Annotated in this window: 77 protein-coding genes (1 of these 77 only partly in view); 7 read left to right on the forward strand and 70 right to left on the reverse strand. The window is 45.1% G+C overall.

The window, feature by feature from the left end; genetic code table 11:
• The 28 genes from M2444_RS09240 to M2444_RS09375 form a co-directional block, all read right to left on the reverse strand.
• Positions 1 to 53, reverse strand: partial view of a tRNA (adenine(22)-N(1))-methyltransferase gene (locus M2444_RS09240; RefSeq protein ID WP_280786821.1) — the start only. 718 nt of this gene lie to the left of the window's left edge; the window shows 53 of its 771 coding nt (coding positions 1–53); the start codon lies at positions 51 to 53; its stop codon lies off the left edge, out of view.
• A 5-nt stretch (positions 54 to 58) separates the two neighbouring features.
• Complete coding sequence (locus tag M2444_RS09245; protein WP_280786778.1) at positions 59 to 883, reverse strand: hypothetical protein; 825 nt, start codon at positions 881 to 883, stop codon at positions 59 to 61.
• A 106-nt stretch (positions 884 to 989) separates the two neighbouring features.
• Complete coding sequence (gene rpoD, locus M2444_RS09250; protein ID WP_042130309.1) at positions 990 to 2123, reverse strand: RNA polymerase sigma factor RpoD; 1134 nt, start codon at positions 2121 to 2123, stop codon at positions 990 to 992.
• A 40-nt stretch (positions 2124 to 2163) separates the two neighbouring features.
• The gene (gene dnaG / locus M2444_RS09255; RefSeq protein ID WP_094870324.1) at positions 2164 to 3984 is read right to left on the reverse strand and encodes a DNA primase; all 1821 of its coding nucleotides are present in this window, start codon (positions 3982 to 3984) and stop codon (positions 2164 to 2166) included.
• 39 nt (positions 3985 to 4023) lie between these two features.
• Positions 4024 to 4500 (reverse strand): YaiI/YqxD family protein, encoded by a 477-nt coding sequence (locus tag M2444_RS09260; protein ID WP_094870349.1) that lies wholly within the window; start codon positions 4498 to 4500, stop codon positions 4024 to 4026.
• Positions 4501 to 4739: 239 nt separating this feature from the next.
• Complete coding sequence (gene glyS, locus M2444_RS09265) at positions 4740 to 6815, reverse strand: glycine--tRNA ligase subunit beta (RefSeq protein WP_280786779.1); 2076 nt, start codon at positions 6813 to 6815, stop codon at positions 4740 to 4742.
• Positions 6808 to 7695 carry a glycine--tRNA ligase subunit alpha gene (gene glyQ, locus M2444_RS09270; RefSeq protein ID WP_280786780.1) on the reverse strand — a complete coding sequence of 296 codons (888 nt, stop codon included), beginning with the start codon at positions 7693 to 7695 and terminating at the stop codon, positions 6808 to 6810. The genes glyS and glyQ overlap by 8 nt, the downstream gene beginning before the upstream one ends.
• A gap of 428 nt (positions 7696 to 8123) precedes the next feature.
• Complete coding sequence (recO, locus tag M2444_RS09275) at positions 8124 to 8879, reverse strand: DNA repair protein RecO (RefSeq protein ID WP_094870321.1); 756 nt, start codon at positions 8877 to 8879, stop codon at positions 8124 to 8126.
• 36 nt (positions 8880 to 8915) lie between these two features.
• Positions 8916 to 9059, reverse strand: a complete 144-nt coding sequence (locus tag M2444_RS09280; protein WP_076117313.1) for a YqzL family protein — start codon at positions 9057 to 9059, stop codon at positions 8916 to 8918.
• A 112-nt stretch (positions 9060 to 9171) separates the two neighbouring features.
• On the reverse strand, positions 9172 to 10065 hold the full coding sequence (gene era, locus M2444_RS09285; RefSeq protein ID WP_042190933.1) for a GTPase Era: 894 nt from the start codon (positions 10063 to 10065) through the stop codon (positions 9172 to 9174).
• Between the two features lie 655 nt (positions 10066 to 10720).
• Positions 10721 to 11140: a cytidine deaminase gene (locus M2444_RS09290; RefSeq protein WP_280786781.1), complete on the reverse strand. Its 420-nt coding sequence runs from the start codon at positions 11138 to 11140 to the stop codon at positions 10721 to 10723.
• 205 nt (positions 11141 to 11345) lie between these two features.
• Positions 11346 to 11741, reverse strand: coding sequence for a diacylglycerol kinase family protein (locus tag M2444_RS09295; protein WP_042130323.1), 396 nt, complete (start codon positions 11739 to 11741; stop codon positions 11346 to 11348).
• On the reverse strand, positions 11741 to 12238 hold the full coding sequence (gene ybeY, locus M2444_RS09300) for an rRNA maturation RNase YbeY (RefSeq protein ID WP_280786782.1): 498 nt from the start codon (positions 12236 to 12238) through the stop codon (positions 11741 to 11743). Before ybeY ends, M2444_RS09295 begins: the two co-directional genes overlap by 1 nt.
• The gene (locus M2444_RS09305) at positions 12235 to 14490 is read right to left on the reverse strand and encodes an HD family phosphohydrolase (protein WP_094870318.1); all 2256 of its coding nucleotides are present in this window, start codon (positions 14488 to 14490) and stop codon (positions 12235 to 12237) included. Before M2444_RS09305 ends, ybeY begins: the two co-directional genes overlap by 4 nt.
• A gap of 14 nt (positions 14491 to 14504) precedes the next feature.
• Positions 14505 to 15476 (reverse strand): PhoH family protein, encoded by a 972-nt coding sequence (locus tag M2444_RS09310; protein ID WP_042190944.1) that lies wholly within the window; start codon positions 15474 to 15476, stop codon positions 14505 to 14507.
• A 15-nt stretch (positions 15477 to 15491) separates the two neighbouring features.
• Entirely contained in the window at positions 15492 to 16673 is a 1182-nt protein-coding gene (gene yqfD, locus M2444_RS09315) for a sporulation protein YqfD (protein WP_280786783.1), read from the reverse strand.
• Positions 16670 to 16963: a sporulation protein YqfC gene (gene yqfC, locus M2444_RS09320; protein ID WP_094870316.1), complete on the reverse strand. Its 294-nt coding sequence runs from the start codon at positions 16961 to 16963 to the stop codon at positions 16670 to 16672. The genes yqfD and yqfC overlap by 4 nt, the downstream gene beginning before the upstream one ends.
• Positions 16964 to 17136: 173 nt before the next feature.
• The gene (locus M2444_RS09325; protein WP_094870315.1) at positions 17137 to 17688 is read right to left on the reverse strand and encodes a hypothetical protein; all 552 of its coding nucleotides are present in this window, start codon (positions 17686 to 17688) and stop codon (positions 17137 to 17139) included.
• An 18-nt stretch (positions 17689 to 17706) separates the two neighbouring features.
• Complete coding sequence (gene floA, locus M2444_RS09330) at positions 17707 to 18708, reverse strand: flotillin-like protein FloA (protein WP_060621995.1); 1002 nt, start codon at positions 18706 to 18708, stop codon at positions 17707 to 17709.
• 63 nt (positions 18709 to 18771) lie between these two features.
• On the reverse strand, positions 18772 to 20157 hold the full coding sequence (locus M2444_RS09335) for an NfeD family protein (RefSeq protein WP_256989816.1): 1386 nt from the start codon (positions 20155 to 20157) through the stop codon (positions 18772 to 18774).
• Between the two features lie 118 nt (positions 20158 to 20275).
• A complete protein-coding gene (locus tag M2444_RS09340) occupies positions 20276 to 20719 on the reverse strand; it encodes a GatB/YqeY domain-containing protein (RefSeq protein ID WP_042190953.1) in 444 nt (147 codons plus the stop codon).
• A 15-nt stretch (positions 20720 to 20734) separates the two neighbouring features.
• A complete protein-coding gene (rpsU, locus tag M2444_RS09345; RefSeq protein ID WP_036657994.1) occupies positions 20735 to 20908 on the reverse strand; it encodes a 30S ribosomal protein S21 in 174 nt (57 codons plus the stop codon).
• A 139-nt stretch (positions 20909 to 21047) separates the two neighbouring features.
• Positions 21048 to 21407, reverse strand: a complete 360-nt coding sequence (locus tag M2444_RS09350) for a histidine triad nucleotide-binding protein (RefSeq protein WP_042130338.1) — start codon at positions 21405 to 21407, stop codon at positions 21048 to 21050.
• 366 nt (positions 21408 to 21773) lie between these two features.
• Positions 21774 to 25190 carry an AAA family ATPase gene (locus M2444_RS09355; RefSeq protein WP_280786784.1) on the reverse strand — a complete coding sequence of 1139 codons (3417 nt, stop codon included), beginning with the start codon at positions 25188 to 25190 and terminating at the stop codon, positions 21774 to 21776.
• A gap of 1 nt (position 25191) precedes the next feature.
• On the reverse strand, positions 25192 to 26373 hold the full coding sequence (locus M2444_RS09360; protein WP_280786785.1) for an exonuclease SbcCD subunit D: 1182 nt from the start codon (positions 26371 to 26373) through the stop codon (positions 25192 to 25194).
• 41 nt (positions 26374 to 26414) lie between these two features.
• The gene (addA, locus tag M2444_RS09365) at positions 26415 to 30539 is read right to left on the reverse strand and encodes a helicase-exonuclease AddAB subunit AddA (RefSeq protein ID WP_280786822.1); all 4125 of its coding nucleotides are present in this window, start codon (positions 30537 to 30539) and stop codon (positions 26415 to 26417) included.
• Between the two features lie 2 nt (positions 30540 to 30541).
• Positions 30542 to 34054, reverse strand: a complete 3513-nt coding sequence (gene addB, locus M2444_RS09370; RefSeq protein ID WP_280786786.1) for a helicase-exonuclease AddAB subunit AddB — start codon at positions 34052 to 34054, stop codon at positions 30542 to 30544.
• A 290-nt stretch (positions 34055 to 34344) separates the two neighbouring features.
• Positions 34345 to 35769, reverse strand: coding sequence for a class I SAM-dependent rRNA methyltransferase (locus tag M2444_RS09375; protein WP_280786787.1), 1425 nt, complete (start codon positions 35767 to 35769; stop codon positions 34345 to 34347).
• Positions 35770 to 35868: 99 nt separating this feature from the next.
• On the opposite strand from M2444_RS09375, the gene M2444_RS09380 reads away from it, so the two are divergent.
• On the forward strand, positions 35869 to 36855 hold the full coding sequence (locus M2444_RS09380) for a Na/Pi cotransporter family protein (RefSeq protein ID WP_094876458.1): 987 nt from the start codon (positions 35869 to 35871) through the stop codon (positions 36853 to 36855).
• A gap of 52 nt (positions 36856 to 36907) precedes the next feature.
• Here the strand turns inward: M2444_RS09380 and M2444_RS09385 are convergent, their stop codons facing one another.
• From M2444_RS09385 to M2444_RS09400, 4 genes are all read right to left on the reverse strand, one after another.
• Complete coding sequence (locus tag M2444_RS09385) at positions 36908 to 37738, reverse strand: energy-coupling factor transporter transmembrane component T family protein (protein ID WP_179281597.1); 831 nt, start codon at positions 37736 to 37738, stop codon at positions 36908 to 36910.
• Positions 37735 to 39441, reverse strand: coding sequence for an ABC transporter ATP-binding protein (locus tag M2444_RS09390; RefSeq protein WP_280786788.1), 1707 nt, complete (start codon positions 39439 to 39441; stop codon positions 37735 to 37737). Before M2444_RS09390 ends, M2444_RS09385 begins: the two co-directional genes overlap by 4 nt.
• 110 nt (positions 39442 to 39551) lie before the next feature.
• Positions 39552 to 40112: an ECF-type riboflavin transporter substrate-binding protein gene (locus M2444_RS09395; RefSeq protein WP_042190972.1), complete on the reverse strand. Its 561-nt coding sequence runs from the start codon at positions 40110 to 40112 to the stop codon at positions 39552 to 39554.
• Positions 40113 to 40269: 157 nt separating this feature from the next.
• Positions 40270 to 42498, reverse strand: a complete 2229-nt coding sequence (locus tag M2444_RS09400) for an Ig-like domain-containing protein (protein ID WP_280786789.1) — start codon at positions 42496 to 42498, stop codon at positions 40270 to 40272.
• Positions 42499 to 42709: 211 nt separating this feature from the next.
• Between M2444_RS09400 and M2444_RS09405 the strand changes: the two genes are divergently transcribed.
• Positions 42710 to 43444 carry an AzlC family ABC transporter permease gene (locus tag M2444_RS09405; RefSeq protein WP_280786790.1) on the forward strand — a complete coding sequence of 245 codons (735 nt, stop codon included), beginning with the start codon at positions 42710 to 42712 and terminating at the stop codon, positions 43442 to 43444.
• Entirely contained in the window at positions 43435 to 43761 is a 327-nt protein-coding gene (locus tag M2444_RS09410; protein ID WP_094876462.1) for an AzlD domain-containing protein, read from the forward strand. The genes M2444_RS09405 and M2444_RS09410 overlap by 10 nt, the downstream gene beginning before the upstream one ends.
• A gap of 92 nt (positions 43762 to 43853) precedes the next feature.
• On the opposite strand, the gene mtaB is transcribed toward M2444_RS09410, so the two are convergent.
• From mtaB to M2444_RS09445, 7 genes are all read right to left on the reverse strand, one after another.
• Complete coding sequence (mtaB, locus tag M2444_RS09415; RefSeq protein ID WP_280786791.1) at positions 43854 to 45197, reverse strand: tRNA (N(6)-L-threonylcarbamoyladenosine(37)-C(2))-methylthiotransferase MtaB; 1344 nt, start codon at positions 45195 to 45197, stop codon at positions 43854 to 43856.
• A 3-nt stretch (positions 45198 to 45200) separates the two neighbouring features.
• Complete coding sequence (locus M2444_RS09420) at positions 45201 to 45965, reverse strand: RsmE family RNA methyltransferase (RefSeq protein ID WP_042190982.1); 765 nt, start codon at positions 45963 to 45965, stop codon at positions 45201 to 45203.
• 278 nt (positions 45966 to 46243) lie between these two features.
• On the reverse strand, positions 46244 to 46927 hold the full coding sequence (locus M2444_RS09425; RefSeq protein WP_094874822.1) for a site-2 protease family protein: 684 nt from the start codon (positions 46925 to 46927) through the stop codon (positions 46244 to 46246).
• 2 nt (positions 46928 to 46929) lie between these two features.
• Positions 46930 to 47985, reverse strand: a complete 1056-nt coding sequence (gene prmA / locus M2444_RS09430; RefSeq protein WP_094874821.1) for a 50S ribosomal protein L11 methyltransferase — start codon at positions 47983 to 47985, stop codon at positions 46930 to 46932.
• A 190-nt stretch (positions 47986 to 48175) separates the two neighbouring features.
• Positions 48176 to 48754 carry a DNA-3-methyladenine glycosylase I gene (locus tag M2444_RS09435; RefSeq protein WP_280786792.1) on the reverse strand — a complete coding sequence of 193 codons (579 nt, stop codon included), beginning with the start codon at positions 48752 to 48754 and terminating at the stop codon, positions 48176 to 48178.
• A 141-nt stretch (positions 48755 to 48895) separates the two neighbouring features.
• On the reverse strand, positions 48896 to 50578 hold the full coding sequence (locus tag M2444_RS09440) for a DUF4179 domain-containing protein (protein ID WP_094877360.1): 1683 nt from the start codon (positions 50576 to 50578) through the stop codon (positions 48896 to 48898).
• Entirely contained in the window at positions 50538 to 51098 is a 561-nt protein-coding gene (locus M2444_RS09445) for an RNA polymerase sigma factor (protein WP_094872728.1), read from the reverse strand. Before M2444_RS09445 ends, M2444_RS09440 begins: the two co-directional genes overlap by 41 nt.
• Before the next feature lie 303 nt (positions 51099 to 51401).
• On the opposite strand from M2444_RS09445, the gene M2444_RS09450 reads away from it, so the two are divergent.
• Positions 51402 to 51839, forward strand: coding sequence for a hypothetical protein (locus tag M2444_RS09450; protein ID WP_280786793.1), 438 nt, complete (start codon positions 51402 to 51404; stop codon positions 51837 to 51839).
• Positions 51840 to 51920: 81 nt separating this feature from the next.
• On the opposite strand, the gene M2444_RS09455 is transcribed toward M2444_RS09450, so the two are convergent.
• The 4 genes from M2444_RS09455 to M2444_RS09470 all read right to left on the reverse strand — a co-directional run bounded on the left by M2444_RS09455 (position 51921) and on the right by M2444_RS09470 (position 54221).
• Positions 51921 to 52832, reverse strand: coding sequence for a methyl-accepting chemotaxis protein (locus M2444_RS09455; RefSeq protein ID WP_094877363.1), 912 nt, complete (start codon positions 52830 to 52832; stop codon positions 51921 to 51923).
• A 343-nt stretch (positions 52833 to 53175) separates the two neighbouring features.
• Positions 53176 to 53550: a hypothetical protein gene (locus M2444_RS09460; RefSeq protein WP_094872723.1), complete on the reverse strand. Its 375-nt coding sequence runs from the start codon at positions 53548 to 53550 to the stop codon at positions 53176 to 53178.
• Between the two features lie 92 nt (positions 53551 to 53642).
• Complete coding sequence (locus tag M2444_RS09465) at positions 53643 to 53822, reverse strand: YfhD family protein (protein WP_042130382.1); 180 nt, start codon at positions 53820 to 53822, stop codon at positions 53643 to 53645.
• 39 nt (positions 53823 to 53861) lie between these two features.
• Entirely contained in the window at positions 53862 to 54221 is a 360-nt protein-coding gene (locus M2444_RS09470) for a hypothetical protein (RefSeq protein ID WP_094872721.1), read from the reverse strand.
• Positions 54222 to 54505: 284 nt separating this feature from the next.
• Here M2444_RS09470 and M2444_RS09475 point away from each other — a divergent pair, with 284 nt between their 5' ends.
• Complete coding sequence (locus M2444_RS09475; RefSeq protein WP_280786794.1) at positions 54506 to 59035, forward strand: S8 family serine peptidase; 4530 nt, start codon at positions 54506 to 54508, stop codon at positions 59033 to 59035.
• Between the two features lie 491 nt (positions 59036 to 59526).
• On the opposite strand, the gene dnaJ is transcribed toward M2444_RS09475, so the two are convergent.
• From dnaJ to gpr, 19 genes are all read right to left on the reverse strand, one after another.
• Positions 59527 to 60651 (reverse strand): molecular chaperone DnaJ, encoded by a 1125-nt coding sequence (gene dnaJ / locus M2444_RS09480; protein WP_280786795.1) that lies wholly within the window; start codon positions 60649 to 60651, stop codon positions 59527 to 59529.
• 257 nt (positions 60652 to 60908) lie between these two features.
• The gene (dnaK, locus tag M2444_RS09485) at positions 60909 to 62756 is read right to left on the reverse strand and encodes a molecular chaperone DnaK (protein WP_094872716.1); all 1848 of its coding nucleotides are present in this window, start codon (positions 62754 to 62756) and stop codon (positions 60909 to 60911) included.
• Positions 62757 to 62871: 115 nt separating this feature from the next.
• Positions 62872 to 63453, reverse strand: a complete 582-nt coding sequence (gene grpE, locus M2444_RS09490; RefSeq protein ID WP_094872714.1) for a nucleotide exchange factor GrpE — start codon at positions 63451 to 63453, stop codon at positions 62872 to 62874.
• 49 nt (positions 63454 to 63502) lie between these two features.
• Positions 63503 to 64534, reverse strand: a complete 1032-nt coding sequence (gene hrcA, locus M2444_RS09495; RefSeq protein WP_042191003.1) for a heat-inducible transcriptional repressor HrcA — start codon at positions 64532 to 64534, stop codon at positions 63503 to 63505.
• Between the two features lie 152 nt (positions 64535 to 64686).
• Entirely contained in the window at positions 64687 to 65142 is a 456-nt protein-coding gene (locus M2444_RS09500) for a copper amine oxidase N-terminal domain-containing protein (protein WP_280786796.1), read from the reverse strand.
• Positions 65143 to 65347: 205 nt separating this feature from the next.
• On the reverse strand, positions 65348 to 65839 hold the full coding sequence (locus M2444_RS09505) for an N-acetyltransferase (RefSeq protein ID WP_094872736.1): 492 nt from the start codon (positions 65837 to 65839) through the stop codon (positions 65348 to 65350).
• A gap of 93 nt (positions 65840 to 65932) precedes the next feature.
• Positions 65933 to 67105 carry a radical SAM family heme chaperone HemW gene (hemW, locus tag M2444_RS09510; protein WP_280786797.1) on the reverse strand — a complete coding sequence of 391 codons (1173 nt, stop codon included), beginning with the start codon at positions 67103 to 67105 and terminating at the stop codon, positions 65933 to 65935.
• 209 nt (positions 67106 to 67314) lie between these two features.
• A complete protein-coding gene (locus M2444_RS09515; protein ID WP_280786798.1) occupies positions 67315 to 69564 on the reverse strand; it encodes an FAD-dependent oxidoreductase in 2250 nt (749 codons plus the stop codon).
• 20 nt (positions 69565 to 69584) lie between these two features.
• Complete coding sequence (locus tag M2444_RS09520) at positions 69585 to 70412, reverse strand: carbohydrate ABC transporter permease (RefSeq protein ID WP_280786799.1); 828 nt, start codon at positions 70410 to 70412, stop codon at positions 69585 to 69587.
• A gap of 62 nt (positions 70413 to 70474) precedes the next feature.
• The gene (locus M2444_RS09525) at positions 70475 to 71359 is read right to left on the reverse strand and encodes a carbohydrate ABC transporter permease (protein WP_280786800.1); all 885 of its coding nucleotides are present in this window, start codon (positions 71357 to 71359) and stop codon (positions 70475 to 70477) included.
• Positions 71360 to 71450: 91 nt separating this feature from the next.
• Positions 71451 to 72755: an ABC transporter substrate-binding protein gene (locus M2444_RS09530; protein WP_280786801.1), complete on the reverse strand. Its 1305-nt coding sequence runs from the start codon at positions 72753 to 72755 to the stop codon at positions 71451 to 71453.
• 95 nt (positions 72756 to 72850) lie between these two features.
• Positions 72851 to 73618, reverse strand: a complete 768-nt coding sequence (locus tag M2444_RS09535; protein WP_094872699.1) for a response regulator transcription factor — start codon at positions 73616 to 73618, stop codon at positions 72851 to 72853.
• Positions 73603 to 75408, reverse strand: coding sequence for a cache domain-containing sensor histidine kinase (locus M2444_RS09540; RefSeq protein ID WP_256990539.1), 1806 nt, complete (start codon positions 75406 to 75408; stop codon positions 73603 to 73605). Before M2444_RS09540 ends, M2444_RS09535 begins: the two co-directional genes overlap by 16 nt.
• A gap of 183 nt (positions 75409 to 75591) precedes the next feature.
• A complete protein-coding gene (locus M2444_RS09545) occupies positions 75592 to 76233 on the reverse strand; it encodes a nitroreductase family protein (RefSeq protein WP_094872697.1) in 642 nt (213 codons plus the stop codon).
• 110 nt (positions 76234 to 76343) lie between these two features.
• Entirely contained in the window at positions 76344 to 76805 is a 462-nt protein-coding gene (locus M2444_RS09550; RefSeq protein ID WP_094872696.1) for an Rrf2 family transcriptional regulator, read from the reverse strand.
• A gap of 155 nt (positions 76806 to 76960) precedes the next feature.
• Positions 76961 to 78775, reverse strand: a complete 1815-nt coding sequence (gene lepA / locus M2444_RS09555) for a translation elongation factor 4 (protein WP_036677511.1) — start codon at positions 78773 to 78775, stop codon at positions 76961 to 76963.
• Between the two features lie 134 nt (positions 78776 to 78909).
• A complete protein-coding gene (locus M2444_RS09560) occupies positions 78910 to 79395 on the reverse strand; it encodes a hypothetical protein (RefSeq protein WP_094872694.1) in 486 nt (161 codons plus the stop codon).
• A 63-nt stretch (positions 79396 to 79458) separates the two neighbouring features.
• A complete protein-coding gene (locus M2444_RS09565; protein WP_094877372.1) occupies positions 79459 to 80775 on the reverse strand; it encodes a stage II sporulation protein P in 1317 nt (438 codons plus the stop codon).
• A 158-nt stretch (positions 80776 to 80933) separates the two neighbouring features.
• Positions 80934 to 81935 carry a GPR endopeptidase gene (gene gpr, locus M2444_RS09570; protein ID WP_280786802.1) on the reverse strand — a complete coding sequence of 334 codons (1002 nt, stop codon included), beginning with the start codon at positions 81933 to 81935 and terminating at the stop codon, positions 80934 to 80936.
• A 311-nt stretch (positions 81936 to 82246) separates the two neighbouring features.
• Between gpr and rpsT the strand changes: the two genes are divergently transcribed.
• Positions 82247 to 82519 (forward strand): 30S ribosomal protein S20, encoded by a 273-nt coding sequence (gene rpsT, locus M2444_RS09575; protein ID WP_042130412.1) that lies wholly within the window; start codon positions 82247 to 82249, stop codon positions 82517 to 82519.
• 221 nt (positions 82520 to 82740) lie between these two features.
• Here rpsT and holA read toward each other — a convergent pair whose 3' ends face one another.
• The 5 genes from holA to M2444_RS09600 all read right to left on the reverse strand — a co-directional run bounded on the left by holA (position 82741) and on the right by M2444_RS09600 (position 87346).
• Positions 82741 to 83760, reverse strand: a complete 1020-nt coding sequence (holA, locus tag M2444_RS09580; protein ID WP_280786803.1) for a DNA polymerase III subunit delta — start codon at positions 83758 to 83760, stop codon at positions 82741 to 82743.
• Between the two features lie 278 nt (positions 83761 to 84038).
• The gene (locus M2444_RS09585) at positions 84039 to 85301 is read right to left on the reverse strand and encodes an anti-sigma factor family protein (RefSeq protein ID WP_280786804.1); all 1263 of its coding nucleotides are present in this window, start codon (positions 85299 to 85301) and stop codon (positions 84039 to 84041) included.
• Complete coding sequence (locus M2444_RS09590; RefSeq protein ID WP_036677530.1) at positions 85298 to 85846, reverse strand: RNA polymerase sigma factor; 549 nt, start codon at positions 85844 to 85846, stop codon at positions 85298 to 85300. The genes M2444_RS09585 and M2444_RS09590 overlap by 4 nt, the downstream gene beginning before the upstream one ends.
• A 384-nt stretch (positions 85847 to 86230) precedes the next feature.
• Complete coding sequence (locus M2444_RS09595; protein ID WP_042191032.1) at positions 86231 to 86467, reverse strand: hypothetical protein; 237 nt, start codon at positions 86465 to 86467, stop codon at positions 86231 to 86233.
• Positions 86468 to 86704: 237 nt separating this feature from the next.
• Positions 86705 to 87346, reverse strand: coding sequence for a bifunctional 2-keto-4-hydroxyglutarate aldolase/2-keto-3-deoxy-6-phosphogluconate aldolase (locus M2444_RS09600; protein WP_280786805.1), 642 nt, complete (start codon positions 87344 to 87346; stop codon positions 86705 to 86707).
• Positions 87347 to 87691: 345 nt separating this feature from the next.
• On the opposite strand from M2444_RS09600, the gene M2444_RS09605 reads away from it, so the two are divergent.
• On the forward strand, positions 87692 to 88642 hold the full coding sequence (locus tag M2444_RS09605) for a sugar kinase (RefSeq protein ID WP_280786806.1): 951 nt from the start codon (positions 87692 to 87694) through the stop codon (positions 88640 to 88642).
• Positions 88643 to 89043: 401 nt separating this feature from the next.
• Here the strand turns inward: M2444_RS09605 and M2444_RS09610 are convergent, their stop codons facing one another.
• From M2444_RS09610 to M2444_RS09620, 3 genes are all read right to left on the reverse strand, one after another.
• Positions 89044 to 90060: a LacI family DNA-binding transcriptional regulator gene (locus M2444_RS09610; RefSeq protein ID WP_280786807.1), complete on the reverse strand. Its 1017-nt coding sequence runs from the start codon at positions 90058 to 90060 to the stop codon at positions 89044 to 89046.
• Between the two features lie 73 nt (positions 90061 to 90133).
• On the reverse strand, positions 90134 to 91252 hold the full coding sequence (locus tag M2444_RS09615; RefSeq protein ID WP_280786808.1) for a hypothetical protein: 1119 nt from the start codon (positions 91250 to 91252) through the stop codon (positions 90134 to 90136).
• Complete coding sequence (locus tag M2444_RS09620; RefSeq protein ID WP_280786809.1) at positions 91249 to 91788, reverse strand: RNA polymerase sigma factor; 540 nt, start codon at positions 91786 to 91788, stop codon at positions 91249 to 91251. The genes M2444_RS09615 and M2444_RS09620 overlap by 4 nt, the downstream gene beginning before the upstream one ends.
• Positions 91789 to 92304: the final 516 nt, after the last annotated feature.

The raw sequence follows: 92304 nt of genomic DNA on the forward strand, positions 1-92304 counted from the left end.
CTTCCTTGCGGAATTTGCTTCAGCAATTGCTGAAGTCGATCTGATAATTTCACATTGTTCATGTTGCCACCCACGTTATCCATTTTTTTCGAAACAAGAACAGCAGGGCTAAGCCTACCGCAATTTTAAAAATTAGCATAAACGAAATCCACTGCGGGAAATTTTGTCTCAATAAAAGAGCATCGAGCTCAGGCATAACCCATAACGATACGCCCACTGCAAAAAATACATTAGCGGCGCCTTTTACTCTGTGATGTAAAAGCCAGCTTAGCCACACCATCAGTACACATAATGGAAGCCATAAGAACTCAAGCTCTAGCATCGAGGCATCAGGCCGTCTTCCACCGAAGAATCCAGCATATAGTAATGCCCAAAAAGCATACCCGCAGTACTGCAGCAAGCCGATCCGGAGCACAAATCCCAGAATACACCATAACAAGCCGCAAGCTCCAATCAGAATCGGTCTCCAGAACTGAGGATCAAGATCATGCAAAACAATCAGCCATAGCCCAAAACCAAGCGATAACACGCTACCCAGCCCCGCCAGAATAAGACTAATAACATGATTTCGGTTCTTGTAAACCGCTGAGTATCCATAACAAATAATTAATACGGATAGTGCTGTTGCAAGTTGCAAAGGCCAGGGAAAAACGCTAAAATAAAGACTAATCAAGAAAATCAAGGAAATAATTCCAAAACCAAACAGCCAAATTTTGATGTTTCCCTGCTGTAGATTCTTCAGCGAAATCGGATTTTTATCCTTCGCCGCAGCTTCATCATCATACAGATTGGTTAAGAAGTCGCAATATTGCTCTGGTAGCAATCTGTTATTTCTCCAATACTGAATCTCTTTTATAATAATTTCGCGTTTTTCCAAATTCACTGGCTCATCCTTCTTTCCAGATACACAAGGTCAGCACTTTTAGGGTCGTAATTCAAATAAAAGAACCTCCTGCTACTGAGCAGCAGAAGGTCCGGTTCATGAAATACTATTCAAGGAAATCCTTAAGCCGTTTACTGCGGCTAGGGTGACGAAGCTTACGCAATGCTTTAGCTTCAATCTGGCGAATCCGTTCGCGGGTAACGCCGAACACTTTGCCCACTTCTTCAAGTGTTCTCGTCCGGCCATCATCTAGGCCAAAACGCAGACGAAGTACATTCTCTTCACGCTCCGTGAGCGTGTCCAGTACATCCTCCAGCTGTTCCTTCAGCAGTTCATAAGCTGCTGCATCCGCAGGAGCCAAGGCTTCCTGATCCTCAATGAAATCTCCCAGATGTGAATCGTCTTCTTCACCGATCGGTGTTTCGAGCGATACTGGTTCTTGGGCAATCTTCATGATTTCTCTAACTTTCTCAACCGTCAGCTCCATCTCAGCCGCAATTTCCTCTGGCGAAGGTTCACGTCCCAGTTCTTGCAGCAATTGACGAGAGACACGAATCAGCTTGTTGATCGTCTCAACCATGTGTACAGGAATACGAATCGTACGTGCCTGATCCGCAATCGCGCGGGTAATGGCCTGACGAATCCACCAAGTTGCATACGTACTAAATTTGAACCCTTTGTTATGGTCAAATTTCTCTACCGCTTTGATCAGACCCATATTACCTTCCTGAATCAAATCAAGGAACAGCATACCGCGTCCAACATAACGTTTAGCAATACTTACTACAAGACGTAGGTTCGCTTCAGCGAGACGACGTTTGGCTTCCTCGTCACCATTCTTAATACGCATAGCAAGCTCTACTTCATCGTCAGCCGACAACAGCGGAACGCGTCCAATTTCTTTTAGATACATACGAACAGGGTCATTAATCTTAATCCCTGGCGGCAGTGACAAATCATCATCAAAGCTGAACTCATCGCCCTCTTTGTCTTCATTGTCCTCATTTGGCCGGAGGCTGTTAACCTCCTCATCGTTCTCGTTTACAACTTCAATCCCCAAATCACTGAGTTGTTCATAGAACTCCTCCATTTGCTCGGGGTCTTGATCAAACGGCGATAATTTCTCCATAATATCTTTGTATAGCAATGATGATCTTTTCTTGCCTTGCTCAATAAGCTGATCCTTAACCTGATCCAAAGTAAATTCTGCTTCCAATTCAGTATGCTGATCGTTCGCCATAATTCGACTCCCTCCTCCCTAGGTAAATCCTGTCAACATTTCATTGTCTCTCTAGGGCTATAATCTCACTTGCTATTTGTGCCGCACGCAAAAAGTCACCTGACTTTTCCGCCTGAATCATCTCTTCACGCTTCTGATCCATCTTGCGCTGCAGTGGGTATTTCCGTACTTCACGGATACAATCATCCAGCACCTGCATATTCCAGTCCGGAGGTGTATCCATCATGGAAATTGATGTTGCAGTTTTCTCTAGACGATCGTCCTGAAGCGATGATAGAAACCGACTAATGCCGGGTGGTTTGCCTTGCGCGTAATAGGCATATAGATAAGCGGCAATTGCCGCATGATCATCGATGTTGAAATCTTCTCCGAGGCGTTCGCCCACATACGTGGCGGCTTCCGGGTCCTGAATCATAAAGGACAGTAGACGCCGTTCCGCGACATGATAAGCGGGCAGCAAAGTTGGTGTCTGCACTTGCCCTTTTTTATGCCTACCATTATTCCACCTTTTGTCGTTATTATCCCCTTCAGGGATGTTTTTTTGCATCGATGCCCTAAGTAAATTACAATCCTGCTTCAAACTATCATATGAAAGTTCCAGCTCAGAAGCGATTTCCCTTAGGTAAACCTCTCTCTCAGTCGAGGAATGTAACGAAGCAATGACCTCCAAAGCTTCTTTGACGTAGGCAATTTTGCCATCTTCCTCTAGGAGTATATGGTTTTTTTTCAGATATATAAGCTTAAATTTTATGGATGAAACCGCTGAATCAATAACCTGATCCATAAACCTTTCTCCACCATGCTTGGAGATGAATTCATCTGGATCGAGTCCGCTTGGCAGTAAGGCAACCTTCACACGCAGGCCACTGCCTTCAAGCATTGGAATAGACTTTATAGCAGCTGCTTGTCCTGCCCGGTCACCGTCATAAGACAGTACAATTTCATCCGCCAGGCTCTTCATCAGTGCTACATGACTTTCAGTTAAAGAAGTTCCCATTGTTGCTACGCCGTTATGCACACCTGCTTCCCAGGCCGAAATGACATCTCCGTATCCTTCAAAGAGGACGATTTGCCGCGTTTTGCGGATGGATGCTTTGGACTGGTGCAAATTGTATAAAATCCGGCTTTTGTTAAACAGTCTACTCTCTGGAGAATTTAAATACTTAGGTTGTCCTTCTCCATGAATTCTTCCGGCAAACGCAATCACCTTGCCGGTGCGGTTCGCAATCGGAAAAATTATCCGACCACGGAAACGGTCTATATAACCTTTACCCTCACCCCGGGCAGACAAGAGTCCGCCTTTCTCCATCTCAGCAAGGTCAAAATTCCGTTTCTCCAAAAATTGTAGCAAAGTATCCCAGCGGTCCGGAGCATATCCGATCTGAAACTGGTCAATCATTTTATCGCTGAAGTTCCGGGCTCTTAAATACTCCATTGCGGCTTTGCCGTGTTCCGTATTCTTCAGCAAGTAATGATAAAACTTTGCAGACCATTCATAAGCTTGAATCAACCGATCGCGTTCCGGATCAGGAGGAGACATTAGGCCTCCCTTACCTTCAGGAACGGGAATATCACTTTCTTCAGCCATTATTTTGACGGCTTCGGGGAAGGTTAATCCTTCGATTTCCATCCTAAATTTGATGGCATTTCCACCCATGCCGCAGCCAAAGCAATGAAACACTCCCCGGTCGGGGGTAACTGTAAAGGAAGGGGTTTTCTCCGAATGGAACGGGCAGAGGCCCCATAAATATTTCCCCTGCTTGGACAAATGGACAACCTTACCGACTGTATCGACAATATCATGACGTGCAAGCACGCTTTCGATAACTTCTTCCGGAATATTCCCGTGTCCGCTAGCCACTTCAACCACCTTCAATTCTTAACAAATAAATATAATTCGCTATTGCTCTACATTCTCCTGCAAAAGTATTAAAAGTTTTGTCATTTTATGTTGAAAATATATTTTTTCTTCTGCCGTTATAGGTTTTGGACCCTTCGAGTATTGTCCCCGTCTTCGTTCCACGGCCCTGGCATGCCTGCCTTCCAACATAAAATCCATTTTGGAATCATCGTATTCCTGACCACGAAAAGAAAGCACACTGCAACGTTTTCCGAGCGCAAGTGCCGCGAGACCATAGTCTTGAGTCAACACCACATCTCCAGCAGAAATATGATTGGCAATATATAGATCGGCACTTTGATCTCCCCGGTCCACCTGCACAACCGTAACACCTTCTTCAGCTTTCAGTGCATGGTCATAAGAAGATACCATCAGTACCGGCACGCCAAAAGCGCGGCCTACTTCAGCAATCTCTTTTTTGACCGGACAAGCATCCCCATCCACGACTATAGTTCTAGACCGGGACTTCTTCTCCATGATCATCACCAATTTCCCGTGTAATATATATACGCCCTTACCGCAAGAAATCCTTCTTTCTATGCATAAATACGGAACGGATGTCAAATGACGCATTGGCACCGTTCCGTATATTTATACCCCAAACCAACATTCTATACCATAAGACACAAACTTTTCTTATAGATGTTGTTCAAAAAGCTGATCTTTGATCAAATGTCGAATCTTGAATTCAGCCGGGAACTCCGGTGCTCAGTCGTTTACCAAACGAGCTTGCCAAAATCAGCAAACGCCTTGGAGTCAGCATCAATCCCAGCAAGCAAAGCTAAACGGTTAGCACGTATCTGCTCATCCTCTGCCATAACCATAACGGAATCGAAAAATGCTGTAACAGCATCTTTTAGACCCGAGAGAATTCGGAGTGCTTCTTCGGCATTGTTCGCAGACATCGCTTCAAGATACGGTGTGTGTAACTCCTGCCATGTATTATACAGCTCTAGCTCAGCATCTTCTTTAAGTAAAGAAGGATCAATCCCTTCGCTGGTTGCTTTAGCTGCCAGATTACTAACCCGTGTAAGTGAATCCACGGTGATTTTGAAGTCTGCTTGGTCTAACACAGCACCCATAAGCGCACGGCTTCTACCTACAACATCTACCACGTCGTCAAAGCCAGCTGCTGTAACAGCATCCACAACATCATAGCGTACATTGTCGGATAAAAGTCGTTTAACACGCAGACTGAAGAACTCGTACAGGTTTATACGTAGTTCATCGTCAGAATGTTTCGAATTCCCTGAATTTTTATGAATTTCAATCGCAGCTTCAAAAATTTCGCGTAGCGTAATCGGCAATTTATGCTCAAGCACGATTTGAACAATCCCTGCAGCCTGTCGACGCAGTGCGTAAGGATCCTGAGAACCTGTAGGGATGATACCGATGGAGAAGCAGCCTACAATTGTATCAATCTTATCTGCAATGCTGACAACCGATCCAGCATCCGTCGAAGGTACTGCATCTCCTGCGAACCGTGGCTGATAATGTTCGAAGATTGCTTTTGCCACAGTTTCAGGTTCTCCTGCTTTGCGTGCATAATCTTCGCCCATGGTGCCTTGGAGTTCTGGGAATTCATAAACCATTTGAGTGACAAGGTCGAATTTACAAATATCAGCAGTCCGACTTACTTCAGAAAGGGCCCTATCAGACAATCCCAATGTTACAGCAAGACGATCGGAGATTTGGCGAATACGACGCACTTTATCTCCAACACTGCCAAGTTCTTCATGGTAGACGATATTCTCTAGTTTGGCTAGTGCATCATCAATCTTCATCTTTTGATCTTCTTGATAGAAGAATTTGGCATCTGATAGACGAGCACGGAGTACCTTCTCATTTCCCTTAGCAATTACATCCAAAGATACTGCATTTCCGTTACGCACCGTTACGAAGAAAGGCAGAAGCTTGCCTGCTGCATCAAAAACTGGGAAATAGCGCTGATGCTCACGCATCGAAGTAATCAGCACATCTTGCGGAATGTTCAAGAACGATGGGTCAAAGGTTCCAAATAGCACGGTTGGTGTTTCAACTAGAAACAATACTTCCTCCAAAAGATCCTCTTTGATCGCAATCGTCCAGCTTTTTTCTTCAGCCAATTCATTGATTTGTTTCAGGATCAGCTCTTCCCGTTCCTTCACATCTACAAGCACATGCTGCGCACGCAAGCTCTCCACATATTGTGCAGGCTCCGAAATTACAGTCTCTGTTCCCAGAAAACGATGTCCACGGCTCACATTCCCTGCTTTTACATCTGTAATTTCCAAATCAATAATATCTTTGCCGAAAAGAGCAACTAACCAGCGGATCGGACGCACGAATTTAAAATCGTAAGCTCCCCAACGCATGTTTTTCGGAAAAGTCATCGCATTTACTATCCCTAAAAGTCCTTCTGAGAGCAACGAAGCTGTCTCTACCCCAGCACTATTTCTAGTAGCATAAATATACTCTACTCCTGCTAGCTCTTTGAACGTAAATTGCTCTGGGGATACACCTTGACTCCGGGCAAACCCTAATGCAGCTTTGCTCCAGTCTCCGTTTGCATCCAGTGCGATCTTGCGTGACGGCCCTTTGACCTCTTCGCTAATATCCGCTTGCTTCTCAGCCGCATCCTTAACAAAAACAGCGAGACGACGTGGCGTTGCATAAGCAGTAACTCCAGCATGGGTAATCCGTGCAGAATCCAACCACTTGGACGTTCTATCTTGCAGCTGTTCCATCGCAGCGCGGATAAACCGTGCAGGAATTTCCTCCAGACCGATCTCAAACAGGATATCTTTAGACACGGTCAGCACCTTCTTTCTTCAGCAGCGGGAAGCCAAGCTTCTCGCGTTCCTCAAGATATGTTGCCGCTACAGAGCGGGCAAGATTACGCACACGGGTAATAAATCCAGTCCGTTCTGTAACACTGATGGCTCCACGTGCATCCAGCAGATTAAAGCTATGTGAACATTTCAACACGTAATCGTAGGCTGGGAACACAAGATTTTTTTCCATCGCTCTACGCGATTCTTCTTCATACATGTTGAACAGTGAAAATAGCATTTTTACATCAGATACTTCAAAGGTGTAAGTAGAATGCTCGAATTCCGGCTGATGAAAAACATCACCATAAGTCATGCCGCTAACCCATTCAAGATCGAATACATTTTCTTTATCTTGAATGTAGGAGGCTAACCGCTCCATACCGTAAGTAATTTCTACAGCAACTGGATTGGCTTCAATCCCACCGACCTGTTGGAAGTAAGTAAACTGAGTGATTTCCATACCATCCAGCCATACTTCCCATCCTAGACCTGCACAACCGAGTGAAGGGTTCTCCCAGTTATCCTCAACAAAACGAATATCATGCAAGAGCGGATCAATACCGAGTGCCTTTAAGCTATCCAAGTAAATCTCTTGAATGTTATCAGGCGATGGTTTAATAATGACTTGAAATTGATGATGCTGATACAGACGGTTCGGATTCTCGCCATAACGACCATCGGATGGGCGACGTGAAGGCTCTACGTACGCAACTCTCCATGGTTCAGGACCTAGTGAGCGTAAAAAAGTCATAGGGTTCATCGTGCCGGCGCCTTTTTCTGTGTCATAAGGCTGTACGATAATACAGTTCTGTTCAGCCCAGAACTGCTGCAGCGTCAAAATCATCTGCTGAAAGTTCATAATACCGTCTCCTTCGCTTTACAAGTTTTTAACTCCATTTGCTTAAAACTTCTTACCATGGAGGCGGCACTTTTCGCTTCTGACAGCAACAAAAAACCCCCGCCCCCATGCCTGATTAACAGACATAGGGACGAGAGTTCAACTTATTCTCCCGCGGTTCCACCCTACTTGATTTCATACCTTGCTTCAGCGATATTACGGCTAAAGACAAGAACGAAATCCACTTTCATTCGCCATATCCGTACTCCCGGGTGCCATGTTCATGAACGTTGTCCCGCCAGGCTCCCACTACCCCCAGCTCGCTGAATCGCAACAATGTCGCTCACTACTTTCCCGATCAATGCACGCTCTCCCGAAATGGAGCAAAACGGCGATCAGATAATCTTATACAGAAACTGTTCCTATAGTAACGGAAAAATCAGATTTCGTCAAATCTTGTACTTGTCGAGCTGGTCCAGGAAATTCTGTGATTTCAGCTTTAATCCAAGCTGCATATCCATAAAGGCTCGCATAATTTTTTTCAATTCATCTCGGCTGCTTTCTTTGACATCCACATTCCCTAATCTAGTTAGATCAAGTCTGGCGAATAAGCGTAGCAACTTCAACGCACGAGCGGAGACCTCCATAGCTGGAGGATCATTATGTTTACAGCTGCGGCAGAGCGCTCCACCAAGGCGAGGGCTTATCAGCAGTTGTTCATCAGGCTTTTCAGCTCCACATATCACACAGGTGTCGAACTCTGGACCATAACCGGCTGCTTGCAAAATCTTCATTTCATAAACATTTATGATAACTCCAGGTTCCTTATCTTCTTCAAGTGCGTTCAAGCAGGCCGTAAGCTGGCGAAACCAGAAGCTTCCCGTCTCCTCATCATGCAGGACTTTATCAAGCAGTTCACAAGCGTAAGATGCATAAGCAGCTTTGATCAAATCCTCACGTAGAGGGTGGTGAGACTTCGTGATTTCGCCGGAATTCAGCGTCCCAAGTCCTCCGTTATTTCTAAAAAAAACAAATTCACCGACGGTGAACAATTGGATCAGTGCAGCATGGCGGCTTTTGACCTTCTTTGCGCCACGCACCAGAACTCCTACTTTTCCCGCGTTCTCGGTGCAAAGCGTAATGATTGCGTTCCCCTCGCCGTAGTCCATGCTGCGGATGACGATCCCTTCCACCCTGTGTAGCATGCCTCTTCCCCCAACCATTCGGCAAGCAACCAGTCCTTATTGCGCTTCTTCATCACAGACCTTCTCTTCTTCCACTAGCTGTAATCCACTGTCTTCAAGTGGATAGCCAGCTTCCTTGTATAGCAGGTAAGCATCGACGTCTCCTGTCATTGCAAAATACTTCCACGAAAAGTTTCGCATTCGTATTCATCCTTTCTTGGGAAAGACGATGTCTCTTCAAGAATTAGGATGTGCGATGAGCCAGGTTCTATCCTTGCAATTCCTGCCAAACGAGGAAGAACGGATATAGATCTTAAAGGTCTTTATGGAAGCCCAAATCCCGCAAAACGCGATCCTGATTGCGCCAGTCTTTTTTCACTTTTACCCATAGCTCCAGAAAAATCTTCGAACCCAAAAGGTTCTCAATATCTGTCCGAGCACGTCTTCCAACCTCTTTCAGCAGCGCACCTTGCTTACCGATAATAATCCCCTTCTGAGAATCACGTTCAACAAAAATAACGGCAGACACATGGACAACACCATTCGGCTCAACCCTCATATCTTCGATGGCCACGGCAATGGAATGCGGTACTTCTTCGCGCGTCAAATGCAGAATCTTCTCACGGATTAGCTCTGCGCACACAAATTGCTCAGGGTGATCCGTAATTTGATCTTCTGGGTAGTACTGCGGACCTTCCGGCAAGTACTTAGCGACTTGCTCTAACAGCGTGTTAACATTGCTACCCATCTTAGCTGAAATTGGAATGATTTCAGCAAAGTTATGCAGCTTGTTATACTGAGCCATAAGTGGGAGCAAGGCTTCCGGCTCTATTTTATCGATCTTGTTGAGTACAAGAATAACTGGCGTCTTAAGTCCGTTTAATTGCTCAGCAATGTATCGGTCTCCACCGCCCAAACCATCTGCAGCATCCACAAGGAACAGCACAGCCTCAACTTCACCCAGCGTGCTCATTGCAGTTTGGTTCATGTAGTCGCCTAGCTTGGACTGTCTTTTATGAATACCTGGTGTGTCCAGGAACACGATTTGCGAATTATTCGTTGTATAGACCCCATGGATTTTGTTTCTAGTGGTCTGTGGCTTATCCGACATGATTGCAATCTTCTGTCCAATAACCTGGTTCATGAGTGTCGATTTGCCTACGTTCGGTCTGCCGATAATTGCGACAAAGCCTGATTTGAATTTCATATTATCTTCCTTCCATACTTTCCTTCTAAATTTACGTTCAAAAATCTTCCAAGATCTTTTTCGATCCCCTAAATCCCCTTAGCCAAGGGGAACTCCATGGGCCCCGGCCCTCTGGACACCCGGAAATGGGCATACCTGCAACGTTCGACGGATTAAAGAGACGATCGTGCATGAGCGCTTTCGTCCCTTATTGGGAACACGCTTACTGTCGCTTATGAACACAGTCCGCATTAAGCTTACCATGGATAAAGATTACTAAGATGCAGATTGCAGGCAGGGGTTCAAATTACGATGTGCAAAAAATCTCTGGCGGCTTTTGCCGCGGCGCTTACCTTGTAATGTTACTCTAATAACACATAGTTTGCACCAGATTAGCCTAACTTGGTAGAACTGGAGCAATTTTAATTGTACTTTGTACAACTAATTTGAGTTTGAGTTTATGTTTTTGGTGTTTTAGTTGTATTCTGTGCAAATATGTCCAGTCTTAAGAGCCAAACACGGACTATATCATAAATTTAATTGCACTATCTGCAACTAAATTCATTGTTGTGCCAAAGAGTAGCAATGTAACTGTACATTGTGCAATTAAAGTAGCAACCTTCGTCTAACTATACTTAAATTTGCCTTTAATCAGGCATTAAATCAAACCCTCATTTTATTCCGGAGCTTGTCCTTGCTTCAGATCTATGGGACCAAAAGCGCCGGGAAGTAATTCTCCCACCGTGGTCTCAACAATATCGCCTTTCATGTTTCCAAGGATAACCTTCATGTCTGGTGAACACAACTCAATCAGAACTTGGCGGCATACACCACAAGGAGATACGGGGCCATCGGAATCGGCAACAACGGCAATTGCCTTGAAAGAACCGATAGCATGACCGTCGGCGATGGCACGGAATAAAGCGGTTCGCTCCGCACAGTTGGTTGGACCAAAAGCAGCATTTTCTACATTACATCCGTGATGAATATGACCATCCTGATCAAGGAGGGCGGCTCCAACTCCGAATCGGGAGTAAGGAATATATGCCTTAGTACGTGCTTTAATCGCTTCTTGCATAAGAAGAGTGGAATCCATATTGGGGTCCTCCTAAAGTTTTGTTTAGCGTTACATCATGGAATTACTTCATACAAAACTCACTTCGAGAGCATCCACTTAGTTTTGTTAGCGTCTCAACCTGGAATTACTTCGTACAAAACTCGCTTCCTAAACATCCAGTAACCAAAGAGGCGGAATCGCAAAACGCGGGTCCGCCTCTCCCCTAAATTGAATTGTAACCTGATTATGACATAAGTCCGCTAATCCAGTCCATCACCGGGTGGTAAAAAACATAGACCCCGACTAAGACAGCAAACACCGCCGTAAGAAGCACAGCTCCTGCGGCGGTATCTTTTGCTCTCTTAGCCAGCGGATGAATCTCCGGCGAGATCAGGTCTACCGTCGCCTCGATTGCCGTATTGAGCAGCTCGGCAGTTAAGACAAGCGTAATGGAGAAGAGCAGCAGCATCCAACTGGCCAGAGGAAGTCTGAACACGGCAGCGGCAACAAGTACAACCACAGCCAAACAGCAATGCACCTTCATGTTAAGCTCCGATTTGAATGCCGACACGATGCCTTGCGATGCAAACCGAAAAGAGTGCCAGAACTTCTTGTGTCCTACCGCCGTGTTCTTCACCATTAGCGAGTCAACCCAACCTGAGCTAGTACCTTCTCTTGTTTAGACATCATCTCTGCCTCTGAAGCTTCATCCTGATGATCATATCCTAACAAATGCAGAAATCCGTGCACAAAGAGGAAACCAAGCTCACGCTCCAGCGAATGACCATATTCCTGCGCTTGCTCCTGAGCACGAGTTACGGAAATGATGATATCTCCCAGTACATCCGGAACATCTTCCAGTGCTTCGCCCTCTTCTACTTCGTATATAATGTCCAGCTCGTCCTCTCCGCTTTCATTCATCGCAAAAGAAAGTACGTCCGTCGGACGGTCAATTCCCCGGAACTCCAAGTTCAACTCATGAATACGAGTGTTATCGACAAAAGTAAGCGCAACCTCCCCCTGATCGATCCCTTCCGCTTCACCTGCTTTTTTCAAAATACTCTCCAGCAGTGCGATGAGATCGTCCTTTATCTCGTATTCTTCTTGCTCGTTATCCCAAACGATCTCTAAACTCATGGGTTAGCTGCCCCTTCCTCTTTTTTCGGCTTACGCACATCTTCTGGGTATTCGATCCGTGAATGAAAAATCCCCATGACCGTTTCTTTCAGCGTCCGTGCAATAATGTCCAATTCTTTAATCGTTAAATCACATTCGTCAAACTGATGATCATCCAGTCGACTTTTAATAATTTTCTCAATCATCGTTTCCACCTGAAGGACGGTTGGTTTGCGTAAGGATCGTACCGCAGCTTCAACACTGTCGGCGATTCCTACAACAGCCGATTCCTTCGACTGAGCTTTCGGGCCAGGATAACGGAAATCTTCCTCGGTAAAATCAGGCTCAACACCTTTTTCTTCCGCCAGCTTCAGAGCCTTATGGTAAAAATAATGCAGGAACGTAGTGCCATGATGCTGCTCAGCAATATCACGAATCGGTTTGGGCAGCTTATATTCCCGTTGCATTTCCACCCCATCGCGGGCGTGAGCTACAATGATAGATTTACTAAGCTTCGGTTCAATAGAGTCATGCGGGTTTTCCATATTATTCTGATTCTCAATAAAATAAAACGGACGTTTTGTTTTGCCTATATCATGATAATACGACCCCACACGGCACAATAGGCCATCTGCTCCAATCGCTTCTGCGGCCGCTTCTGACAGGTTACCTACCATGACGCTATGGTGATAGGTTCCTGGTGTTTCCGTAAGAAGCTTGCGCAATAAGGGATGGTTCGGATTAGACAACTCTACCAGCTTCAGGGCAGATAGAATACCAAAGGTAGCTTCAAAGAAAGGCATCAGACCAATCACAAGCACTGCGGTCAAAAGTCCGCTCGCAAAAGCAAAACCAACGGCATACAGCGTGCTTACATCTTTCCATTCACCACCAGCTAAGAGGGTCAGCATAAAGACGGTCACACAGCCAAAAAGGGATACCATAATCCCGCCTTTTAATAATGTGGAACGCTGGCCTGCACGATGAGTGGCAAAAATAGCTACATAACAAACAACAATTGAAAAGAAGCCAAAGGTAAAATCAAACACCGAATTCTGCTGAACATTCAAAATGATACTGGCAAGTATACTGATCAGGATAGAACAGAAATATGCTAATGTCATATCCAGAAGCATGGTAATCAGCATAGCACCAATGGCTACTGGAGCCAGATACCCGAGATAGGAATGGACATCCGTCTGCAAAATTGCGGTCAACCGCATGGAAATGATCGTAATAACAAACACAAGCACCAGCATTAATAACTGGGAATTGTTATACTTGAAGCCCGCGGTTCCACCCGAGTAACGGATAAACACCATCAGACCCGCAGATAGCATGGTAGAAAGTAATAGTAATCCAACTTGAGGCCAATAGTTGACCTCATTACTTAGCAGGCCATTCTCATCCAAAAGGGCGTAGAGCTCAGGGGTGATTTTTTGGCCTTTAGCGACGAGGACGTCGCCTTGCTCAATAAACACATCAGGTGTGTTCTCACGAGCCTGCACCTTTGCTTCCTTCGTTGCATCTTCGTCATAGAACTTATTGCTAGTAATAACAAGCCGGACTAACTCCTGCACAACCTCACGCGCCGTGCGCTGACTCAGAGAGCTGATACTGACCTGCTCCGCCACTTTGGCGCGCGCAGTCTGGGCATCCGTGATTTGATCGTTCATCAGCCTAGTCACAATATCACGAGCGACAGGCTTCATTTCGATAATGTCCTGAGAGGTCAGTCGCGGAATCTTAATGTAAGTTTCATCTGGAATGACATAGGTCTGCTCTTTTATGACAGATTGCATTTCCTCCAAAAGATGATCGGAATAAGTGCCTCCGCCCCGATTGGAGGCTATGAAATTCAAAATAAAATCATTGGCTCTCTGCGGGATCTCATCACGATAAATCTCAGTCTTATCGCTTTGTGAAATCAAATCATCCTGATTCAGGCGATCAATCCGGTCCAGCAGCGATGTCACGAGATTATCGGCCCTCATCGGGATAATTTTATACTTAGGAGATACACCTTCGGCCGCTTCTTCCGCCGCCTTTAGTGTTGCCTTCTTGTCCAAAATTTGCTTGGGCGCTGTAATCTCCTTCGCGCTGAGCGTATTCTCTTTAATATCGTACCGCTTAGGCAGTAGATCGGGCGACAGACTAAAGTAGAACACAAGTCCGAGTAACAGGAAAAGAGCATAGCGTGTCGCCGCGCTATACTTCCATCCGTTGTTCGTATATACAAATCCGCTTAATTTAGATGGTTGCTTTGAAGCCATGAAGACAATCCCCTTTATTGGAGGTTTTCGGCAGAGCGGTCATAGGCAACGATAATTTTCTGCACCAGGGAATGCCGTACTACATCCTGCTCCGCAAAATAAACAAAACCGAGTTCTTCTATGCCGGATAAAATCGCTTTAGCCTCAATTAAACCGGATTTCTTGCCGCGAGGCAGGTCAATCTGGGTAACGTCACCCGTAATCACCATTTTGGACCCGAAGCCGAGTCGAGTCAAAAACATTTTCATTTGCTCAGGCGTTGTATTCTGGGCTTCATCCAAAATAATAAATGAATCATCCAACGTACGACCACGCATATAAGCGAGCGGAGCAATTTCAATCAATCCCCGTTCAAGCGCCTTAGCCACCTGATCGGGCCCCATAACGTCGTATAAGGCATCATATAACGGACGGAGGTATGGATCTACCTTTTCTTGCAAATCCCCTGGGAGGAACCCTAGACTCTCTCCTGCTTCTACTGCTGGGCGCGTAAGAATGATACGCTTAACAGAACCTTCTTTTAGTGCCGTAACTGCAAGCACTACCGCCAGGTAGGTCTTACCCGTTCCTGCAGGACCGATTCCGAATACAATATCACGCTTCTTGATCGTTGTCACATAATGTTTCTGGCCAATCGTTTTGACACGGATAGGCTTTCCACGAAAAGTTGTTGTAATTTCTCCCTTGAACAAATCGAGCAATTGATCGACTCGAAAGTCTTTCGCCAGCTCCACAGCGTACTGCACATCACGTTCAGTAAGTATGTAACCGCTCCGAATGAGGGACAGCAACACATTAAACAATTGTCCCAGCATGTCTACTTCCCGCTCCGCACCACGTATCGTTAACTCTGCTTCACGGGAATCAATAATAGCAGGAATTTCACTCTCGATGATTTTTAGGAATCCATCTTGCGGGCCGAACAACGATTGCGCTTCTCCCGCATTTTGCAAAGTAATACGAATGCTTGCAGTCTGTTCTGACAAGTAGCCTCATTCTCCTCAATTGTTTACTATTGGCAGTTCTTCGGAAATTTTCTCTTCTACTTCAAAGATCACTTTCATATAAACTTTACCATTCTCTTTCTTCTCATGCAAAACTTTTTGACTTTTGATGACGCTATCAACGCCATAACGCGCCAAAATATCATTCTTCGCTCGCTCTATTCCCTTTTCAAATCCAGCCTCTGGAGTTAATGTCTCACTTGTTTCACTAATCTCCATTTCTTTCTCAGTCATTAGGCCCAGCGGCAGCTTAAAGGACCGCCAGGATAGCGGATCGTGCTCAATAAGCGTTCGTGATTTCTCAAAAGGAGAATGGCCATAACCCCATAGCTGGATAGCCCATTTGCCAAGCACCAGATAGGTTCGATCCTTACGATCCCCTGTATATGAGCTATTTGTTGTTGTAAGAGGCACCTCTATATTGTATTCATGCCACACTAGACCCTTAACTTCACCTTTAGCCACCACGTACTGTACATTCTCTTCGTCGCCTAAAGCACCCGAAATCAGGATATCCCCTTTTTTGACCCGTGAGTTACGCGCTACAACCGGTCTGCCCTGCTCCGCATATATTTCAGTTACCACCGCATCTGTTCTGCTAATCAAATGCCGCTGGCTAAGAAGAGGTTTAATATCCGGCTGTTTAGATTCTACCACCTGAATTTTAATGCTCGTCCCCGTCCGCTGCACCCCTATCCATGAAACGCCGGGTAATTGGGCTAGGAGCCCCTTAGAGAGCTTGTCCGGCTCATCCAGACGCCATATCCATTGAAAAGGATACACCCCCTCCTGACGAGCAGCTGCCAATATATCCTCAGAAGCAATTTTTTCATTCCCCTCGACTCTAATGCTCCATACCATCGTGGATAACATAAAGAGCATAATCCCGAATACCAATATTCCCATGCCAAAAAATTTACGTTTCCAAAGCCGCGCAATCAAAAAAGGCAGTCCGCTTCTTCCTGTAACGTGCATCCGACAGCCTGTCTTCTTTAAAATCGGACGGAGGACATAAAAATCATTCAGAAGCAGCTTAAGGGAAGCGCCGCCCTCAGCGGGCCTCACATCCCAAATCACTATACCTGCTTCAGAAATGACATTAATGAATCTCTCCACCTGAGGCCCCGTCACATGCAGTGTAACGGATCCCCGCAGTGATGAAAGAGGTGGTTCCTTCATGATTTCCCCTCGCTTTCTTTATATCTGATCTCTCCGATAATGCCTTCTACCGCCAGCTCCTGGCCAAGAATATTGCGAATGACAAGATCCTCGCCCGTGATTTCAAGCGATCCATTAGCTAACGCGAGCTTAAGCTGGCCTGAGGAAAAATGCAGCACGCCGCGATGATTCTCGATATACAGTTCTTTATTGCCGATCAGGGTGATCCGGGGCATTTCCTGTAGTAAGTCCTGTGGTAAATCGAGCACCCCGTTTGTCCATCCCCGCAGCCTGCGGCCAATACGGGTCATAAGTAGACGTTCCCCCTTCCTGCCTTCTGTACACCTTATGCGGCAACGCTTTTGTTTATGAGAAGAAGTAATAAAGGAGCAGCATTCAGGTATAAAAAACATAAAAAAAGCCTCAGCTTTCCTATCGTTAAGATAAGAAAACTAAGGCTTAAAATTGTTACTTTGACCGAAAATTACGATCTTCGGGTGGAATGCGGCTGGCGCGCGCGCGGAGGTCCTAGAATCTCCGCCCAAACCACACCATTGCGCAACTCACCCCTATTCGCTGTTCTATTTGACTCGACAGCTGTGTCAGAGGATGTGCTCTTCGTCTTCTCCGATTTGGAATCTGCTCCCGCGATTCCATCAAAAGCAGCTTGAATACGCCGCACCTCTTCTTGCATTTTTTGCGTGCGCAATTCAACTCCGTCATCAGCGTGCTCCAAAGACATACCTTCTCCAGTAGAATAATCTGGTGTCGGGATGTACGCAGGCTCTGGAAAGGCAGGTGATGCGTCATACTCGCGGGAGGATGTAGTCACAGGAGTTGGAAACCCACTCCTAGACTGTTCAGGGTGGTCTCCGCTCCCATCCACATCCTTATTACGACGTAAAGGATTCTCATCTCCTCCACCAAAAGTGGGCATTCCTCCACGTGTAGCACCTTTAGGTTTGTTCTTCGCAGCCTTGTTCACATTGGATACAATCGCGAAGATAATTACCGCAACGATATAGATCCAGCTCATGGAGATTCACATCCCCTTTTATTTATTATTGTTAGGACGGTTATTGTCGTCCTGATCATTCATTTTGCCGAGGGAGCCTCGCATTTGTGTATCCGCCTCGATATTTTTGATGTTCATGTAGTCCATCACACCGATTTGACCATTTCTGAGCGCCTCTGCCATCGCCATAGGCACCTGAGATTCAGCTTCCACAACAAGCGCCTTCATTTCAACAACGCGTGCCTTCATCTCTTGCTCATGAGCGACAGCCATTGCTCTGCGTTCTTCAGCCTTAGCTTGTGCAATACGTTTATCCGCTTCTGCTTGTTCGGTTTGAAGATAAGCACCAATGTTCTTACCTACATCGATATCCGCAATATCAATGGAGAGGATCTCAAAAGCCGTACCGGAATCCAAACCTTTGGCCAAAACTGTACGTGAGATCGAATCCGGATTCTCCAAAACATCTTTATGCGAATCACTCGAACCTACCGTAGTTACAATCCCTTCACCGACCCGGGCAATAATCGTTTCTTCACCTGCACCACCAACGAGACGGTCAATATTAGCACGAACAGTAACCCTTGCTTTTACTTTAACCTCAATACCATTCTTAGCTACAGCCGCTACAATAGGTGTTTCGATCACACGTGGATTTACACTCATCTGAACGGCCAGAAGTACGTCACGTCCTGCGAGGTCAATTGCTGCTGCGCGAGTGAATTCCAAAGGAATGTCTGCACGCTGAGCGGCAATCAGGGCATTAACCACCCGGTCTACATTACCACCAGCGAGATAGTGACTCTCCAGTTGATTAATGTTAAGTCCAAGACCAGCTTTTGTCGCTTTAATCATAGGATTAACAATCCGACTTGGTGTTACACGACGCAGTCTCATCGCTACTAACGTAATAATACTAATTCTAACCCCTGACGCCAATGCAGAAATCCAGAGCATGACCGGGAAGAAGCTTAAAAAGACACTCAACAAAATGACTACGACTACCGCAATCAACAAAAAAGTAATTAAAGATGCTTCCATAACTTTACAACCTCCAGTAAATTATTGTGGAGCTACTATTCGCCATACCTTTTATCTTTTACCTTATTCCTTAATTTCCTTCACCACAATCCGTCCGCCCTCAACTTTTACAACAGAGACCGGTGCATTAACGCTAATAAAGCTGCCTTCAGTAACGACATCTACCCGCTCGCCACCAATCATAGCCGTTCCGGATGGACGAAGTGGTGTAATACTGTTTCCTATAGCTCCAACTAAGCTTAACTTCTCTTCAACAGGTACAAATCCCTGATCTTTGGAGAGCGTATCCTTCAAAATAAACCTATTCCAAATTCCACGTTCTTTAAATGCGACAGCCACAATCACAATGACTACTGTTGCAGCCGCGAATGCGATACCGAGACTAAACAATGCATGTGTGAAGCTGTATGCTGCGCGTACGACACCTGCCACAAGGCTGACGGAACCTAGTATCCCCAATATCCCAAAGCTCGGCACGAACAGCTCCAGCACAAGCATGACAAGTCCGATGATGAACAAAAGCCAAGTCTCTGATCCGGCAAACCCTGCTACAGAATTTCCGAAAAAATATAAAACAAAGGCTAATGTCCCAATAATCCCAGGTGCACCGAAGCCCGGAACGATCAACTCAATCACAATGCCTGTAATCCCGATGAATAGCAGAATCGTCATAATAATCGGATTTGTCAGAAATTGCGACATTTTCTCGGCACCCGTATGCTCCACACGAAAAATATCATCTGTAGTATAACCTAACCAAGTAATTGCCTCTTCTGGAGTGGTTGTAATTTGATCAGCATAACCAGCTTTTAAAGCTTCGTCACTAGACAAGGCAATAATTTCGCCCTGCGCTTTAGATACGCCTAGATCTGGCTTATCCACAACCAAATTACTATCGACCATTCCCGCAGCAATATCAGGATCACGCTCATTTAAAGCAGCGGCTCCAATCATTTTTGATTTCCAGTAGGACACCATCTTCGCGTCTTCTACTTTCTGGCCGCCACTATCTACTAGAGATGCAGAACCGATCATGCTGCCCGGCTTCATGATGATTGCACCTGCGTTAAGTGCTATGTAACTGCCTGCGGAAGCGGCATCACCTTTAATAAAAGCTGCGGTAGGTATGTCACTATCTCTTACCATCGTCCCAATCTGTTCTGCTGAACTCACCAGTCCCCCCGGTGTATCCACCTCCAGTACAATTAGAACCGCTCCATAATTAGCAGCTTCTGCGAACCCTCTTTCCAAAAAGCTTTGCAGACCTCTTTCAATTTTTTGATCAACCGGAATAATAAACACCGGGCCTTTCTTCATCTCACCATTCGCAGCCTTTGGTGCTTTTGGCACGGTTACATCAGCGCTTACATTCGGGATAAACGGCGTTAAGAGCAGTAGCAGTAAAACAACCGGAATGCTGGATAACATAATTTTCCGTAATCTTTTCAATGTTTTTACCTCCCTTCTTCAATTTGACCCGGGACACATACACTTTATTACGTTGTAAGCGTAATTACGTTTCAAAACAAAGAAAAGCACCCCTTTTGCAAGGGGTGCTGGCGCTATATTATTGCAGAAATTGCTGAACCGCTTGGTTCACGAGTTTACCATCGGCGCGACCTTTGACCTTAGGCATCAGTGCGCTCATGACCTTACCCATTTCACTTTTCGAAGAAGCACCGGTTTCCTGGATGGTCTGCTGTACAATTGCTTTAATTTCTTCTTCGGAAAGTTGCTCGGGAAGATACTTAATAATAATCTCGATTTCTGCCTTCGTACTCGCGGCAAGCTCATCGCGACCCGCTGATTCAAATTCTTGGAGGGCATCTTTGCGCTGTTTGATTTCACGACTAAGGATATCAAGCACTTCGTTGTCGTCCAATGTTCTCTTCAAATCTATTTCAAGATACTTTATTGTAGAACGAACCATTCGAATCGTGGAGAGCGTGAACTTGTCCTTACTCTTCATCGCTTGCTTCATATCTTCGTTCAATCTCTCGCTAAGATTCATGCGTGGGTAATCCTCCTAAAACTTTCTCTTACGAGCAGCCTCAGACTTCAGCTTTTTCTTAACGCTTGGCTTTTCGTAATGTTTGCGTTTCTTCACCTCAGCCAAGACACCATCTTTTGCGATGGAACGTTTAAAGCGACGAAGTGCAGCATCAATTGTCTCGTTTTTGCGAACTTTCGTTTCAGACACAGTTTCCCCTCCCTCCGACCATACCGTCCAAGAGCATAACACGGTTTATCAAATTCCATTATAGGTCAAACGGAAATAGGGTGTCAACCTTCGTGTTATTCTTTTTTTCTGGCAAGTTCTTCAACATTTAATGATTGTACTATGCGTGAGAAGCTGAGTTTCCTGTGAGAGCTCCCAGCTTGGCCCCACCAAGCAAGTGATAATGAAGATGAGGCACAGCTTGTCCACTATCAGGACCACAATTATTGATCAAACGATAACCAGACTCGGCAATCCCAAGGTCGATAGCGATCTGTTGCGCTACACTGTGAATTTCCGCAATTAACGGAAGATCCTCAGGTGTGACATCATTCATGGAAGCAATGAACTTCTTTGGAATGATCAACACATGTACCGGTGCAGCCGGCTCGATGTCGTAGAATGCAAGAATACGTTCGTTCTCAAATACTTTTTTGGAAGGAATAGTACCCTCAATAATTTTGCTAAACACGGTCTCCATAGAGTGCTTGCCTCCTAAAAATTGGTGAAATTTCACTTCATCATAAGATAATCATACAGGATAATCACCAATTACGAAAGACGCTAGAAGATTCAACATCCGCACGCTAGAGCTGTATCTATTACAGAATGAAATCCATTAACCATTGAAGTGGAGCTATATATACACCCGTAGGGTTAAAAATGGCAAAAAAAAGAGAAACACCCTTCACAGCTTATAAAGCTGATTCGGCGGCGGACGTATGAAAAGGATTAAATTCCCGGTCATACGTCCGCCGAGGTGTTTCTAAAGTAATGTCGGCTTAGCTGTATTATAACAGTGCGTTGATGCTGTATCTGTGATATCGATCACACGGTTTAAAACACTTCACATTTTTTCCAAAAGGATACGAGATCCCCCTCCACCTTGTTCAGCAGGAACTACCACCAGCTTGCGTGGCAACCTTGCACGAAGCTCTGGAACATGGCTGATAATACCGACAGACAGCTGGTCATTATGCAACCTTTCAAGTGAAGTAATCACTGTATCCAGCAGCTCTGGGTCGAGAGTACCAAAGCCTTCATCCAGGAAGAAAAATTGCAACGGATATTGCCCACGCAGCTGGATCTGAGCTGAAAGAGCAAGTGCCAGCGAAAGGGATGTTAGGAAGGTCTCTCCACCAGACAGGGTGGAGACAGGTCTTCTCACCCCGCCGTTCCCGTCATCACGGATCACAAAGCCGCCACCCGAATCAACCTCCAATGCATAACGCTGCTTACTCAGGAATCGAAGCCGCTGAGAAGCGGACTGACACACCTGCATCAATTGTTCCTCAGCAATGTACTCAACAAAGGCGTTCCCGCGTAAGACCGTCTGTAGTTTGGAGAGTTGATCTTGCATAGAAGCGTGCTCAATCCGCTCTGCTTCAAGCTCCATCCAGCGGATATGCCGATGCCGCAGGTCCTCCAGATCACGCTCTGCACGTGCTCTTGCCTGAAGAGATATTTCATCCTCCGCCTTGCTTTCTCTTAAGGTCCTTTGACTTTCTTGCCATTCTTCTTCACTTAAGCTGGCCCCGTCAAGCTTCTCTTCAATGTTACGCAGTTGCAACGAGACCTCAGTTTCTTCGGCACGATGAGCACGTACGCGGGAAGATGCCATTTCCCGTTCTTCAGAAGTGAGCGCTGCTCCTTCAACCTCAGCGGCTGAACTAAACATTGAAGAAGCCAAGCTTTGTTCCCAATGACTGGAAGCTGCTACGTAATGTTCACGCGCAGATTCTGCAGCCTGGCGTGTAATTGCTGCTTCCTTAACCTCATGCTGAGCCTTCTCCGCCGCCGCGAGATGTAACTGCTTGCTTGTCTCCAGAGCAGTTAACAATTCCTGCAGACGTCCTTCACATTCCGCTAGAAGAGCAGCAGCAGCACGGCCATTCGTCCACTCCAGTAAACGCTGATCTTTTTCACGCTGCAATTCTTCCTTGCCTTCGATCTGTGTGATCGATTGAGCCAGCTCTTTATCCAGCCCCGTTAGGGTCTCTTGAAGGTTCTGCACTGAAGCACTTTTCTCCTCCAGAAACTTGACACTGATATCAAGACGAGATCTAATTTCTTCAGCTTGTGCATCCTTCGCTAACAGATCACGATAAGCTTGTTCCACTTCTCCAGGTGCCAGATCCGGGAACTGCTGTGTCCAGTTCTGCCGCATAGCCGTTAGCTGGGCGCTTAGTTCCTCAGCTTTGGCAGCGATTCCTTCTACCCAGCTCCGTTCACCTGTGACACCTGCCGCTTCTTTGAGGCACAACTGCTGGACCTCCTGCATCGATTGCTGCCACTGTACCGCAATTCGGCGTAGCTCGCCTGACTGTCCTTTTAATGCCAAAAGTGCAGCTTCAAGTTCTGCCAAGGCTTTTTCATCTGGAACGGACACATCGGTTGAGGAAACCTCAGTAATGCTGACTTCTGTACCAGCAGCTGCAGGGTGATTTGCCGCTTCGATGACTTCATTTCCAAATACCTGCTCCAGCCATATTTGATCCTGTTCACGAAGACCGCGGAACAAATGACGAGCTTCCAAAGCCCGTCTGGACAATGCGCGAACTTGCTGAAGCTTCATTTCCAGTTCCTGTTGCTCTAAGCTATCCTGCAATAATGCAGGTGCAGGATGATGCTCGCTGCCGCATACCGGGCAGGGATGTCCTTCTTCCAGCTCCTTAGCTAGCGCTAAAGACAGTCTGTGAAGCTCTTGATCCTTCATAGCTGCTTCCAAAGCACTGACATGTTGCTCCAGGTGCTCCGCTGCGGCACGCGCAGCTTCTTCTGTCGCCAGCAGCTTCTCTTGATGTACCGCCGCCTCGCGGATCAGTTGCCCGCGAGCAGCTTCCTGCAGTTCGCGACGGCCCTCGGCCTCCGCGAGTCGCGCCTGCGCAGCCGCGAGAGCAGCGGCACGCTCGCGGCGCTCCTTCTCCGCCTTATCCCACTGGGATTCGGCGGAGTGCAGCCCTTGCAGTCTCTGCATCGCTTCTTGCAGAGACTGCCGCTCCTGGGAGCGGACACCGAGCGGCTGCAAGCTCTGCTGCAGCTCTTGCTGGCGCTTTTGGCCCTTGGCCAAAAGCTCACGCTCCCGGGCCATGGCCTCCCGCAGCTCCGCTAGCTTGCGGGAGGCCTCTTCGCGGCGCTCGCGCAGAGCCGCGAGTTCGCGCCTTAGCGCGCTGAGCTCGGACTCGAGCTCCAGCGCGCGGCGGTAGGTGCCGGCCCCCTCCCGGAGGGCCGGCTCTTCCGCTGCAAGCGCGGCCTGCGCAGCAGCCCCGGCGGCAGCGGCATGCGCCGCCTCCTGCTCGGCGGCGGCGGCCAGCACCTCTTGGCCCTCCGCGCGGGCCAATCGGCTCTTAAAGGCTTCTTCCGCGCTTCGCCATGCTTTCAGCGCAGGAAGCCTAGCCTCGGCCTCGTCAGCTTGGCCGAGCTTCCGTTCAAGGAGGAGAATCTCCTCCTCCTTGGCGAGCAGTCCCTGCCGCTGTAGCTCGCGGCGGGTCCGTTCCTCTTGGAGCTCGCGTATACGCGCGAAACGCTCCGAGACCTGCAGCGCCGCCTCCAGCTTCTGGCGGCATTCCGCAGCATAAAGGGTGGCCTGCTCGAGGCGCTCCGCCGCTGCCTCTACATCCCCTTTGCCTGCGCTGCCAAGACCCTGCTGCTCAGCAATCAGCGCGCGGAGCGCAGCCTCATTCTCCTTCACCCGGCGGCTAAGCTTGATTGCCAGCTGATCGCCATACTGTTCCAGATGGAACAGGCGCTGCAGCATTTGCCGACGATCTACGCCACGAAGTGATAAGAATTCTGCAAATTTCCCCTGCGGCAATACAACCGCTCTCGTGAAGTCATCCATTTTTAGACCGATATGCTCCTCCACACAGCGCGTAACATCTGCGAGCTTATCCGCCATAACGTTATCTCCGTCAGCTGTAATTTCGATGAAACGGCTAATCGTGTTGCTGACGGTTTGCTCTCCCGTACGTTTGAATTTACGTTCAACCCGATAACGACGTGCCCCCGCGGAAGAAGTGAGCTCAAAGGTAAACGCTACGCTGAGTGAATCTTCAGAGTGGTTCATAATCCCCTGTGTTCCATTAACGGCACGTTCCACTTTCCCGTACATCGCCAAAGTAATAGCATCCAGCAAGCTAGACTTGCCGCTGCCCGTAGGTCCAAAAATCCCAAACAGACCCGTCTCACACAGACTTTCAAAATCTATTTCTTGCATTTCTCTATAACTCTGTAATCCTGCAACTTTTAATAGAATAGGTTTCACCTTAGTTCTCCTCTCCTTCCTCTGGCTGACGCCGTTCTTCTTCAGTTAGCTGTAAGAACAGCTCTATCAAGCTATCTTCCGGTTCCGCTCCACCTGTCTGACGCTGATAGAATTTACGGAATAATTCTTGCACCGGCATACGTGAACGGGAAGTCTGTTCAAGCTCCATCTCCATTTGCGGGTAAATGGGACGAATATGAATAATTCCCTCGCGCGACTTGCGCAGGCGCTGTATATCATTCATCGACATGGCTTCACTAAGCCGAATCTCCAAATCTATAAAAGCAGAAGCATCTCTGCCTTCATCCAGCCAGTTATATACCTCCTGCAATCCACCTGTGGAGCTCCATCTTACAAGCGGACGCCCACAGCGAAGGTAAATCTCTTCGAAGATTGGCTCACCGCCCGGCGCAACATCAATCAGCGTCACCGATTTGGCCTGTCCCGCTTCAGAAAAACTGTATGCCAACGGGGATCCACTGTAACGGATCATTCCTTCCCCTTTGACACGCTGAGCGCGATGAAGATGTCCTAGTGCAGTATATTGCGCTCCACAAGTCAAAGCAGAAGGATCAACGGTATACGCTCCTCCTACCTGAATCGGACGTTCCGAATCACTTTCCACACCACCAAGCACATAAATATGGCTCATCGCTAAATTTACGGTCTGCGGCGTAAATTCCCGTCCCAACAGCTGCATGAGCTTGCCTACCCGTGCGCTATAAGCCAGTCGAAGCTCCTCTTCTCCGCTATCTCCTGCAAGTAGTTCACCGAGACGCGCTTCGGAGGGATAAGGAAGAGCTGCGATTTTGGCGATCTCACCCGTTCGTGCAGCATGAACAGTCACTGGCTCTGAGGTAGGAAGCCCCACTAATGTAATCCCCTGCCTTAATACAAGCGGTGAAACTGAAGATACGCGCTCCGGTTGATCATGGTTTCCGGCGATCACAACAAAGGGCCTGCCCCCTGCAGTCAGCCTTGCGGCAGCCTCATAGAATAGTTGTTCTGAAGCCGCTGGTGGATTAACGGAATCGTACACATCTCCCGCCATCATTATCAAATCCACCTTATGAAAATCGGCGATTTCCACCAATTCATCTATGAACTGCTCCTGCTCCTTCTGCCGGCTTCTTCCTTCCAGCGTTCGGCCGAGGTGCCAATCTCCCGTATGCAATATCCGCATCTTCGTCCTCTTTCCCCGCTCCTATGCGGTAATGAATAGATTTATAATTTCACAGCATGTCCGCCGTCAAAAAAGTACAGCCAAATCTCGCTGATCGGTTCTCCCAAAATATCATGTAATGCCTTGCTGTATAACTCTAGCTGAAAACGATATTTTTCCTTAAGCGCTTCTAACCCACCCTGATGTTCTAAAACAGAGTCCGTCTTATAGTCTAACAGAATCATCCGGTCCTCTTCGCGGAACAGGCAGTCAATGACCCCTTGGATCAGCACTCCTTCACTAAAGCCTTCATTATTATTTCCATGGCTTAGCTCTGAGACGGCTTTATTCATATAATCGAGCCCTCCATAAGCCTCGCCTGCGGGAAGCATATAACTGAACGGCATTTCTCTAAGCTTCCAAGAAGAATCTATTAATCTACGACCCAGTTCATTCGTATAAAAAGTCTCTATCTGATCGGGGGCAACCGCCTCCACCTGCTCAGCAGTTAGAATAGCCAATCTCTGCAAACGGGCTAATGTTTCTTCCACAACTTTAGAATCAACAGAACCCTCCAGCGGAATATGCTGCATAACCGTATGGTAAGCTGTCCCGCGCTCCGCTGGGGTTAGACTGCGCTTTTCCATAAATTTCGGACGCCGCAAATGCAGACTGTCTGCTCCTGCCACATCTGTACGCTTATTGTTTTCGGTTGAGGTGACAGGATAACCACCTTCCTCTAAAAGATCATAAGAAGGCTGATCCTGCATCGACAACAAAGATTTTAACTCTGTAACAGAGGTTTTGGCAGGAATACCAGAGGCAGCCGCAAACGGATAAGGCCATTCTAGTCTTCTAGCAATTTCATCGCCATCCACAGATCCATAGACACTTACAGATTCACCTTTTTGCAGCGCCTTGAGTACAGATTGACGTTCTTCTGCTTTGTCCTCTGAGTTATCCGAAGGAAGGAACGCCCCGGAATTCAGTTCGGAAGCATGCTGCACACTGATGCTCCAGTTCGAGACGTCGCTGTGCAGCACTGTCGAGACGGTACCTTCAGAGCCGCCTAGCTTACGAAGAACAGCCGCCGCCGGATGCCGGATCAATGCCGGTCCAACCCAGTCCAGATAGCTGCGACCGCGGGCTAGTAAATGATCAGCAAGCAGTAGCTCATCCCGATTCTGTACACTGCTCCAGCCCGCAATTTTCCGTGGTAAATCTCTTACGGTACCGACTAGAATCATCTTATCTCTCGGACGAGTTAAAGCTACATATAATACCCGCATTTCCTCAGCCAATAATTCAAGTCGTGTACGACGATTAATAGCCAAATAAGGAAGCGTCGGGTAGCTGACCCGTGTTTCCCGCTCCACAAAACGTGGCCCGAAGCCAAGCTCTTTGTGCATCAGGAAAGGAGAATGCAAATCCTGTCGATTAAACTGCTTCGCCATACCCGCTATAAAAACAACAGGAAACTCTAAGCCTTTGGATTTATGGATGGTCATAATTCTGACCCCATTGCCCTCTTCGCCGCCACCACCAGCTACACCAAGATCTCCGCCATTCTCACGAAGCCGTGAAATGAACACCAGAAAACGGAACAACCCACGCGCCGCAGTATCATTCTCAAATTGAACAGCCCGATCATACAAAGCTTTAAGATTGTTCTGTCGCTGTGAGCCTCCAGGCAAGCCTCCAACCCATTCCAGATAGCCGCTCTCACCATAAATACGCCAAATCAGCTCACTGAGACTGCCTTGTCTAGCCGCATCTCTCCAGCTTTCAAGCCGTTCCAGAAAATTCTTAAGCTTATGCTTCAGCTTTAGGCTGATTTGCGGTAAAGCTCCACTTTCAGATTCCACCTCATTAATGATTTCATCATTATTATTATCTGAGGTGACTTTCTCTTCCGCTGCACTTGCTGTTTCTATCACATGAGCCGAGAAAAGATCGTATTCTTCCTCAGCTTCCTTTATATCTTGCAAGCTCGCTGCCACTTGTACAGCATGATAGAAAGAACCATGGCTGTACATCCGAACTGTAGCCAGTTCCTCTTCCGTTAAACCAACGACAGGAGAGCGGAGCACGCCGGCGAGTGGAATGTCCTGCTGAGGATTATCGACTACTTTTAAAAGTGAGAGTGCAATTTCTACTTCAGTGGCTTCAAAATATCCTTTATTCAAATCTCCGTAAGCAGGGATTCCCTCCATCCGAAGCTCCTCGATAATCAAAGGGGTCCATATTCTCGCCGAACGAAGCAAAATCACGATGTCCCCATAAATCACTGGGCGCATAATCTTAAGCCCTTTATCATAAATCAACAACGGCGATCCGCCGTTCAGGCCAGTCATCTGTAATATACGCCGGGCAATCGCCCTTGCTTCCAGCTGCGCGGTCTCACTCTCAATAGCTTCGCTTTCCTGAAGTGGCAGCTCACCGTCCTCAGAAGTCTCTTCTACTTTACCCGATGCCGCTCCGCGATCGATCAATAATAGCTCTGGTGCAAAAAAAGTATCTGGCCCCTTCTCTGCTGCACCCGGGAAATTCGCACCATACACAAGCTCAGCGCGTTCGTCATAATTAATCTCAGCCACCGTCTCATTCATAATCTGCCGAAAAATCATATTTACGGCATTTACAACCTCCATACGACTACGGAAATTACGGGCTAGATCGATAACCGAACCGCCGGAAGATTCATTAGACTTCTCAGATAACTCACTTAACTCGGATTCGCCTATTATATTACTGCCACCTCCGGCATTCTTAGAGCCAAAGCTACGGTATTTATCCAGGAACAGCCCCGGCTCTGCCAAACGGAACCGATAAATACTTTGCTTCATATCTCCGACCATAAATCGGTTACCAGGTGTTTCGCGGGAGATCAGCCGCACAATCTCTTCTTGTACACTATTCGTATCCTGATATTCATCTAGCAGAACCTCATCGAATTGGGCGCGGTACTCCATCGCTGCATCAGAAGGCAGGGAAAGGCCTGGTAGAGAATCAGGATGGCGCAAAATTTGCAGACAATAATGCTCCAAATCACTAAAGTCGACGAGACCCCGTCCTGCTTTTTCCATTCGATAACGTTCACCGAACGCTATCACCGTCTCCGCAAGCTCTGCCATAAGCGGAGCCGCCTCGTTCAGTTCTCTCAAAAAAACATCTGCTGGACGGCCAAACAGCGCCTTCTGAAGATCTAAAACACTCTTCTTCACACTATCGCGCAGTTCTTTAACCATTTCCTGCAGTCCAGGATCTGTCGAATCCTTCTTACAAGCTTTCAATTTTCCAAAGTATACTTCCATGAAAATATCATATAATTCTGCCCATGGCCGTTCATTCACAGCCTCCTGCAATGCACTTACCATCTCAAGGTCAGTCGTCAAATTCTCGGCATAAGGCGCCGGACCACCCGGCTGTAGCGCGATCTCCCTGCCTTGGATAAGCTGACTGGCTGCACCCGCAAGGGTCAGCTTCGCTTCTTCAAGAATACTTAGCACCCAAGGAGTTCGACCTAAGCTATCTGTGTCTGGTAATGAGAAATCAGCTGCGGTATCCCGAAGCCACTGCTCTGGCCAAGGATGGCTGCGGGCATAGTCATGCAGTCGCTGTATGAGCGCATGTACCGCATCATCGCTGCGTTCACCACTGAACCAGTCAGCAAGCTGAACAAATACGCTATCCGCGCCATCTTCACCTGCTTCACCGTATTTTTCCTCCAATAGCTCTTGAAGCAGCTCCTGCCGCATCATCTCTGCTTCATGTTCGTTCAGGATACGGAAGCCGGGGTCTATCGGAATGATCTGATAATAACGCCGGATCACTTCCAGACAGAAGGAGTGTAGTGTTGTAATCGAGGCTTTCCCGAGCAACGACAGCTGACGGCGTAAATGGTCATTCTCTCCATTCTCCTCAAGCTCCCGGTCTAGTGCTTCCCTAATCCGCTGGCGCATCTCGGCAGCAGCAGCTTTGGTAAACGTAGCTACCAGCAATCTATCTACGCTAAAGCCATTCTCTTCCTTGCTGATCTTGCGAATAATACGTTCTACAAGTACCGCTGTCTTACCGGAACCTGCCGCCGCAGCAACGAGGATATCATCACCGCTCTCAGCGATGGCGCGCCACTGGTCATCACTCCATATGCTCCCTTCCGGTTTCGCTTCTATTTCAGGCTTCATACTCACGGTGTAGTTCCTCCTTTGCGGGACAGCAGATCCCAGATAACGTCCTTCCCTGGCTTACTCAGATTATTGTAGCCATTGCCTTCCACGGCTTCATCGAACTGGCAGACGGGTCTAAAGGAACAGAATGTGCAGGCTGTCTCTTGCCCAATCCGGTATGGCTCAATCGCCACATCACCTTCCGTAATGCGTGTCCCGATATCTGAGATCGTTCCCCGAACGGATGATAATAAGTGCCCCCATTGCTCTGGTGTAGCTACAGAAGCACTACTATAAAAACTCCCATCAGCTTTTACTGCTACAGGCACGATAGAAGAATACCCTTTATCTAAAGTCGTATCCATCAGGGATACAACCTCGCGGTCTGCTGTAAGCAGTCCCTTCATCTTGAAGCGTTTCAGCAATTCTTGTTCTGCTTGTTCCTTGTTCATCCCGTTAGATGAGGTTAACAGTGGGTCATGTACATGGAAATACAGTGTCCCTGCTGGAAGCGCCGGTTGCCCGAGCCATTGCTCCGAATACGTTAGCAGTACATCCAGATAGGTCAGCATCTGTAGCGATAATCCATAGTACACCTCGTGCAGCTTGAGATCTTTTTGACTCGATTTATAATCAATGACTCGCAGAAGAATTCCATTCTCTCCACGGGCCATGTCTACACGGTCGATCCGTCCTACAACCTCCATCACACAGCCATTCGGCAGCGTAATTCTTAAAGGTGGCAACTCCTTATCCGGTCCAAAATCCAGCTCTAGCCCTACCGGCTCAAAGCTGCCTCGGCGGGCATGCTCGCCCAGAATTACAGAAGCACGTCCAACAATATTTTTTAGCTTGCGTGAGATGTATCCGTAACGTTTAGAGCTCATCAGAATTTCACCCTGCAGCATCGGTGATAAACGTTCTACAGTCTCACTTGCCTCACGCCTACATTCCTCTGGAGACAAGCTTCCCCAGCCGCGGCCCTCTTCTTTCAGTCTTACAGCCATGTCACTTAACGCAGCATGGAACAGTTGTCCAATATCAGGTGCTTGCAGCTTATATAGCTGGCGTTCCTTCAGTCTAAGTCCGTAAGATGCAAAATGGGAGAAGGAGCAAGCAACAAACTTCTCCATCCGGGACACACTGCCTCGCAGTGTCGATCCACCGTACAATCTAAGGCTTGTTCCACGCTTTAGCTTCGTTCCCACGTTACGATAGAACAAGGAACTGAGCAGACGTTTCAATTCGAGACTACGAATATCATCAGCAGCGAACCAGTTATACACATCCCACCATAATTCAGGTATCTCCGTCCCCTGGCGCCACTGGCGAAGCTGCATAATCAATGCACGAAGACTTTGTTCTGGATGACCAATGTAACCGAGGTGAATGGAATTTCTGACTTCTTCTGGTAGTCCTACTGGGGGAAGTGCTGCCAAGCTATGCTCTTGCACCCTTGGGAACATTCTATGCAAATGACGGATTACCTCAGAGGGAAGAAGCGCCTTGCCCTCATCATCAGCAGTGGCGTAGCTAATCCAGAGCTTTCGGCTTCCTGTCGTTAGCGCATTATAGATCAAAAACCGCTCGTCCAGCAGTTTACGAGAAGCACCAGGAGCAAGCTCCATACCGGCGTTCTCAAGCACGGAGCGTTCGCCTTCCGAGAGAATTCCATCTTCCTTAAACTGCGCAGGCACAACACCTTCATTAAATCCAAGCAAAAATGCGTATTTAACTCCCGTTGGTCGAGTCCGATCCATGTTACCAACCAGTACTTGATCGAGCGCGGGAGGAACAAGTCCCATCTTCAGCTCAGCAAGTCCTGTCTCTAGGACTCCGGTGAACACATCAAATTCAAGTCTCTCGTTGCCCATCATCTCGACGATCTGATCTAGCAGATCAAGCACTGCACCCCACAGCTGACTATGTTCTCTAGCCTTCTCGGGTTGCCCCTTCTCCATAGAACCGACACTAAGTTTCTCCAGCTTTCGAGCAACATCCGTTTCATCCAGCAGCTTGTACACTGCAGTACATAGTTCAAGGCCGCTTTTACTCTTCTGTATCCGTTTCTCAAAAGCAAATAGAGGACCCGTTATACTAGCACGGCATCGCTCCATTGTAGCAAGCAGTTCTTCATCCATCTGTCTGCCGCCTTCCAGCGACAAGCTAGGAATCCCTTTCCATGAACGGCCATCCGTCCAGCGATACCCTTGAATCCCACAAGCCAGCACATAATTTTCTAAGGCATCCATATCCTCACGCGTAATACTACCGTCCAGCGGTAGCAAAAGCTCCGTCTTTACACAGCGGAATACATCCTCAAAGCGCCAGCGTCGACGCACCACATCCAATGCGGAACGTACAAACTCTACCAATGGATGGTGCAGCTCATTTACCTTCTGGTCCAGAAAAAAAGGGACTCCGTAATCCTGGAACAACGGTTTAATCAGCTGCTCGTAATCTCCAATATTACGCATCAATACGGCCATATCACCATATTTTGCACCTTCATCTCGCGCCAGTCTAATCATTTCACGCAGTGCTCCCTCAACCTCTGCTCTGTGTGAAACTGCTGCGCCTATAGATATCGCTTCATTTGCCAGATCATCTGCACCCATCCAGACCTTTCGGCGGTCATATCCTCTTTCGAGATGAGCAAGAACAGGACTTTCTTCAAAACGCGGAAGAACCGCTGGCTCCAGCAGCTCGTCCCACACATCAATGCCCAGCTCTTCAGCTATTCCACGCAGTTTAATGTAAGTGACCGCAGTTGGGTGAAACAATTCAAGCTCATTTAATTGATCTCCATAGGGATACGAACGATCAAGAGTAAGGGACACGGTCAGCTTCGATGCTTGCTGCATTAATTCTCGAAGCACTACGAATTCCTGCGGGGTAAAGCCGTGGAACCCATCTACCCAAATCTGCGCCCCGCGAATGTAAGAGGAATCAGGAATATGCTCAGCTAGTTCCGCTAAACGATCCTCTTCATCGATATAGAGGCGTGACATCTCCTTCTCTAATTCACTGAATACCAGCTGTAAATCATCCAGCTTGCCTTCAAGAATTGGACTTCTTGCAATAGCGCCTCGCATTGCGGATAGCTGCTCCTCTAAATCAGAGGAAGCCAAACAGCAACGCTTCATCTCCGTATGCAGCTGATTGAGCCGTTCCACAAAACCCGGTCTGTCTGCAGAGGCACCGAACAACTTCAGTTCCTCTTTACGGCGACTGATGATTTTGTAAATCAACATCTTTTTACCTTCTTCACTGATCGGCAGACTAGCGCTACCTCCAGTTTCCTGTTTCACTCGATAGGCAAGCCGAGAAAAGCTCAGTGTCTGCGCCCGAATGCTTCCCTTCACATTCCCTACGGTCAGAAGCCCCCGTTCTGCTCCAAAGGAGCCTTGTTCCGGTACAAGAATAATGATTGGCGCACCAAGAGGCTCCTTCTCTAATGAAGAAGAAATAGACTCCCATATTTTTGTTGTCTTGCCACTACCAGAGCGGCCTAGTAAAAAGGCTACCGACATAAATGATAGACTCCTTCCGTAGCGTAGAAAATGTATATGAAACAAGGTGAAATACTCACCGTTTGATAATGTTCAAATGAAAAAGCTCAGTCGTTCCTCGTCCCCTCAGTATAGCATAACTGCACAAATCAGAACATGCGTTTGCTAGTATTTTCTAATGATTTACAATCATAATCTTGTAAATCCCGAATTCAGCTCTTTTGAGAACATAGCAAAAAACCCGTAAAAAGAGGCCTCGATCGAAGACTCCTTTTACGGATTAAAATCCATTACTTATATAAACAGCCAGCTTATTTCTTACTCCGCACTTCAAAAATCGCAAACTTCAGATAGTGTCCTTCGTTAACACCTAGAATCTGCGGATGGTCTTTACCTGCGGCACGCCATTCCACAAGTCTCAATACTTTACCTGCATCTTTAGCTGCGTCGGCAATCGTCTCAAGGAATAGATCCGGCTGCATGTGGTAAGAACAACTTGCAGTAACCAAATATCCGCCTTCGTTCACCAGTTTCATGCCGTGTAGATTGATGTCCTTGTAACCACGGCAAGCGCCTGCTACTGCACTTTTAGTTTTCGCAAACGCTGGAGGGTCTAGGATAACTACATCCCAAGTTCTACCTCCACCTGCTGTCATAGGCTTGGAGGTGTCCGTTTTGGCGGCTTTGCCTCCGGATTTAGCATTTGTAGTCGTTACTGTTGATTCCGTTCCGCTGGCAACCGTCGCCCGCTCCGAACGTTCCTCCAGCCCCTTGACCTGATTGCGAAGGTAGGCAAAAGCATCGTCCACTACAAATTCCACTCGATCAGTAAAGCCATTTAGCTCCACATTAACCTTAGCACTCTCTATAGCATGAGCGGAAACGTCAAGGCAGGTTACTTTTTTCGCGCCATACTTGCAAGCATGCAGAGTGAAGCTGCCTGTATGCGAAAAGCACTCCAGCACTGTAGCACCATCCCAATAAGGGAAGGTTACGTGTTTACCACTCTTATTTACCGGCAAAGCTTGTAACGAGCCATCTTCTGCTTCTATTTCTTGCAGTGTAATTCCGCTTCGTCCACCCCAGCCTTTCATGAGAGGCGCAATGGATGCTCTATTCTCACGCTGATCAAAGAAATAACCGGTCTTCTGGCCCTCTTCGATATCTACTACCAGCTTCAGATCATTTTCACTTACAGTAACATGTCTTGGGCATTCCCCGTACAGCACACCTGTAGTCTGCTCCAGCCCTTCCAGTTCACGTACACTAACATCACTGCGTTCATAAATACCACGCGGTGCCATAACCTGTACAAGTGCTTCAACAATCTCTGTACGACACTTGTCCATTCCGAGTGTAAGTAGCTGCACAACCAGAATATCGCCGAACCGATCCACAATCAGACCTGGCAAAAAGTCCGCTTCACCATAAACCAAACGATAAGCATCCGCCCCAGGCAGGAAACGTTCTCTATGTTGCAGACAATTCGTAAACCGTTCTGCGAAAAAGGCGGTGTCCATGATAGCCAAAGGTCCCTGCGATACAATTCTTACCCGAATCTGCGACGCTGGATTGTAATATCCTACCGCCAGAAAACGGCCTTGATGATTAAGAACATCAACTAATCCCCCTGCTTCCGGGTTTCCTTCTACTGATGCAACTTCACCTGCATAGACCCATGGATGGCCCTGTTCCAATCTTTTTTTGCGATTGCGTTCTAATCTAACCGATGCCAATGACTTCAACTCCCTGTTTTTCTAAAAATGATTTTATACATGTCCTACTCGTTACTTTCATATATTGGTGTACAACCCTCGTTCAAAGGAGTATGCCCTATGTTCCGTGATCTGCTTTTTCCTATTATATATGGTTTGGTTATCTTTCTGGCTGGCATGAAGCTAATGGAGACAGCATTGTCCAAGCTTGCAGGCCCTCTGTTAACAACAAGTCTGAATAAGGCAACCTCTACACCTATCAAAGGCTTGATCGCAAGCAGTGTACTGTCAGCCCTGCTTCAGAGCAGCACGGCTGTAACTGTACTAACGATCGGCATGGTAAATGCCGGTCTGCTCACCTATGCTCGTACGCTTGGCATTATCTTAGGTAGCAACATCGGCACCACTTTGACCACCGAACTCATCGGACTTCAGATCAATACTATGGCTACACCATTGCTGGCTGCCTCGCTGAGTTTGTGGGCAGCAGCTGTTATAGCAGGCGAGTTACCTCATACGTCACGGGCAGCAGCACTGTGCCTGAAAATATCAGAGCCGCTGCAATTCATCAGCCTGGCTATATCAGGATTCGCCTTAGTCTTATGGGGAATCGCAGTTATGCAGTCCATCGGCGGGACACTTCAGGAGAGCGGCCTATTCCTTTGGTTCTTGGATCATGCGGCCACAAGTGCCTTGTGGGGAATCGCCGCTGGTGCCTGCTTAACAGCCCTGCTACATAGCAGCGCTGCGGTCATTGCCATGGCTATGAGCATTGCTGCGTCGGGTGCCATGCCCACAGAGCTTGGCATAGCCATCGTGCTCGGCGCCAACGTCGGCACCTGCCTCACGGCAGTCATCGCTTCCATCGGCGGCTCGTCTTCTGGCGTCTTCGTCGCATGGTCGCATGTTGCACTCAATGTTGGCGGTGCACTATTGTTCCTGCCACTTCTCGGACCCCTGCAAGCAACCGCTGCTTGGATCGGCGGAGGCCCCTCTTCACAGATCGCCCATGCCCAGACTATTTTTAATATAATCTGCTCGATAATCGCACTGCCATTATGTTACCTGCCTGTATGGTCAAGACTGGAGAAACGTCTTCTATCGTAACGAGTTACTGTAACGCCTGAACCCAAACTTTCCACAACTGTACTATTATACTTCAATCGAAAATATTATAAAACCGCGATCCATCATAAAAAGTGATTATCGTCGTAGTGATTGCAATCAGAGCGAATAAGATCAAAGCAATATAATCATTTCTTGAGAAAGGACGACTGCTGTACCAAGTCCGTTTATTCTGTGTTCCAAAGCCACGTAATTCCATAGCCGTACTAATATTTTCAATGCGTTCAATGCTGGTCAGAATCAAAGGCATAAGAATTGAAATAATATTTTTAAGCCGTTTAGGCAGCTTTTCTTTTCGAGAGATGTCTATTCCCCGTGCCTGAGCGGAGAACGAAATATTCTCATAATCTCTTTGGATATCCGGAATGTACCGCAGCGCAAGCGATACAGAATATGCAATTTTATAATTCACACCAATCCGGTTTAAAGACGCTGCGAATTCACTAGGATTTGTCGTTAGAAGGAACAACAGTGCCATGGGAATGACCACTGCATACTTAAGGGCAATATTTAATTGATAGAATAGCTGCTCATATGTTACGGTATACCGACCTACAAGATGAACAATATCATGCCGTGAACCGTATACCTTTACACCTTCCAATGGAGAAAAAATAAAGATAGCTATATGATTAAGCACAAAGAAGAGTAATATAAAATATAGGACGAAGGCATAATCCTGAAACTGAACTTTAGAGACTCTAAAGGCGATCAAACTAAAGAGCAGCATCACTATTAGACATCTTGTATCGTATGTAATCATGCCTGTCAACGACCACACTATAAATAAAATCAGCTTAGTGGCGCCTGTAAGACGGTGAACAGGTGAATCCTGCTTCGTAAAAGTTAACATTGTGGCCTTCATCCGCCCCGGCTCCTCCTGTCGTATGCAATAAATCTTCTTACAAACTCTTCTGGCTGATCCAATTGGACCTTCATAGCCAATGTAAATAGTGAGGTCTCTTTCAAATTAGCATTCCTCACTACTTCTAAATTGGTTAGCACTCGTTCAGGACTATCATCAGCAAGCTTAACACCATCAGACAACACTACAGCTCTATCGGCATACTCCAGCATAAGATGCATATCATGCGTAATCATAATGACCGTCATTCCCTGTTCACGAAGCGTCAAAAGAAATTCCATCATTTCGTTATAGTGCCTATAATCCTGTGCTGCAGTCGGCTCATCTAATATGATCACTTCCGGCTCCAGGATCATAATAGAAGCAATAGTCACACGTTTCTTCTGACCGTAGCTGAGCGCAGAGATGGGCCAGCTACGAAAAGCGTATAGACCGCATATTTTTAAAACATGATGCACTCGCTCACGAATAAGCTCCTCAGACACCCCTCGTAATTTAAGGCCTAGCGCAACCTCATCATATAAAAGCGTCTTAGAAATCATATGATTAGGATTCTGCATCACGAAACCGATCCGCTCTGCCCGCTCCTTAATCGTATCCTTGGCAATATCCCTTCCGTTCATCAATATCGAACCGGAAGTGGGCTTATAAAAGCCACAGATAAGCTTAGATACCGTGGATTTCCCAGCCCCATTTCTCCCAGCTATACAGACCATTTCTCCTTTATGAATAAGAAGGTTAAGTTTATGAAGTACTGGTCTGCTCTTCTCATAACCGAATGAAACATCACGTAGCTCAAGGATAGGTAGACTCTCACGTTTATCCTGCTGCGAATTATTGTTATCATACCAGTACTCAAGCTTGCTGGAGCAAGAGTCCAGCTGAATTTCATCTATATGCTGCGGATTCATATCTGATGCAATCGTACATCCTGCATACTTTAAAGCCGTTAAATAGAGAGGTTCCCGAATGCCTGCTTCTGAAAGTAAGCCCGTGCTTAATAGCTCAGCGGCTGGCATATCCGCCGCAAGGCGTCCGTCATGGATCACAATAATGCGGTCCACCGCACGGTGAAGTACTTCCTCGAGCCTGTGCTCGATAATAATAACCGTTTTACCGGTCTCTTTTTGCACTCGGTCAATAAGCTCAATTGCTTTTGTGCCGGTATATGGATCTAAGTTTGCCAAAGGCTCATCAAACAACAGGATGTCCACATCACCAACTAGAACGCCAGCTAAGGTCGTTTTTTGCTTCTGACCACCTGACAATTCCTGAGGTGACGCTCCTAAATATTCGTGGATATCCACGGCTGTTGCTGCAGCCACTACCTTTTCTATCATTTCGGCCTGTTGGACCGCGTGATTCTCCAGACTGAAGGCGATATCCTCTCCAACCGTTAATCCAACAAATTGTCCATCCGGGTCTTGCAGTACAGTCCCTACCTGATCCGACAATGCTGCAATACTAAGTTCTTTCTGCTCCAGACCCATAATTCGCAATGATCCAGACATTTCACCTTTATAAGCAAAAGGGATGAGTCCGTTTATACAATGAGCCAGTGTACTTTTCCCAGAACCAGAGGGTCCCACAATAAGTACCTTCTCCCCTTCGGCAATCGTTAAGTTAATATCTGTGAGTGTAGGCTCCTGCTGTGCTCGATATTGAAAACTAAAATCCTTAAATTCAATCACTGCTTTTTTCATCCTTGACCTTCCTCTTAGCTTCGTTTGAAGAATTTCACTTTCATTATATGTTTTACAGCCATAAAAAAGCCGGTGATCTCCACCGGCTTTTGGTTTGGATTATATGCTACTCAGGCTTCTCTGGTCAAGCTGCCTTGCTTCGTTCTTGTCTTTGCATATGCTATTGCCAGTAGAGAACCAATCACTGCCACAGTGACTATATTGGATGCTCCGGCGATAAGTCCTTGTGTGAATACTTTATTCGCCGGTTCCGCATAGATTAGAATATCCAGTACAGGTGCTACTAAGAACCAGGCGATTGCGTTAGCGACAATCTGGGCCAGATTAAAACGAATCAGTTCCTTTCGTCCGAACTCCCCATCATGAATCCCAATTCTAGCCACAAGCAGCCCAACAACGAGCCCAACAATTCCAGAAGCGATCACCCAACTGAACCAAGGGGAACCATAAAAAATCGCATCCTTCAGTGTATGTCCGATCAGGCCAATGAGTAATCCGGCAAACGGACCGTATAATAGTGCAAACAATGCCAGTAAAGCGTATGTAGTCTCAATGTTAGTGTTTGGAATTCCGGATGGAATCGAACCGAACCTGCCCAAAATAACGAATAAAGCAGAACCGATACCAATCGCAACAATCGTCTTAATCGATAACACCTTTTGTTTTGCCATATTTTCATCTCCCCCAACGCTTCTTTTTATTTTATTTAATTATACATCGGAATAGTCGGAATTAATATAGATTAAAATAAAAAAATCTGCAAAGCAACATTAATGTTGGCTTTGCAGACCCAGACCACTTATAGAGTTATTATATGATTTACTTCATCTATTTCACAGTAACGGTAACCGTCACTGTCTTGGTACCAATCTTTCCTTTAATGGATGCCGTTCCTTTGCTCACAGCTACAATCTGACCGCTAGCAGATACTCTAGCTACAGAAGGCTTAGAGCTAGTCCACGCCGCACTTCCAGTAACAATAGCGGTCTTCCCCGTATCATACTGCGCAATCACAACTGCATTCTGAACAGCTCCCGGAGCCATCTTCAGTCTAGTCTCGTTGACAGTCAACTTCATTAGCTTAGGAACTACATTAATTTTGACACTAGCAGCGAGCCCTTGGTAAGAACCTGATAACGTCGCAGTTCCTTCTGTTATGGCTTTAACAGATGTACTTTTAACCGTGGCAACAGCTTCATTCGAGGACTCCCAATTCATGCTGCTGGAGATATTCCCCGTCTTACCATTAGAGTAGTAAGCCGTTACCTTTATGGATTTAGAACCTTTAATATTCAATTCAATCGCATTCGGTTCTACAACAATTTTAGTAACTTTTTGTTCAATAGTAACCGGGATACTAATAGTCTTATTAGCGTAGGTTCCCTTTAAAGTGGCAGAACCCTTCACCAGTCCTTTGATTACCTTGCCTGAAGAGGTTGTCTTGATAATTGCATTCGTACCGGTAATCTCCCACTCCATAGTACCTGTAGCATCGAGTTCATTCCCATTTTCCATCACAGCTTTGACTTCAGGAACAGCCTTCTCTTCACCAGTAACAATCACAACGTTTTCCTCTGGTCCGAGCAAAATATGAACCTTATCTTTAACTGTAACACTCACTACAACACTTTTTTCCCGGATAGCCGCTTTGGAGGAGGTAGGATTCTCTGATTTTATTTTGCCGACAATATTAACAGTACCAGCCTTTTCAGCAACGAGCTTGCCATCTTTGATGGTGGCAATATCATCATTGGCAGAAGTCCACTCAATTTCTTGACTGAGATCCAGCTTCGTGCCGTCTAGCTTAGTTCCGTTTACCTTTGGCAAACTTACGGAATCCTCTGTGTACATGTCCAGTTCCGTTTTATCAGCTTCCAACTCTGTAATCGTAGGATATACCGTCAACTTAAAGCTTTTACTAATCCCTCTGTATTCTGCTTTAATAACCGATGTTCCCACTGCTTTTGCGGTGATCGCTGCAGCATCAGTACCCGCAGTAACCGTCGCCGCGAGTTGGTTGTCCGAACTCCATACTGCACTACTGGATACATTCGGAGTGGAATTCGCAGCATCTCGAACTTCTGCTTTAACATTCAAGCTCTCACCCATAAACAAGAATTGATCGCCTGATGGAGTAAGCAATAACGCCTCGTAAGGAGCACGTACATATACATCCACAGTTTGTGTAATCCCCAGATAAGTTACTGTAATTACAGCTTTTCCTGCGGACAGTACTTTGATTTCTCCCTTGTCTACAGTAGCGACACTTGTATTAGAAGAAGACCATTCCGCTTTCTCTGAAATATCATTTGGGGTCGTCTTTGTAGTCTCTTTGGTAAACGCAGTTACTTTCACCGGATTATCACCAACGAGCATTTCAATTTCCTTAATTACGATGCCCTTATCATTTTTAAGCTCAATTTCAGAATAAGGCAATTTCACTACCGCTTTAAAGGTTGCTGTTAAGTCCTTATATTTGGCAGTAATGGTTGAAGTACCTTCACCCGCTAGTGTGATCTTACCTTCTGCAATCGTCAATACGCTTGTATTGGAGCTGCTCCAAGTGGTATCAGCCGTTACATCCTTGGCAGAAGTCGCTGTTTCGCCACCAATCGCATTGGCTTTGACCAACAGTTTATCCTCTTCGTCACCCAATTTATAGTTCCCTTCTGAGCTATATTCGAGCTTCAATTCTTTGATCGGATGTGATACCTCTACTTCTATAGTAGCGAGTGCATGATTATAAGTAGCTGTAATAATAGCCTTTCCGCTATCTATCGGAGTCAATAAGCCATTTACTACTTTTACAGCGTTAGTGTTAGAAGAATTCCATACCACTGCACCCGTCACATCTCTTTTGGAGGAGGACCCTTCTACATTCGCATATATCTTCAGTTGCTTTGGCGTTTGTCCAACCGTAAGCTGCAGTTTGGCTGAGCTTTCAAACTCAATCGAGTTGATATCGCCGGCAGCTGCAAAGACACTTACCGGAAAAACCGCAGTAGCTAACAATATCATGATGAGGAGCATTTTCGTCATTTTCCTGTACACAGTCATTTGTTCTCTCCCTTAGGTTATAATGTCGTTTGGTGGTTTATCCCCACACTCTTTTACTTATATCGACAATTGTACACCAAGTGTTTACCCTATAACTCCATAAAGCCAAATTCAGGACTTTCAGACTAGATAATCAGGTGTAGGGTTGATCAATATATTAGGAAGTAATATGCTAGCTACTACATTCTTTTTTTGAACCAAGGGGGCTACGATGAGTATAGAGAACTTTCAACTAGAGACAATCCCTACTCCAAAAGAGGAAGATAGCTTCCTTAAAGGGGTAAAAGATTGCATTCCCACACTACTCGGTTATTTGAGCATTGGACTTGCAGCAGGTGTTGTTCAAAAGACCGCCGGGCTGAGCATTGCTGAGATTGCCTTGATAAGTCTGATGCTTTATGCCGGTTCAGCACAGTTTATAGCTGCTGGAATGATAGCTGTAAGCAGCTCGTCTGTTGCTATTATCGTTACGATATTTATCGTGAATCTTCGTCACATTTTGCTTAGTGCAGCTCTTTCACCTTATTTCCGGCATCTTACCCCACTGAGAAACATGCTGGTTGGAACCCTGCTGACAGATGAGACCTTTGGAGTTGCTATTAATCAAACAGTAAATAAGCAACAAATCAGTGAAAAATGGATGCATGGCCTTAATCTCACTGCCTATTTAAATTGGTTTATTGCGAATATAGCAGGAGCTTTTTTGGCACAGTGGATTTCTGATCCAGATCAATTCGGTCTACAGTTTGCTTTACCTGCCATGTTCATTGGCATCCTTGTTATTTCCATGATTGATCGTAATAAAATAAAACTTGATTTAGTTGTCGCAATCCTAGCAGTAATCATCGCTGTAGCTAGCTCCTTCGTATTCTCCAGTAGTGTAGGTGTCATTATTGCAACGGTCATTGCGTCAACAGTAGGGATGGTGCTTGAAAAATGGAAGTGAGATGGGATGTATTTTTGATTATTCTAGGGGCGGCTTTGGTAACCTTCATTCCAAGGGTAGTTCCATTAATGATTCTAAGCCGATTCGAATTGCCTGAATGGGGAATGCGCTGGTTAAATTATGTTCCTATCTCTGTTATGGCGGCACTAATAGGTCAGGAGATCCTCTTAAATGATGGAAAATTCTCACCTATAGCTAATAACGTTGAGCTTTTTGCGGCAATCCCTACTTTTTGGATCGCTATAAAGACCCGGAGTTTGCTAGGAACTGTGCTGGCGGGGATTGTTTCGATTATGATCCTGCGGATGTTTTTTTGATCTACTCCATACCCAGCAACAAAAACACAGAGCAGCCATTCTCCACTAACGGAAATTGGCTGCTCTGTTGTCTACTTACTTCTGTCTATTACTTAAAGGACAGCCTGCTTAAGACCGCTCTGACTAACCCCGACCAATTCGCCTCGGCATTCGTTCACACCAGCTTCAGTGATCTTCACCTCACAAAGTTCTCCTTGAAGTGAATCCACTCCATCAAAGAAGACCTGCAAATAGTTGTCACTGAATCCATGCTGGATATTACGGCCCGGAGCTCCTTTAGCGGATCTTTCCGGAATCACACTAAGCGTCTGTCCTACAAACTTACGGGCATATGCTAATTGCATTTCTTCGGATAGATCAATCAGCTCCTGTACACGTACATTTTTGATCTCTTCATCAATCTGATTGTCCATCCGCGCTGCAGGAGTACCTGTCCGCTTGGAATACGGGAATACATGCATCTCCGAGTAATTTACAGCCTTCATGAAATCGTATCCGGCACGGAACATCTCATCGGTCTCACCCGGGAATCCAACGATAACGTCAGTGGTAATCCCGACATCTGGCATCGCCTGGCGGATCAATTGCATTTTGGTGTAATACTCTTCTGTCGTATATTTACGGCGCATCGCTTTCAGCACATCATTATGACCGGCTTGTAACGGAATATGCAGATGACGGCACATTTTGGAGGAGCGGTTCAGCACCTCAAGCAGCTTCTCATCAATCTGACTAGCTTCAATAGAACTGATACGCACCCGTTCCAGACCATCTACCTTATCTAGATCCCACAGTAAATCGGAAAGTCGGTAATTATCAAGATCATCACCGTAACCTCCGGTATGAATACCCGTTAGCACAAACTCCTTATACCCTGCTTCTACCAATTGATGCGCTTGAGCTACGATGCTTTTTGGATCACGGCTGCGAGAAAGTCCACGCGACCATGGAATGATGCAGAAGGTGCAGAAGTTGTTACAACCATCCTGAATCTTCATAAAGGCACGCGTCCGATCCGCAAAGCCTGGCACATCCATCTCTTCGAACTCACGTGTCTTCATAATATTACGCACAGCATTGACCGGCTGACGTGAGGCTTCAATATTCTTCACATGTGTCATGATCTGATCGCGGTCCTGGTTACCGATGACAAGGTCAACTCCAGGAATATCTAGAATCTCCCCAGGAGAGGTTTGTGCGTAACAGCCTGTTACGGCTACGATGGCCTCTGGATTACGGCGCACGGCACGGCGGATCATTTGCCGGCTTTTTTTGTCACCTGTGTTAGTTACCGTACAAGTATTAATCAGATATACATCGGCGGGACCCTCGAAATCAACCTGCTCGTAACCTTCATTTTTAAATAGCTGCCAAATGGCTTCGGTATCATAGAAATTCACTTTACAACCTAAAGTATAAAACGCTACGGATGGCATCTCTTAAGCTCCTCCCATTTCTCCAGATTCATATAATATACAAGCAGCGGCAACCATGCCCGCTGTCTCACAGCGCAGAATTCGCCGTCCCAGTCCTACGGATACTGCCCCGGCTTCTTCTGCCTTGAGGCATTCCTCCGGAGTAAAACCTCCTTCAGGACCAACCACAACCATAACTTTCCCGCCAGATTGCGGTGAAAGCGATGCTAACCATGGAGCAACGCTGCTTCGAAGCTGCAAGCCTTCCTCTTTTTCATAACAGAAATAAACAGCATCATATTCACTAAAAGTCTGTAAAAGCTGCTTCCAGGACAAAGGTGATCCTACAGACGGAACGATGTTCCGATGAGCCTGTTCGGCAGCTTCCTTACAAATTTTACGCCAGCGATCCAGTCGTTTGCTTTCTTTACGCTCGTCGTATTGCACTATTGTGCGTTCTGACAGAAAAGGAACAAAGCCTACAGCACCAATCTCTGTACACTTCTGAATGACAGTTTCCATCTTATCGGCTTTAGGCAAGCTCTGTGCGACTGTAATTTTAATTCGAGGTTCATGCGTCATCTCCAGGGACTCCAGAATGTTCACAGTGACTTCCCCAATTTCAATCTGCGCAATCTCTACTAATGCCTCACGCGAAACACCATCGCTAACAATAAGCTTGTCCCCTGCCTTACCACGCATCACTTTAGCGATATGACGGGCGTCTTCCCCATCAATTCTCACGGTATCCGCACCAAACTGCTCCGGTGTAACGAAATATCGCTGCATCTCATCATCATCCTGTTCATAAATTCAGTAACAAGTATAAACGCCTTCGGCGTCCCTATAAGGACTGTAAGCGTTTAAACGAGAAATATAAGTCATAATGTATAGTGTGAATCTTATACTTTCTTATATTTGAAGAAACGGCTTAGTCGCCCTTATAAGGACGTCACCCGTTTCTTCAAGAAATATAAGGTTCGGTCAAGCGAAAATTAATGATCAAATTTTGATCAAATTACATAATACAATGTTTGACAAAGGTTGAACAGACTTCATTCCTTGCCTTAGCTGCCAAAAATTCTTAGAGACAGCTGTACAAATGTTCTCGACATTTCACTAGCCCAGCCTGCAAGCGGATCAATTGTAAACGTCCGTAGCCCAGGAATAAACAGAATTAATAAAAAGAGGAATACAGCCCATTGTTCAAATTGCTGTAATTTGCCGCGGATCGAACGTGGGGCAATATCTTCCACAATCCGATAGCCATCCAGTGGCGGCAGCGGAATAAGATTGAACAGAAACAGAAAGAAGTTCCATTGAATGAAGGTACCAAAGAATAAGTATACAGCCTCGAGCATGCGATCATTCGAGATATTATCCAGAACTCCAGTTGCCGCAAGTGCACCGTATATTATAGCACCAATAATTCCTAAGAGCAGGTTACTGATTGGTCCCGCAGCCGACACGATGACTCCCATGAGACGAGGACGACTAAAGTTATCGCGGTTTACCGGAACCGGACGCGCCCAACCGAAGCCAGCAACTAGCAGCAGCAAAATACCAAAGAAATCGAAATGAACAGCAGGGTTAAGCGTCATGCGGCCAAGTAATCTTGCTGTTGGGTCCCCGAACTTATTCGCGAAATAAGCATGACTGAATTCATGTACTGTAAAAGCAATTAAAATTGTAATGAGCAGGAAAGGAAGCTGATCTAAATCTACTCGAATTATACTTTGCAATATATCCATTTTTACCTCTTTCCGGCTGTAAATGCCACCCAATCTTCTTCACGGGATATTTCAATAATCTCAAAGCCAGACGCTTTCAGCGCGTTCGCCACAAGTCCTTCTTTATCTTTATATATACCTGAGGTAATGTAGAGGCCTCCAGGCTGAAGCGCGCGGTATACATCATCCGTAAACAATACGATGATTTCCGCCAAAATATTCGCAACTACAATTTGTACAGGTAATGTCACGCCAAGGCTGCCTTCTTGCTCTTGCTTAGCAGGAACGGCTCCTTCTAGTGAGTGACCAGGTCTAGCGGATGGCCACATCTCTCCAGCCGCTGTATCAGCTACACCTTCCCCGCCCAGCAGCGACAGAAGATCGCTCTCTTTTACCGTTATGGACGATTCAAGCTTGTTAAGGGCTACATTCTCCCGTGCACTTTCCACAGCCACCGGATCTAAATCTAAGGCCAATACAGATTTTGCACCTAGCAGCATCGCACCTACAGCCAGAATTCCTGAACCTGTACCGACATCGATAACTTCTTCACCGCCGCTAATATTCTTTTCAAGTGCACGGAGGCACAGAGCTGTTGTAGGGTGAGTCCCAGTACCAAATGCCATGCCAGGGTCGATCTCAATGATGGCTTCATCCGGACTCTCAGGCGTATATTCCTCCCAGGTTGGTTTAATGGTGAGACGCTCCGATACCCGCAGCGGTTTGAAATATTGCTTCCAAGCATGCGCCCATTCGTCTTCATCCACAGTCTTCCAAGAAATCAACGCTTTGCCTGGATCAATCCCGTACTCATGTAATTCGGCTACCCGTGGAGTCAATTCTTCTATAACAGCATCCATATCTGTGGAATCGGCATAATAACCCTTTATGACCGCTTCCCCTTCTGGAATATCATTCAAAGGTTGGTCGTACAATTCACCGTAACGTGTATCCCGTTCTTTATTCAGTGTGCCGGATTCCTCGATAGAAACTCCACCTGCACCAGCTTCATATAAAAAATTTGAAATCATTTCCTGTGCTTCTTCTGTTGTATGTATCGTCACTTCATGCCATAACATCTTTATGTAATCCTCCTAAAAGTTTTGTGAGCATTTGCTTCATTGATTTACTTCGTGCAAAACTGACTTCGAAAGCATAGGCTTAGTTTTGTGAGCATTTGCTTCATTGATTTACTTCGTGCAAAACTGACTTCGAAAGCATTCGCTTCATAGTATAACATTTCTTCTTGGTGTAACGCCAAACTACAGCTCAACGATCTGCGATGTCCTCTTTACACCTACAAAAGCAGTTGAGCGAATGATCATCCACCATCCCCGATGCCTGCATAAAAGCATAGCATATTGTAGTACCCACAAACTTCATGCCTTTCTTCTTTAACACCTTACTCATCTCATCAGACCGAGACGTCGAAGCAGGTACATCTGCACGAGTCTTCCAATGATTAATAGTTGGCATACCTCCGACAAAGCTCCAGAGATAATCCGCAAAGCTTCCATTTTCCTCGCAAATTTGCAAGTATACACCCGCATTACGAATGATAGAATCAATTTTCAATCGATTTCTAATAATCCCGGGGTCACTCATTAGCTCAGCAATTTTTGCCTCATCGTAATGGACAATCTTTTCCGGATCAAATCCGTCAAAAACCTCTCTGAAACGCGCTCGTTTTTTTAATACCGTGTACCAGCTTAGCCCTGCTTGCATCCCTTCCAGCATAAGTAATTCAAACAGCTTGCGGTCATCGTACAGAGGTTTGCCCCACTCCTCATCATGATAGGCGATATATAGAGGATCATCATTGACCCAAGCACAGCGAGTGACTTCCATCCTGTTTCTCTCCTTTAATTATGCTTATGCATAGCTGAACCTTTACATCATCTATTCACTGTAAACGAAAAAAAGGGAAGAACACAAGGTTCATCCCTAAAAAAGTTACTATTTTCTATAAGCTTACGTATTGCCAACCTCTTAAGGCTGGATCTGCACTCTCGTCTCTTTTTCCGGATCATCAGTGGTGTAGTAGAAGTTATAAATAGAAGCTTCTGTACCTTTAAAATCCTTATAAACATCAATCGCCTTGTTGTTTCCATCGCCAGTGAAATTAACGGTCACGGGCTTACCTAGAATACGTTCTTTCCCCAGTCCGATATGGGTCTGATTAATACCACCAAAGCGAGTATCATCACTTCCAGTTTCTACATAAAGATCGGCTCCCTGCATATAATACGTCCACTTCACAGGGTATCCGCCAAGTTGCTGGATAATTGTCTGTTTCTTTTGAGAGATGTTTGTTAAAAGAAGTGGTATTTTATCATCATTATTTTTGGTAATTTTATAGCTGCCATGCTGGGTCACCTTATATTTAGCAACAAAGGTAATCGGCGTCTCTTTCGTAATTTCAAGATCAACTGGCCGCTCAAAACGAAGCACTGTCAATTCTGGCTCTCCTTCTGGAGATCTCCAGAAATCACCCTCCAGCGACTTGCCTTCTACTTCAAGAGCAGACTTTTTGTAAGGGAAATTGTCGCCTTTCTCTTTACTTCGAATTGTGATTCGAATTTGAGTAGGTGTCAGTACCATTTTCTCCAGCGTGTAGTCAGTTTCGCCCTCTTCTAGTGGCAGATTCAATGAGGTATTTATGGTTCCGCTCTCCATCTGCTTTTTACTTAATTGAAGATCGAAAGCCAACGGCCCCTCAACATTTTTCTCTTGCTTCATGTACTGAAGTTTATAAGTGAGCTGACCACTGGAAACATCTTCGGCTTTAAAATATTGCTGTGCGGTATATTCCCCATTTTCTCCTGGTGCACCGAAAGTACCTCCGGGCAGCGAATTAATTAGCGTTCCGTTTTTGTACCCGACAATAGTTGGATTTGTCCATTCTTTTGCTTCTGGCTGATCAAAAATAATCGCTGAAGAGAATAACATTTTTTCTTGTCCTTGGGTAAAAGGTTTCACCTCTATGCTGCGCATTCCTTCCTGCCCAATCGGAAAATTCTGTGTCTCCTGCGATCGGATATCCAACGCTAAATCTAACTCCTGTGTGCTAAAGGCTTGCAGATTATCTGCAACTAATTGGACATTCACGTTGTTCTGCTTCGGCGTCCAATCACTTTCAAAATATCCGTTGTAAAGTTGATTTTTTTCATCCCAAAGCACATAACTGAATTCACTAGGATTACTCGCCCCATCTGCGTCCTTCAAGGTCATTCCTTTTACATTCCAAATTTCATTTTCCAAGCGTTTTCCTACATCCATAGTGAATAAGATGACCGTCCGATTCTCATCCACAATAGCTGTATGTAGCTTCAGCGTTACTCCATCCAGCGTCACCGATTGATCCAGTTGTTGTCCGAGATTTTGGGCCAGTGCAGCTTGAACGCCACCTCTCCCATGGAGCATATTATCCCAATTATAATGTACTGCCGCATATACAGGTGCCGCTGCAATAAGCACTGAAAATGAAGCAACCACCGCTATTTTACTCCAGTTTCTCCCTCTATTCTCGCTACCATTGATCATCCGAGCTTGTATGGGAGTCATTGTACTCCCTTCTTGCTCTAAGCGTCCCCACATGCTTTCAAAATCCGGATAAGGCACGCCTTTATCTTCATTTAATCGATGCTCCAGCATATTTTCCAACTTTTTCAAAAGATTCGCCCTCCTTTAGTTCAACTTCAACCCCAGCCTCTTGCAGGATTCTCCTCATTACCGTTAACCCTTTATGCAGCCTTGATTTGGTCGTTCCAAGTGGAATGGACAGCATATCCGAAACTTCAGCCAGAGTGAAATCATGCATATACCTGAGCGTGATCACCATTCTAAGTTTGATAGGAAGCTGACTCATATATTGCGCCCACTCGATTTCCGTCTCACGCTGCTCAATCTGCTGCTCCACAGTTGTTACTACCGTTTTGTTAAAGAAATGCAGATTGTCCGTTATCTTTTGCTGCAAAGTTCGTTTTCGTTTCAAATGATTGAGGCAATGGTTAACCGTTATTTTCATAATCCAAGCTTTCAAATGCTCCACGTTCTCACGATTCGTGCGAAATACGGTAATGAACACATCCTGCGTCAAGTCCTCTGCATCCGCCGCGTCATGCAGCATATAGTAGCAGGTTCGATATACATCCTTGTTGTAGGTTTCGAATAACTCCCGGTTAGTCTCCAACTCATGCGCCCTCCTTTCTGTTCTGTGATATCTATATGACAACCAATCTTTGGAAAAGGTTCGTTTTTCCGAGCATAAACTATGGCTACCTTTTTTGACATAAAGGAATTAGATAAGATTATAAACCCTCATCTCAAAAAGTTAGATGTTAGAAGCTAGAAGCTGTCCATAAAAAATAGGAAATACATACAAGCTATTAATTTAATCTTGAATATAAATATTACAGTGACATTTTATAGTCACTTATTGCGAGATTCGCACATCCTTCTTACAACAAAAAACATATTAAATGGAGGAAAGATAATGACTCTTTTAACTACTGGCCCCATAGAAAACAATGTCAATTCAGAAAACAACACCAGACTAACACAACAGGCCACAGTCAAAATTGACAATTGGAGCGGTCAGGATGCATCTACAGTTTTAATTGAAGGCTATTACATGAATGAAGAAAGAGTTCAATATGTCTGTGATCTTCTAAAAGTGATGCCCCATCAAGTGATAACTAGAAACTATTTTGCTGACTTTGATGCCTTCGAGTTTTTTTTCACAACCGAAGATTTGCCAACCAATCCCATCCAAATATCATTCTGGGGAAAGGATAGCACGGAGAAACTAGTAGCTCCCCATCGACTGGTATCATCAGAATTATCAGGGTATGTTGGGGCGACTGGCGCTACCGGAGACATCACCAATCATCGATACATGATTCCTGTATTGAATGTTAACAAAATCGGCTAACTCCAACAAAAAATAGGGTCAGTCTCCCGTAAGTGGGAGATTGACCCTTTTTCTTATATCTCACAAATTACATACAACAGACTAAACAATATTCATAACCTCTCGTGCTTGTGTATCTAAATCCTGGGCTGAAGAGGAAATATTCTTGAAATCATCTAATGCGATTTGAATCTGCTGTTGACTATCTTCTATATTTTCTTGTACCTGGTTTGTTCCTTTGGAGATCTTTTCGATTTCCAGCGTGATCGCATCCACACTATCTTTCACTTGAATGATCGAATCCTGCACCATGGAAGATAGCTTCCTAACTTCTTTTGCCACCACATCAAAACCTCGCCCAAACTCCCCGGCATGTGCCGCTTCAATTGCTGCATTAAGCGCTAAGAGTTGCGTTTGCGAAGCAATATTACGAATCGTTTGTACAATACCCTGAATCGATACCGCTTGTTTCTCCAGATTCGCTAACGTCTGTGTATTTTCGATCGATACTTCGGCAATTTTGTCGACACTCAGTAGTAGTTCTTGACTGCGTTCAATCCCTTTCTCAGCTCTTTGATTCAGGTTGTCCGACATCTCTTGCATCCGCTGCACCACAACACTCATGTTATTTTGACGCTCCGTGATATTAGCCGCTATCTTGGATACGCCAATGACCTGTTCATTGTTTTCATCAAAGACTGGCATATATGTAGCTTCCAACCATACCGCATTTCCTTTTGCATCCATCCGTTCGATTTTATCCTGAAAACTTTTCCCTAAAAAAAGATCTTGCCAGAACAACTCATAGCCCGGGCTATTTACAAAATGAGAAAAGCAAAACTCTTTGTGGTGCATCCCATACATCTCTTCTTTGCTATACCCCATCGAACTAGCAAAAACTTCATTCACATAAGCCACTCGTCGATTAAGATCAAACCTGATAATCGCTAAATTTTTTTCTAAAGATCGGACAACAAGCTCATCGGTAACTCCTTGAGAGTGTACCATTCCCATATAATAATTCCTCCTGAATATCAATAAGTTATTCGCGTCATCTTGAAGTATATTTGATCAATTATACGCGCTTATTACGCAGAGAGTAATACATCATTTTTATTAAGCTGAAATTAATTCGTAATTAAAATAGACCAATGACGAGTGGGTATTACTCCTTTCTAATAGTTTGATCCCTGAAATAATCCTAAGTGATGATACGCAGGGAAAACCTCCCTATAATTTCTACTAAATTAAGCCTTTTTCTAGATATTAGAGATTTAGATGTAATAACAAAAACCCCAGCCGTAATTCCAGCCAGGGTTCGAACCAGTGCCTATTCTTTTTATGTACATTTCCTTATTTATTTCTTGGGTCCGTAATCTCCCATTTTGATGCCCCACACCGAATCCTTCTGATGGGCAGCAGCCTCCTTTAAACTTGGAAGTCTTACATCCAGAGGAGAATGCCGTTCCAAATACATCACAAAGGCCTGGCGAAGCCCAATCTCAGCATCCAGTTTATTAAGTTCGTTCGGGTGTTTCTCCATCTCCGCTAATTCTACTTCCCAACGGTATAAATCGCTTGCCTCAGATCGTTCCAGCCGAACTTTTTCAGTTAGCTCCCGCAGCTCACGGTAGGCCTGTTTTACTTTTGAAGAGTACAGTTGCTTCTGATTCATAAAAGTTAAGAATGCGATAAGCAGTGCTAAACCTATCCATAAAATAACGTTGTCCATATTCTCCCCCCTGCTTGGGCTATTCTCTTAATTATACACACCAGTACGCAAAAATACCCCACAATGTGAGGTATCTGCCCTAACTTTAGCATCTATTCTTTTTTCATAATTTCATGCAGCTGACGTTTGTCTGCTTCTAGAGCCCGGGCCTGGGCTTCGATATCCTCCAGATCTGCCTCCGCTGCTGAAAACTCTACGTCCTCTGCCTTCGCCTCGTACAGCATTTTCATCTTCTCGGTCTTTGAGAATATTTGCGAGTTCTCTCTATCCATAGTATCGATCGTCTCCCTTCTTATTAAGAAAATTATTATTCAAATCATCCCGCCTGCTTCTTCAATTATGCGTAATGCTTGATCATGGGACTCCGAATTCAAGATCACCGTAAGTAAAATATCTCTACCCGTCGGTCCTCCATCTCCGCCATGACTCATCCCACTGGCGCTGGTATCAGCAGCAGCTAGTATGCCTGTGTGTGCACGCTCAGCAGTCATGGAGTCCATTCTGGCAACATTGCCTGTCACTGGGTTTACCCCTGAGCTAAAGCTCGTGCCTCCATATCTACTGAAGCGATCAACGGAAATTTCAATGGCCCGAAGTGCACGGAGCTTACGAGCAACACCCTCCGCTTCTTCAGGACTTTTAAAATAAGCCAAAATAGATCTTTCCGACATCTTATCCCCGCTCTCGCTTGAAATTCAGATATCTGTTGCATTCCTTTATATTGTCTTCATTTCACTTCTTTTATGCCCTTTTTTTCTCATACTCCACTTATTTACTGGGAATTCGACATTTTCCTCGACGCTTCCCTGCAATATAGTACTAAAGTTGTATATTCGATTTGAAGTTATAGCTGTAGAATAAATTTAATTTTCATAATTTTTTACATTTTACGCTGAGGAGGAGAACTACAGATACACACTGCAATATAAAAATTCATTTGGGAGGATGAACTTATTTGAAACGTACCTTTAAACACTCTATTCAAAAATTTGGTATTGGGGCGGCGAGCTTCGGACTGGCTGTTTCTGTCCTTTTTCCATCCGCTGCATTTGCGAACTCATCCCTTGAAACATCAACTAACCTAGCTAATAATGTACAATCTCAAAGCGTGACCCCTCATAACTACGCGGGTGTGCTCAAAGGTTCAGCACCAGTATCCGTGATCGTGGAATTAACTAATAAACCAGTCAGTGTGTATGAAAATGAGGCAAAGACTTCTTCTTTACGATCCTCAGTCTCCTTACAACGCAGTAAAATTATCTCAGAGCATAAAAGCTTTATTTCCTCAGCGCAGAAAATCGATGCCGACATCGGTTTTGAATACAGTGAAATTTTTAACGGGTATTCCATTACGTTACCAGCCAATCAAGTAAACAAGCTGCTAGAGCTTCCGGGCGTTGCGGCTGTTTATCCAAATGATGAAGTACATGCGTTAGCAGACAGTGTTGAGGTAGCAACTTTGCCTGTTACACGTTCCTATTCAGACAGTGGCAATCTTATAGGCGCGGATAAACTACATGCATTAGGTTTCACAGGAGAAGGGGTACAGGTAGCGGTTGTCGATACCGGCATCGATAAAAATCACCCTTTATTAAAGGGTAATTATAAGGGCGGTTACGATGCCTATGATCAGGATAATGATCCGTCAGAAACAGCTCCTGATGCTAACTTCCCTCCAAAAAATGGTAGCCCATATGAAACCTCGCATGGCACTCATGTAGCCGGTACAATATTGGATGTTGCACCTGAAGTGGATTTGTACGCGTATCGCGTACTTGGCCCTTACGGTTCCGGTCCAACAGCGGTTGTAATCGCGGGTATTGAGAAAGCGGTCGCTGATGGAGCCGATATCATTAACCTTTCCCTGGGCTCTGATGTCAACCAAAGTTATTCCGCAAGTTCAATCGCGATAGACAACGCCATAAAATCGGGCGTAAATGTTGTTGTTGCCGCCGGTAACGCTGGACCGGATGTAGGAACATTAGGCGAACCTGCTGGATCTCAACTTGCACTTAGTGTAGGTGCTTCTACTACCCCAGTGAATACCCCATTCTTTGATATTGGCGATGTTAAAAAAATTCCAGGGACATTAGCCACTTATTCCCCAGATTTAGTTGATAATATCGCCGGTAGTAAGATCGTTTACGCTGGTCTTGGAGCTACTTCCGATTACACAAATTTGGATGTCAAAGATAAGGTAGTCCTTGTCGATCGAGGTGAGCTGAGCTTCGGAGATAAATCTCTAAATGCCAAAGCAGCTGGAGCCAAGCTTGTCCTAATTGCTAATAATGCTGGAGGTGAACTCAGTCCCACCCTCGGTGCGCCCGGGAATTACATTCCTACCTACGGAATTACTCAAGAAGATGGCAAAGAGATAAAAACTCAGATGAAGGCTGCTAAAGATATAATCAGTTACTATATAGCGCTTGAAGTAAATCAGTTAGCTAATTTTAGCTCTATGGGTCCTGGGATGCCGGATTATCTAATCAAACCTGATGTTGTTGCGCCAGGGGTCAATATCAACTCGACGATACCTAGCTGGACTGGGGATTACGAACATGCTTATGGCTTAAAAAGCGGAACCAGTATGGCAACCCCACATGTTGTAGGAGCTGTCGCTTTGCTATTGAGTGAAAACTCTAACCTTAAGCCAAATGAAATTAAAGCACTGCTGATGAACAATGCGGATCCTATCTTCAAGCGTAATGGAGATGCTTACTCTTTGTATCAACAAGGTGCCGGATTAATTAATTTGGAGAAATCAGCAAAAGCTGAATCTATTGCTAAAGTCGGGGAGAGCTTAATTAGTGGTCTTCCAGGTACTGTAGAAATCCCTTATTACACAGGTTCCTTGTCCTTTGGCCTGCTCCCAAAAGGGGCTAGCGTAACGAAATCAGTTTATGTAGAGGACTTTAAAGGGATTGGATCAACCTACACGCTGTCCACCGAATGGCTTACAAAAGCGCCTGGTGACATTAGTATTAATATTGCACCAAAAAGTATTACCTCAGGTGTAGATCATTATGCACAATTTACACTGAAGGTATCTGATACTGCAAAAGAGGGAGCATATGAAGGTATCCTGTTCCTAACCTCTGATACAGAAACTCTTCGCCTTCCCTTTAATGCACTTGTCGGCGATAAATTCAATTTAGAGCCTGTTAATCAACTTTCTTTTGAAGATCCACAGATTTCTCCTAATGGGGATGGACGCTCAGACGACACCACCCTTACCTTCTCTGTCAATGAAGAACTGGATGGCATAAGTTTCGTAGCCTCTCCAATAGATGCTCCTGCAACAGTTTTAGGTGAAGTTTATTCTATTGATGAAAAGGTTTATCGTGGCGTATACGAGATTCCAAATTGGAATGGAACTTTAACAGACCTGGAGACTTCCGCCAAGTCTACTTTAGCAGATGGTCACTACTACATCACGCCTGTGCTTCCTAATGGGCAACTGCTCAAGAATCAAAAGATCAAGTTCACAATTGATACGGAGAAGCCAATCGTTTCCGGCATCACACTTGAGGAGTATGAACGTGAGGCGCCAACCGATCCTGGTGCAGCTCAAATCAGCGGTTTTATTGATGATGACCTCATGGCCTATTATATTTCTAATACACAACCTATTGGAAACTGGTTTACCGTGTACGCCGAAGGTAAACATTATGATGGGAATACTTATAAATTTGGCGGTGTGATTGCAAATAACGGTGCTTTTTCCATTGACGTTCCTGTTAACGAGGGACTTAATGAGTACAAAATCTATGTGGTTGATAAAGTAGGTAACGGCGCGGACGACGATGATTATGCTCAGCGACTGCTTTATAGCACAGGAGATGGTATTTTCAATGTAACTCCGTCTCTATCTGCAGCTACCATTGATGAGGGGCAACCGGTAACCATTGATCTTGGGTATTCCGTGACAGATGAGGTTTATGGCTTCTATGGGGCTTCATTCGCTGTCATCTACGATGGTTCTCTCGAAACACCAGCGATCCAGCCAAGCGTACAACTGGCAACGTATCAAGAGGAGAATTTCTATGGTGTTCCACTTACAGAATTCTCAGAAACCTATAAGCTAGGAGACGGCCGCAAACTGACACAGTATAGTGTTAATCTGTCAGGTGGTGCTTATCATGGCTCAGGCTCACTAGGCAAAATAACCTTCAAACCATCTAAAGCGGGAAAATACGACTTGGAGCTGTACGATGTACAGGTCTGGAATGATGCTACAACATCAACGATCCCATCTGGTTTGAGAACGGTAAGCGTAACTGTTAAGACAGCTGAAACGCCGACGCCTACACCTACACCTACACCAACAGAGTCACCAACACCAACTCCGACATCAACATCAACACCATCAACTGATTCGTATGTCCCTACAGCAACCAGTGCTCCCGCTTCTGGAATCGCATTGAAATCTGGGAAGCTAGTAGAGACTGCAGATCCAGTAGGTGGCAAGCCTTCTGCGGTGTTCAACATTTTAGACACTGCACTTGCAAATTCGATCCAGAATGCAAAAGATAAAACTTCTGTACTTGATCTTAGCGATGTAAGCTTCAATAAATATAGCCAAGTTGTTATTTCTCTTACTCCGGCCCAAGCCGAGCAGTTAAAGAAATCGGAGAATGCACTCCGCCTAAACGGTAGTGGGTTCAATGTACTTATTCCAGCGGCGACTCTTCCGGATTTCATCAACAGCAACGGCTTGACCCTTACGATTAGCCTGACAGATGCGGGCAATACAGCAGTTTTAGCAGGTAGCTCAGCAGCAATAAATATCGGTTCTTCTATTCTCACCATCAAAAATGGTTGGACAACCGGAAAGCCGATCATCCTTCAGCTTAATCTAAAAGCCGCCAGTCTACATGATGCTCGAAAGACTGCTGCTTATGTAGAATCAAAAGATCGTAAATGGTCCTACCTGCAACCTGGTTCTATCAATAAAGATGGGATTCTACAGTTTAACGTTACTGGTGATGGTACTTACAGCGCAGCATCCAGAAATATAAGCTTTAAAGATATTGGTACACACTGGGCTCAAACCGATATCGAGGTCCTTGCTGCCCATAGTATCATTGCTGGCAAAGGAGCCGATGGCAGCTTTAAGCCTGCCGACACCTTAAATCAGGCAGAGCTTCTAACGCTCTTCGACCGTCTACTTGGAAAAGGTGACACTTGGAATACTCGCATCAAAGAAAGCGGATCTCGTGATGTGCTGACCCGCGAGGAAGCAGCTCTTATCATTGCTAAGGCCCTTGGTGCAGATCTTACAGTAGCCAAAACACCTTTAAGCTTTAAGGATGCCGACAGCATCGCTGCGGAAGCACGCAACGCTGTAGCCTATGCTGTAACCAAAGGTTATCTCAAAGGTGTTACTACAGATAACTTCAATCCACAAGGTACTCTGACTCGTGCACAAGCAGCAACGATTCTGAGCCGTGTGCTCGAGGATCTACGTTCTTCGAACAACCTCTAGTTGCACTTTAAAAGAAAGAATCCCAGCAGGCATTGGCTGCTGGGATTCTTTCGTCTTTAGGTCACATTTCTTCCTTGCCGATCCGATGCCACTATCGGACTGCATAGTCGCTATTCGCCTGAAAAGCACCAATAATAAACACTTTTTTGGGCAATAGCTGCACTGGACGATAAATTCGCTAATAACGCCGTCTGGGTCCGATAACCTGTGCAGATAATTCAAAGTAGATAGTTTGTTAAAAAACCTGGAACACAGCCGGGCTTTACTGGGGTCGGGTTACTGGTGCGGGGTGCGGGGTCCTGAAGTTCAGTCGGGTTTGCCGGGTTTGCGGGCTCGTAGATTTTCGCGGCTTCTAGCACCTTCTTAAAGGCGCTACATGAAATTGGTAAGTCGTCTCTACTAACCAAAAAAGCAGAGCAGCGATCCCCAAATAACGAGGGGATCGCTGCTCTGCTTTATTTTTATTTACTCAACTAATTAAATTAGAAATATCAGTCCCCGCGGAACGCACGCTTCACACGATCAAAGAAGGATTGCTCATGCTCATGAGTGTTTTCTCCATTTAGAGCGGCGAACTGTCGCAACAAATCTTTTTGCTCGTCATTCAGCTTGCTAGGAGTCACAACAATGACCCTAACATGCTGGTCGCCTTGGCCAGATCCACGTAGACGTGGAACCCCTTTGCCTTTGAGACGGAAGAAAGTACCGGTCTGTGTTCCTGCAGGAATCTTCAGCTTCACTTTTTCCGTTAAGGTAGGAATCTCAATCTCATCGCCAAGTGCGGCCTGTGCAAACGTAAGTGGAACCTCGCACATAATATCATCGTTCTCACGCACGAAGAAATCATGCGATTTAACACGGATAACAATATACAAGTCTCCAGCAGGACCGCCACGTAAGCCGCCTTCGCCTTCACCAGTCATGCGCAGCTGCGCGCCGTCATCGACACCGGCAGGGATACGCACATGAATCTTACGTTGCTTCTTAACTTTACCCTGTCCGCTACAAGTCGTACATTTTTCTTTAATAATCTTACCTGTACCACTGCAATGCGAACATGGACGACGATTACGCATCTGTCCAAGTGGTGTATTCTGTACGAATTCCTGTTGCCCACTACCATGACAAACGGAACAAGTCTCTGGTTTAGTACCCGGTTTAGCCCCGGAGCCGTAGCAGGTATCGCAAGTTTCTGTACGTGGGATAGTAATATCGGTTTCTTTACCGAATACCGCTTCCTTGAATTCAATGGTCATGGTGTACTGCAAATCTCCACCGCGCTGTGGTGCGTTAGGATCACGACGTCCGCCGCCGCCAAAGAACATATCAAAGATATCGCCTAGTCCTCCGAAGTCGCCGCCACCGCCGCCTCCGAAGCCGCCCATACCTTGATTAGGATCAATATGGCCATATTGGTCATATCTAGCTCGCTGTTGTCCGTCGCTAAGAACATCGTAAGCTTCTTTTACTTCTTTAAACTTAGCTTCAGCATCATCTGCTTTATTCACGTCTGGGTGATATTGGCGCGCCAATTTCCGGTACGCTTTCTTCACCTCGTCGTCTGAAGCATCTCTACTGAGGCCAAGCACTTCATAATAATCGCGTTTATCTGCCACTGCTTTCACCTCCGTACGTTACATACTCAAATTCCTAATTCTCTGTCAAAGAAACCATTATACGATAAAACCCCAGGCTCTGACCATCCAGTTCCAGCAGATGTTTATTCTTACAATATCAGAAGGCGCATTCGCGAAGAGTGTGCAAACTGATATTACAAAAGGAAAGTCAAAACACGGGATGACCCGGTTTTGACCTTCCCTTCTTAACTATATAAGAATTTATCAGTTACGCCCTATACACTTATCGTTTAAGGTTACCCTTGATTCTTATCTTCGTCAACAACCTCATAATCAGCGTCAACTACATTGTCTTTCTTAGGAGCGCCTTCAGCAGCTCCAGCGCCACCTTCAGCACCTTGCTCTGCTTGAGCAGCTTGTTCGTACAGCTTCATGGACAACTGTTGCACAATCTCAGTCAATGCTTCTGTAGCTGCATTGATTTCTTCAAGATTGTCAGTTTCAAGAGCTGCTTTCACTTTATCTTTAGCTTCATTAGCTTTTTCAACCTCAGAAGCATCTGCTTTATCACCAAGATCTTTGATCACTTTCTCAGTGGAATACACGAGTTGGTCAGCGCTGTTCTTCGCTTCTACCAATTCTTTACGCTTACGGTCTTCCTCAGCGTGAAGCTCGGCATCCTTCATCATTTGTTCTACTTCTGCGTCGCTCAGACCGCTGGAAGAAGTGATAGTGATCTTTTGGCTCTTGTTCGTGCCTTTATCAGTTGCAGACACATTAACGATACCGTTGGCATCAATATCGAAAGAAACTTCGATTTGTGGTACGCCACGTGGTGCTGGTGGAATCTCGTTCAGCATGAAGCGTCCCAATGTTTTGTTGCCATTCGCCATTTGACGCTCACCTTGCAGCACGTGAATCTCTACGCTAGGTTGGTTGTCAGCAAAGGTCGAGAATACTTGAGATTTACTTGTAGGAATCGTAGTGTTACGCTCGATCATCTTCGTAAACACGCCACCTGCAGTTTCAATACCGAGGGAAAGCGGAGTTACGTCGAGCAATACAACGTCTTTTACTTCACCAGTCAATACACCCGCTTGAACAGCAGCACCCAGTGCTACTACTTCATCTGGATTCACACCTTTGTGAGGCTCTTTACCAGTAAGTTTCTTGATAGCATCTTGTACCGCAGGGATACGAGTAGAACCGCCTACCAGAACGATTCTAGTAAGGTCTGCAGGCGTCATGCCAGCATCAGACAAGGCTTGACGAGTAGGTCCCAAAGTACGTTCAACTAGACCAGTAGTCAGCTCATCGAATTTAGCACGAGTAAGGTTGATCTCTAAGTGCTGTGGTACTCCGTCAACAACTGTGATGAACGGAAGAGATACAGTAGTTGTCAGTACGCCTGACAATTCTTTTTTCGCTTTTTCAGCAGCATCTTTCAAACGTTGTACAGCCGATTTATCTTTGCTCAGATCAATGCCTTGCTCTTTCTTAAATTCGGATACAAGGTAATCCATAACCACTTGGTCAAAGTCGTCGCCACCAAGTTTGTTGTCACCGCTTGTAGCTTTTACTTCGAAGAAACCATCGCCCAGTTCAAGGATAGATACGTCGAACGTACCGCCACCAAGGTCATAGACAAGGATCGTTTGATCTTCAGATTTCTCAAGACCGTAAGCCAAAGCTGCAGCAGTTGGCTCGTTCACAATACGTAGAACTTCCAAACCTGCAATTTTGCCTGCATCTTTAGTAGCTTGACGCTGGCTGTCATTGAAATAAGCAGGAACTGTGATAACAGCTTGAGTAACGGTTTGGCCAAGATATGCCTCTGCATCGGATTTCAGCTTTTGCAGAATCATTGCTGAAATTTCTTGTGGAGAGTATTCTTTACCATCGATGCTTTCTTTATGGTTCGTACCAATATGGCGTTTAATCGAGCTGATCGTACGATCAGGGTTAGTAATTGCTTGGCGTTTAGCTGTTTCACCGACGATACGTTCGCCGTCTTTCTTAAAACCTACCACCGAAGGGGTTGTACGCGCGCCCTCTGGGTTTGGAATTACAACGGCTTCGCCGCCTTCCATTACGGCAACGCAAGAGTTCGTGGTTCCTAAGTCAATACCGATAACTTTACTCACAATAATTTGCCTCCTCTAAAGGTATATGGAGCATTCGCTCATTAAAATAATAAAATATTTAAAAATTCGGTTGGTACCGATGGCGGACAGATACTGCCCGTCCTATATATACAGATTACATGCTGACTTTGACCATAGCAGGACGAAGGACTCTATCTTTCAGGAGATATCCCTTTTGGACCTCTTCCGTTACGATACCCTCTTCGTACTCCTCGCTCTCCACCTGCATAATAGCCTGATGGTATTCAGGATTAAAAGGCTGGCCTACTGTTTCCATAGCCGTAAGTCCCTCGGACTTCAATACCCCATCTAGCTGACGGAAAATCATATCAACACCCTTAACGAAAGCTTCGGACTCAGGGCTACTGGGAGTAGTGACTAACGCACGCTCGAAATTGTCCAGTACTGAAAGCAATTCAGTCACGAGCTTGGAGGTGGCATATTGAGCCAACTCTTCTTTCTCCTTCTGAGTACGACGACGGAAGTTATCAAAATCAGCCTGCGCACGCAGCGCACGTCCTTGATATTCGTCAGCGAGATCCTGCAGACGTTTTACCTCCGCACCTGTGCCTGAAGCACCTTCACTAATTTCTTCTGTCGTAAATGAGTTGGTTTCAGAAGCTACATTAGCCTCAAGTTCCTCATTTATCAAATCATCTTTGAATTCATTAGCATCTTGAACTTGTTCCTTTTTCAAGTTGTCTTCACCTCCTTAAAATCATTCACGTAATCAATGTTGACTCTGTTCACTTATACCAGTGTGCCAGCATCGCTGTCAAATCTCGGGATAAAATGCCCAAGATCCCCATCACTCTTGCATATTCCATTCGTGTCGGACCAAGGATACCTATGCTCCCCAGTGCCTGCCCATCAAGAGAATAAGTGGCGGTGATCAGACTGCAGTTAGCGAACGCTTCATGATTGTTCTCCGTCCCTATTCGGACCTGGATACCTGTGCCGCCTGTTGTAGGGGCCAGCATTTTGAGCAATGTAGGCGTCTCTTCCAGCAGATCAAGAATGCTTTTCACCTTATCAACATCCTTGAACTCAGGCTGTGTAAGCATATTCGTGGCTCCACTAAGATAGATACGCTGCTCTTGATCACTTTCCAGCGCAATGTCCAGCACTTGCATTAATTCTTCATAATGTGAGATGTGACGCTGCATTTCCTCGCCAAGCTCGGAATACAGCCGAGTCTTCAGCTTATAGAGTGGTACATTGACCAGCTTACTATTCAGTAGGTTAACCACTTTCTCCATCTCGGAAACGGATATCTCCGGTGGAATGTTCACCGTACGGTTCTCAACTTGACCCGTACTTGTAACAATAATCGCTACAGCGGTTTTATCATCTAGTGGTAACAACTGAAAATGACGCAATGATGTATGAAAAACCTCCGGTCCCAGAAGGATGGAAGTGTAATTCGTCATATTGGAAAGAATCATCGCCGCATGTTGGATTACCTGCTCCATCGCATTCAGCTTCTCGGCAAAAAAAGCGCGGATCGTGCCCATCTCTGCCGTTTCGGCGGAATTCCACGGTACCAGATGATCCACATAATATCGGTATCCTTTATGGGAAGGAATTCTCCCTGCCGATGTATGAGGCTGCTCGAGATAACCCAAATCCTCTAGGTCAGCCATTTCATTTCGAATGGTCGCAGGGCTGTACCCTACATCACCCCGTTTAGAAATGCTGCGAGATCCTACCGGTTCTGCGGATGAAATATAATCATCTACAATTGCATTTAGTATCATTCTCTGGCGATCAGTTAACATGTTATCCCCTCCTATCGGCTGTTGGCTCCGATTCGTTAGCACTCGACTCAGATGAGTGCTAACCACTAATACAAAAATACCAAACTGACATTGACATTGTCAAGTGAGTTCAGCATCTTAAGTACTACTTTGTAGTTTTAAATCATAATCGATTACTCCTGTGCTTCCAATACTCCGTCTGTAGTAATACTGGCAGTATAAGTTGAGCCGTCCCATATTACCGCATTCTGTATAGATTCTGCAACAAATCTTAGTGGAACAAGAATGGTTCCGTTCTGCAGAAAGGATTGACCATGTAAAGCTCTAGCCTTACCATTATATATGACCTCACTGCTGCCCAACTTTAGTTCAAACTCCTTATTGCCCTTCACTCCTGATACGGTTTTGGTTTGGTTATTCCACTCATAAGCTATCCCTAATTTTTCAAAAATCGTTCTAATCGGAACATACACAACTCCGTTTATATACTGGGGTTGGACAGAAAAATCCACTTTCTCGTTATCAATATTAATGGTAATAGGTTTATCCGCGGCAAAAGCTTGTATTGGTATTACAAAAATAAGCAACAGAGTTAGCAAATATACCGCAGTTCTGTTTGTACGACTCATCCTAATTCCCTCCATTCGATTAAGTAACCAACATTCCAAGATTCATCATTACATTTATTCAAAAAAATCCCAATCTAAAGTATAAAGTAGCACCATCTTTCTGTCCATTCATATAATCCATTCTACAATAACAGAAAAAACACCCCCAATAGTCGGATAACAGACTAATGGAAGTGCATTATATTCATAATAAGCGACTACACGCTCAGTTCAGCATCTTAAGTACTGCTATTTCATCGCAGGCATGCTGCTTTTTACAATTCACGCAATCTGTCCATACCTTTTCGGGAAAAATCTCTTTCTCCACGACTTCGAATCCATTTCTTAGAAAGAAATCAACGGCGTAGGTTAGTGCCATGACTTTAGGGATTTTCTGGTTTCTGGCTTCCTCCACCAATTTCGCCAAAATCATAGAGCCTATACCTTTTCCCTTACCCTCGTCATTCAAGCCGATCGAGCGAATCTCAACGAGATCATTCCCGAGCTTAAAAAGCGAACCACAGCCTACGAATCTACCCTCGATTTCGGCAATCACAAATTGATCGATCTGGCGAGTCAGCGCCTGCCTGGAACGGGGCAACATGATCCCGCGCTGTGCGTATTCTTCTATCATCAGATACAACGGTTCAACATCTTCTATCACAGCGTTTCTGCAAATCACCTGTGCATCTCCTGCAGGAGACGAATGGCGGATCATTTCCGTTTTGGCAAGCACTTAAATTCACCCCTCTGTTGATAATATGAATAAATATACAACAGAGTGAATTACAATTCAAGAGGTATTTTAAAATTAAACCTCTGTCAGTGCGCCTACAAATTCTGCGAAAACATCATTCCCAAAAAGGATTCCTTGCTTGCTGAGTCGGTAAGTACCCTCTTCGTGCTCAAGCAGACCCGCGTGCAGCATCTTATGCAAGGATTTCGCAAATACATCCTCCATCGAACGCCCAAATTGCGCCTGAAAAGCCTCATTAGAGACACCATTATGCATTCGCAAGCCAACCATCATAAAGTCCTCCATCGCTTCTGCTTCAGTGATGGGGTATGCGTCTAATCGAGGCAGGCCTTTGCGTGTTGCTTCAATATAAGGATTTACGCCCTTAACATTAATATGCCGCTGGCGCCCCACATATCCATGTGCTCCTGCTCCAAGACCATAATAATCTTCATTACGCCAGTAAGTGATATTGTGACGACTCTCCTTGCCTGGTTTTGCGAAGTTACTGATTTCGTATTGGTTATAGCCCGCTTCCTTCATCGATGACATCAACAAGAGGTACATTTGCAGTTCGTCTTCTTCATTAGGAAGCGGAAGTTTGTTCTTATTAAATAGGGTGTGAAAAAGAGTGTTCTCCTCCACCTTCAAGCTGTAAATAGAATAGTGGGGTAAATCTAGCTCGAGCGCCTTGCGAATACTTTCCCTCAGCATCTCGACTGTTTGGTTCGGTAAACCAAACATAAGGTCAACCGACAGGTTGTTAAGTCCGACTGCTCTAGCATTCTCTAAACTGCGATATACATCATCAACATTATGAATCCGGCCAATGCCCGTAAGGAGTTCGTTCTGAAACGCCTGAACACCAAAGCTCACCCGATTCACGCCGCCTTCTTTCATAACCGTCAACTTATCTAAATCCGTTGTTCCCGGATTCGCTTCCATGGAGAACTCGATATCTTTATCCCAGTTCGGGAAATGTGTTCGAACAGATTTTAGAAAATAAGCCATCTCATCCGGTTTCAGTACAGTTGGGGTTCCACCACCGACAAAGATTGTTTTGATGACACCCGGAGGGGTGATCTTGACGGTCTGCTCCATTTCCCGATCCAAAGCCTCCAGATAATCCATCACCGGCTGATCCTTGAGAACGTAGGAATTAAAATCACAATAATAGCACTTATTGGTACAAAAAGGAATATGAATGTATACGGCCTCAGGGGGACGGCCGTTAGTATTCGTGGTCATTAGCTGTCTCCTTTATATAAAAATATCGTTTGATTAGTGTAATCTAAAAAACAAGAAAAGGGAAGCCTGACGGCTCCCCCTAAGGATGATCATTCATAAATGAACACTATTTTAAAATACAAAAAATATAAGTTTTTACGTTATCCTATATTTTGTATTTCTCGCAGAAACAGATACCGTCCCTATAGGGACGGCTAAGCCATTTCTTCTTAATATATCCGCATTTCCACGAGTTCTGCACGTTCCCCTCCGTTAGTTTCATGAATAACGATCCGAACAGCGTCCGTAAGGACAGGCTTCTCTAAACGCTGTATGTTCTTCCGCCGATGATTGTCTTTGACGCGGAACATGACTTGCCACACGCCATCAATGAGCAACTCTACATCGTAAGCCTTTACTAGTTCAGGAATCACTAGAAATGGCGTTTCATGGTGATGTAAGTTAATAAGATCCTCATTAACATCATCGTTAAAGGTAAAATGAATTTCAGATACTGAAGCAGCATCCGGCAGACGCGCCTCTAACCACTCCGTTCTACCAGCAGTCATCGGCTCAGAAACCCAGCTATGTGGCCCTGCAAAAGGCCGGACATACCCGTCAGTGACTTTGGATGCAGCATATGCGGATGTTTCAACCGCAAAGCAGAAATGCCTGCGTACAAGCTGTTTCATGCTCCACTCCATCACCGGCTGATCTGGCTGATGATCCTCCAGCGCTGAATCGACTACAGGTTTAACGCCTCGCTCAAATGTAATAACACCTGTGATTGGGGTTTCTGAAATATGCAATTGAATATGCTCATTAGCTCGAATAATAGCGAAGATATTACATTCGCCGATTGAACTCCACTGCTCCTCTTGTACTGGAACATCAATCCATTGCTGATCCCCAGCTTGTAGTATTACAACTTCAACCTGTCTACACTCTGCTGGAACGTAATTTTCCGCACGCCCAGTCGTCCATAGCTCAACGGTCAGCTCTGACTGAGAACTTGCTGACACAAGCAGCTTCAACCCCAGGATATTACCTTCAACCGGAAACAAAATTCCTACGTCATGAGAAAGCTCATAAGCTTCAGCTGGACGATCCAGTAATATGCCTTTCATCGTACTGGACGCATGAATCTCACTATTTCTCGCGAGGTCTAAAGGATCTTCGTTACGCAATCCAATAATCGAAGCATCTTGCTTTAACATCACCTGTTGCAATTCATGTATATGCTGCTTGCGAATTTCACGAGGGGATACACCTTTGATGACGGATAATGCTGCACCTGTTCCAGCCGCTTCACCCATGATCGCACAGGTCGCCATGACGCGTGTTGTTCCAAAAGCCACATGAGATGCGCTGATATTCCGACCCGCGAAAAGTAGGTTCCGCACATTCTTCGAATAGAGTGAACTAAATGGAATATGATAGATCCCATCCGCATGCAGATGCTTCGAGCCGCTCTCTTGTGCGTACATCCCTTGCGGTGGATGCAAATCAATTGACCAACCTCCGAATCCAATCCGGTCTTCAAATTCACGCTGCGCGAGAATATCATTTTGCGTTAGAATCGTATCACCAACAAACCGTCTGTATTCACGTTTACCCGGAATCGAGCCAACCCACTCCAGCGTCATATTTTCGGCATCAAAATGACCTGAGTTTTTAATGTAATCCCAAATCCCATAAATAACTGAGGATAGCTCATCACGTATTCGTTCATTCTCATCCACCGTATCAAGCTCACCGCCCCACTCAATCCACCAGTAGTGACAGCCTGAATCTCCACTCCGAATGACCCGACGGATCGGGATCGACGTTGTCGTGATATCCTTCGCGAACGATGGTGCAACATAACGTACCGGTTTTCCTGTATCCTGTGTATAAAACAATAATGTACTGCCTAATGTGATGTTATCAGGCACTTCTGGTGCCCATTCCTCATTAAATTCATGCCGGGCTTCACGTCCTAACCGGAAATCAGCCCCTGCTAGAAAGCCTACCAAACCATCACCCGTACAATCGATGAACGCCTCACTCTCGAACGTAATCAACCGCTCAGATCCCATCATCCAACCGATCACACTGCGAATCGTACGATCCCCTTCCTCACCTTCCGCTTCCACTTCGCGTACATCGGTATTTAGAAACAAGCTGATATTCGACTCTGCCTTCACGGCTTCGAGTAAGGTTAGATCCCATAAGTATGGATTTCCCTCCGGGTTCCGGTATTGATTCTCGATGAATAACTCACCCATAATGCCTGTCTCACGTGCATATCGATTTACACCATGTCCTGTTGCACCACATACCCATACCCGAACCTCTGAACTCGAGTTACCACCAAGTACAGGACGATTCTGCACTAGCGCTACTTTTAACCCAAGGCGCGCTGCAGCGATCGCCGCGTTCATCCCTGCAAGTCCCCCACCGACTATTGTTACATCGGATTTAACCGTTTCTGTTCTCATGTTAAGTATCCCTCCTAAAGTTAGCCTTTCACAGCCGAACTTGAAATCCCTTGAATAATGTATTTCTGACCCACAAAGAAGATAATAATCATTGGAATTATCGCAGCCGATGAAGCAGCCATCATCCCGTTGTAGTCCACATTGTTCTCAAGAATAAAATTCTGCAATCCAAGCGGAATGGTATATAGCTTAGGACTTTGCAAGAATACAAGCGCATTCTCATAATCATTCCATTGCCAGGAGAAATCGAGGATAGCAAACGTTGCTATTGCTGGCTTCGCTAATGGCAGAATTAAGCGAAAAAATATTTTGTAATGCCCCGCCCCATCCAAAAAAGCAGATTCCGTAATTTCCTTAGGAATGCTCATGAAGAACTGCCGAAGCATAAATACACCGAAGATCGAGAACATGGCTGGCAGGATGAGCGCCCAATGCGTATTGTAAATCCCCACCCAGTTAAACATGATAAACTTTGGAACAAAAAGCACCTGAGGTGGGACCATCATCATCGATAGATATATGACAAATAGTCCATCTCGCCCTTTGAACGACGTACGTGAAAATCCGTAAGCGGCAAGGGCAGATAGAAACACAGCCCCCACAGTTCCAATCATTGAAATCTTAAGAGAATTTAAATAATAAGGAACAAAATCATGGCTTCCTGTCCACACCCGGATATGATTGCTCCAGTTGAGAGATGAAGGCAGCCATTTGTTAAACACCTCGGCAGGTGTCTGAAAGGATGTGCTGAGCATCCATAGGAAAGGCACAATCATAAATAGTCCTAGAACAAACATGATGATCGTTACTGGCAGTTTCACCTTCATGTTTCCTGCATTTTCATTCATACCGCCTGCTCCTTTAATTTATGGTTTCAGGGCCCCCGCAAAGCCCCACTTTATGGGGTCATTTAGTAATGAACCCAGCGCTTTTGGCCGATCCACTGAAAGACTGTAATGACGAGAATGACGGCGAACAAGAACCATGAAATGGCTGAAGCGTATCCCATATCGTAATAACTGAATGCTGTTTTATAAACGAATAGTGATAAGACCGTCGTACTTCCGCTAGGACCTCCAGCCGTAATGGCTTGAATAATCGAGAATGATTTCATCGTCATAATTAATCCGGTAATCATTAATAGGAAGGTTGTTGGACTAACAAGAGGCCATATAATTTTCCATGTTGTTTTGAATGTGCTTGCACCATCAATCCGAGCAGCTTCCAGCTGTTCTGTCGAAATTTCCTGTAGTGCTGCTAAATAGATGATCATATTGTAGCCAAGCATCAGCCAGATTTGTACGATATCAATGGCATACATTGCGGTTTCCGTATCCGCAAACCAGCCTGGCGGCGATGTTATGCCAATCCAGCGAAGCATTTCATTGATGGGTCCCTGTGAAGGCTGAAATAACAGCATCCAGACAAATGCAATGGCTACTCCACTGGAGATATACGGTAGGAAGAACATTCCACGTAATACGCCTTTAAGATACACACTGCGGTTTAGAAATAGCGCTACAATAAAGGCGAGCACCATCGATACTGGAACCGATATCAGGAATATCACCGTATATTTGATCGAGGCATAGAAATTATCGTCATGGAACAACCGTTTGAGATTATCCAGCCCAGTAAATTGCCAATTCGGATTTGAAAATTGATAATTCGTAAACATGAGAACAAAGGAATAGATTGCAGGAATAATAAAGAATAAGAGAATACCAATCATATTCGGAAGAATAAAGGTCATGCCGATCCAGCCTTGTCTGTCCATCCAGCTTCTCCGCTTCACAGTATCGCCGCCTTTCGTATGCTGAAAAATGGGTATACGAAAGAGAAGAACGAAGAAATCTTCCTCCTTCTCTTTTGTGCTAACTATTTCATTATTTCAATAACTCTTGCGAACGGGTTTGCATATTCTTCATCGTGGTTTCAATATCTTGCTTATTTAAGAAGTATTTTTCATACTCTTCTTTACGTGCATCAATGGCTTGTTGAGTTACATTTAGCTGGAAGGATGGGAATTTGCCGAATACAATTTTATTCATTGAATCTGTATCATATTTGTCTTCCACACCCTTCATGAGAAGGCTCATTGCTTCCTTACTATCTACACTCTTAGAGGCTGGAATACGACCACCGCTTGCCATTGGCAGCATACCGCCATCCGCATACCATTTTGCGAACTCCCAAGCTGCATCCAGGTTCTTGGATTTCGCATTAAGAGCAAGCATGTCACCCACACCGCCCGAATATTTATAATCCTTTTGATCTTTATTCACTTTTGGAATCGCAGCGAACGCGGTTTTGAAATCATGCGGATAGTCTTTCAAGTTGTTCGCATTTCGGAAAATAAACTCACCTGCTGCCAGCATTGCCGCTTTGCCTTGCAGGAACATGGTATCAACCGGCATCTTACTGGTCAGTTGCTCGCCATATTCCGGTGTGGATTTGTCCACGAACATCATGTTATGCAATATTTCCAGGTGTTCTTTCCATAGATCATTTCCAAAGTTTGAAGTACCATCCGCCTGTTTCACACCCATTCCAGCAAGCGTACCGTCCATCGTTGTTGAGAAGGAGGAATCTGCCTGCAATAATCCGTACACACCAGGCTTCGTCAGCTTCTTCGCATACTCCTCAAGATCTGACCAGGTCCAGTCCACCGCAGGAATCGGTAATCCTGCTGCATCCAGCATATCTTTGTTCAACCATACAAACGCCATATTTTTCTTTGTTGGAATCCCATAGTACTTATCATTGATGTTCCACATCGCTGCGTCCTCGCCGATCTGGCTGTCGATGTCATAATCTGTTTTCGTGCTTAGATCCAAGGCAACGCCTGCATCCATACGTTTCTGTAAATGAGCAAGATCGTAGTTCATGAAAAGGTCTATGTTTTGATTGGTCATCAAGGCAGTGTCCAGCTTTAAGTTTCCAGCATCGTCATTTACATTACGGATATACTCGACTTGAATGTCTGGATGATCTTTATTCCAGTTATCAATTACAGCTTGAGGCCCGGATTCTGCAGGAACGGCCCCCCACATCGTAAGCTTTATTTTCTCCTTTGCTGTTTGTCCATTTGCACTGCCCTGCGCATCATTACTTCCACTAGTACCACAACCAGCCAGCATCGTACCTGCTAATAAGACAGAAAGCACTGCAGGAACCCACTTTTTCTTCATCGATATCTTCCCCCTTGGAAGGATTATGTGTTGTGCTCTACGTCTATAACTTTATCATCAGAGCGGATTCTGGGGGATGAACTACATTTGGGAAACTATAGAACGTTTTTTGGTTCTTTGCGAAATTCATTTGGCGTGACGCCACACCACTTTTTGAAAATTTTAATAAAATAATTATCGTTCTCAAAGCCCACCTGCTGACCAATCTCACTAATCGTTAGCTTCGTCTCGGCAAGCAGCATTTTTCCAGCCTGAATACGCCGCTCTTGGATATAATTCGTCAACGTTTTCCCTGTCTTTTTCTTGAATAAGTCACTTATATAGCTGGCATCCATTCGTATCAGCTCTGACATGGATTTGAGCGAGATGTCCTCAGAATAATGCTCTTCAATGTAAGCAATTATTTTGTTCATCTCCACATGGTCTGTCGGTCCCGTTTGTTGCTTCTCAGGAAACCATTTATCTGCCTTCTTCATCTTCACCATTCGCTCCAGCTCGGCATGAACCTTATCCATGGTCTGCTTCAAACCTTGTAGATCTAAAGATAGCTTCAGAATGTAGTCCGAAGCTCCAAATACGATTGCTTGCCGAGCGTATTCAAATTCACTCAATGCGGTCAACATTACAAATCGGCAGTCGAAGCCTTCCTCTCGCGCAACTTGAAGGAGCTTCACCCCATCCATCACTGGCATATTGATATCCGTCACTACCACATCAGGTCGAAGCTCACGAATCATTTGTAAGCCTACTTCTCCATTCTCCGCCTCACCTATAATTTCAAACGGAATTCCAGCCTTTAAGAATAACTTCCGTATACTTTTAACCGCGGGTTGTTCATCATCCACAATTAACGTTCTCCACATGTGAGCTTACCTCCATCGTAAGGTTTTGAAATAAGAAGTGGAAAATGGATAATCACTTCAGTTCCTGTGTCTGATGATACAATATCCATGCCTGTCCGTTGATTCTTGAACAACAGCTCTAAGCTCTCCCTAATATTCTGAACACCGATTCCTTTTCGTTTCCGTGCAGCCTTATTCAGCTGTGCTCTCTCTATCCCCATGCCGTTATCTTTAACCTGCAGATATAGTTGTTGTCCAGTCACCTTAGCGGAAATATCAATTTTCCCTTGTTTCACAGACTGACCGAAGCCGTGAATCAAGCTATTTTCAATTAAGGGCTGAAGACAGAATTTAGGGATTAATGCGTATTGCAGCTCCTCGTTGATATCATATTGAATCTCAATCCCATGTCCGAAGCGTTGCCGCTGAATCTCCATGTAAGATTCAATCAGTACGATCTCATCCTTTAACAGAATCAAATCCACTTCCGTATTTAATGTTGTTTCCAATATTTTGCCTAGTGCAACACAAATTTCATAAATTTCATCATCATCTTTATCTAAGGCGATACTCTTTATCGTATTCAATGTATTTAGTAGGAAATGCGGGTTCATCTGCGAGAGCAACACCTGAAATCGAACGAATTGCTTCTGTTTTTCTTCAAGCTGAAGTCGCTGCAACAGCTCATTTAAATCATGAATCATTATATTGAAACTCTGAGTCAGCGCAAGAATCTCTCCCCGCCCTTGCTCGGGTAATTTCATTTTGAGATTCGTTTTAGCGGTCATCTCCATCTTCTTCTGCAGCTTCTTTAGCGGCACTGTAATCGTCGATGAGATAAAATAAGTTAATAGAACAAATAGCAGTAGTATGACTCCAAATACAGCAAAAAATCGTTGCTTCTGCTTGTACACCTCAAGAAATAGCTGATCTAGCTGTACCTTTTTAACGACATAACCATTCAACTCTTCGATGTAGCTGTATGTGTATAAGCTTTTCTCCTTCGGATCGATGATGGATGCCGCACGCTCTTTCTGCCGCTGGTTGGCGCTCTTCACAATACTCTGCGCAATATCAGGTGAAAAGGTCTCATCCTTATCCGGATTAAGCATCACTCTCCCTGAGGCATCGAGCAGAAAAAAAGCCCCTTCCTGCTTACTCCCTAACGTTGATCTAGTAAACCACTCCTCATAATCGATACTTAGTCTTGCATAGGCATAAATGTTAAAACCATTATCACGCATAACCTCATAGAGACTAAGCATTTTCTTACTTGTTGTACTTTCCCGGACTACATTATTCTTGTCATTCGGATTCCATATATATCGATTCGCTCCTTCTCGCTTCAATGCTTGAACCCAATCCTCCGATTGGATTTCGTCGTAGCTCAAGGTTTCCCTTGGCATAAAGGAAGTGTATGCGTTTCCATGAAGGTCGATTAAAGTATAATATACCGTCGCTCCACTCATGAAGAATGTATTTTCAATCGCTCCAAACTTGTTTTCAACGAGCTTTTTTCTCGTGATTTCATCAGATTGCTCGGGATTCTTCATTATCGATAAAATCGTTGTATCTTGTTCAAGTAATGACCCAGTTTTCATAACGAGACTCATGAGATCAACAAAACCATTCTTAATCCCAATAAGCTGCTCTATGTTCTTCGTTTCCGCATTATCCTGAAGCATTTGTTCTGTCTCTTTGAAGTTATACAGAACGAGCATGGCAATGGGTGATAGTACTAACAGTAAGAAAGCTAACAAAATCCGATTCTTAAAGGTACTTGGCGTAAGTTTCAAATATAATCGCTTCAAACGAAAACTCCCCTTACATTTTTTGTGCATACACTTCGTTTGATAATTTTTCAAGCCGCAGCTCTCGCGCTATCTTTTTGTCTTCACCAAAAGCGGCTCTTCTCCCCTTTTATTCTAAACTTCTCCTGCTAAAAAAAATAGAGCCGGGATTACCTCCCAGCTCTACCTAATCTTATTCTTTTATTAGAACGTATTCCATTTCGTTACCTCATCCACGGATAGTCGAACCGTAGGACGCCCAGGCTTCGCAGCCTTACCCAGCGCTATCAACATAATATTCTCATAGCTTACGGGTACATTAAAGGCTTCGTTTAATTTCACTGCATCATAGCCACCCATTGCCACGGTATCATACCCCTTCGCACGTGCGGCAAGCATCAGTTGCATACTTACTAATCCACCATCAACATGAACGATCTTCTTCAAGGTTTCCTCGCTCATACTACGGTAGCCGTTATCTACTGAATTGATCATCATGGTCTTCACTTCATCTGTCATAAAACCCGCTTCAACCGAGCGTGAATAAATTTTTTCGCCTTCATTAAACCACTCCAAATCACCGAATACGGCAATAACCGCAGAGGCATCTGCAATCTGCTGCTGATTATAAGCGATAGGAAGTAGCTTATCCTTCAAATCCTGCTCATCAATAACCAGGAACCGCCAAGGCTGCAAGTTGCTAGAGGATGGCGATGTGATCGCTACTTTCAGAATATCTTCAATTTCTTCTTTCGAAATTTTGACGGCTGGATCATAATAACGTACAGAACGACGATCCTCTAATACCGTGAAAAAATCCTGTTGTTTCTCAACCTGTGTAGACATATAAATTACTCCTCCAATATTATCTTTACTGTGTCTAATTTATCACAGTTAAGACCTACGACCTTAACTGTGTTATATTACGCACAGTATATTCCTGATAAGTTAAACTGTCAATAGAGCTCATAAGTTCGCTCTAGCAAGTCCAGAATCGTATATCTCTGCAATGTATTGTATATACTTTGGTCCATTTCTTCAGTCAGCTCTTCAATAATAGACTTCATCTTAGTTCCAAATAAATGTTCCCCTGTTGCATCTAACATGATCTGACAACGTGTTTCTGCAATCTGAAGTGCATGATATACTTCCCCGAGCAAAATGGTCTCCGCAGGACGGCTTAACTTATATCCGCCATCACGTCCTTCACGCGTTTCAAGGATGCCAGCACCTGCTAAGACAGATAGAATTCGTCGCAGAAGTGTCGCCTCGGATTGAATCGATCCCGCAATATCATTACTCGTGCACGTTGTATTCTCCTTGGCAAGGATCACCAACGCTTGAAGCGCTAAGCTGAATGTCTTATAGGTAGAGGGGCAGGATTTAATTTGTTTCTTGATAGATGACTGATCTTGCATATTCCCTTTTCCTCCTTCGGCAGTGCGATATTCCCCTGCATTTTATCGTAAACATTGCCTTGTCGCAAGCCTTCAAATAAGAAAACTCCCCCACCATTTCACCTTTCCGGTGGGTATACGGTGGGGGAGACTTCATCCTGGATGCTCCAGATTTGTTATTCGTCGATTTTCAGTACGGCCATGAATGCTTCTTGTGGTACCTCGACACTGCCGACTTGCTTCATGCGTTTCTTACCTTCTTTTTGTTTCTCAAGCAGCTTACGCTTACGCGAAATATCACCGCCGTAACATTTAGCAAGTACGTTTTTGCGCATCGCCTTAACGGTTTCACGCGCAACGACCTTCGTACCCACAGAGGCTTGAATCGGCACTTCGAACATTTGGCGAGGGATAATCCCACGTAGTTTCTCACAGATGATACGACCGCGGTTGTATGCACGATCACGGTGAACGATAAAGGACAAGGCATCAACCTGCTCATTGTTAAGCAAGATATCCATCTTGACCAGATTCGAACGACGGTACCCGCAAATTTCATAGTCGTAGGATGCATAACCTTTTGTACCTGATTTCAACTGATCAAAGAAATCATAAACGATTTCAGACAGTGGGATCTCGTAAGTAATCGTTACACGGTTAGTATCAAGATACTCCATATTTACGAACTCGCCACGTTTATTCTGACACAGCTCCATTACAGTACCTACAAAGTCGTTAGGCACGATGATTGCTGCTTTAACGTAAGGCTCTTCAATGTAGTCAATCGTTCCGATTTCCGGATAATGTGACGGGTTGTCAATTTGAATCATTTCGCCATTGGTCAGCATGATTCGATAAATAACACTCGGTGCAGTTGTAATCAGCGGCAAATTGAACTCGCGCTCAATCCGCTCTTGAATGATCTCCATATGCAAGAGTCCAAGGAATCCGCAACGGAAACCAAATCCAAGCGCGCTCGAGCTTTCCGGCTCAAAGCTTAGCGAAGCATCATTCAGCTGGAGCTTCTCAAGTGCCTCACGAAGATCGTTATAATCGGAGGTTTCAATAGGATATAACCCGCAATATACCATCGGGTTGATCTTACGGTAGCCTGGTAGCGGCTCAGCAGTAGGATTCTTTGCGTCAGTGACAGTATCACCGACACGGGTATCTCCAACATGCTTGATCCCAGCTACGATAAATCCAACATCCCCGATGTTCAATTCATCGACAATGGTCATACGCGGCATAAATGCACCAACTTCAATGACCTCGAAGGTCTTCTCCGTTGCCATCATCTTAATCTTCGATCCCGCACGGATCTTCCCGTCCATTACGCGCACATAGACGATAACACCTTTGTAAGGATCGTAATGAGAGTCAAAGATCAACGCTTTAAGCGGCTCTTCTGAATTACCGGATGGCGCAGGAACCTGCTTCACCACCTGCTCCAGAATTTCCTTGATCCCGATACCGGCTTTGGCAGAGGCCATAACCGCTTCACTGGTATCCAGTCCGATAACATCCTCAATCTCCTGCTTTACCCGGTCTGGGTCAGCGTTTGGTAGATCAATTTTGTTGAGGACAGGCAGAATTTCCAGGTTGTTATCCAGCGCAAGATACACATTGGCAAGCGTCTGTGCTTCAATCCCTTGTGCCGCATCTACTACGAGCAACGCGCCTTCGCATGCTGCAAGACTGCGGGAAACCTCATAGGTGAAATCGACGTGCCCCGGTGTATCAATCAAGTTGAGATAGTATTCTACACCATCGTCTGCACGATAGGTTAAACGTACGGCTTGCAGCTTGATTGTGATACCGCGTTCGCGCTCCAGATCCATCTGATCGAGTACCTGTTCCTGCATTTCACGCGTGGTTAGTGCCCCCGTGTATTCCAAAATGCGGTCAGCTAGTGTCGATTTACCATGGTCTATATGTGCAATAATCGAGAAATTGCGAATTTGTTGTTGTCTTTTCTGAACGTCAGTCATTCCTTACCCCCACAGACAGCCTGATATTAATCCACTTATTATAACAGTACAAGCTTACTCCATCAATCCCGCCCTTACGTAAAACAGAAGAAACAGCTATTCACGTACCCGTGAAATAACTGTTTCTCCTGAAATCATTGTGATTCTTCCGCAGAATCGAACAATGAGACTACCCAGCGTATGCCCTTCTGAGAAGCCTGCTGCAAAAGGCCTGCCGTTTTATCCGCTATCACATCGACTGTCGGCTTTTGTTCCTCGGGAATCAGAATCTGCTCCGGAGTTTTCGTATTATCCCCATCTACCACTTGTTGAGGAAGATCTTCAGTTGGCGCAGGATTGCTATTCTGAGGCAATGGAGAAACAGGTGTATATGCACCTGTGATAGGGTCGATCACCATCGGAACATACACATAAGTCTGCCCACCTTGTGTAACCCCATTCTTAATCGGCTGAGATTGCATGCCCGTCACTTGACTGGTTGGCGTAGTCGATAGGTCGGTCCAGCCTGGCAGCAGCTTAGAGACGGTTGCGCCTCCGCTGCCACTGAACTGCATACCTAACAGTATGCCAACCCCTGCCCAAATACCGACCATAACCAGTTTTTTACCGAAACGAGACATGTAATCCACTCCTTCTTAAATACTTGGTAATAAGGTTGTTTATTCTAATGAAATATCTATAACTTAAGAAGCTCCGTTCGACTTTTGAGGTGCTGTAGCATTTACCTTCTCCGAGTCATGACTGCTCCAGTACACATCCGCAATAGCATCTGCCAAAATATCAGCCGTACGCTTTAATTCCTCTGCTGTATTATCAATACCGCCCACTTCAATCAAGACACTATTAGGTGAGAGGGTTTGGTTGTACTCCCCGTTGTTTCCTTTACCCGCAGCTTTTCCCCATATTCCGCGAGATATTCCTGGGTAACTCTTTTCAATCGTTTGATGAATCTTGTTTGCAAACTCTTCGTTCTTCTTCCAATCTTTATTCGCATGTCCAATAATAAAATACACCTGAGCGTAACTTTTCCCATCAATCGTTGCAGTTGTTTTGCCGTGACGCTGTGAGTCGCGGTGAATGTCGATAAGTTCACTCATTTCTTGATTTGTGCTCATCGCTGATTTAACCAACATTCGGGAATACTTATAGGAAAAATTCCAGTTATAGTCGGCAATTTTAGTTGGAAAATCATCTTTGGCATGAACGGTACCAATTCCGCGTTGTTCCAATCTTTTCGTAATATATGATCCTACCAGCATTACATTTTTAGAAGAAACTGCCGAGCTTGGATTTTCGTTCGCTACGCCTAGTAGAGGGTTAAAGGCCTCCCGTGGATGTGAATGATAGATAAGGATCCGTTTAACCGAGGTGTCCTTGGGATTATCTGTCTCGCTTTGCGGATCACTCTTATCCGTACCTCCTGCAGCTGCTGATGGCTCAGGAGATGGAGCTATCGTCGCTTCAGGCTGCTGTGCTGGGGGATCTTCAGGCTTGTCCACTTCGTTTGGAGCAGACGGATCAACTTCTTCCCCGCCCTCAGCAAGTTCATCCGTTCCCGGATGATAGTCAACAGGTGCTCCTGTAGAGCCGCCTGAGCCTTGTCGCAAAAGAAATGGATCATCCGCTGCCAAGCCTGGCACTTCACGAGAGACTAAACTCTTCGGATCACTTGGATTCACACTGGTCAGCAATTGAAATACAAAGGAAGTTACTTTTTCACCTGAAAAAGCGGAAGGCTCTTTCCCCTGCGGTAAATGCGGTACTTCCATCCCCAACAGCTCCATGAAAAATCCACTGGATAGCGAGGCCGCAAGCCCCTTCATAGATGGAATGGGTGAAGAGTTCAACTTCTGTCCGGCCAAACCGCCAGCTCCAAGCAGCATAAAAAATACTAGCGAACCTCCGGCGAGCAGCAGCATCGTTCTTCCCAGCGATAAAGCATCCAGCACTCTTCCACGTAAACGGCCGATGTTCCAAAGCTGAAACCATTTTTTATTCATTATATTTATGTCCTCCTCCAGCCCTCTGTAATCTCTTATACTCCAAATCTATGAGCGAAAGAGTAGTAGTAGAACCGTAAATGAGAGAATTGACTTAAAGCCCGCACAGGATACTGTACATCAGCATCCCGCCGGACTGTGTGCTAGCTATGATTCAATTAGTGGGTATAAGCGCCAACATTCTCAGGATCGACCGCATCATGTAGCGCCGCATTAAGGCCACTCGCAACAATATTAGCGATGCCTTCAATAAATTCATCGATTTCCTTAGGGGTAACGATCAAATCATGTCCAAGCGGCTCCAGTACTTCCTTCACTAGTGACAGTCGCTCTTGCTCGGAAATATCGTCCAGCATCCCCATGATTTCCTTAGTATGACCCGCTCCTTTGCCAAAATGATTCTTCATCATCTCCAGCACATTATTTACAATGGTCGAAGCATAGCAAACGGTAGGAACACCGATAGCAATACAAGGAACACCCAGAATTTCCTGTGTCAATCCGCGCCGTTTATTGCCAATCCCCGAACCAGGGTGAATACCGATATCGGCAATTTGAATCGTCGTATTGATCCGTTCCAGTGAACGGGATGCCAGCGCATCAATGGCAATGATGAGATCCGGCTTGGTACGATCCACGATCCCCTGTACAACTTCACTCGACTCGATACCGGTCAACCCTAACACCCCTGGAGCAATAGCACTTACCTTACGGTAGCCTGGAGAGACCTGATCCGGCACGAGCTCATAAAATTGCCGAGTAATGAGCGCATTCTCCACCACCAGCGGCCCCAATGAATCTGGAGTCACATTCCAGTTTCCCAGTCCAACGATCAGTACAGATGCATCCTTTCCAATCCCAATCCTAGTCAGGAAGTCCTCGAATTCGCGAGCAAAGACTTCAGCTACTTTTTGCTGCAAGCCCGTATCTCCACCGCGCAATGCCGGCACCTCAAGAGTGACATAATTCCCAATCGCGCGACCTATCGCCTGAGATCCGGCAGCGTTAGCCACACCAAGCCGGGTAACTTTTATCCCATCAGACTCTTCCACTTCTTCGTTTACACCAGGAATTGGCGTCCTTTGTGGCCCTTGAGCCATTTCCTTCGCCTCTAACGCCAAGTCCGTGCGTACCGAATATAGCTGCAGATCCGGTTCCATTGTTCCAGCCTCCTAAAAGTTTTGTAAGCATCGCTCCATTGAATTACTTCGGGCAAAACTTGCTTCGTAAGCGATACTTAGTTTTGTGAGCAGACGCTTCCCTTGAGTTACTTCAAACAAAAACTCAAATTGCAAGCTTCTGCCTATGCTCTTTTGTCGATAGTGTGCGAGAGAAAGCCCTTGTTTATGCAGGTTAAAATGGTTTAATTTGAAAGCTTTAAGTATTGCTTTTTACTACCGGTCATGCTAAACTATTTTAAGTTGTGAATCATTTGATAATGATTTCGAATGTCTTACAGGAGGTGAATGCAATGCCAAATATTAAATCCGCGGTTAAACGCGTAAACACGAACGAAAAACGCCGTGCACTGAACGCTTCCCAAAAATCCGCGCTTCGTACAGCTGTGAAAACTGCTGATGTAGCACTGACAGGTACGGAAGTTGAAACTGCTCAAGCTGCTTTCCAAGCTGCTTCCAAAAAGCTGGACAAGGCCGTAACTAAAGGTCTGGTTCATAAAAATGCGGCTGCCCGCAAAAAATCCCGCTTGGCGAAGAAATTGAACGCTCTTAAGGCTCAAGCCTAGGACGACATTCATAATGAGCAATTGAAGAACCTGACCGCTATGTTTCATACGGTTGGGTTTTTTTGTGCCTACTATTCTATAAATATAAGTAATAGTTTCCTCCTTTTAGACGTTAGTTGAATGAAAAAAACCACCTTAGAAAGGTAGTTTTCTTGAACGATCAACTTTTTCTTTTTTCATTTCATAATAGTGATTCGTCATAAAGTTATCCACTACTTAGCTCAAGTACCTAGCCGTAACATAAACAACTCCAGACCAAGCACTTTATCTATAGCTCCTGTCTTCATTTTATAATCCAGATCAGCCAGTGCACTTAAAATTTGCCGCAGACGTTCACTTGAGAACTTGTGGGCCTGCTCCCCTGCAAGCTTTACTGCATAAGGATGAAGTCCGATCTGTGAGGCAATCTGACCTTGCGAATAACTATGAGTTGATAAATCCTTCACCTGCAAAATAATCCGGAACTGCCGTGCAATCAGCGCAGCAATCTTAATGGGTTCTTCCCGCTGCTTCAACAGCTCATACAGCGTATCAAGCGCCTTATCTAGACGCAGGTTAGCGATATCCTCTACAAGCGTAAACACATTTTGTTCCGTTCCGCGATGCACCAGACTCTCTACTGCTTCTGCGTCTACGGTTCCGCCCTTACCAGCGAACAAACATAGCTTGTCCATTTCCGCGGATAAGCCCTGCAAACCTGTCCCCGCATTAGTGATAAGAATCTCTGCGGTGCCAGATGCCATCGTACAACCTCGCTCACGAATCCCTTTCTCTACCCAGCGCAGCAGCTCTTCTGCCCCTAGCGGGTTGAAAGCTAATACCGTACCCGCCGTTTTAACGGTCTTCACAATTTTCTTACGCTCGTCCAGCTTGTCATTATTCACCATAAAGACAATCACACTGAAATCTACAGGATGCTGCAAATAATCACTTAAAATATCTATACGATGCTCAAGTTTGGCATTTTCTTTTCCCGCTGTAAATAAAGATGCGTCCCGCACCAGCAATAATTTACGTTCTACCATAAAAGGTACAGTCTCTGCTTCTTCTATCACAGCCTGCACCGGCGTCTCCGAGAGATCAAAGGGAATAACTGCGAAATCACGATCCTCTTTAGCAATTAGCTGGTCTTCCAGCAATGCCGCAAATTCATTCATTCGAAATTTTTCACTGCCGTACAAAAGGTACAGCGGCGAGATTTTCCCTTGTTTGATTTCTTTTATCGCCGTTTTGGCATCCATTCCGCCACTTCCTTTTCCATTCATCTAGCCCAATTTGCCCAGATTCCTATTGTAGCAAAAAAAACGACATAAATGCACATGCAAAAACGGAGAAACTCTGGCAGCCATGGCCAAAGCCCCTCCGTTTAAGCGGCGCATCTATATAAACGCCGGAGTGAGAAGCCCTAGAAACTTCCCATCCGACGGTCATACCGATGTTCTTCAAATCCTATACTTTCTAGTTCCTGTCCGGTTGCTATAGTATATTCTGAAACTCCGAAAAATGTTCCAGCCTCAATTTAATTTGTTGACATTGAAGACGGAGTCTTCGATGGTGTCGCCCCAGGTGTTGTAACCGGCGTTGAAGAAGCTGCTGACGCTTCCTGTACAGTGTACACCTTAGTGGTATTCACACCATCTTTCTCCGTCACATACGTAAACTGCGAGCTATCCGCCGACCATTCTCCAGAAATCCAATTTCCTTCTAATGGATAAGAAGTCACTGCTGTCCTATCTTCCACAGAACCTTCGGGTGAATTCTTATAAATAACAAGCTGTAATCCAACAAACTCAACGGCATAATGCCCATCAGGGGAAGTCCAAGTCTGCACATTAGAATCATTGGAATCACTGGAATCACTAGAAATGTTAAAGCCCATAACCTCTCTTCTAAAATCATTCGCACTATCTAATGATTCCTCCGTAGGTGGCGCTGAATCAGCTGCGATTCCTTTATCTATAGAACCAGGTTGATCCTTCTTATCAGCCTTGAACTGATTATTACTGCCAGCACTAGTATCCGGAGTTTGAACTTTCGTTACAGTATCTGGCTTCGGCGTCATAATCTTCTCCGTAGGTTTGGGCTTCACATTATTTGTTGGTTCCGGTATCGATCGTCCTCCAGATCCAGCATTAGTTTCTGTTGGAGAAGTCGGCATCGACGCAGGGTCTACCGGCCCCATCGCTCTATCTAATGCAGCGTTATCCTCATTCACATCAGGAGCAGCTGGTAGAGCCCCCGAATCGATTCCGCTATTAGCAGGCGCAGCCTCATATGAATCAGCAGAAGTAGAGGCTTGCGATTCAATAGCCATATTATCAGCACTATCGCTGGTCGCTTTACTACTATCCTGCATCATTTGTTCTACCTCTGCCCCAGGCATTTTATCCGGCATATTAAAAATAGCGATCCCTAATATTACGGCAGCTGCGATAGCTCCAATGCCTGTCCGTGCTGCTATAGAGGTTCCCTTGGAAGGTTTACCGCGGGAGCTTTCACGTGAAAATGGAACTACAACTGGTTCCTCGGTTCTCACAGCGCTTTGTTCACGGCTGCTTCGATCCAATTCTGCAAGCTGAGGTAAAATAGAGTCAACCAGACTAAACGGGGGTTTCACGTCTGGCAACTGCTCCAATTCTTTGGAGAGAAGTGTCAGCCGCTCAAAGACTTCCGCGCAGGAAGGACAATTATCGATATGACGGAACATCTCAACAATCTCATCTTGGCTCAAGTCTTGGTCTATATAGCGGTGCATCCATTCCATCACCTCCGCGCATTTCATCCCGATACACCACCTTTCTGGTACTCCTGAAGTCTATTCTGCAGCTGCTGTCTGGCCCTAAACAGATATGATTTCACTGTATTCAAAGGCAAATCCAGGCAGTCTGCAATCTCGTTGTAAGAAAAATCTTGTAAATAGCGCAGGACGATGACTGTCCGATGATGCTCGGGCAATTGATCAATCGCTTCACGTATATCCTCAGCTAAATAAGAAGATAGAACCTCACGTTCCACATTGTGTTTATCCTGAAACACCATTTCATGCTCATCAATAGAAACTGTAGGTTTAGTTCTTCTGAATTTATCAATGCAAATATTGGTAACGATTCGCTGAACCCACGTTTTGAACTGGGCCTTTTCCTCATATGAACCGATTTTGGTATAAACCCGGATCAAGGCCTCCTGAGATGCATCCAGCGCATCTTGTTCATTATGCAAAATGTAGAAGGCGGTTTTATATACATGCCCTTCAATTTCTCGCAATAGGGTGATTAGAGCGTCGCGATCGCCCGCTTGAGCGGCTCTGATGAGTCCCTGCTCCACCACGAAGGTTCCCCCTCTCTATGCAATCTTACTGACGCGCAAGACTGCGAATTTGTTGCAACCCTGTAATTAATATTTTTAGAATACCAAACTTTTCTAAGAACGTCATGTTAAGCCATCTTTTATAAAGCGCTATCGCACATTTCATAGCATTTCACAGTCAATAATTCCTACTAAGCATACAGGGGAAACTTCAATCATTCAAATACTCTTTTGAATAACTTTATAACAAAAATGACACAAGTATAAACGCCTTCGGCATCGCAATATGGCCGGCAAGCGTTTAGGTAAGAAATATCTCCCATTTCCAAAAGAAACGGCTTATCCTCCTGTCGGAAAAGAAGCCGTCAGTAAACAAGAAATAACCTTAGAATCGAGCACATAACTCTATTTATATAACACAATCTTGCAGAGCATGAACACTGCGTAGTTGTCCCTAGTTTCATCATCCACAACATACGCCTCTCCATTCTCAAAAATATGAGGGTTATTGTAATTCCGCTCTAATCTATAGATCTGGCCCTCCGTCACCTTACAACCATGGAATGCCGACGCAATTTCTACGTATTCCGCATCCTCTTCATCAGCTGCAAGATACAGCTTTTTATCATGATAAGCAGGCATATACTCACTCCCGGTCCGATAATAAACCCTTCCAATTCGTAGACGTCAGTCAAACATCATAACTCTTCTACTTTATAGTTTATTGCCTTTGTCCTCATTCTATACTTTATGAAAACATATAACGTAAGGAAATCTGAATGTCGGAAAATAAGTATACAAAAAGGTTGTACGGCTGACATGTGTCAGCTATACAACCTTCAATAAATCTATTTATTCGAAATTAAGAAACATACCTGATCAAATACCTTTTATCTCTTTAAATTTTGCCACATACTGAGCCGCAAGATCGGTAATCTGATCGTATCGACCATCCTTCGCAGGTGCAGTCAAATTGCCCCCGATACCTACTGCTATACAGCCGTTGGCAATCCACTTTTCCATATTATTCAGATCCACGCCACCTGTTGGCATAATGTTCACATGCGGCATAGGGCCTTTAACCGCTTTCACATAATCCGGACCAAACGCACTGCCAGGGAACAGCTTAAGCACATCCACGCCAAACTTCAACGCTTCCTTCATTTCATTTAATGTCATGCAGCCAGGCATGTACGGAATCCCATAAAGATTACACATTTTAGCTGTCTCTGCTTCAAAAGAAGGACTGACCACAAATTCCGAGCCTGCAAGAATGGCTATTCTCGCCGTTAATGGATCAAGTACAGTTCCTGCTCCAATCACTGCGCGATCTCCGTACTCCGCTACCAATCGTTTAATCGCCACATCCGCGTCCGGAGTAGTAAAAGTTACCTCAATATTATTCAAACCGCCTTCGATACAAGCAACGGACATTTTAAAAGCTTCCTCAGCACTATCAGCACGAATTACGGCTACAACTCCAACGGACGCCACATTCTGCAATACTTTTATTTTCTTCATCAGTAGACTCCCTTTCTCTTGGTACGATCGTAGATGAATATGAAATACTAATTTAGATAAACTTTTTTATTAAATTTACTAATTAAAACGATATAATCTATAATCAGATAGTAATAATAATACGGTTAACAGTCAATACATTTTTATGGATATAGAGATTTTAATTTATCAAAATGACCAATAAGCACTTGTTTTATAAGGATTTATTAATGATTTATTTCCTTTTATCCAAAACACCTTTTGGATTAAAAATCATTCTTTTATTGTACAAAACCGATTTATGTGATAATTTCAAATTATACATCATTATACTGGGATAAATTCATTACCCTAGGAGGAACTCAAATGAGTAAACAGTTGGATGCCGTCACTTTCGGGGAGCCGATGGCGATGTTTTATGCGAATGAAACGGGTCCCCTGCATGAAGTATTTTCGTTCTCCAAAGCGTTGGCAGGTGCCGAGAGCAATGTAGCTACAGGCTTATCGCGCTTAAATCATCCTACAGGTTATGTTACGAAGCTTGGCGAAGATAACTTTGGTCATTTCATTGCGCAAGCAATGAAGAAAGAGAACATTGATACCACCAATATTACTTTTACTAAAGAAAATTCAACGGGTATGTTAATCAAATCAAAGGTTGTTACTGGCGATCCTAAAGTCGAATACTTCCGCAAAAATTCCGCGGCCTCCAAGCTTAGTCTGGTTGATTTTGACGAGGCATACTTTAATGCTGCAGGACATTTACACGTAACAAGTATCTCCGCCGCCTTATCCAAGAGCTGTCATGAATTCTCTGTTCATGCTATGGAGTTTATGAAGCGACAAGGAAAGACGGTCTCTCTCGATCCAAATCTGCGCCCTAGCTTATGGCCGGATACAGAAACAATGGTGAAGACGATCAATGATCTGGCTACACGCTGTGATTGGTTCCTTCCAGGACTCGGTGAAGGCAAGATTCTTACAGGTCTAAATACGCCAGAAGAGATTGCGGACTATTATCTGGCGCGTGGCGTCAGCTTAGTCGTCATCAAGCTCGGACCTGAAGGCGCTTACTATAAATCCGCGGAAGGAGAAGGTTATGTAGACGGGTTTAAGGTAGAGCAGGTCGTTGATACCGTAGGTGCAGGTGATGGGTTTGCCGTTGGTGTAATCAGCGCAATGCTGGAAAAGCTTCCGATTGTTGAGGCCGTCAAACGCGGCAATGCGATCGGTGCGTTAGCCGTCATGTCGCCTGGCGATATGGATGGACTTCCGACCCGTGAGGAGCTTGCGAAGTTTATGCAGCAGGAGGTTTAAGCACATAGATTTGAGTCAGCTTTCGCAACATAATCTCTGTAAACTTCTGTAATTCTCATAAATAGCTGAACGCAACCAAATCTACACAACATAGCTGTACTCTATACAACTATATCGAGTCAAAATCGTTTCTACTCGCCTTTAATTGCACTTTATACATTTAACAACCAGGTGAACATCGCTGTCAGCAATTTCCCGCAGAAATAACTGCACAAAATACAATTAAACTCTCAATTCAGGAAGCACAAACTAAAATAGTTGCAGAAAGTACAATTAACCATAAGAAGAAACAACAACGTTGCAGCCTTATAATCTAGTAGCTTGGGAGTTTTATTATTAAAAAATGCCGTCTCACAGTTGATCTGTGGAACGGCATTTTTTTGTGCTTCTATAGCTTGTAGTCAGTTATATAACTTCACAGATTGCCCTTGTTGCAAGGACGGCGGGAATCGATAGGTGATTGGAACGGAAGCACCCTTGTCCTCAATACAAGAGAGTATAATCTTAGCGGCTTGCATACCCATTTCGTATGCAGGCTGACGAATTGTTGTAATGACTGGATTATAAATTTGCGCGAATTCCGCATCATCTATACCGATGACAGACAATTGTTCCGGAATAGCGATCGCATTTCGATTCGCATATTTCAAAATCTCTGCTAGCGTGATATCGTTCGTAGCCAATAGCGCTGTCGGAGGGTCCGGCAACGCTAAAAGGCGCTTCAGTCCTGTAGCTAATTCTTCTTTTGGCACACTACAAATATACTCCTCACGCAGCGTTAGGCCCGCTTCTTCCATCGCTTTTTTATAACCACTGATCCGCTCTTTACGAGGGGTAATAGCATGTTCCCCTAGCGGCAGGGTGACCAGAGCAATTCGCTCATGGCCTTGTTGTGTAAGCTGTCCCACACCTATCTTGGCCGCCATTTCATTGTCGAGCAACAAACTCTGTGTAGTGATTCCATCTACCAGACGATCCATAAACACTAACGGAAAATCCGCCTCTATTAGTCGGCTGTATGCAGATGGATTGTTCCCCGTCGGAAAAATAATTAAACCGTCCACCTGTCGGGCGACTAAGGTTTCGACGTACTTACTTTCTTTTTCCGCATTCTCATCGGCATTGCATATGATTACTTGAATCCCGTGTTGCTGCAGCTCGTTCTCGATCGCCCGGATACATTGAATAGACAGCGAATAATCGATATTAGCAACGATGATTCCGACCATATGCGTCCGATTCTGTTTCAGACTGCGCGCAAGTCCATTCGGTTGATAATTGAGCTCCTCGATCACAGCCTCAATCCGATTCTTCGTCGCTTCACTCATATATTTAAAACGTTTGTTCAAAAATTGGGAGACTGTACTCTTCGACACTCCCGCTTTTTGAGCCACATCATCAATCGTTAACTTCTTCATCGCTTCGGCTCCACTCTTCTCAAAAGAAAATTACTTTATCAAAAAGTATAGCTTTTATTGGGTGAATTATCTACTAAGGAGTAGAATTCAAATAATCCATATAAAGCTTATTTTGTTGCTCTTCCGATAAAAAAGCCCAATTCTCATCCAGCCACCCCAATCCAGCTTTCATAAGAATATCCGCTTTACGTTGTTCTCCGCCCGCTTTATAATCCATGAGTAATGTTTCTCCCTTAATCTCTTTAAAACCAATTGCTGTAGCAGATGTTGGAATGCTCATGGTCTCCATATCATAAAGTACGGTTTTCTCTTTGTACTTTTTATCCCCTACATGTTCTAAGTAACTAAGTACGAGTTGCTCATGCTCCTTATCAACAGCAATGATTGACTTGTAATCTAATAATGTAATATCAAAGGATTTAAGCGCGATCGGTACCACAGTTTCTCCAGCCATTGCTTTTTTAACATTAAGCATTGAGATTTCAACATCCTCATACATACCTACACCAAGAGTCTTTTTGTAAGAAGTTAACAGGATATAATCTCCCGCTCCAAAAAATCCACTCAAATATTGATAAGTACTTGCCCCTCCCGCATAAAGAGGAAATGTATAAATCCTAGTAGCCGAAGAAGCCGATAGCTCCGTCTGGTCCTTCGAGCTCAGGTAAAGGGTGAACGGTTCTGTAGGATGTGTGTACTTTGGCTTCTTGTAGTCAACCATCGGGGGTGGCGGCGACCAAAGGATTCCCGCTGTTGTCTCAACGGCATATGCTTTAGTCTTATCTCTGCTCATTGGCAAAGGCATGTAGTATTTCTTACCGCTAATCTCAAACTCTGCTGGACTTGTCGGAGGCTCTGATGCTTTGTCATTAGTAACAGGAGTAGAAGAAGGTAGTATCGCTGCGGCTTGTGACTGCACCGATGAAGATTGGACTGGACCATGACTCTTCCATGCGCCTATAGGCAAGTTAAGTGCACCTATCAACAAAATCATAGCCACACTGGTCAGTAACACACTTTTGTTTATTCGATAACGTCCGCGACTTTTATTTTTTAGCACAGCAGCCTGCTCAATCCGCATCCTCAGCTCAGGTGTAAAGCCATCTTCAATAAAAGGTCTTTTGCCTGCTTGCGCATACCAATCAATCTGTCCGATCATCACTGGATTACTATTATCAGCTTTGCCTTTCATTCTCTCTCCTCCTTCTGAATGGCTTGCTTAACCTTCTCCCTCGCTCGCGCGAGCCGAGATTTCACAGTCCCTTGTGGTACATTCAGTAAATCGGACATTTCGCCGATCGTTAGCCCCTGCTGAATATCCAGTACAAGCACCTCTCTATTCTTATCTGGTAGGTTCATAATAATTTCCCAGATTCGGTTCGCATACTGATTGCCGAGCGCTTCTCTTTCTGCAGACGGAGCATTTACAGTAACAGGTTGATCTCCAAATGGTATGAATCTGCGCCAAAAGCTATTTTTGCTCCAGCTGAAGGCTGTATTTCTAGTAATCGTGAGCAGCCAAGTCTTCATCGACGATTGTCCCCGGTACTTCCCCACATTTTTATATGCCTTCAAAAATACTTCTTGGCTAATATCATTCGCTTGCTCACGGCTTCTAGTTAAGAAAAAAGCATAATTCCACACATCCGATCCATACGCCTCCATCATTTCCCGCAAGGTCATTTCGGACGCATACGCTTCTGCATATGGCATATCTTCGCTTAGCATGTTTCGTCTCACCTCTTGCCTAATAAGACTTTCCAAACTTGAAAAAGTTCCCTTTAAAATAAATAATTAGGTCATATATTACTTAACCGTATATTCTCTATATCTGTCTATTAAAAAGCACCACCGATGAACGCTTAAACGTCCTCGGTGGTGCTCGCGTGTCGGATTGAGGAGAGCTAAATATTAGCTCTAGCTGTCGTTGTAAGTTTATCGCCCGTAATCGGAGTGTAATGGTCCACTCATCTACTCGGACTCGGATATATCTATAAAAAGCGTTCTATTGCATTTCGTGCAATAGAAATTGATTTTTCAACGCCATAGAGAGTATCTGTTGCACTTCATGCAATAGATACTCTTAAAATCCACAGAAATAGGCGCTTTTCCTCATTTTGAGTGTACAAAGTACAACAGAATGAAGATCCCGGTTCAGCCCCTTAATTATGGAGTCATTCTCTTGAAATCTCAGGTTTTCACAGTTTCTTAAAGTGAGATTTTCACCTCTCCCATTTGGCCTGC

Source organism: Paenibacillus sp. PastF-3 (assembly GCF_029893135.1).
GTDB classification, from domain to species: domain Bacteria; phylum Bacillota; class Bacilli; order Paenibacillales; family Paenibacillaceae; genus Paenibacillus_AQ; species Paenibacillus_AQ nitricinens.

Excerpts from the sequence above, each read along its gene's own strand:
- rpoD (WP_042130309.1), bottom strand. The coding sequence starts at position 2,123 with ATGGCGAACGATCAGCATACTGAATTGGAAGCAGAATTTACTTTGGAT.
- M2444_RS09260 (WP_094870349.1), bottom strand. The coding sequence starts at position 4,500 with ATGGAGAAGAAGTCCCGGTCTAGAACTATAGTCGTGGATGGGGATGCT.
- glyQ (WP_280786780.1), bottom strand. The coding sequence starts at position 7,695 with ATGAACTTTCAGCAGATGATTTTGACGCTGCAGCAGTTCTGGGCTGAA.
- recO (WP_094870321.1), bottom strand. The coding sequence starts at position 8,879 with ATGCTACACAGGGTGGAAGGGATCGTCATCCGCAGCATGGACTACGGC.
- M2444_RS09280 (WP_076117313.1), bottom strand. The coding sequence starts at position 9,059 with ATGCGAAACTTTTCGTGGAAGTATTTTGCAATGACAGGAGACGTCGAT.
- era (WP_042190933.1), bottom strand. The coding sequence starts at position 10,065 with ATGAAATTCAAATCAGGCTTTGTCGCAATTATCGGCAGACCGAACGTA.
- M2444_RS09290 (WP_280786781.1), bottom strand. The coding sequence starts at position 11,140 with ATGGATTCCACTCTTCTTATGCAAGAAGCGATTAAAGCACGTACTAAG.
- M2444_RS09295 (WP_042130323.1), bottom strand. The coding sequence starts at position 11,741 with ATGGTGAAGAACACGGCGGTAGGACACAAGAAGTTCTGGCACTCTTTT.
- ybeY (WP_280786782.1), bottom strand. The coding sequence starts at position 12,238 with ATGAGTTTAGAGATCGTTTGGGATAACGAGCAAGAAGAATACGAGATA.
- M2444_RS09305 (WP_094870318.1), bottom strand. The coding sequence starts at position 14,490 with ATGGCTTCAAAGCAACCATCTAAATTAAGCGGATTTGTATATACGAAC.
- yqfD (WP_280786783.1), bottom strand. The coding sequence starts at position 16,673 with ATGAAGGAACCACCTCTTTCATCACTGCGGGGATCCGTTACACTGCAT.
- yqfC (WP_094870316.1), bottom strand. The coding sequence starts at position 16,963 with ATGACCCGTATTGGCCGCAGGCTGCGGGGATGGACAAACGGGGTGCTC.
- M2444_RS09325 (WP_094870315.1), bottom strand. The coding sequence starts at position 17,688 with ATGAGCTGGATCTATATCGTTGCGGTAATTATCTTCGCGATTGTATCC.
- floA (WP_060621995.1), bottom strand. The coding sequence starts at position 18,708 with ATGGAAGCATCTTTAATTACTTTTTTGTTGATTGCGGTAGTCGTAGTC.
- M2444_RS09340 (WP_042190953.1), bottom strand. The coding sequence starts at position 20,719 with ATGAATCTTAGCGAGAGATTGAACGAAGATATGAAGCAAGCGATGAAG.
- M2444_RS09350 (WP_042130338.1), bottom strand. The coding sequence starts at position 21,407 with ATGGAGACCGTGTTTAGCAAAATTATTGAGGGTACTATTCCTTCCAAA.
- M2444_RS09360 (WP_280786785.1), bottom strand. The coding sequence starts at position 26,373 with ATGCGGATATTGCATACGGGAGATTGGCACCTCGGCCGAACGCTGGAA.
- addA (WP_280786822.1), bottom strand. The coding sequence starts at position 30,539 with ATGAAGCCTGAAATAGAAGCGAAACCGGAAGGGAGCATATGGAGTGAT.
- addB (WP_280786786.1), bottom strand. The coding sequence starts at position 34,054 with ATGTCGGTAGCCTTTTTACTAGGCCGCTCTGGTAGTGGCAAGACAACA.
- M2444_RS09380 (WP_094876458.1), top strand. The coding sequence starts at position 35,869 with ATGTTCCGTGATCTGCTTTTTCCTATTATATATGGTTTGGTTATCTTT.
- M2444_RS09385 (WP_179281597.1), bottom strand. The coding sequence starts at position 37,738 with ATGAAGGCCACAATGTTAACTTTTACGAAGCAGGATTCACCTGTTCAC.
- M2444_RS09390 (WP_280786788.1), bottom strand. The coding sequence starts at position 39,441 with ATGAAAAAAGCAGTGATTGAATTTAAGGATTTTAGTTTTCAATATCGA.
- M2444_RS09395 (WP_042190972.1), bottom strand. The coding sequence starts at position 40,112 with ATGGCAAAACAAAAGGTGTTATCGATTAAGACGATTGTTGCGATTGGT.
- M2444_RS09400 (WP_280786789.1), bottom strand. The coding sequence starts at position 42,498 with ATGACTGTGTACAGGAAAATGACGAAAATGCTCCTCATCATGATATTG.
- M2444_RS09405 (WP_280786790.1), top strand. The coding sequence starts at position 42,710 with ATGAGTATAGAGAACTTTCAACTAGAGACAATCCCTACTCCAAAAGAG.
- M2444_RS09410 (WP_094876462.1), top strand. The coding sequence starts at position 43,435 with ATGGAAGTGAGATGGGATGTATTTTTGATTATTCTAGGGGCGGCTTTG.
- mtaB (WP_280786791.1), bottom strand. The coding sequence starts at position 45,197 with ATGCCATCCGTAGCGTTTTATACTTTAGGTTGTAAAGTGAATTTCTAT.
- M2444_RS09420 (WP_042190982.1), bottom strand. The coding sequence starts at position 45,965 with ATGCAGCGATATTTCGTTACACCGGAGCAGTTTGGTGCGGATACCGTG.
- M2444_RS09425 (WP_094874822.1), bottom strand. The coding sequence starts at position 46,927 with ATGGATATATTGCAAAGTATAATTCGAGTAGATTTAGATCAGCTTCCT.
- prmA (WP_094874821.1), bottom strand. The coding sequence starts at position 47,985 with ATGTTATGGCATGAAGTGACGATACATACAACAGAAGAAGCACAGGAA.
- M2444_RS09435 (WP_280786792.1), bottom strand. The coding sequence starts at position 48,754 with ATGGAAGTCACTCGCTGTGCTTGGGTCAATGATGATCCTCTATATATC.
- M2444_RS09450 (WP_280786793.1), top strand. The coding sequence starts at position 51,402 with ATGACTCTTTTAACTACTGGCCCCATAGAAAACAATGTCAATTCAGAA.
- M2444_RS09455 (WP_094877363.1), bottom strand. The coding sequence starts at position 52,832 with ATGGGAATGGTACACTCTCAAGGAGTTACCGATGAGCTTGTTGTCCGA.
- M2444_RS09460 (WP_094872723.1), bottom strand. The coding sequence starts at position 53,550 with ATGGACAACGTTATTTTATGGATAGGTTTAGCACTGCTTATCGCATTC.
- M2444_RS09465 (WP_042130382.1), bottom strand. The coding sequence starts at position 53,822 with ATGGATAGAGAGAACTCGCAAATATTCTCAAAGACCGAGAAGATGAAA.
- M2444_RS09470 (WP_094872721.1), bottom strand. The coding sequence starts at position 54,221 with ATGTCGGAAAGATCTATTTTGGCTTATTTTAAAAGTCCTGAAGAAGCG.
- hrcA (WP_042191003.1), bottom strand. The coding sequence starts at position 64,534 with ATGTTAACTGATCGCCAGAGAATGATACTAAATGCAATTGTAGATGAT.
- M2444_RS09500 (WP_280786796.1), bottom strand. The coding sequence starts at position 65,142 with ATGAGTCGTACAAACAGAACTGCGGTATATTTGCTAACTCTGTTGCTT.
- M2444_RS09505 (WP_094872736.1), bottom strand. The coding sequence starts at position 65,839 with ATGATCCGCCATTCGTCTCCTGCAGGAGATGCACAGGTGATTTGCAGA.
- hemW (WP_280786797.1), bottom strand. The coding sequence starts at position 67,105 with ATGACCACGAATACTAACGGCCGTCCCCCTGAGGCCGTATACATTCAT.
- M2444_RS09515 (WP_280786798.1), bottom strand. The coding sequence starts at position 69,564 with ATGAGAACAGAAACGGTTAAATCCGATGTAACAATAGTCGGTGGGGGA.
- M2444_RS09520 (WP_280786799.1), bottom strand. The coding sequence starts at position 70,412 with ATGAATGAAAATGCAGGAAACATGAAGGTGAAACTGCCAGTAACGATC.
- M2444_RS09530 (WP_280786801.1), bottom strand. The coding sequence starts at position 72,755 with ATGAAGAAAAAGTGGGTTCCTGCAGTGCTTTCTGTCTTATTAGCAGGT.
- M2444_RS09535 (WP_094872699.1), bottom strand. The coding sequence starts at position 73,618 with ATGTGGAGAACGTTAATTGTGGATGATGAACAACCCGCGGTTAAAAGT.
- M2444_RS09545 (WP_094872697.1), bottom strand. The coding sequence starts at position 76,233 with ATGTCTACACAGGTTGAGAAACAACAGGATTTTTTCACGGTATTAGAG.
- M2444_RS09550 (WP_094872696.1), bottom strand. The coding sequence starts at position 76,805 with ATGCAAGATCAGTCATCTATCAAGAAACAAATTAAATCCTGCCCCTCT.
- lepA (WP_036677511.1), bottom strand. The coding sequence starts at position 78,775 with ATGACTGACGTTCAGAAAAGACAACAACAAATTCGCAATTTCTCGATT.
- M2444_RS09560 (WP_094872694.1), bottom strand. The coding sequence starts at position 79,395 with ATGTCTCGTTTCGGTAAAAAACTGGTTATGGTCGGTATTTGGGCAGGG.
- M2444_RS09565 (WP_094877372.1), bottom strand. The coding sequence starts at position 80,775 with ATGAATAAAAAATGGTTTCAGCTTTGGAACATCGGCCGTTTACGTGGA.
- gpr (WP_280786802.1), bottom strand. The coding sequence starts at position 81,935 with ATGGAACCGGATCTGCAGCTATATTCGGTACGCACGGACTTGGCGTTA.
- rpsT (WP_042130412.1), top strand. The coding sequence starts at position 82,247 with ATGCCAAATATTAAATCCGCGGTTAAACGCGTAAACACGAACGAAAAA.
- holA (WP_280786803.1), bottom strand. The coding sequence starts at position 83,760 with ATGGATGCCAAAACGGCGATAAAAGAAATCAAACAAGGGAAAATCTCG.
- M2444_RS09585 (WP_280786804.1), bottom strand. The coding sequence starts at position 85,301 with ATGAAATGCGCGGAGGTGATGGAATGGATGCACCGCTATATAGACCAA.
- M2444_RS09595 (WP_042191032.1), bottom strand. The coding sequence starts at position 86,467 with ATGCCTGCTTATCATGATAAAAAGCTGTATCTTGCAGCTGATGAAGAG.
- M2444_RS09600 (WP_280786805.1), bottom strand. The coding sequence starts at position 87,346 with ATGAAGAAAATAAAAGTATTGCAGAATGTGGCGTCCGTTGGAGTTGTA.
- M2444_RS09605 (WP_280786806.1), top strand. The coding sequence starts at position 87,692 with ATGAGTAAACAGTTGGATGCCGTCACTTTCGGGGAGCCGATGGCGATG.
- M2444_RS09610 (WP_280786807.1), bottom strand. The coding sequence starts at position 90,060 with ATGAAGAAGTTAACGATTGATGATGTGGCTCAAAAAGCGGGAGTGTCG.
- M2444_RS09615 (WP_280786808.1), bottom strand. The coding sequence starts at position 91,252 with ATGAAAGGCAAAGCTGATAATAGTAATCCAGTGATGATCGGACAGATT.
- M2444_RS09620 (WP_280786809.1), bottom strand. The coding sequence starts at position 91,788 with ATGCTAAGCGAAGATATGCCATATGCAGAAGCGTATGCGTCCGAAATG.